Annotated in this window: 105 protein-coding genes (2 of these 105 running past the window's edge); 54 read left to right on the top strand and 51 right to left on the bottom strand. The window is 51.9% G+C overall.

All coding sequences use genetic code 11. The annotated features are described in order from the left end of the window. Together tag and BZK42_RS13205 are read left to right on the top strand one after the other, a co-directional pair. Positions 1–567, top strand: the 3' portion of a protein-coding gene (tag, locus tag BZK42_RS13210) for a DNA-3-methyladenine glycosylase I (protein ID WP_046275777.1). Its footprint begins 3 nt before the window's first position; 567 of the gene's 570 nt are visible here — the last part of the coding sequence; its start codon lies off the left edge, out of view; the stop codon is at positions 565–567. Continuing rightward, on the top strand, positions 557–997 hold the full coding sequence (locus tag BZK42_RS13205; protein WP_016157718.1) for an N-acetyltransferase: 441 nt from the start codon (positions 557–559) through the stop codon (positions 995–997). The genes tag and BZK42_RS13205 overlap by 11 nt, the downstream gene beginning before the upstream one ends. Here the strand turns inward: BZK42_RS13205 and BZK42_RS13200 are convergent. Further along, entirely contained in the window at positions 966–3,299 is a 2,334-nt protein-coding gene (locus tag BZK42_RS13200) for a molybdopterin guanine dinucleotide-containing S/N-oxide reductase (protein WP_080859292.1), read from the bottom strand. The genes BZK42_RS13205 and BZK42_RS13200 overlap by 32 nt on opposite strands. 159 nt (positions 3,300–3,458) lie before the next feature. Between BZK42_RS13200 and BZK42_RS13195 the strand changes: the two genes are divergently transcribed. The 6 genes from BZK42_RS13195 to ghrB all read left to right on the top strand — a co-directional run bounded on the left by BZK42_RS13195 (position 3,459) and on the right by ghrB (position 9,378). Then, positions 3,459–4,121, top strand: coding sequence for an OmpA family lipoprotein (locus tag BZK42_RS13195; RefSeq protein ID WP_016157720.1), 663 nt, complete (start codon positions 3,459–3,461; stop codon positions 4,119–4,121). Positions 4,122–4,222: 101 nt separating this feature from the next. Beyond that, positions 4,223–5,239 (top strand): LacI family DNA-binding transcriptional regulator, encoded by a 1,017-nt coding sequence (locus BZK42_RS13190; RefSeq protein ID WP_005133828.1) that lies wholly within the window; start codon positions 4,223–4,225, stop codon positions 5,237–5,239. 99 nt (positions 5,240–5,338) lie between these two features. After that, positions 5,339–6,088 (top strand): sugar phosphate isomerase/epimerase family protein, encoded by a 750-nt coding sequence (locus tag BZK42_RS13185; protein WP_016154912.1) that lies wholly within the window; start codon positions 5,339–5,341, stop codon positions 6,086–6,088. A gap of 3 nt (positions 6,089–6,091) precedes the next feature. After that, positions 6,092–7,030: a sugar kinase gene (locus tag BZK42_RS13180; protein WP_046275780.1), complete on the top strand. Its 939-nt coding sequence runs from the start codon at positions 6,092–6,094 to the stop codon at positions 7,028–7,030. A gap of 70 nt (positions 7,031–7,100) precedes the next feature. Beyond that, on the top strand, positions 7,101–8,381 hold the full coding sequence (locus BZK42_RS13175; RefSeq protein ID WP_003827389.1) for an MFS transporter: 1,281 nt from the start codon (positions 7,101–7,103) through the stop codon (positions 8,379–8,381). Between the two features lie 22 nt (positions 8,382–8,403). Continuing rightward, complete coding sequence (ghrB, locus tag BZK42_RS13170) at positions 8,404–9,378, top strand: glyoxylate/hydroxypyruvate reductase GhrB (protein WP_016154914.1); 975 nt, start codon at positions 8,404–8,406, stop codon at positions 9,376–9,378. Between the two features lie 58 nt (positions 9,379–9,436). Here the strand turns inward: ghrB and BZK42_RS13165 are convergent, their stop codons facing one another. Continuing rightward, the gene (locus BZK42_RS13165) at positions 9,437–10,147 is read right to left on the bottom strand and encodes a DUF3053 domain-containing protein (protein WP_016154915.1); all 711 of its coding nucleotides are present in this window, start codon (positions 10,145–10,147) and stop codon (positions 9,437–9,439) included. Between the two features lie 380 nt (positions 10,148–10,527). On the opposite strand from BZK42_RS13165, the gene BZK42_RS13160 reads away from it, so the two are divergent. From BZK42_RS13160 to cueP, 3 genes are all read left to right on the top strand, one after another. Further along, entirely contained in the window at positions 10,528–10,818 is a 291-nt protein-coding gene (locus tag BZK42_RS13160) for an HTH-type transcriptional regulator (protein WP_016154916.1), read from the top strand. Between the two features lie 279 nt (positions 10,819–11,097). Further along, a complete protein-coding gene (gene cspE, locus BZK42_RS13155; protein WP_000014594.1) occupies positions 11,098–11,310 on the top strand; it encodes a transcription antiterminator/RNA stability regulator CspE in 213 nt (70 codons plus the stop codon). Positions 11,311–11,497: 187 nt separating this feature from the next. Further along, on the top strand, positions 11,498–12,037 hold the full coding sequence (gene cueP / locus BZK42_RS13150) for a copper-binding periplasmic metallochaperone CueP (RefSeq protein ID WP_046275781.1): 540 nt from the start codon (positions 11,498–11,500) through the stop codon (positions 12,035–12,037). Between the two features lie 64 nt (positions 12,038–12,101). Here the strand turns inward: cueP and glyS are convergent, their stop codons facing one another. The 3 genes from glyS to BZK42_RS13135 form a co-directional block, all read right to left on the bottom strand. Next, positions 12,102–14,171, bottom strand: a complete 2,070-nt coding sequence (glyS, locus tag BZK42_RS13145; protein WP_080859291.1) for a glycine--tRNA ligase subunit beta — start codon at positions 14,169–14,171, stop codon at positions 12,102–12,104. Between the two features lie 9 nt (positions 14,172–14,180). Further along, positions 14,181–15,092: a glycine--tRNA ligase subunit alpha gene (gene glyQ, locus BZK42_RS13140; protein WP_001168551.1), complete on the bottom strand. Its 912-nt coding sequence runs from the start codon at positions 15,090–15,092 to the stop codon at positions 14,181–14,183. A 95-nt stretch (positions 15,093–15,187) separates the two neighbouring features. Then, positions 15,188–15,496 (bottom strand): YsaB family lipoprotein, encoded by a 309-nt coding sequence (locus BZK42_RS13135; protein WP_016154920.1) that lies wholly within the window; start codon positions 15,494–15,496, stop codon positions 15,188–15,190. Positions 15,497–15,669: 173 nt separating this feature from the next. On the opposite strand from BZK42_RS13135, the gene BZK42_RS13130 reads away from it, so the two are divergent. Then, on the top strand, positions 15,670–16,665 hold the full coding sequence (locus BZK42_RS13130) for an acyltransferase (protein ID WP_080859346.1): 996 nt from the start codon (positions 15,670–15,672) through the stop codon (positions 16,663–16,665). 40 nt (positions 16,666–16,705) lie between these two features. Here the strand turns inward: BZK42_RS13130 and yiaA are convergent, their stop codons facing one another. From yiaA to xylA, 4 genes are all read right to left on the bottom strand, one after another. After that, a complete protein-coding gene (gene yiaA / locus BZK42_RS13125) occupies positions 16,706–17,143 on the bottom strand; it encodes an inner membrane protein YiaA (RefSeq protein ID WP_080859290.1) in 438 nt (145 codons plus the stop codon). Continuing rightward, positions 17,144–17,512 (bottom strand): inner membrane protein YiaB, encoded by a 369-nt coding sequence (yiaB, locus tag BZK42_RS13120; RefSeq protein WP_080859289.1) that lies wholly within the window; start codon positions 17,510–17,512, stop codon positions 17,144–17,146. 166 nt (positions 17,513–17,678) lie between these two features. Further along, entirely contained in the window at positions 17,679–19,133 is a 1,455-nt protein-coding gene (xylB, locus tag BZK42_RS13115; protein ID WP_080859288.1) for a xylulokinase, read from the bottom strand. A 71-nt stretch (positions 19,134–19,204) separates the two neighbouring features. After that, the gene (gene xylA / locus BZK42_RS13110; protein ID WP_016154925.1) at positions 19,205–20,527 is read right to left on the bottom strand and encodes a xylose isomerase; all 1,323 of its coding nucleotides are present in this window, start codon (positions 20,525–20,527) and stop codon (positions 19,205–19,207) included. 365 nt (positions 20,528–20,892) lie between these two features. Between xylA and xylF the strand changes: the two genes are divergently transcribed. The 4 genes from xylF to xylR all read left to right on the top strand — a co-directional run bounded on the left by xylF (position 20,893) and on the right by xylR (position 25,954). Next, positions 20,893–21,885: a D-xylose ABC transporter substrate-binding protein gene (gene xylF / locus BZK42_RS13105; protein WP_047359057.1), complete on the top strand. Its 993-nt coding sequence runs from the start codon at positions 20,893–20,895 to the stop codon at positions 21,883–21,885. A 109-nt stretch (positions 21,886–21,994) separates the two neighbouring features. Next, entirely contained in the window at positions 21,995–23,536 is a 1,542-nt protein-coding gene (locus tag BZK42_RS13100) for a xylose ABC transporter ATP-binding protein (protein ID WP_047359056.1), read from the top strand. Further along, entirely contained in the window at positions 23,514–24,695 is a 1,182-nt protein-coding gene (gene xylH, locus BZK42_RS13095) for a xylose ABC transporter permease XylH (protein ID WP_016154928.1), read from the top strand. The genes BZK42_RS13100 and xylH overlap by 23 nt, the downstream gene beginning before the upstream one ends. Before the next feature lie 80 nt (positions 24,696–24,775). Continuing rightward, entirely contained in the window at positions 24,776–25,954 is a 1,179-nt protein-coding gene (gene xylR, locus BZK42_RS13090) for a D-xylose utilization transcriptional activator XylR (RefSeq protein WP_016154929.1), read from the top strand. A 42-nt stretch (positions 25,955–25,996) separates the two neighbouring features. On the opposite strand, the gene BZK42_RS13085 is transcribed toward xylR, so the two are convergent. Beyond that, complete coding sequence (locus BZK42_RS13085) at positions 25,997–26,821, bottom strand: protein bax (RefSeq protein ID WP_016154930.1); 825 nt, start codon at positions 26,819–26,821, stop codon at positions 25,997–25,999. Between the two features lie 316 nt (positions 26,822–27,137). Between BZK42_RS13085 and malS the strand changes: the two genes are divergently transcribed. Both malS and avtA read left to right on the top strand, forming a co-directional pair. Continuing rightward, the gene (malS, locus tag BZK42_RS13075; RefSeq protein WP_080859287.1) at positions 27,138–29,168 is read left to right on the top strand and encodes an alpha-amylase; all 2,031 of its coding nucleotides are present in this window, start codon (positions 27,138–27,140) and stop codon (positions 29,166–29,168) included. A gap of 176 nt (positions 29,169–29,344) precedes the next feature. After that, the gene (avtA, locus tag BZK42_RS13070) at positions 29,345–30,595 is read left to right on the top strand and encodes a valine--pyruvate transaminase (protein ID WP_032931931.1); all 1,251 of its coding nucleotides are present in this window, start codon (positions 29,345–29,347) and stop codon (positions 30,593–30,595) included. A gap of 36 nt (positions 30,596–30,631) precedes the next feature. Here avtA and BZK42_RS13065 read toward each other — a convergent pair whose 3' ends face one another. Both BZK42_RS13065 and BZK42_RS13060 read right to left on the bottom strand, forming a co-directional pair. After that, complete coding sequence (locus tag BZK42_RS13065) at positions 30,632–31,105, bottom strand: 4Fe-4S binding protein (RefSeq protein WP_080859286.1); 474 nt, start codon at positions 31,103–31,105, stop codon at positions 30,632–30,634. Between the two features lie 236 nt (positions 31,106–31,341). Next, the gene (locus tag BZK42_RS13060; protein WP_080859285.1) at positions 31,342–32,082 is read right to left on the bottom strand and encodes a MipA/OmpV family protein; all 741 of its coding nucleotides are present in this window, start codon (positions 32,080–32,082) and stop codon (positions 31,342–31,344) included. Positions 32,083–32,203: 121 nt separating this feature from the next. Between BZK42_RS13060 and BZK42_RS13055 the strand changes: the two genes are divergently transcribed. Further along, positions 32,204–33,157, top strand: a complete 954-nt coding sequence (locus tag BZK42_RS13055; RefSeq protein WP_016157735.1) for a LysR family transcriptional regulator — start codon at positions 32,204–32,206, stop codon at positions 33,155–33,157. A gap of 48 nt (positions 33,158–33,205) precedes the next feature. Here the strand turns inward: BZK42_RS13055 and BZK42_RS13050 are convergent, their stop codons facing one another. From BZK42_RS13050 to BZK42_RS13010, 9 genes are all read right to left on the bottom strand, one after another. Beyond that, the gene (locus BZK42_RS13050) at positions 33,206–34,342 is read right to left on the bottom strand and encodes an HlyD family secretion protein (protein ID WP_016154946.1); all 1,137 of its coding nucleotides are present in this window, start codon (positions 34,340–34,342) and stop codon (positions 33,206–33,208) included. Positions 34,343–34,347: 5 nt separating this feature from the next. Further along, a complete protein-coding gene (locus BZK42_RS13045; protein ID WP_016154947.1) occupies positions 34,348–34,671 on the bottom strand; it encodes a DUF3302 domain-containing protein in 324 nt (107 codons plus the stop codon). A gap of 184 nt (positions 34,672–34,855) precedes the next feature. Continuing rightward, complete coding sequence (gene aldB, locus BZK42_RS13040) at positions 34,856–36,394, bottom strand: aldehyde dehydrogenase AldB (protein ID WP_080859284.1); 1,539 nt, start codon at positions 36,392–36,394, stop codon at positions 34,856–34,858. Positions 36,395–36,486: 92 nt separating this feature from the next. Further along, entirely contained in the window at positions 36,487–37,638 is a 1,152-nt protein-coding gene (gene yiaY / locus BZK42_RS13035) for an L-threonine dehydrogenase (protein WP_049042802.1), read from the bottom strand. 188 nt (positions 37,639–37,826) lie between these two features. Continuing rightward, on the bottom strand, positions 37,827–39,671 hold the full coding sequence (gene selB, locus BZK42_RS13030; protein ID WP_080859283.1) for a selenocysteine-specific translation elongation factor: 1,845 nt from the start codon (positions 39,669–39,671) through the stop codon (positions 37,827–37,829). After that, positions 39,668–41,059, bottom strand: coding sequence for an L-seryl-tRNA(Sec) selenium transferase (gene selA / locus BZK42_RS13025; RefSeq protein WP_047359012.1), 1,392 nt, complete (start codon positions 41,057–41,059; stop codon positions 39,668–39,670). The genes selB and selA overlap by 4 nt, the downstream gene beginning before the upstream one ends. A 98-nt stretch (positions 41,060–41,157) precedes the next feature. Then, complete coding sequence (locus BZK42_RS13020; protein ID WP_046275795.1) at positions 41,158–41,766, bottom strand: glutathione S-transferase; 609 nt, start codon at positions 41,764–41,766, stop codon at positions 41,158–41,160. A 70-nt stretch (positions 41,767–41,836) separates the two neighbouring features. Next, on the bottom strand, positions 41,837–42,973 hold the full coding sequence (locus BZK42_RS13015) for an HlyD family secretion protein (RefSeq protein WP_016157740.1): 1,137 nt from the start codon (positions 42,971–42,973) through the stop codon (positions 41,837–41,839). 2 nt (positions 42,974–42,975) lie between these two features. Next, positions 42,976–43,338, bottom strand: coding sequence for a DUF3302 domain-containing protein (locus BZK42_RS13010; RefSeq protein WP_016154955.1), 363 nt, complete (start codon positions 43,336–43,338; stop codon positions 42,976–42,978). A 533-nt stretch (positions 43,339–43,871) separates the two neighbouring features. Between BZK42_RS13010 and mtlA the strand changes: the two genes are divergently transcribed. The 3 genes from mtlA (at position 43,872) to mtlR (ending at position 47,744) form a co-directional block, all read left to right on the top strand. Continuing rightward, positions 43,872–45,788 (top strand): PTS mannitol transporter subunit IICBA, encoded by a 1,917-nt coding sequence (gene mtlA / locus BZK42_RS13000; RefSeq protein WP_016154956.1) that lies wholly within the window; start codon positions 43,872–43,874, stop codon positions 45,786–45,788. A 220-nt stretch (positions 45,789–46,008) separates the two neighbouring features. Continuing rightward, the gene (gene mtlD, locus BZK42_RS12990) at positions 46,009–47,157 is read left to right on the top strand and encodes a mannitol-1-phosphate 5-dehydrogenase (protein ID WP_065554396.1); all 1,149 of its coding nucleotides are present in this window, start codon (positions 46,009–46,011) and stop codon (positions 47,155–47,157) included. Further along, entirely contained in the window at positions 47,154–47,744 is a 591-nt protein-coding gene (gene mtlR / locus BZK42_RS12985; protein WP_016157742.1) for a mannitol operon repressor MtlR, read from the top strand. Before mtlD ends, mtlR begins: the two co-directional genes overlap by 4 nt. A 12-nt stretch (positions 47,745–47,756) precedes the next feature. On the opposite strand, the gene BZK42_RS12980 is transcribed toward mtlR, so the two are convergent. Beyond that, positions 47,757–47,963, bottom strand: a complete 207-nt coding sequence (locus tag BZK42_RS12980) for a hypothetical protein (RefSeq protein ID WP_016154958.1) — start codon at positions 47,961–47,963, stop codon at positions 47,757–47,759. A 292-nt stretch (positions 47,964–48,255) separates the two neighbouring features. Between BZK42_RS12980 and BZK42_RS12975 the strand changes: the two genes are divergently transcribed. The 8 genes from BZK42_RS12975 (at position 48,256) to trmL (ending at position 59,822) form a co-directional block, all read left to right on the top strand. Continuing rightward, the gene (locus tag BZK42_RS12975) at positions 48,256–48,618 is read left to right on the top strand and encodes a YibL family ribosome-associated protein (RefSeq protein WP_016154959.1); all 363 of its coding nucleotides are present in this window, start codon (positions 48,256–48,258) and stop codon (positions 48,616–48,618) included. A gap of 487 nt (positions 48,619–49,105) precedes the next feature. Next, the gene (locus BZK42_RS12970; RefSeq protein ID WP_065554397.1) at positions 49,106–49,747 is read left to right on the top strand and encodes a SadB/YajI family lipoprotein; all 642 of its coding nucleotides are present in this window, start codon (positions 49,106–49,108) and stop codon (positions 49,745–49,747) included. A gap of 43 nt (positions 49,748–49,790) precedes the next feature. Then, positions 49,791–53,855 (top strand): trimeric autotransporter adhesin SadA, encoded by a 4,065-nt coding sequence (gene sadA, locus BZK42_RS12965; RefSeq protein WP_080859280.1) that lies wholly within the window; start codon positions 49,791–49,793, stop codon positions 53,853–53,855. Between the two features lie 294 nt (positions 53,856–54,149). After that, the gene (gene lldP, locus BZK42_RS12960; protein WP_016154960.1) at positions 54,150–55,805 is read left to right on the top strand and encodes an L-lactate permease; all 1,656 of its coding nucleotides are present in this window, start codon (positions 54,150–54,152) and stop codon (positions 55,803–55,805) included. Next, positions 55,802–56,578, top strand: a complete 777-nt coding sequence (gene lldR, locus BZK42_RS12955) for a transcriptional regulator LldR (protein WP_003024170.1) — start codon at positions 55,802–55,804, stop codon at positions 56,576–56,578. The genes lldP and lldR overlap by 4 nt, the downstream gene beginning before the upstream one ends. Next, positions 56,575–57,765 (top strand): FMN-dependent L-lactate dehydrogenase LldD, encoded by a 1,191-nt coding sequence (gene lldD, locus BZK42_RS12950; protein WP_016154962.1) that lies wholly within the window; start codon positions 56,575–56,577, stop codon positions 57,763–57,765. Before lldR ends, lldD begins: the two co-directional genes overlap by 4 nt. A gap of 196 nt (positions 57,766–57,961) precedes the next feature. Next, on the top strand, positions 57,962–59,302 hold the full coding sequence (locus tag BZK42_RS12945) for an MFS transporter (protein WP_016154963.1): 1,341 nt from the start codon (positions 57,962–57,964) through the stop codon (positions 59,300–59,302). A 46-nt stretch (positions 59,303–59,348) separates the two neighbouring features. After that, positions 59,349–59,822: a tRNA (uridine(34)/cytosine(34)/5-carboxymethylaminomethyluridine(34)-2'-O)-methyltransferase TrmL gene (gene trmL, locus BZK42_RS12940; RefSeq protein ID WP_049042808.1), complete on the top strand. Its 474-nt coding sequence runs from the start codon at positions 59,349–59,351 to the stop codon at positions 59,820–59,822. Positions 59,823–60,003: 181 nt separating this feature from the next. Here trmL and cysE read toward each other — a convergent pair whose 3' ends face one another. The 5 genes from cysE to BZK42_RS12915 all read right to left on the bottom strand — a co-directional run bounded on the left by cysE (position 60,004) and on the right by BZK42_RS12915 (position 63,170). Further along, complete coding sequence (gene cysE / locus BZK42_RS12935) at positions 60,004–60,825, bottom strand: serine O-acetyltransferase (RefSeq protein WP_016154965.1); 822 nt, start codon at positions 60,823–60,825, stop codon at positions 60,004–60,006. Between the two features lie 77 nt (positions 60,826–60,902). Then, the gene (gpsA, locus tag BZK42_RS12930) at positions 60,903–61,922 is read right to left on the bottom strand and encodes an NAD(P)H-dependent glycerol-3-phosphate dehydrogenase (RefSeq protein ID WP_016154966.1); all 1,020 of its coding nucleotides are present in this window, start codon (positions 61,920–61,922) and stop codon (positions 60,903–60,905) included. Next, the gene (gene secB / locus BZK42_RS12925; RefSeq protein WP_003024155.1) at positions 61,922–62,389 is read right to left on the bottom strand and encodes a protein-export chaperone SecB; all 468 of its coding nucleotides are present in this window, start codon (positions 62,387–62,389) and stop codon (positions 61,922–61,924) included. The genes gpsA and secB overlap by 1 nt, the downstream gene beginning before the upstream one ends. Before the next feature lie 46 nt (positions 62,390–62,435). Beyond that, complete coding sequence (gene grxC / locus BZK42_RS12920) at positions 62,436–62,687, bottom strand: glutaredoxin 3 (RefSeq protein ID WP_003024152.1); 252 nt, start codon at positions 62,685–62,687, stop codon at positions 62,436–62,438. Positions 62,688–62,738: 51 nt separating this feature from the next. Continuing rightward, positions 62,739–63,170 carry a rhodanese-like domain-containing protein gene (locus BZK42_RS12915; RefSeq protein ID WP_005120473.1) on the bottom strand — a complete coding sequence of 144 codons (432 nt, stop codon included), beginning with the start codon at positions 63,168–63,170 and terminating at the stop codon, positions 62,739–62,741. Between the two features lie 247 nt (positions 63,171–63,417). Here BZK42_RS12915 and gpmM point away from each other — a divergent pair, with 247 nt between their 5' ends. From gpmM to BZK42_RS12900, 3 genes are read left to right on the top strand one after another with little or no spacing between them, the layout of a single operon-like run. After that, positions 63,418–64,962: a 2,3-bisphosphoglycerate-independent phosphoglycerate mutase gene (gpmM, locus tag BZK42_RS12910; RefSeq protein ID WP_080859279.1), complete on the top strand. Its 1,545-nt coding sequence runs from the start codon at positions 63,418–63,420 to the stop codon at positions 64,960–64,962. A 33-nt stretch (positions 64,963–64,995) separates the two neighbouring features. Beyond that, the gene (gene envC, locus BZK42_RS12905) at positions 64,996–66,255 is read left to right on the top strand and encodes a murein hydrolase activator EnvC (RefSeq protein WP_230330234.1); all 1,260 of its coding nucleotides are present in this window, start codon (positions 64,996–64,998) and stop codon (positions 66,253–66,255) included. A gap of 3 nt (positions 66,256–66,258) precedes the next feature. Further along, the gene (locus BZK42_RS12900) at positions 66,259–67,191 is read left to right on the top strand and encodes a divergent polysaccharide deacetylase family protein (protein ID WP_047358804.1); all 933 of its coding nucleotides are present in this window, start codon (positions 66,259–66,261) and stop codon (positions 67,189–67,191) included. Here BZK42_RS12900 and BZK42_RS12895 read toward each other — a convergent pair whose 3' ends face one another. The 3 genes from BZK42_RS12895 to kbl form a co-directional block, all read right to left on the bottom strand. After that, positions 67,192–68,229 (bottom strand): glycosyltransferase, encoded by a 1,038-nt coding sequence (locus BZK42_RS12895; RefSeq protein WP_080859278.1) that lies wholly within the window; start codon positions 68,227–68,229, stop codon positions 67,192–67,194. It abuts the gene before it with no gap. A 191-nt stretch (positions 68,230–68,420) separates the two neighbouring features. Then, positions 68,421–69,446: an L-threonine 3-dehydrogenase gene (gene tdh / locus BZK42_RS12890; protein ID WP_046275753.1), complete on the bottom strand. Its 1,026-nt coding sequence runs from the start codon at positions 69,444–69,446 to the stop codon at positions 68,421–68,423. 9 nt (positions 69,447–69,455) lie between these two features. After that, positions 69,456–70,652, bottom strand: a complete 1,197-nt coding sequence (gene kbl, locus BZK42_RS12885) for a glycine C-acetyltransferase (protein ID WP_046275754.1) — start codon at positions 70,650–70,652, stop codon at positions 69,456–69,458. A gap of 215 nt (positions 70,653–70,867) precedes the next feature. On the opposite strand from kbl, the gene rfaD reads away from it, so the two are divergent. The 7 genes from rfaD to BZK42_RS12850 are packed head-to-tail and all read left to right on the top strand — an operon-like array spanning position 70,868 to position 78,129. Beyond that, positions 70,868–71,800: an ADP-glyceromanno-heptose 6-epimerase gene (gene rfaD / locus BZK42_RS12880; RefSeq protein ID WP_003827312.1), complete on the top strand. Its 933-nt coding sequence runs from the start codon at positions 70,868–70,870 to the stop codon at positions 71,798–71,800. Between the two features lie 2 nt (positions 71,801–71,802). Then, complete coding sequence (rfaF, locus tag BZK42_RS12875; protein ID WP_080859277.1) at positions 71,803–72,849, top strand: ADP-heptose--LPS heptosyltransferase RfaF; 1,047 nt, start codon at positions 71,803–71,805, stop codon at positions 72,847–72,849. 3 nt (positions 72,850–72,852) lie between these two features. After that, positions 72,853–73,821 carry a lipopolysaccharide heptosyltransferase RfaC gene (gene rfaC, locus BZK42_RS12870; RefSeq protein ID WP_080859276.1) on the top strand — a complete coding sequence of 323 codons (969 nt, stop codon included), beginning with the start codon at positions 72,853–72,855 and terminating at the stop codon, positions 73,819–73,821. A 16-nt stretch (positions 73,822–73,837) separates the two neighbouring features. Continuing rightward, positions 73,838–75,121 (top strand): O-antigen ligase family protein, encoded by a 1,284-nt coding sequence (locus BZK42_RS12865; protein ID WP_172864447.1) that lies wholly within the window; start codon positions 73,838–73,840, stop codon positions 75,119–75,121. Further along, positions 75,114–76,127, top strand: coding sequence for a glycosyltransferase family 2 protein (locus tag BZK42_RS12860; RefSeq protein WP_046275757.1), 1,014 nt, complete (start codon positions 75,114–75,116; stop codon positions 76,125–76,127). Before BZK42_RS12865 ends, BZK42_RS12860 begins: the two co-directional genes overlap by 8 nt. Position 76,128: 1 nt before the next feature. After that, on the top strand, positions 76,129–77,184 hold the full coding sequence (gene rfaQ / locus BZK42_RS12855) for a lipopolysaccharide core heptosyltransferase RfaQ (RefSeq protein ID WP_046275758.1): 1,056 nt from the start codon (positions 76,129–76,131) through the stop codon (positions 77,182–77,184). Then, positions 77,185–78,129, top strand: coding sequence for a glycosyltransferase family 8 protein (locus BZK42_RS12850; protein ID WP_046275759.1), 945 nt, complete (start codon positions 77,185–77,187; stop codon positions 78,127–78,129). A gap of 25 nt (positions 78,130–78,154) precedes the next feature. Here BZK42_RS12850 and BZK42_RS12845 read toward each other — a convergent pair whose 3' ends face one another. From BZK42_RS12845 to BZK42_RS12830, 4 genes are read right to left on the bottom strand one after another with little or no spacing between them, the layout of a single operon-like run. After that, entirely contained in the window at positions 78,155–79,165 is a 1,011-nt protein-coding gene (locus tag BZK42_RS12845) for a glycosyltransferase family 8 protein (protein WP_046275760.1), read from the bottom strand. A 51-nt stretch (positions 79,166–79,216) separates the two neighbouring features. Further along, complete coding sequence (locus BZK42_RS12840) at positions 79,217–80,236, bottom strand: glycosyltransferase family 8 protein (RefSeq protein ID WP_046275761.1); 1,020 nt, start codon at positions 80,234–80,236, stop codon at positions 79,217–79,219. Positions 80,237–80,266: 30 nt separating this feature from the next. Further along, positions 80,267–81,064 carry a lipopolysaccharide core heptose(I) kinase RfaP gene (gene rfaP / locus BZK42_RS12835; protein WP_080859275.1) on the bottom strand — a complete coding sequence of 266 codons (798 nt, stop codon included), beginning with the start codon at positions 81,062–81,064 and terminating at the stop codon, positions 80,267–80,269. After that, positions 81,057–82,181: a glycosyltransferase family 4 protein gene (locus BZK42_RS12830; RefSeq protein WP_080859274.1), complete on the bottom strand. Its 1,125-nt coding sequence runs from the start codon at positions 82,179–82,181 to the stop codon at positions 81,057–81,059. The genes rfaP and BZK42_RS12830 overlap by 8 nt, the downstream gene beginning before the upstream one ends. Before the next feature lie 424 nt (positions 82,182–82,605). Between BZK42_RS12830 and waaA the strand changes: the two genes are divergently transcribed. Both waaA and coaD read left to right on the top strand, forming a co-directional pair. Then, positions 82,606–83,883, top strand: a complete 1,278-nt coding sequence (waaA, locus tag BZK42_RS12825) for a lipid IV(A) 3-deoxy-D-manno-octulosonic acid transferase (protein WP_046275764.1) — start codon at positions 82,606–82,608, stop codon at positions 83,881–83,883. An 8-nt stretch (positions 83,884–83,891) separates the two neighbouring features. Further along, positions 83,892–84,371: a pantetheine-phosphate adenylyltransferase gene (gene coaD / locus BZK42_RS12820; protein WP_016154984.1), complete on the top strand. Its 480-nt coding sequence runs from the start codon at positions 83,892–83,894 to the stop codon at positions 84,369–84,371. 47 nt (positions 84,372–84,418) lie between these two features. Here coaD and mutM read toward each other — a convergent pair whose 3' ends face one another. The 4 genes from mutM to radC all read right to left on the bottom strand — a co-directional run bounded on the left by mutM (position 84,419) and on the right by radC (position 86,693). Continuing rightward, positions 84,419–85,228 carry a bifunctional DNA-formamidopyrimidine glycosylase/DNA-(apurinic or apyrimidinic site) lyase gene (gene mutM, locus BZK42_RS12815; protein ID WP_019078041.1) on the bottom strand — a complete coding sequence of 270 codons (810 nt, stop codon included), beginning with the start codon at positions 85,226–85,228 and terminating at the stop codon, positions 84,419–84,421. 98 nt (positions 85,229–85,326) lie between these two features. Continuing rightward, on the bottom strand, positions 85,327–85,494 hold the full coding sequence (gene rpmG / locus BZK42_RS12810; RefSeq protein ID WP_003024094.1) for a 50S ribosomal protein L33: 168 nt from the start codon (positions 85,492–85,494) through the stop codon (positions 85,327–85,329). 20 nt (positions 85,495–85,514) lie between these two features. Continuing rightward, positions 85,515–85,751, bottom strand: coding sequence for a 50S ribosomal protein L28 (gene rpmB / locus BZK42_RS12805; RefSeq protein ID WP_003024071.1), 237 nt, complete (start codon positions 85,749–85,751; stop codon positions 85,515–85,517). A gap of 276 nt (positions 85,752–86,027) precedes the next feature. Continuing rightward, entirely contained in the window at positions 86,028–86,693 is a 666-nt protein-coding gene (gene radC, locus BZK42_RS12800) for a RadC family protein (protein ID WP_016154986.1), read from the bottom strand. Between the two features lie 172 nt (positions 86,694–86,865). On the opposite strand from radC, the gene coaBC reads away from it, so the two are divergent. From coaBC to slmA, 3 genes are all read left to right on the top strand, one after another. Continuing rightward, on the top strand, positions 86,866–88,086 hold the full coding sequence (gene coaBC / locus BZK42_RS12795) for a bifunctional phosphopantothenoylcysteine decarboxylase/phosphopantothenate--cysteine ligase CoaBC (protein ID WP_088583168.1): 1,221 nt from the start codon (positions 86,866–86,868) through the stop codon (positions 88,084–88,086). Then, a complete protein-coding gene (gene dut / locus BZK42_RS12790) occupies positions 88,064–88,522 on the top strand; it encodes a dUTP diphosphatase (protein WP_016154988.1) in 459 nt (152 codons plus the stop codon). The genes coaBC and dut overlap by 23 nt, the downstream gene beginning before the upstream one ends. A gap of 116 nt (positions 88,523–88,638) precedes the next feature. After that, on the top strand, positions 88,639–89,235 hold the full coding sequence (gene slmA, locus BZK42_RS12785) for a nucleoid occlusion factor SlmA (RefSeq protein ID WP_016154989.1): 597 nt from the start codon (positions 88,639–88,641) through the stop codon (positions 89,233–89,235). Between the two features lie 87 nt (positions 89,236–89,322). On the opposite strand, the gene pyrE is transcribed toward slmA, so the two are convergent. Both pyrE and rph read right to left on the bottom strand, forming a co-directional pair. Then, positions 89,323–89,964, bottom strand: coding sequence for an orotate phosphoribosyltransferase (pyrE, locus tag BZK42_RS12780; RefSeq protein WP_080859273.1), 642 nt, complete (start codon positions 89,962–89,964; stop codon positions 89,323–89,325). Positions 89,965–90,029: 65 nt separating this feature from the next. Then, the gene (gene rph, locus BZK42_RS12775; protein WP_016154991.1) at positions 90,030–90,746 is read right to left on the bottom strand and encodes a ribonuclease PH; all 717 of its coding nucleotides are present in this window, start codon (positions 90,744–90,746) and stop codon (positions 90,030–90,032) included. Positions 90,747–90,871: 125 nt separating this feature from the next. Between rph and BZK42_RS12765 the strand changes: the two genes are divergently transcribed. Together BZK42_RS12765 and BZK42_RS12760 are read left to right on the top strand one after the other, a co-directional pair. Further along, positions 90,872–91,735, top strand: a complete 864-nt coding sequence (locus tag BZK42_RS12765) for a YicC/YloC family endoribonuclease (RefSeq protein WP_080859272.1) — start codon at positions 90,872–90,874, stop codon at positions 91,733–91,735. A gap of 256 nt (positions 91,736–91,991) precedes the next feature. After that, entirely contained in the window at positions 91,992–92,609 is a 618-nt protein-coding gene (locus BZK42_RS12760) for a trimeric intracellular cation channel family protein (RefSeq protein WP_003024049.1), read from the top strand. On the opposite strand, the gene ligB is transcribed toward BZK42_RS12760, so the two are convergent. After that, positions 92,606–94,285, bottom strand: a complete 1,680-nt coding sequence (gene ligB / locus BZK42_RS12755; protein WP_080859271.1) for an NAD-dependent DNA ligase LigB — start codon at positions 94,283–94,285, stop codon at positions 92,606–92,608. The two genes, BZK42_RS12760 and ligB, sit on opposite strands and share 4 nt — an antisense overlap. A 261-nt stretch (positions 94,286–94,546) precedes the next feature. On the opposite strand from ligB, the gene gmk reads away from it, so the two are divergent. From gmk to recG, 5 genes are read left to right on the top strand one after another with little or no spacing between them, the layout of a single operon-like run. Continuing rightward, positions 94,547–95,170 (top strand): guanylate kinase, encoded by a 624-nt coding sequence (gmk, locus tag BZK42_RS12750; RefSeq protein ID WP_019078035.1) that lies wholly within the window; start codon positions 94,547–94,549, stop codon positions 95,168–95,170. 54 nt (positions 95,171–95,224) lie between these two features. Then, positions 95,225–95,500 carry a DNA-directed RNA polymerase subunit omega gene (rpoZ, locus tag BZK42_RS12745; RefSeq protein WP_000135058.1) on the top strand — a complete coding sequence of 92 codons (276 nt, stop codon included), beginning with the start codon at positions 95,225–95,227 and terminating at the stop codon, positions 95,498–95,500. A gap of 18 nt (positions 95,501–95,518) precedes the next feature. Next, positions 95,519–97,633 (top strand): bifunctional GTP diphosphokinase/guanosine-3',5'-bis pyrophosphate 3'-pyrophosphohydrolase, encoded by a 2,115-nt coding sequence (gene spoT, locus BZK42_RS12740; protein WP_003024038.1) that lies wholly within the window; start codon positions 95,519–95,521, stop codon positions 97,631–97,633. A gap of 10 nt (positions 97,634–97,643) precedes the next feature. Continuing rightward, a complete protein-coding gene (gene trmH / locus BZK42_RS12735) occupies positions 97,644–98,333 on the top strand; it encodes a tRNA (guanosine(18)-2'-O)-methyltransferase TrmH (protein WP_047415767.1) in 690 nt (229 codons plus the stop codon). Positions 98,334–98,338: 5 nt separating this feature from the next. Further along, entirely contained in the window at positions 98,339–100,420 is a 2,082-nt protein-coding gene (recG, locus tag BZK42_RS12730; protein ID WP_080859270.1) for an ATP-dependent DNA helicase RecG, read from the top strand. A 42-nt stretch (positions 100,421–100,462) separates the two neighbouring features. Here recG and gltS read toward each other — a convergent pair whose 3' ends face one another. Beyond that, positions 100,463–101,668, bottom strand: a complete 1,206-nt coding sequence (gene gltS / locus BZK42_RS12725; protein ID WP_016155009.1) for a sodium/glutamate symporter — start codon at positions 101,666–101,668, stop codon at positions 100,463–100,465. 225 nt (positions 101,669–101,893) lie between these two features. On the opposite strand from gltS, the gene xanP reads away from it, so the two are divergent. Both xanP and BZK42_RS12715 read left to right on the top strand, forming a co-directional pair. Further along, entirely contained in the window at positions 101,894–103,285 is a 1,392-nt protein-coding gene (xanP, locus tag BZK42_RS12720; RefSeq protein ID WP_003024026.1) for a xanthine/proton symporter XanP, read from the top strand. Positions 103,286–103,406: 121 nt separating this feature from the next. Then, entirely contained in the window at positions 103,407–105,116 is a 1,710-nt protein-coding gene (locus BZK42_RS12715; RefSeq protein WP_016155010.1) for an AsmA family protein, read from the top strand. Positions 105,117–105,157: 41 nt separating this feature from the next. Here BZK42_RS12715 and BZK42_RS12710 read toward each other — a convergent pair whose 3' ends face one another. From BZK42_RS12710 to BZK42_RS12670, 9 genes are all read right to left on the bottom strand, one after another. Further along, the gene (locus BZK42_RS12710) at positions 105,158–105,841 is read right to left on the bottom strand and encodes a D-lyxose/D-mannose family sugar isomerase (RefSeq protein WP_016155011.1); all 684 of its coding nucleotides are present in this window, start codon (positions 105,839–105,841) and stop codon (positions 105,158–105,160) included. 49 nt (positions 105,842–105,890) lie between these two features. Then, complete coding sequence (locus BZK42_RS12705) at positions 105,891–106,751, bottom strand: ketose-bisphosphate aldolase (protein ID WP_016155012.1); 861 nt, start codon at positions 106,749–106,751, stop codon at positions 105,891–105,893. 80 nt (positions 106,752–106,831) lie between these two features. Next, on the bottom strand, positions 106,832–107,683 hold the full coding sequence (locus BZK42_RS12700; protein ID WP_047415757.1) for a class II fructose-bisphosphate aldolase: 852 nt from the start codon (positions 107,681–107,683) through the stop codon (positions 106,832–106,834). An 11-nt stretch (positions 107,684–107,694) separates the two neighbouring features. Continuing rightward, the gene (locus BZK42_RS12695) at positions 107,695–108,786 is read right to left on the bottom strand and encodes a PTS fructose transporter subunit IIC (RefSeq protein ID WP_016157774.1); all 1,092 of its coding nucleotides are present in this window, start codon (positions 108,784–108,786) and stop codon (positions 107,695–107,697) included. A gap of 26 nt (positions 108,787–108,812) precedes the next feature. Continuing rightward, entirely contained in the window at positions 108,813–109,133 is a 321-nt protein-coding gene (locus tag BZK42_RS12690; RefSeq protein WP_080859269.1) for a PTS fructose transporter subunit IIB, read from the bottom strand. Between the two features lie 19 nt (positions 109,134–109,152). After that, a complete protein-coding gene (locus tag BZK42_RS12685) occupies positions 109,153–109,623 on the bottom strand; it encodes a PTS sugar transporter subunit IIA (protein WP_003842172.1) in 471 nt (156 codons plus the stop codon). A gap of 26 nt (positions 109,624–109,649) precedes the next feature. Next, complete coding sequence (locus BZK42_RS12680; RefSeq protein ID WP_080859268.1) at positions 109,650–111,203, bottom strand: BglG family transcription antiterminator; 1,554 nt, start codon at positions 111,201–111,203, stop codon at positions 109,650–109,652. Between the two features lie 446 nt (positions 111,204–111,649). Then, positions 111,650–113,968, bottom strand: coding sequence for an alpha-xylosidase (yicI, locus tag BZK42_RS12675; protein WP_080859267.1), 2,319 nt, complete (start codon positions 113,966–113,968; stop codon positions 111,650–111,652). A 10-nt stretch (positions 113,969–113,978) separates the two neighbouring features. Then, a protein-coding gene (locus tag BZK42_RS12670) for a glycoside-pentoside-hexuronide family transporter (RefSeq protein ID WP_016155017.1) crosses the window boundary here: on the bottom strand, positions 113,979–115,343 show its 3' portion. 18 nt of this gene lie beyond the right edge of the window; only the last 1,365 of its 1,383 coding nucleotides appear in the window; the start codon falls outside the window, past its right edge; its stop codon occupies positions 113,979–113,981.

The following is a 115,343-nucleotide window of genomic DNA, read 5'->3' as shown; positions in this document are numbered from 1 at the left end:
CAGCGTTGCGGATGGGTCAGCCAGGACCCACTTTACATTGCCTACCACGACAAGGAATGGGGCGTCCCCGAAACAGATGGCAACAAGCTGTTCGAAATGATCTGTCTGGAAGGCCAACAGGCCGGTTTATCGTGGATCACCGTGCTAAAGAAACGGGAAAATTATCGCCACGCCTTCCACCATTTTGACCCGGAAAAAGTGGCGGCCATGACCGAAGAGGATGTGGAAAGACTGGTACTGGATGCCGGCATTATTCGCCATCGAGGAAAAATTCAGGCCATTATCGGCAACGCTCGCGCCTTTCTGACCATGGCGCAAAACGGAGAATCGTTTAGCGAGTTCGTCTGGTCATTTGTTGATAACCAACCGCAAGTGACCCGCGCCGCCAACCTGAGCGATATTCCCACCTCTACACCTGCGTCAGATGCACTGTCTAAAGCGTTAAAAAAACGTGGATTTAAGTTTGTCGGCACCACCATTTGTTACTCCTTTATGCAGGCATGCGGCCTGGTCAACGACCATGTCACCACCTGTATCTGTTACCCGGGAGAACAACATGATTCGTGAATCAAAGGCTGACGATCTACCGTCGATTCTGGCGCTGTGGATGGAAAGCACGATCCATGCCCATCCGTTTATCGAAGAACGCTACTGGCGCGAAAGTGAATCCATCGTGCGGGATGTTTACCTGCCAGCCGCACAAACCTGGGTATGGGAAGAAGAAGGGGTGCTCAAAGGCTTTGCCAGCGTCATTGACGACCGCTTTCTCGGCGCGCTGTTCGTCGCGCCTGCCGCCATCAGAAGCGGGATCGGCAAAGCGCTGGTGCAGCATGTACAGCAGCGCTTTTCGTTACTCAGCCTCGAGGTCTACCAGAAGAATCAATCAGCGGTGAACTTCTACCATGCGCTGGGTTTTCGCATTGAAGATGGCGCATGGCAGGAAGAGACTCACCATCCCACGTGGATTATGGGCTGGCAGGCGGATCAAACGCCGTAAGCGTCAACGTTGGTCCGCTGTATTTTTCGAGCCACGCCAGCGCAGTGTTGCCCGCACAGCCATTCCCCAGCTTCGAGCTGGGGAGATCTTTGGTCAGCACGTTGACGGCGCCATTTTTACAAATACCGTTGGCGGCAAGATCCAAATCAGGCCAGGCGCCCTCATGAATACAGATGACACCGGGTTTAATTCCCGTCGTCACGACCGCTCCCGCCAGAACGTGCCCACGCTGGTTCCACACTCTGACCGTGTCGCCATCCGCAATACCGCGCGCTTTGGCATCCTGCGGATGAATCGTGACGGGCTCACGATCCGCTACCGCATACTGTTCGCGCAACGCGCTGTAATTTAGCTGACTGTGCAAACGGTGCGCCGGATGGGCGGAAAGCAGCTGTAACTGGCCCGGCTCGGCGTTACCGAACCACTCATCCGGCTCCAGCCACATCGGATGCCCCGCACAGTCCGCGTAACCGTAACCGGCAATCCTCGCGGAGTAGATTTCAATTTTACCGCTGTCCGTTTTCAGCGGATGCGCCTGTGGGTTGCGGCGAAAATCCGCGAAACGGATAAACTCCGCGCTGGCGGCGTTTTCCGGCATTTCGATCAGCGCATTCCGCTGCCAAAACTCGGTGAATGGCGGCAATGTCACCTGCTGGCTAGCCCCACGCTGCCCGGCAATGTTGTAAAAAGTCTCCAGCCATTCCAGCTCGCTTTTGCCTTCGGTAAATCGCTCATATCCGCCCTTCTCCCAGCGTTCACTCAGCTCGGCAAAGACATCAAAATCATTTCGCGCTTCAGCCTGCGGCGATACAACCTGCTTCATCGGCACCAGATGCTGGTTGCTGTAATCGCCGGTCATGGTCAAATCATTACGCTCAAAAGACGTCGTCGCCGGCAGCACGATATCGGCATGCTTCGCTGCGGCTGTCCAGAAACACTCCGAGATAACCACCAGCTCCGGTTTTTGCCAGGCGCGAATCAGACGGTTGGTGTCCTGATGATGGGTGAAGTTGGCGCCGCCCGCCCACCACAGCATACGGATGTCCGGGAAATGGCGGTCCATACCGTTGTGCTGATAAAAACCACCGGGGTTCTCCAGCGCTTCAACAATTCGCGCCACCGGGATTTTATCTACCGCGTCGGTACCGTTTTTAACGCTGCCCTGCATTGAAGCCAGCACCGCAGCACGGCGCGTTGGGTTGCCGCCGTTGGCAAAATGGTACGACAGCCCAAAGCCGCCGCCAGGCGTCCCGATTTGCCCGAGCATGGCGGCCAGCGTGACAATCATCCAGTGTTTCTGCTCGCCATACTGCTGGCGTTGCATACCCCACCCCGCCATCAGCATGGTGGTGTTTTGGTGAAATATCGCCGCAAGTTCACGTATTTTCGCCGCCGGAACACCACAAATTTCAGCGGCCCATTCTGCCGTTTTTGCAACATCGTCAGATTTGCCCAGCAGATAGTCGGCAAAACGGTCATATCCGGTCGTACACCGGGCGAGAAAGTCCGCGTCGTGCCAGCCGTTTTCCACCAGCGTATGCGCGATACCCAGCATCAGCGCCACGTCGGTCCCCATATGCGGAGCGATCCATTCCATCTTCTCGCCAAAGAAATCGACGCTTTCCGATCGCATCGGATCGATACAGATCAACCGCTTCCCGCTGCCACGCAGTGCCTCAAAGTAAGCGAGGCCCTGCTCGTCGGAGGCGTTCCAGGCAATTTTCAGGGTATTCAGCGGATTGGCGCTCCATAACACCACCACTTCGCTGTTCTCCAGCACCACCGGCCAACTGGTCTGCTGCTGGTAAACTTCGTTACCGCCCACCACGTACGGCATGATGGCCTGCGCAGCGCCTGTCGAGTAATCCCCCAGATGCCCGGTATAACCGCCCGCCAGCGCCATATAACGCTGTAGCAGGGTTGCGGCTTTGTGTAACACGCCGTTGGAACGCCAGCCGTAGGAACCGGCAAAAATCGAGGCCGGCCCGTAGCTGTCACGGATGCGTTTATGCTGCGTATGGATAAGATTCAGCGCGTCGTCCCAACTGACACGAACAAATTCATCCTGCCCGCGCACTCCCTGCGGATTATCCGGCGAGGCGAGAAAGCCTTTACGCACCATGGGAAAACGTACCCGCGTTTTACTGTGTACCTGGTCGCGCACCACGGTTTGCAAAGAGTTGGGATGGGCGGTGGGCAGCGCGCCGCGAGAGGAGAAAACCGTCTCGCCATCGGTTTCGACGAGAATAGGTCCCCAGTGGGCGGCGGTTAACACCGAGTAATGTGCGGGTGAATTAGCCAAGATGGCGCTCCTGAATGCGATGTGACGGCTTATTTATTATGCCGTTCAATGTTACTTACAAATTTCAGAGTCTTCCCTGGAATTTTCTTCATGTTCACACGTCATAATCAACCGCCACGGTCGCTGTGGCAAAGAAGAAAAAGTCATTAAGGAATTAAGATGAAGAAACGTGTTTTTGTTATTGCTGCCATCGTGAGCGGCGCCCTGGCGGTTTCTGGCTGCACAACAAACCCTTACACCGGCGAACGCGAAGCGGGTAAATCCGGCATTGGCGCGGGTATTGGCTCTCTGGTCGGCGCGGGTATTGGCGCACTCTCTTCTTCGAAGAAAGATCGCGGCAAAGGCGCGCTGATTGGTGCGGCGGCTGGCGCGGCCGTTGGCGGCGGTGTCGGCTATTACATGGACGTGCAGGAAGCAAAACTGCGCGACAAAATGCAGGGAACGGGCGTCAGCGTGACGCGCAGTGGCGATAACATCATCCTGAATATGCCAAATAACGTCACCTTCGACAGCAACAGCAGCAACCTGAAACCTGCGGGTGCCAACACCCTGACAGGCGTGGCAATGGTACTGAAAGAGTACAATAAAACCGCCGTCAACGTGCTCGGCTTCACCGACAGCACCGGCAGTCAGGATCTGAATATGCGCCTGTCGCAACAGCGCGCGGACTCCGTGGCCAGCGCCTTAATCACTCAAGGCGTCGCCGCTAACCGTATCCGCACTCAGGGTATGGGCCCGGCAAACCCGATCGCCAGTAACAGCACGGCGGAAGGTAAAGCACAAAACCGCCGCGTAGAGATCACCTTAAGCCCGCTCCAGTAACGTTTTGTGCCGGATAATGGCAGCGTCTTATCCGGCATGAAGCACTTGCCATCGTTGATTTTCGCGTTAAGGTGTTGTCACCAAATTTAGGGAAATCAGCGATGAGCAAATCAACACGGGCAACCATCAGCGATGTGGCGAAAGCCGCAAAAACCGGCAAGACCAGCATTTCACGCTACCTCAACGGTGAAAAGCACCTGCTTTCCGACGCGCTACTGGCCCGCATTGAACAAGCCATTGCCGATCTCGACTACCGTCCCAGCCTGATGGCAAGAGGCCTGAAACACGGTCGTACCCGTCTGATTGGTCTGATCATCGCCGATATTACTAATCCCTACTCCGTCAACGTGTTAAGCGGGATTGAAGCCGCCTGTCGCGATAAGGGCTTTACCCCGCTGGTGTGTAACACCAACAACGAAGTGGATCAGGAGCTGCATTATCTCGACCTGCTGCGCAGCTACCAGGTCGAAGGGATTGTGGTCAACGCCGTTGGAATGCGCGAAGAGGGGCTGAACCGCCTGCAACAGTCTGCGCTACCGATGGTACTGATTGACCGTAAAATCCCCGATTTTGCCTGTGATATGGTCGGGCTGGATAACACCCAGGCGGCAACGGTTGCCACTGAACATCTGGTCGAGCAAGGTTTTGAAGCCATCCTGTTCCTCAGCGAACCGCTGGGCATGGTGAATACCCGCCGCGAACGCCTGAGCGCTTTTCGCGCCACGCTCGCACAGTACCCCGGCGTTATCGCGCAAAATGCCGAAGTCCCGCTAACGGACAATACGCAACTGGATGACACGCTGCGCCAGTTTCACCAGCAGCATCGGGGGATGCGCAAAGCCGTTATCTCTGCCAACGGCGCTCTCACGCTGCAGGTTGCCCGCGCCCTGAAGCGCATTGGCCTTAACTGGGGCAGCGATATCGGCCTGCTCGGTTTTGACGAACTGGAATGGGCGGAGCTGGCGGGCGTCGGTATCACCACGTTGAAACAACCCACATGGCAGATTGGCTACACCGCCGTTGAGCAGGTTGTACGCCGAATTGATGGCGGCTCTGCTGCCATTCAGGAACAGGTATTCTCCGGCGAGCTGATCGTGCGCGGCTCAACCGCCCGTTAAATTTCCTTCGTGATGGTGATCATAAATTCGACATCATGAGCTTTTCTTTGGAACCGGTTCCATCTAGCGTTATAACAAGAATGCTAGTCTGGAGTTTCCATGAAAAGAAAAATTATGGTGGTTACCGCCGCCTACGGCTACGACCAGGTGCGGGCCGCAGGCGGGCAAACGGCAATGTTGCCCATCATTGCCGAAGCCGGTGCTGACGGCGTCGAAATCCGCCGCGAGTTATTAACCGACGCCGAGCTGAAAACGCTGTCCACAATGGCCTCTGCAATCGAACTCTTCGGCCTGCTGGCCTGTTATTCAGCGCCTGAACCGTTATTCCTTGAGGATGGGAACCTGAATCCCCGACTTCCGCAGCTCCTCGAAGAAGCGCAGGCCCTACAGGCGCTGTGGTTAAAAGTCTCTCTCGGTCATTTTTCCCATACCGAACAGTTCGACGATTTACGTGAATGGCTGGACAACAGCGGCATGGAGCTGGTTGTGGAAAACGATCAGACCGCCTGCGGACGCCTGCAGCCGATGCAACGCTTTAATGAAGCCTGTCAGACGCAAAACCTGCCGATATCTCTGACTTTCGATATGGGCAACTGGCTGTGGGTTGGCGACTCCCCGGAACAGGCCGCGCAGAACCTGGCGCCAACCGTCGGATATATCCATGTCAAAGCCGCAGTTACGCATCGCGATAGCTACCGTGCCGTACCGCCTGATGAAGCAGATTCACGCTGGCTGGCGCTGTTAAAAACGCTGCCCAACGATGTTCCGCGCGGTATTGAGTTCCCCCTGGAAGGGCAGGATTTGACGGCGGTTACCCGCCACTACGTCGAGCTGTTACGCGAGGAGTAACACATGAAAAATTCACTGGATGCGGTCACTATTGGTGAAGCGATGGCGATGTTTGTCGCCACGCAAACCGGCGAACTGACGGATGTAGAGCAGTTTATCAAGCGCGTTGCAGGCGCTGAACTCAACGTGGCGACCGGTCTTGCTCGTCTGGGCCTGAAGGTCGGCTGGGTGAGCCGCGTAGGCAACGACAGTTTTGGTCGTTTTATCGTTAAGTCGCTGGAAAAAGAAGGGATAGATGCGCAGGGAGTTACCCAGGACGGGCGTTACGCTACCGGCTTTCAGCTTAAATCTAAGGTCGAAAATGGAACCGATCCCATTGTGGAGTATTTCCGCAAAGGGTCCGCCGCCAGCCACCTCAGCGTTGAGGATTATCACGAGGACTATTTCGCCAGCGCGCGCCACTTGCACCTGAGCGGCGTGGCGGCGGCGCTTTCTGCCAGTTCCTATGAACTACTGGCGCACACCGCCCGCACGCTGAAAGCCCAGGGGAAGACCATCTCGTTCGACCCAAATTTGCGTCCGGTACTGTGGAAAAGCGAAGCCGAAATGGTGGAAAAACTGAACCGGCTGGCATTCCAGGCTGACTGGGTTTTACCTGGATTAAAAGAGGGGATGATTTTAACCGGCCAACAGACGCCTGAAGCCATCGCCGACTTTTATCTGCGCCACGGGGTGAAGGCCGTGATCATCAAAACCGGGGCTGATGGTGCCTGGTACAAAACAGCCAGCGGTGAACAAGGTTGCGTTGCACCGGTAAAAGTCGACAACGTGGTCGATACGGTCGGCGCAGGCGATGGCTTTGCCGTAGGCGTTATCAGCGCCCTGCTGGAAGGCCGTTCGCTGCATCAGGCGGTGACCCGCGGCAATAAAATCGGCGCACTGGCCATTCAGGTTCAGGGCGACAGCGAAGGATTACCCACACGTGAACAATTAGGGGAATAAACTCCCGGCCAACTCTGTCTCTGTACCCTACATACAGAGGCGGCGTATCAGCATAACCAGAGGGCAGTCTATGAATAGCTCAACTAATGCAGCAAAACGCTGGTGGTACATTATGCCAATCGTGTTTATCACGTATAGCCTGGCGTACCTTGACCGTGCGAACTTCAGCTTCGCCTCCGCCGCCGGTATCAACGAGGACCTCGGCATTACCAAAGGGATCTCTTCCCTGCTGGGCGCTCTGTTTTTCCTCGGCTATTTCTTCTTTCAGATCCCAGGCGCGATTTACGCAGAACGGCGCAGCGTACGAAAACTGATTTTTGTCTGTCTGATCCTCTGGGGCGCATGCGCGTCGTTAACCGGTATGGTCAGCAATATTCCAATGCTTGCCGCCATCCGCTTTATTCTTGGCGTCGTTGAAGCCGCGGTGATGCCCGCAATGCTGATTTATATCAGCAACTGGTTTACGAAATCCGAGCGCTCGCGCGCTAACACTTTCCTGATCCTCGGTAACCCGGTTACCGTCCTGTGGATGTCTGTGGTTTCCGGTTATCTGATTCAGGCGCTGGGCTGGCGGGAAATGTTTATCATCGAGGGCTTCCCGGCCATCATCTGGGCGTTCTGCTGGTGGGTATTGGTAAAAGACAAACCGTCTCAGGTCGGCTGGCTGTCAGAATCTGAAAAAGCCGCCCTTCAGGCGCAACTGGAAAAAGAGCAGCAAGGCATCAAAGCCGTGCGTAACTATAGCGAGGCCTTCCGCTCACGTAACGTCATCCTGCTGTGCATGCAGTATTTCGCCTGGAGTATTGGCGTCTATGGTTTTGTCCTGTGGCTACCGTCGATTATCCGCAACGGCGGCGCAAATCTGGGCATGGTAGAGGTTGGCTGGCTGTCATCCGTACCTTATCTGGCGGCGACGGCAGCGATGATCCTCGTCTCCTGGGCCTCCGATAAGCTGCAAAACCGTAAACTGTTTGTCTGGCCGCTGTTATTGATAGCCGCTTTCGCTTTTATCGGCTCCTGGGCCGTGGGTGCAGACCACTTCTGGATTTCTTACACGCTGTTAGTTATTGCGGGTGCGGCAATGTACGCCCCATATGGCCCCTTCTTCGCCATCATCCCGGAAATGCTGCCGCGCAACGTCGCCGGGGGTGCAATGGCGCTGATTAACAGCATGGGCGCGCTAGGCTCATTCTTTGGTTCATGGTTTGTCGGCTACCTCAATGGCGCAACCGGCAGCCCATCCGCCTCGTACATTTTTATGGGGGTAGCGCTTTTTGTCTCAGTATGGCTAACTTTAATTGTTAAGCCTGCTAATAATCAGCAATTACCTATTGGCGCACGCCACGCTTAAATTTTAACTTACGGAGATTCGCATGAAGCCGTCCATTATTCTCTATAAAGCGTTACCTGACGATTTACTGCATCGCCTGGAAGAGCATTTTACTGTGACTCATGTGCCTAACCTGCGCCCGGAAACGGTCGCACAGCACGCCGAGGCTTTTGCCAACGCGGAAGGTCTGCTGGGTTCTAGTGAAGCCGTCAATACCGCCCTACTGGAGAGAATGCCCAGGCTACGTGCGACATCCACGATTTCCGTAGGCTATGACAACTTCGACGTCGATGCCCTCAACGCGCGCAAGGTGCTGTTGATGCACACGCCAACCGTGCTGACGGAAACTGTCGCCGATACGGTAATGGCGCTGGTGTTAAGCACAGCTCGCCGCGTAGTAGAAGTTGCTGAACGGGTGAAAATTGGCGAATGGACCAAAAGTATCGGGCCGGACTGGTTTGGTACGGATGTACACCACAAAACGCTGGGGATTGTCGGCATGGGCCGTATTGGTCTGGCGCTGGCGCAACGCGCGCATTTTGGTTTTAGCATGCCGATTCTTTATAACGCGCGCCGTCATCACCAGGAGGCGGAAGAACGCTTCAACGCGCGTTACTGCGACCTCGATACGCTGTTGCAGGAGTCCGATTTTGTCTGCCTTATCCTGCCGTTAACCGCAGAAACGCATCATCTGTTTAGTACCGAACAGTTTGCCAAAATGAAGTCCTCCGCCATTTTCATTAACGCCGGGCGTGGGCCAGTGGTCGATGAAAAAGCGCTGATTGCCGCCCTGCAAAGCGGGGAAATTCATGCCGCAGGCCTGGATGTGTTTGAGCAGGAGCCATTACCGGCAGACTCACCGTTATTGGCGCTGCCAAACGTGGTAGCCGTACCGCACATAGGTTCAGCGACGCATGAAACGCGCTATAACATGGCGGCCTGTGCGGTGGATAACTTAATCGATGCGCTGCAAGGACGCGTTGAGAAGAATTGCGTGAACCCGCAGGTCGCGCCATAAACAAAAGGCCGGGTAGCGCTTACGCTTACCCGGCCTTTTATGTATTACAGCGCCTTCATTACTGAGCGGCATTCACCGCAGCAGTCCAGGCCTGATTAAATGCCTGATGCTGAGAGGCCAACGGGCCAATCAGCGTGTTGTACTGACTTGCCTGCTGTGAAGTTGGGAACTGGATACCGTTAGCGACAAAGCTCACCTGCGTATCCTGCTGTGCCACAAAATCACCAACCTGTACTAACTGCTGCGTGAAGATTTGCGCGGCAGGGATCAGCGGCTGTAGCGCCTCTGAAGGTACAGTGACGACTTTATTGTAGACCTGGTCAAAGACCGGCTTCAGATCCTCGCCCTGCTTCAGCGCGCCATGCGCAGCATCTGCCTGCAGTTTCGCATTCTGCAACTGTTGCCCTAATACGCCCAACGCACCATTTGCCTGACGCAGCGGTTCACGCTGAGTCACATAATCCTGAGGAACACGAATCGCATTTACGCTATCAACCACCGGGCGCAGACCGGAGTCCATTGCCTGATTAACCTGCTGCGAATAGCCATACAGAATCGCGTAATCGGACACAAACGGGCCAAACTGTTTTTTCTGATCGGCGGTCAGCGTTGGTAAACGCTCTCCGCTACGCATTGCAGTATTCTGCAGAAAATCGATAAACGCTTTGCGTTGATCGCCTTCTTTATCAAAACACCCACTCAGGCCAACTACCATTAAGAGCGCCAAAACAGGCGCAAACCAGCGAGAGCAGGACTTACCTGTCGCCATTTTAATACTCCTTTCACCCAAAAATGCGCACAACGACACCCGCGTGCCTGACGTTGACAAGGATAGTCCAGGTCAGCCCCGCAAGATACCCTTTCCGCGTAATCTTGTGGGGGAAAATAACCGCTCCCGCCACCCATCGTTTTGCTAAACAATGCGCCATTTACCACACGACGTCATATTTTAGTCATCTTTACAATTGGGATCGATCGTTCGCAGATCCCGACCTTTATCAGTTCGTTAGCCTGCAAAAGATTGTCGACCCCGATCCGCTGAAACGAATCCATCACACAAACCTAAAATCCGGCTTCATTTTTTCCGACTACTCTTAATGAGCTTCGATGAAATTCACGATCCCGCTGTGTGATTTGTAGGAGTTCTCAATGGAATACAAAGATCCTATGTTTGAACTGCTGAGCAGTCTGGAGCAGATTGTTTTTAAAGATGTATCGCAGACGGTTACTCTGACGCAAAAAACCAACCCTTTCACCGAATTTGAACAGCTACGACGAGGGACAGGTTTAAAAACAGATGATTTTGCCCGGGTGATGGGCGTGACGGTCGCGACGATTCATGAATGGGAGTCTAAACGCGTAAAGCCTTCCAATACCGAATTGAAGTTAATGCGCCTGATTCAGGCAGACCCAAGATTAAGTAAGCAACTGATGGATTGAACTATTTTTCAATTTTACTTATGAACGGTCCTGTAAAAGGGCCGTTCCCTTAAGGGGGTTATCCACAAAAAAGAAAATAGTAGTTGCATCCACATGCGTAAAATGAGTTAATGCCCTCAACGGTTTGACGTACAGACCATTACAGCAGTTAGTAAGGCAAGTCCCTTCAAGAGTTATCGTTGATACCCTTCGTAGTGAGCATTTCCTTTACTGTTAAAAAATCTGTAAAGCACGCCATATCGCCGAAAGGCACACTTATTTTTTAAAAGGTAATACACTATGTCCGGTAAAATGACTGGTATCGTAAAATGGTTCAACGCTGACAAAGGTTTCGGCTTCATCACTCCTGACGATGGCTCTAAAGACGTGTTCGTACACTTCTCTGCTATCCAGAACGATGGCTACAAATCTCTGGACGAAGGTCAGAAAGTTTCCTTCACCATCGAAAGCGGCGCTAAAGGCCCGGCAGCTGGCAACGTAACCAGCCTGTAAGCTTAAAAAGCTCAAAATTCTGAATCCCTGCCAAACGGCGGGGATTTTTTTTATCTGTACTTCGCAAGACTCCCCGCCCAAACGCTTCTTTGCATTACTTTACCCGTCCTCCCTTTGACCTTTCCCTAAGGGCAAGCTTTATAGTGAGCCAGTCTGTATTCCACAACATTCACAAGGAATTGAAGCTATGTCGAAATCCTCACTGCTGCTGGTTTTAGGTTTGCTCACAACCGGTAGCGCGTTCGCAGCAACTCCGGAAGCTGCTTTTCTGGCGGAACACGGGCTCAGCGGTAAATCCGTCGAGCAAATCGTCGAGACCATTGACCAGTCGCCGCAGAACCGCCCGCTGCCGTACTCAGCATCTATCACCAGTACCGAACTGAAGCTCTCTTCGGGCGATCAGATTTATACCCTACCGCTCGGTGACAAGTTCTATCTGTCATTTGCCCCCTATGAATGGCAAACACATCCTTGCTTCAACCACAGCCTTTCTGGCTGCCAGGGCGAAATGCCGGAGAAGGCATTCAATGTCAAAGTGACGGATAACAAGGGTGAGGTGGTGGTACAAAAAGTGATGAAGAGCGGTCGAAATGGCTTCGTCGGGGTATGGTTACCGCGCAATATGGCAGGCACAATCGCGGTAAGTTACAACGGTAAAACGGCGGAGTATCCCATCAAGACGATGGAAGACAGCCAGACCTGTCTGACAAAATTACAGCTGCGCTAACAACATACAAAAAAGCCGGATGGCACAATGCTTATCCGGCTTTTTCTAAGTCAGCTCAGGAACGTTACTGCAGCAGAGAAATATCCGCTACGCGCAGGAACAGTTCGCGCAGTTTTGCGAGCATAGACAGACGGTTAATACGCAGATCTTTATCTTCCACGTTGACCATCACTTTCTCGAAGAACGCATCAACCGGTTCACGCAGTTCCGCCAACTCAACCAGCGCTTCCTGGTAACGACCAGCTGCAAAGACAGGCTCCAGCTTATCGCGCAGCACCACAACCTGCAGCGCCAGCGCAATTTCTTCCGGCTCTTTCAGCGTTGCCGAATTTACACGGTCATTCAGCGTCTCTTCAGACTTCGCCAGGATGTTCGATACACGCTTGTTCGCTGCAGCCAGCGCGGACGCGGCGTCCAGCGTACGGAAGTGCGAAACCGCCTTCATACGTGCGTCGAAATCAGCCGGACGAGTCGGACGACGCGCCAGTACTGCCTGAATAGTATCGACGGTGTAACCTTCGTCCTGATACCAGGCGCGGAAGCGACCGAGCATAAAGTCGATCACATCATCCACCACGTTGGCGTTAGTCAGCTTGTCGCCATACAGACGAACCGCTTCTTCGGTCAACGTTTGTAGATCCAGATTCAGGTTCTTCTCAACGATGATACGCAGTACGCCCAGCGCGGCACGACGCAGCGCAAACGGGTCTTTGTCGCCTTTCGGATGCTGACCGATACCGAAGATACCCGCCAGTGTGTCCATCTTATCGGCAATCGCCACGGCACAGGCAACCGGGTTAGACGGCAGGTCATCACCGGCAAAACGCGGCTGATACTGCTCGTTCAGCGCCACAGCGACATCTTCCGCTTCACCATCGTGACGCGCGTAGTGCATGCCCATCACGCCCTGGGTATCGGTGAACTCGAAGACCATGTTGGTCATCAGGTCGCACTTGGACAGCAGGCCAGCACGCGTTGCGTGGTTAACGTCAGCGCCAATCTGACCAGCAATCCAGCCCGCCAGCGCCTGGATACGGTCAGTCTTGTCGCGCAGCGTACCCAGTTGCTGTTGGAACAGCACGGTTTGCAGACGCGGCAGATGGTCTTCCAGACGTTTTTTACGGTCTGTATTGAAGAAGAACTCGGCATCCGCCAGACGCGGACGAACCACCTTCTCGTTACCGGAGATGATTTGCTGCGGGTCTTTGGATTCGATGTTGGCAACGAAGATAAAGTTCGGCAGCAATTTGCCGTCGTTCGCGTATACCGGGAAGTACTTCTGGTCACCTTTCATGGTGTGAACCAGCGCTTCGGACGGAACAGCGAGGAATTTCTCTTCGAACTTCGCGGTCAGCACGACCGGCCATTCCACCAGCGAGGTGACTTCTTCCAGCAGGCTTTCACTCAGATCGGCGTTGCCGCCAATTTTACGCGCCGCGTCTTCGGCATCGGTTTTGATTTTGGCTTTACGCTCAGCGTAATCCGCAATCACTTTGCCGCGCTCACGCAGAATTTCTGGGTACTGATCGGCATTATCGATGGTGAACTCCGGCTCGCCCATAAAGCGATGCCCGCGGATCACGCGATCGGACTGAATACCCAGAATAGTTGCCGGAATAACTTTATCGCCCAGCAGCAGCGTCACGGTGTGAACCGGACGCACGAAGTGAACGTCAGACGCGCCCCAGCGCATCAGTTTCGGGATCGGCAGCTTCGCCAGTGAGGTGGCGATCATATTCGGCAGCAACGCTTCAGCGCTTTCGCCTTTCACATGCGCGCGATACAGCAGCCACTCGCCTTTGTCGGTGGTCAGACGCTCAGCCTGATCAACCGTGATGCCACAGCCACGCGCCCAACCTTCGGCCGCTTTGCTCGGTTTACCTTCGGCGTCAAACGCCTGGGCAATGGCCGGGCCGCGTTTTTCTACTTCACGGTCGGGTTGTGCTTCAGCCAGGGCAGCGACTTTCAACGCCAGACGACGCGGCGCGGCGAACCACTCCACGTTGCCGTGCGCGATGCCAGCATTATCCAGCTCCGCGGTAAAGTTCGCAGCAAAGGACTCAGCCAGGCTGCGCAGTGCTTTTGGTGGCAGCTCTTCAGTGCCGATTTCCACCAGAAAAGTTTTCTCAGACATGGCCGCCTCTTATTTGTCTTTGTTGCACATCGGGAAGCCAAGGGCTTCACGGGAAGCGTAGTAAGCTTCTGCCACTGCTTTGGTCAGGGTGCGAATACGCAGGATATAGCGCTGACGCTCGGTGACGGAGATGGCTTTACGCGCATCCAGCAGGTTGAAGCTATGGGCGGCTTTCAGAATACGTTCATACGCAGGCAGCGGCAGCGGATTTTCCAGCGCCAGCAGCTGCTGCGCTTCTTTCTCGTACTGCTCGAAGCAGGTGAACAGGAAGTCCACGTCGGCGTATTCGAAGTTGTAGGTGGATTGCTCCACTTCGTTCTGATGGAACACGTCGCCGTAAGTGGTTTTACCCAGCGGGCCGTCGCTCCAGACCAGGTCGTAAACGCTGTCTACGCCCTGAATGTACATGGCCAGACGTTCCAGACCGTAGGTAATTTCCCCGGTCACTGGTTTACATTCCAGACCACCAACCTGCTGGAAGTAGGTGAACTGCGTGACTTCCATGCCGTTCAGCCACACTTCCCAACCCAGACCCCAGGCACCTAGCGTTGGGTTTTCCCAGTTATCTTCTACGAAACGGATATCGTGAATGGTCGGGTCCATACCCAGCTCTTTCAGAGAACCCAGGTACAGCTCCTGAATGTTGTCCGGAGACGGCTTAATCACTACCTGGAACTGATAGTAGTGCTGTAAGCGGTTCGGGTTTTCGCCATAGCGGCCGTCGGTCGGACGACGAGAAGGCTGCACATAAGCAGTCGCCATCGGTTCCGGCCCCAGCGCCCGCAGGCAGGTCATTGGGTGAGATGTCCCCGCGCCGACTTCCATGTCCAATGGTTGAACGATGGTGCAGCCCTGGCGAGCCCAGTAATCCTGTAAGGTCAGGATCAAGCCCTGGAAGGTCCTGGTATCAAACTTTTGCATATTATTTCGTGCTGGATACGTGTGGATTTAAAGGAAGCGGTCAGTATACCCGCTGGCTGCAAGATATACAGTACGAAACGGGAAAAAGGGGGAACTTAGCGCATGGAAAGGTGTAAAAACTGCCCGTCTGCATCAAAAGAGCAGACAAAACTCTCTTTACGGAAGGTAGAACCACGCATCTCATAGCTGCCCTGAAATTGTTCCAGACCGGAGATATCAATTTTCTGCACTCCAGTGTTGTAGATTTGTGCCGCCTCATTTTTACATAGTGACTCCATATCCAGCGAACGTGTTGCACTGACTTTGATCTTTTGCGCCTTCTGCGCGGGTGCAGGCGGCTGGGTGTCGGCGCACGCAACCAGTAAAAGGGTAACGATCGCGGAAAAGAAATACTTCATCATCATTTTATTACCGCCTGGTTTGCTGGTCAGTCTTATTATTAAGTGTCTGGAAACGGATGCTATTTTGAGAATCTCATCAGACCATCTCAAGCTTTAGCGTAAGAACTCGGATTTTTCCAGTGAGCTACGCTCGCAAATTTTCGGTCAGACTTTTTTTAATGGATACAGAGGAACTGATGCAGCCCAAAATATTCTGGATTGATAACCTGCGCGGGATAGCCTGTCTCATGGTTGTGATGATCCACACCACGACCTGGTACATCACCAATGCGCAAAGCGTCAGCCCATTGAATTGGGATCTGGCCAATGTGCTCAATTCAGCCTCTCGCGTCAGCGTCCCGTTGTTCTTTATGATTTCCGGCTATCTGTTTTTTGGCGAGCGCAGCGCCAAATCGCGCCATTTCATGCGCATTGCGCTCTGCATCCTGTTTTACAGCAGCGTGGCGCTGGCCTACATCCTGCTGTTTACCTCGATCAACGCTGAGCTGTCGCTGAAAAACCTGCTGCAAAAGCCGGTGTTCTATCACCTGTGGTTTTTCTTCGCGATCGCCGTAATCTACCTGGTTTCCCCGCTGATACAGGTAAAAAATATCAGCGGCAAGATGCTGCTGGCACTTATGGTGGTGATTGGGGTGATTGCCAATCCCAATACCGTCTCACAAAAAATTGGCGGTTTTGAGTGGCTTCCCATCAACCTGTACATCAGTGGCGACACGTTCTACTACATCGTGTACGGTATGCTAGGCCGAGCGATTGGTATGATGGATACGCACAAGCGCGCGCTTACCTGGCTCTGTGCGGCGTTGTTTATCACCGCAGTGTTTATTATTTCTCGAGGCACGTTGCATGAACTGCGTTGGCGAGGCAATTTTGCCGATACCTGGTATCTCTATTGCGGCCCGGCGGTGTTTATTTGTGCTACCTCCCTCCTGACGCTGGTCAAAAATACGCTCAGTACGCGCACTCTGCCGGTACTGGGCCTTATTTCCCGCCACTCCCTGGGCATTTATGGCTTTCATGCGCTGATCATTCACGCGCTACGCACCAACGGTGTAGAACTCAAAAACTGGCCGCCGCTGGATATGCTGTGGATTTTTAGCGCCACGCTGGCGGGAAGTTTACTGTTGTCTGTATTGTTACAGCGCATCGATACGCGCAGACTGGTGAGCTAACAATAAAAGCCCTCGATCGGTAACCATCGAGGGCATACGATCACTCCGTAAAATCGTCTGCGACTGCCAGCGTTTCTTTTGGATGCTCAAAGCCACTATCACGGATATTTTTCTGCACCGCAACGGTACCAAACAGGCTCAAAAAGAAGGCCAGGCCGTAAAACCCTTTCTCGTTTAGCAGCAGCGTGGCATTCCACAAACCGATAACCAACAATGCAACCGCAATAATAAACGCGGCAAGACAGGTTATGTAGTAAATCGGCGTAGTCGGGATCCCCTCATATTTATCCCGTACCGTCTTTTGATACGACGCAGCAGAAAACAAACCAAGCACCAAAACAGCAAAGTAATACCCCTTTTCGTTCAACTGCATATCGGCATTCCACAACCCCAGCAGATAAACCACAATGCCGCCGAGAAGCGCGACCCATGACACAATACTAAATGCCGGTGAATAAGTTGATATCCTGTTTTCCATTTAGAGTTCCGGTCCTTTAGATAAATATTCTGCTGAACGCATGAGTAAAACTTGCCCCAGTAAACATACGATGAATGCCAGCGGGAACAGCCCCTTTTCGAGGGGTGATAATGGGACATTCAATACGCCCACCAACAGCACCCCTACCGTGATGAGCGCCACCATCTGACATACAGAGGCGAAGTGTTCATCGTTCTGATTGAGATTTTCTGCACGCTGATAAACGTACGTCACAAACATTCCCGTCATCAGCACAGCGAAAAAAAAACCTTTGCTACTCAATAACGGGCATGCCCGCCATAAGCCAATAACGTAAATCAATGCACCAGAGAAGAATAATATCCATGGCAACAGCCTTGTCGTCTTCATTGGGACCTCCTTATCCATCATGGATACAATATGAATAACCCACTAAAGACAACACAGAAAAGGCCACTACGCCGGACTTTCAGAATAAATTCATGCGCGCTAGTTATTAATTAAATTGAAATATATATTTGATAAATCCCCTCTGTTTACCAGAGGGGATTTAGGGTCAGGACATCAGCGGGTGTAATTGCTGATAGATTCGGCGGAAGGTTTCCCGACGCTGTTGGTAAAGGGCATGGCGCTCGGCATCAGGATAATGCGCCTGCTCCAGCGTAAGCTGAGGTAGAAGGTCTGATAATGGCTGCTGCGGATTAATGGCAATCTGCGCCAGACGCGCCGCACCGAGAGCAGGACCAACATCGCCGCCGGTACGGTAATCCAACTGCAATCCGCTGATGTCAGACAGCATCTGACGCCAGTATTCGCTGCGCGCCCCGCCGCCAATCAGCGTAATGCTGGAGGGCTGCACGCCGCAGGCGTGTACCACGTCCATACCCTCAGCCAATGCAAAACCAACGCCTTCCAACACCGCCTGTGCCAGCTCCGCCGGACCATGCTGATGCGTCAGACCGAAAAATACGCCCTTTGCCTGCGGGTTGTTGTGCGGCGTACGTTCACCGGACAGATAGGGTAAAAACCAGACCGGCTCAGCGTGTTCATCCGCCTGTTGCGCTGCGGCAATCAACGCAGGAACACTCGCCAGTCCGGTTAATTTTGCCGCCCAGTCCAGGCAGGATGCCGCACTTAACATCACGGACATCAGGTGCCATCGTTCAGGCAATGCATGGCAAAAGCTATGGACCGCGCTTTCCGGTTTGCTGAGAAAGCCGTCGCTGACCGCAAAATAGACCCCGGAAGTACCCAGCGATAGCATCGCCTGACCGGCATTCATCATGCCCACGCCAACCGCCCCCGCTGCGTTATCCCCGCCTCCGGCGACCACCGCAACCTCCTGCATTCCCCAGGCCCTGGCGACTGCTGGCAACAATGTTCCGGTAATCTCACTGCCTTCATAGAGCGCAGGCATATGCGCACGAGTCAGCTTACAGGCTTCCAGCATGACATCACTCCAGTCACGCTTCGCAACATCCAGCCACAGGGTACCAGCCGCATCAGACATATCGCTGGCGAAATCGCCGGTCATACGCAGGCGCAGGTAATCTTTCGGCAGCAGGACTTTATCAACCCGGCTAAAAATCTCCGGTTCGTGGCGCTGTACCCACAGCAGCTTTGGCGCGGTAAAGCCAGGCATCATCAGGTTGCCGGTGATGGCACGAGACTGCGGAACCATGCTCTCCAGCATGACGCATTCTTCGGCGCAGCGACCATCGTTCCACAGGATAGCCGGGCGCAATACCTTCTGTTGTTCATCCAGTAGCGTCGCGCCGTGCATCTGTCCGGCAATCCCCAACGCTTTCACCTCGCGAAGTGAATGCTGCCGACCCAGGGCTTTCACAGCGCGATCCGTTGCCAGCCACCACTGCTCTGGGTCTTGTTCTGACCATAACGGGTGCGGGCGCGAGACGGTGAGTTTCTCTGTTTGCGAAGCGACCACATCGCCCTGCTCGTTGAGCAGAATGGCCTTTACGCCTGATGTGCCAAGATCTATCCCGATATACATAGGGCATCGTTCCTTAAAGAAAGGCCCGGTCGCGCGAGCTGACCGGGCTTACGGACATGCTCAGAGACCCGTTATTTGTCGAACAAATAATGGTTCACCAGATTTTCCAGCAATTCCTGATGACCGCTCTGGTGCACTGGCGCCAGGTTGTGTTGTTCAGCGTACTGCGCAATTTCCGTCAGCGTCATCTGCCCTTTCAGAATTTGCTGGCCCAGCTCACCATTCCAACCGGCATAACGTTTAGCCACGCGCTGATCCAGACCACCGTCTTCAATCATACGCGCCGCAATTTTCAGCGATAGCGCCATGGTATCCATCGCACCAATATGACCATAGAACAGATCGTATTTATCGGTACTCTGACGACGAACCTTGGCATCGAAGTTCAGGCCACCGGTGGTGAAGCCGCCGGCTTTCAGGATTTCGTACATCACCAACGCATTCTCTTCTACGCTGTTCGGGAACTGGTCAGTATCCCAGCCCAGTTGCGCGTCCCCACGGTTGGCATCGACAGAGCCAAACAGACCCAGCGCGATAGCGGTGGCGATTTCGTGATGGAACGAGTGACCCGCCAGCGTGGCGTGGTTGGCTTCGATATTCAGTTTGATCTCTTTTTCCAGACCGAACTGCTTGAGGAATCCGTATACGGTCGCCGCATCGTAATCGTACTGGTGCTTGGTCGGTTCCTGCGGCTTCGGCTCGATAAGCAAAGTGCCCTGGAAACCGGTTTTGTGTTTGTGTTCCACGACCAGTTGCATGAAGCGACCAATTTGCTCACGTTCCTGACGCAGATCGGTATTCAGCAGCGTTTCATAGCCTTCACGACCGCCCCACAGAACGTAGTTTTCACCGCCTAATTTATGCGTGGCATCCATAGCCGTAACCACCTGAGTGGCGGCCCAGCTGAACACTTCTGGATCCGGGTTCGTGGCCGCGCCCGCGCCGTAACGTGGGTTGGTGAAGCAGTTTGCCGTTCCCCACAGCAGCTTCACGCCGCTCTGCTCCTGTTTTGCCGCCAGTACATCAACCATCTGCGCAAAATTGTTTTTGTACTCTTTCAGCGACGCACCTTCCGGCGAGACATCCACGTCATGGAAGCAGTAGTAGGGCACGTTCAGTTTGTGGAAAAACTCGAACGCCACGTCCGCCTTGCGCTTCGCTAATTCCAGCGCTTCACCGGGCTGCTGCCACGGGCGATTAAATGCACCAACACCAAACATATCTGCACCATTCCAGCAGAAAGTGTGCCAGTAGCAGGCAGCAAATCGCAGGTGATCTTCCATACGCTTGCCTAACACTAACTCATCAGAGTTGTAGTGGCGAAATGCTAATGGATTAGTTGATTTGGTGCCTTCATAACGAACGCGCTCAAGCTGGTCAAAATAGGCTGGCATAATGAACTCCATAATCAGGTAATGCGGCGGGTGATGGATAATGTCGTAATATTGGGCACTCCCCACCTATTGCTCAATTATGTTATTTCATACTGCCATTGAGATAATTCACAAGTGTGCGCTACTTCTCAAAATAAAATCTGAACAATTTAAAAATTGTTACTTATCAAACTTAAATGCAACCCAGGTAACGAATCATTTAAAATACGATCCCGGTCATAAATCAAGAAATAAACCAAAAAACGTAATTGGAAGATAAAAATCTATAATTGCCTTCCCGCCGTTACCTGTTAAAACTCTGCTACGTCTTATGCTGTGATTGTTACTTTTACTGCTGTTTCTCCCCTACAAAAGGCATCACGATTATGAAGATGAAGAACATTTTACTTGCTGTTTGCACATCCCTTTTACTCACCAGTGTCGCAGGTCATGCCAAAGAAGTAAAAATCGGTATGGCGATTGATGATCTCCGCCTGGAACGCTGGCAGAAAGATCGCGATATTTTCGTCAATAAAGCTGAATCGCTTGGTGCGAAAGTATTTGTACAATCGGCGAATGGTAATGAAGAAACCCAAATGTCGCAGATTGAAAACATGATAAACCGGGGCGTGGATGTCCTTGTGATAATCCCTTACAACGGCCAGGTATTAAGCAATGTTATCAAAGAAGCAAAACAAGAAGGGATCAAGGTGCTGGCTTACGATCGCATGATCAATGATGCTGACATCGATTTTTATATCTCTTTCGATAATGAAAAAGTAGGTGAATTACAGGCTCAATCATTAGTCAATATTGTCCCCGAAGGGAATTATTTCCTGATGAGTGGCTCACCCGTTGATAACAACGCGAAGCTGTTCCGCGCTGGACAAATGAAAGTATTAAAACCGTATATCGACAGCGGAAAAATTAAGGTGGTGGGCGATCAATGGGTTGACGGCTGGTTACCGGAGAATGCGTTGAAGATTATGGAAAATGCGCTAACCGCCAACAATAACAAAATTGACGCAGTAGTTGCCTCAAATGACGCCACAGCTGGCGGTGCGATTCAGGCGCTGAGTGCGCAAGGATTATCAGGAAAAGTCGCTATTTCCGGACAAGATGCAGACCTTGCAGGCATCAAGCGCATTGTCGCCGGGACTCAAACCATGACGGTTTATAAACCTATTACATTGCTCGCAAATACCGCTGCGGAAATCGCCGTCGAACTGGGAAATGATCAACAGCCTAAAGCAGATACTTCGCTGAATAATGGCCTGAAAGATGTCCCTTCCCGACTACTCACACCTATTGATGTTAACAAAGACAATATTAACGAGACCGTCATTAAAGACGGATTCCACAAGAAAAGCGATCTGTAAGCCATGTGCCCTCTGCAAATCAGAGGGCAATAAAACGTGGTGTCAAATTCGCCACGGATATACGTGAATGTCCACGCAGGGTTCTCTTATTGGCTTATGTGGAGCAGTTATGCCATATCTTCTTGAAATGAAAAACATTACCAAGACATTCGGCGTAGTGAAGGCGGTTGATAACGTTAGCCTTAGGATCAATGCTGGCGAAATCATTTCATTATGCGGTGAAAATGGTTCGGGTAAATCGACGCTAATGAAAGTTCTGTGCGGAATTTACCCGCATGGAACCTACGAAGGCGAGATCATTTTTGCTGGCGAAGCCATCCGTGCCAGCCATATTCGTGATACCGAACGTAAGGGTATTGCGATCATCCACCAGGAATTAGCCCTGGTGAAAGAGTTAACAATACTGGAAAATATTTTCCTCGGTAACGAAATGACCCGTAACGGCGTTCTTGATTACGAGATGATGACGTTACGCTGTCAAAAATTACTCGATCAGGTCAGTTTGTCTATTTCGCCAGATACGCGCGTGGGCGATTTAGGATTAGGGCAACAACAGCTGGTAGAAATTGCAAAAGCGCTGAATAAGCAGGTCCGCTTACTTATTCTGGATGAACCAACGGCCTCCCTCACCGAGCAGGAAACTGCAATACTGCTGAATATTATACGTGACCTACAACAGCATGATATCGCCTGCATTTATATTTCACACAAACTGAATGAAGTTAAGGCCATCTCGAATACCATTTGCGTTATTCGCGACGGTAAACACATCGGCACACGCGATGCGACCAACATGACTGAAGACGATATTATCACCATGATGGTTGGTCGTGAGCTCACCGCACTTTACCCCAGCGAGCCTCATACCACGGGAGAAGAGATTTTACGGGTTGAGAATCTGACAGCCTGGCATCCCGTCAATCGCCATATAAAACGCGTCAACGACATTTCTTTCTCACTCAAGCAGGGCGAAATTCTCGGCATTGCCGGACTCGTCGGTGCAGGACGTACCGAAGCCGTACAGTGTCTGTTTGGCGTCTGGTCTGGTCGTTGGGAGGGAAAGATTTTTATTGAAGGCACTCAGGTGCATATCCATAACTGCCAGCAAGCTATTGCTCATGGCATCGCCATGGTGCCTGAAGACAGAAAAAAAGATGGCATTGTTCCGGTGATGGCTGTGGGGAAAAATATCACGCTGGCTGCACTCGATAAATTTACCGGGGGCATGAGCCATCTTGATGATGCCGCTGAACAAAAATGCATTCTGGAATCGCTTCAACAGCTCAAAGTAAAAACATCGTCCCCCGACCTTGCGATCGGGCGTCTGAGCGGAGGGAATCAGCAAAAAGCGATTCTCGCACGTTGCCTCCTGTTAAATCCCCGGATTCTCATTCTTGATGAACCCACCAGGGGTATTGATATCGGCGCCAAATATGAAATCTACAAACTCATCAACCACCTCGTCCAGGAAGGCATTGCCGTGATTGTCATCTCCTCTGAATTACCTGAAGTGCTCGGACTAAGCGATCGCATCCTTGTGATGCATGAAGGAAAACTGAAAGCTAACCTGGTAAATCATAACCTGACTCAGGAGCAGGTGATGGAAGCCGCATTAAGGAGCGAACATCATGTCGAAAAACAATCCGTCTGAAGCGAAACTTTCTCCCTCTATCACAGGTGGTTTCCCAGCAATAAAATCGCTTAACTTGCAAGTCTTCGTCATGATTGCGGCGATTATCGTGATTATGCTGTTTTTCACGTGGACCACTGATGGCGCATACCTGAGCGCACGTAATGTCTCGAACCTGCTTCGACAGACTGCGATTACCGGTATTCTTGCCGTGGGTATGGTGTTTGTGATCATTTCCGCTGAAATCGATCTCTCTGTCGGTTCCATGATGGGATTATTGGGCGGCGTAGCGGCGATCTGTGATGTTTGGCTAGGCTGGCCTTTACCGCTGACGGTGATCGTAACCTTGACTCTGGGATTGCTCCTCGGGGCATGGAATGGATGGTGGGTTGCTTACCGCAAGGTTCCGTCGTTTATCGTCACCCTTGCGGGAATGCTGGCTTTCCGCGGTATTCTGATTGGCATCACCAACGGCACCACCGTATCCCCCACCAGCGCAGCAATGTCTCAGATTGGTCAGAGCTACTTGTCTGATGGCACAGGCTTTGTCATCGGTGCTCTCGGCTTAATGGCGTTTGTTGGCTGGCAATGGCGAGGCCGTATGCGTCGCCAGGCGTTAGGCCTTGCCACTCCCGCATCAACGTCGGCTGTGGGTCGCCAGGCATTCACAGCCATTGTCGTCTTAGGGGCAATCTGGCTATTAAACGATTATCGTGGTGTTCCAACGCCCGTCCTGCTGCTGACGCTGCTGCTGCTCGGCGGGATGTTTATGGCCACGCGCACTGCATTCGGTCGGAGAATTTACGCCATTGGCGGGAACCTGGAAGCCGCCCGCCTTTCAGGTATCAACGTTGAACGCACCAAACTTGCCGTCTTCGCTATTAATGGTTTGATGGTCGCCATTGCCGGGCTCATTCTTAGCTCCCGGCTTGGCGCAGGTTCCCCTTCCGCAGGGAACATTGCAGAACTGGATGCCATTGCCGCATGTGTCATCGGGGGAACCAGCCTGGCGGGAGGGGTCGGGAGTGTTGCCGGCGCCGTCATGGGCGCATTCATTATGGCTTCTCTCGATAATGGAATGAGTATGATGGACGTCCCCACCTTCTGGCAATACATAGTGAAAGGGGCGATATTGTTGTTGGCGGTATGGATGGACTCAGCAACCAAACGTCGTTCCTGAATTTAAGAAGTGGGTGTATCTCAATGCCGGTTAATGCAACCGGCATTGTCTTATCTACATGATTCAGCAGGAAAAGAACCATGTTTTATAAACGTCATCGTATTACGTTGTTATTTAATGCCAATAAAGCCTACGACCGTCAGGTGGTTGAAGGGGTTGGCGAGTATCTGCAAGCGTCGCAATCGGAGTGGGATATCTTCATAGAAGAAGATTTTCGTGCTCGCATTGATAACATTAAAGAGTGGTTAGGCGACGGCGTTATTGCCGATTATGACGATGATGATATTGCGCAATTACTTGTCGATGTGGATGTTCCGATCATTGGCGTTGGGGGTTCCTACCATCTGCAGCAAGATTATCCACCAGTACATTACATTGCCACCGACAACCACGCGCTGGTAGAAAGCGCCTTCCTGCATCTGAAAGAGAAAGGGATTAACCGGTTTGCATTTTATGGTCTTCCGGCTTCAAGCGGTAAACGCTGGGCCGCAGAACGTGAATATGCGTTTTGCCAGTTGGTTGCCAAAGAGAAGTACCGCGGCGTCGTCTATCAGGGGCTGGAAACCGCGCCGGAGAACTGGCAGCACGCGCAAAATAGGCTGGCGGACTGGCTGCAAACTCTGCCGCCGCAAACCGGGATTATCGCCGTCACCGACGCACGTGCGCGGCACGTTCTGCAGGCCTGTGAACATCTGCATATTCCGGTACCGGAAAAACTGTGCGTCATTGGTATCGATAACGAAGAGCTGACCCGTTACCTGTCACGAGTCGCCTTGTCCTCCGTCGCTCAGGGGGCCAGACAAATGGGGTATCAGGCAGCCAAACTACTCCACCGCCTGCTGGCTCACGAAGAGATACCCTTACAGCGCATTCTGGTTCCTCCTGTACGCGTTGTTGCGCGTCAGTCTACAGATTATCGTTCACTTACCGATCCTGCCGTTATTCAGGCGATGCATTACATTCGCAACCATGCCTGCAAAGGTATCAAGGTTGATCAAGTGTTGGACTCAGTAGGGATTTCACGTTCGAATCTGGAGAAGCGCTTTAAAGAAGAGGTCGGAGAGACCATTCACGCCGTGATTCATGCCGAAAAGCTGGAAAAGGCGCGCAGTCTGTTGATTTCTACCACGCTTTCAATCAACGAAATTTCACAGATGTGCGGCTACCCATCTCTGCAGTATTTCTATTCGGTATTCAAGAAAGAGTACGACACGACGCCAAAAGAGTATCGCGATGTGAACAGTGAAGTGTTGCTATAAGGATGATAGCCGGAGGGCGAAGTCGCCATCCGGCACTCGAAATTACATATGCGCGGCGATTAAACGCTGGTTGTCCTGATACATTGCGAACAGATAGTTGTTATAACTCTGTCCCTTAGTGGAATAACCCTTCAGCTTATGGATCATCGCGGTGGCGGTGACTTCCTGATCGGCTTTACGCAACTGCGCACGTGACTTACGGAAGGAAGAGTAGGCCGGATGCGTATTCAAATTAATGACGTAAGCATTCACCGACTCTTTCACTGATTCAAACTGTGAGTAGCCTTTCACCTTACCCGGTGCATTGTTACAACGACCCTTGCCACATTTCATGCCAAACAGGTTGTTGTTGCTCCGCGCCAGCTTCGACGTACCCCAGCCGCTTTCTGCCGCAGCCATGGTTGCCACCATACTGGTCGGGATAATGTCTACACGCTCAAGCAGCGTATTCCACGGAATTTTACGCGTGTTACCAGACCAGTTCACCTTGTAGCGCTTCGCGATGTCTTTCATACGCGTACGCTCAGTCGGTGACCAGCGATTCTGGTACTGTTTTGAAATCAGCCAGTTACGGTCCGCCGTAATGGCAGCATTTTGACTGGTAATATAAGGCATAACTGTCCGGAGAAACGCTTTTTTCCTTGGTGTTCCGGAAGGGTATTTTCGCAAATCAGGAAGTGAACTACTCTTTGCACTATTGCGAGAATACTCTTGTTTACTGCTAACCTGTTTATTACTTGCCTTGGTTATCTGGGGCTTGTGACTCGTTGTCGCCGTGTGTGTCTTTGCCAGCACCTCACCCGAAAATGCAACGGTGAGTAACATAAGAATCATTGCCCCATATCGTCGAATGGGAGTCAATATCATTAGGTCTCCTGGTCGGATTTATACATTCCAACACCTTATATTTTTCACAAAAATGAGAGATGAATCTCAAATCATATCAAAAATAGCCGTCAAGAGCACCCTCAGGAATAGTCCAATTCTGAAACTATGTCACGTATTAACAGTTCTGGGTGCCATTAATTCGAAGAAAATGTGGAGGTTATCGCAAAATAAGTTCATTTTTTGCGCGCGATCGCTCACCCTCACTTCTCCTCCTGGCGGAATCAACTCAAAGGAGGAGTTTCCGGCCTGATTTCACTGGCAAACTGGCGAAAATCGCAGCATCAAGGACAGCACTATGAAACTTGCCGCCGTTGCGCTGGCGCTAATGCCCGGCATTGCCATCGCCTCATCATGGACGTCTCAAGGACTTCCCACCTTCGAAGCGGAAGGTACGGGTAAATTCGTCAGCCATGCAGCGTTGACGAAGGGTACCCGTCCTTTAACCCTGAATTTTGACCAACAGTGCTGGCAGCCTGCTGATGCGATAAAACTCAACCAGATGCTGTCGCTAAAACCTTGTGAAGGCACGCCGCCACAGTGGCGTTTATTCAAAGACGGCGATTACACGCTGGAAATCGATACCCGCTCCGGTACGCCGACGCTGATGCTGTTGGTAAAAAGTGCTAAGGACACCGTCACCACCCAGATTCGCCAATGCCCGAAATGGGACGGTTCACCATTAACGCTGGACGTGAGCCAGACCTTCCCGGAAGGTGCCGTGGTGCGTGATTTCTACAGCCAGCAAACGGCAACGGTAAAAAACGGGTCGATTACCCTACAGCCCGCCGCAACCAGTAACGGGCTGTTGCTACTGGAACGGGCGGAAACCGATGCCCCCGCCGCTTTCGACTGGCATAACGCCACGGTGTATTTCGTCCTGACGGACCGCTTTGTGAATGGCGATCCGAGTAACGACCACAGCTATGGGCGTCGCAACGACGGCATGCAAGAAATTGGCACGTTCCACGGTGGCGATTTGCGCGGGCTAGCCAGCAAACTCGACTACCTGCAACAGTTAGGCGTCAACGCCCTGTGGATCAGCGCGCCGTTTGAGCAAATCCACGGCTGGGTCGGCGGTGGCGCCAAAGGGGACTTCCCCCACTACGCTTACCACGGCTACTACACCCAAGACTGGACCACGCTTGACGCCAATATGGGAAACGAAGCGGACCTGCGTGCGCTGGTTGATGGCGCACACCAGCGCGGCATCCGTGTCTTGTTTGATGTGGTGATGAACCATACCGGCTACGCCACGCTGGCGGATATGCAGGAGTATCAGTTTGGGGCACTGTACCTATCGGGCGATGAGCTGAAAAAAACGCTCGGGGAACGCTGGACGGACTGGCAGCCATCCGCCGGGCAAAGCTGGCACAGTTTCAATGATTACATCAACTTTAGCGATAAAGCTGGCTGGGAAAAATGGTGGGGAAAAAACTGGATCCGCACCGATATTGGCGATTACGACAATCCTGGCTTTGACGACCTGACGATGTCGCTGGCTTTCCTGCCCGATCTGAAAACCGAATCCACCACGCCTTCCGGGCTGCCAAACTTTTATCAGCACAAGCCGGATACGCACGCCAAAGCCATCGCCGGTTACACGCCCCGGGATTATCTGACGCACTGGCTCAGTCAGTGGGTGCGTGATTATGGGATTGACGGCTTTCGGGTCGACACCGCTAAACACGTCGAGCTTCCCGCCTGGCAGCAGCTAAAAACACAAGCCAGCGCGGCGCTGGTCGAATGGAAGAAAGCCAATCCGGAAAAAGCGCTGGATGATAACCCCTTCTGGATGACCGGCGAGGCCTGGGGTCACGGTGTGATGCAAAGCGACTATTACCGTCACGGCTTCGATGCGATGATCAATTTCGACTACCAGGAGCAGGCGGCAAAGGCCGTTGATTGTCTGGCAAATATGGACCCCACCTGGCAGCAGATGGCGGATAAATTGCAGGACTTCAACGTCCTGAGCTATCTCTCCTCGCACGATACACGTCTGTTCCGCGAAGGTGGAGACAACGCCGCCGAGCTATTGCTGCTGGCACCTGGCGCGGTTCAACTCTTTTATGGCGACGAGTCGGCCCGCCCCTTTGGCCCAACCGGCTCAGACCCATTACAGGGTACGCGCTCAGAGATGAACTGGCAGGATGTGACCGGGAAATCTGCCGCCAGCGTCGCACACTGGCAGCGAATCAGTCAGTTCAGGGCCAGACATCCCGCCATTGGTGCCGGTAAACAAATCACGCTTCCGCTGACGCAGGGATACGGATTTATTCGTGAGCATGGCGACGATAAGGTGATGGTGGTGTGGGCCGGTCAGCCCTGATCCCGGCAGGCTTCTCGCTGTGCACGCAGCGGGAAGCCTTACTCAACATTAAAAACCAGCCAAATAAAAATCATTAGCACAAAATCTCAATCCGGCCTGATACCCCTGATTTGCACCCTGCCAAGGGTAGCGCTATGGTTAGCCACTTTATTACTCAGTTCGACAGACCACCTGCTATGACATTCTCACTTTTTGGCGACAAATTTACCCGCCATTCAGGCATCACACGCCTGATGGAGGACCTTAACGACGGTTTACGCACCCCAGGCGCCATCATGCTCGGTGGCGGCAATCCGGCGCAAATTCCAGAGATGCAAAATTACTTTCAATCTCTGCTGGCAGATATGCTGGAAAACGGCAAAGCCACTGATGCGCTTTGCAATTACGATGGTCCACAAGGTAAAACCGAGCTGCTGACTGAGCTGGCGAAACTGCTACGTGAGAAGCAGGGTTGGGATATCGAGCCACAAAATATTGCACTGACAAATGGCAGTCAGAGCGCATTTTTCTACTTATTCAATCTGTTCGCCGGACGCCGCGCCGACGGAACAACGCAAAAAGTGTTGTTCCCGTTAGCTCCGGAATACATTGGCTATGCTGATTCCGGGCTGGAAGAGGATCTTTTTGTCTCCGCGCGTCCAAACATCGAACTGTTACCAGAAGGTCAGTTTAAGTATCACGTTGATTTTGAACACCTGCACATCGGTGAAGAGACGGGCATGATCTGCGTGTCACGTCCGACAAACCCGACAGGCAACGTGATCACCGATGAAGAGCTGATGAAGCTGGACCGGCTGGCCAACCAGCATGGGATCCCGCTGGTGATTGATAACGCCTATGGCGTACCGTTCCCCGGCATCATCTTTAGCGAAGCGCGCCCGCTGTGGAATCCCAACATTGTGCTGTGCATGAGCCTTTCCAAGCTGGGTCTACCAGGCTCCCGCTGCGGCATCATTATCGCGAATGAAAAAATCATCACCGCCATCACCAACATGAACGGCATTATCAGCCTCGCGCCTGGCGGAATGGGTCCTGCAATCATGTGCGAAATGATTAAGCGCAACGACCTTCTGCGTCTGTCCGAGACGGTGATTAAGCCGTTTTATTATCAGCGCGTTCAGGAGACGATTGCGATCATTCGCCGCTATTTATCTGAAGATCGCTGCCTTATTCATAAACCGGAGGGCGCGATTTTCCTGTGGTTATGGTTCAAAGATTTGCCTATCAGTACCGAACTGTTGTATCAGCGTCTGAAAGCGCGTGGCGTACTGATGGTTCCCGGTGACTACTTCTTCCCTGGTCTGGATAAACCCTGGCCGCATACGCATCAGTGCATGCGGATGAACTACGTGCCAGAACCGGAGAAAATCGAAGCTGGAGTGAAGATTCTGGCTGAAGAGATCGAACGCGCCTGGCAGGAAGGCTAACGCAAGTCCCGACCTAACCACAGGTCGGGACTCACATTACTGTGGTAGTGAACACAGACGCTGGCGCTGAATACTGACGGCATCTATACACTGCAACGCGCTGGTCGGGCAGGCTTCGACACACGCGGGTCCCGCATCACGGTGCCAGCATAAATCGCATTTTATCGCCTGCACCCGTGACGAGCGGGCGACGACATTCATTGCCCCAAACGGGCAGGCCAGCATACAACTTTTACAACCTATACAACGCGCCTGTTCAACGAACATATGCCCATGTTCACGACGAATTGCGTGCGTCGGGCAGACATTTGCACAGGGAGCGTCCTCGCATTGATGGCAGGCGACTGCCGTCGTAAAGGCGTCGTCTTTGATCACGCGGATGCGCGGGGTAAACGCAGTGGAAGAGACCGACGCGCAGTCCTGGTTTTGCTGGTGCGCGACGACGCAAGCAACTTCGCAGGTACGACACCCAATACATTTTGCCGCATCCGCCATAATAAACTCGTTCATTGCTCCCTCCGTCTGCGTGAAAACCACAGAGTGCCAGAGAGGTTGCCCCTGACGCCTTGATCGGACAGGGGAAACGGTTAAATATTGTCAGGTGCCTGAACAACTATGGCGATCCGCCTAATCGCGAACGGTAAAGCCCAGCTCATTGGAAATGGCCGGATGACGATGCTTCGGGTCTTATCCGGTCTATCACATTGAAAAGATTGCCCTCCTCCCTGAGGACAAACGGGTGAGAATCAGAAACGCCAGGTCAGACCGGACATAAAGGTAAAGCTGTCATCACGGTCAACCATCGGGCTATTTTTAATATCATCTGGCAGCGCACTATAGTTGGCGCTGGCCAGCAGCGTCAGATTGCTGGTCAATGCGTATTTAGCGGAAAGGCCAACATACGGTGTCCAGCTATCGCCAGGGGAGTAACTTGATAACCCACTACGGCGGGATTCATTGCCAGAGATGCCGTAGTAATATTCGTTGAAGTTTTCGTCATAGTAGAGCACGCCAATCGCCGGCGTCAGCGTCAGCTTGCCCATCGGCATTTGGCGAAACAGAGACATTTCCCCAACCCAACCGTTGCTGTTGTCCAGCACATCCGCTGCTGCGGAGACTTTCACGCTGCCCCATTTCTCATGGTGATACCATGCAGCACCCGCCATCGCGGTTGCGTCACGCTTGTTCAGTTGCTTCATCGCTTGATCGTCGTTATCACCCGGATCAAACTCAAGCGGCATATACGAGGCAGTAATGCTAAATTCATTACTTTCATTTTTTGAAAGAATATAACCTAACGTTGTTTGCCTAAAATAAAATGATTCACTTTCATAACTGACAAGCGGTACTGCGTGAACGTTATCATTATATCCACGATAAGGAGATTCGTTATATACAGCACCGCCGCCAATAGAAAATTCTGCGGCAGTTGCGCTCGCCATAAATGAAAAGGTGAATAGCGCCACAATATTGCGTTTAATTAACATGCCCACATTCCATTTTAAAATAAGATACAAAACGCGTGCATAATAATGCTTACAATTTCATCGGTGCAAGATTCATATTTATATAGTAATATATACAAACATATATATATTGGGTTTGGCGATGAACAAATTACAACTCAAACACCGGGAACTGAAGATTATTTCGGTAATTGCTGCCAGTGAAAACATCAGTCATGCCGCTACGGTTCTCGGCATCGCACAAGCCAACGTTAGTAAGTATCTTGCTGATTTTGAATCCAAAGTTGGACTAAAGGTATTTGATCGCACCACTCGACAGCTCACCCTCACACCGTTTGGTACAGCGCTGCTTCCTTACATCAATGACATGTTGGACAGAAACGATCAGCTCAATAATTTCATTGCTGATTATAAGCACGAAAAACGTGGCCGGGTAACCGTATATGCTCCGACGGGCATAATTGCTTATTTATCGCAACATGTGATCGCAAAAATTCAGGATATCGGTGGAATTAGCCTCTCACTTAAAACATGTAACCTGGAACGAAAGGCATTTTTTGAAGGTGTCGACTTCCCTGAAGATTGTGATATTTTAATCACCTATGCCCATCCTAAAGATGAATCTCTGGTTGCCAGTTTCATTACCAAATATGCGGTGACGGCTTTTGCCAGCCCTGAGTATATCAAAGCACATCCTATTAGTAGCCCTGATGAACTGGAAGAACATTCCTGTATCCTGATTGATTCCATGATGATAGATGAGGCTAATATCTGGCGTTTCACTTCTGCCGGAGGCAAGGAGATGCACGATTATCGGGTAACCGGAAATTATGTCTGCGACAATACACAGTCTGCACTGGCGCTGGCACGTAACCATCTGGGCATTGTTTTTGCGCCAAATGCGAGTGTGCAAAAAGATGTTGAATCCGGGTCGCTGGTTCCATGTTTCTCAGAACAACATGAATGGTGGCTGGATTTGGTGGTGATTTTCCGCAAACGTGAATATCAGCCATGGCGGGTACAGTTTATTCTTGATGAGATGTTGGCAGAGATCCGCCAGCAACTTACTCAGGCGCTGGAACAGCAGCCTGAGTAAGCGAAATTAGGGTACCAGGTTCAAAATGGTAAGCAAAATAGCCTGCGCCTAGTGATCGAGATACAGATAATGCACCCAACTGGTCATACGCAGCAGAACCTTACGCATCACTGACACATGGGTGAAGTGATCAGAATAAACCGCGACCTGCGCATAAATCCCATCAGGCAGAGCGTTCACATCCACATTATCATTCAGCTCAATCGTGGCGATCACCCCTTCCGATCCGGGCGTAGAATTTAAGGATTGCAGCGCCCCATTCGACTGGTATGTTCCCCCCGGTACGGCCGGACTGATGGCAGCCAGTTTGCCGCTGAAAACCTTACCCGGCAGGGCGTTAAACACCACTTCAGCTTCATCGCCTGGCTCCAATCGCAGCAACGAGTTTTGCCGGAACTGAGCGATAATTTGCCGTTTTTGATCCGGGATAAACACCATCACCGGACGCATAGGCAGCGCGGCGGCATAGGTTCCCGGTCGCATCAGCACCTGCGTAACGTAACCATCGCTGGGCGCGCGAACCACTGTCTGGTCCAGGTTGAACTCCGCTTCGGCTAACTGCGCTTTCAGGCTGGCAATTTGCGAATTCTCACCCTGCACCAGGCTGTCTAACTGACTCTGGATTTGCTGTTGTTCCGCAACGGAGGATTTCACCGCTGCTTCCTGCGCCAGATAGTTTTGCCGCGCCGCATCGATATCGCGTTCAGAAAAAGGATTGACCTTTGCCTGACTCCCCTGCGCATAGCGCTGGTAATCTTTAGCTAGCTTGTCACGCGTAGCCTTTGCCCGCTGCGTGTTGGCTTGCATTTCGTCTAACTGCGCCACCAGCACCTGCTCTTTATGTTGTGCGGTGACAATATCAGCTTTCAGGCGATCAACTCGTGCCTGATAACGTCCCGGATTAAGTTTAAACAGTACCTCACCTTTTTTGATCAGCGTATTCTTCTTATCCGTCACTTCCGTCACGACCCCCGTGACCTGCGGTACTACGGGAATAGAAATTACTGCCTTTTGCGCCTTAAATGTATACGGATGGTTATAATTCATCAGTAATATAAGCCCGCAAACAATGAATATACCGCCCAATGCTGCAGTGGGTACTGTCCATTTATTGGCAGGAATTTTAAAAATCTTAAATATTGACCATGCGCACGCCACATAGGTCAGAACGATCAATAAATCCATCGATATTACTCCGCCGGAGAGGTCTTCGCCTCACCCAGTTTCTTTTCCAGATCGGCAACCCTGGCCTGCAACTGGATCAGGGAAGAATCCGCGCTTTGCATACCCCACCCGCGTTCCGGGCGATAAAGCGTTGCCCAGATCCATAAAAAGGGCCACATGACATGTAAGGTAAACAAACTCACCCAGCCCGCGACATGTATTGCGTCAGCATGAGGATGGTTACGTTTCTTTGCAATGAGATAGGGAATATCATGCAGAATAATAATCCCGTAAAAAATGACCAGGAATACAAAAATAAGCACTCCTAATGCAAAATAATTAAGGAACATATTTGCCTCAGGGATTTAAATTGAAAATTCGGCTGCAATTTGATTTACACAATAGAGTTGATAATAGTAGTGGAATGACCAGATTGGATGCAATCGTCTTATTTATATAACGATATATGGGTTTATATATAACTACAGAATAAAGATATGCCCGGCGCAAAACCGGGCAATAAGTGATGAGAAATTAAAATAGTCCCAGCGGTTTATCTGAGTAGCTCACCAGCAGACATTTGGTTTGCTGATAATGCTCGAGCATCATCTTATGCGTCTCGCGCCCGATGCCTGACTGCTTATAGCCACCGAATGCCGCATGGGCCGGGTAAGCATGGTAACAGTTGGTCCAAACACGCCCCGCCTGAATCCCACGGCCCATCTTGTACGCCAGATTTCCGTTACGGCTCCAGACACCAGCGCCAAGCCCATATTGGGTGTCATTGGCGATTTCCAGCGCCTCTTCCATGGTTTTAAAGGTCGTGACGGCCAGCACGGGCCCGAAGATCTCTTCCTGGAAAACCCGCATGTTGTTCTTGCCAAACAGAATGGTTGGTTCGAGGTAATAACCTTCTTTTAAGTCGCCATCCAGTTGCTTGCGCCGCCCGCCGGTGAGAACATCAGCCCCTTCTTTCTTACCAATATCGATGTAATTCAAAATGGTTTCCAGTTGACCATGCGAGACCTGCGCACCCATTTGCGTCACGCTGTCTAACGGGTTGCCGCTGCGAATACTCTCCACCCGGCGAATAGCTCTTTCCATAAAACGTTCGTAAATAGATTCCTGTACTAACGCACGGCTCGGACAGGTACACACTTCACCCTGATTGAAGGCAAACAGCGCGAAACCTTCCAGCGCTTTGTCAAAAAACGCATCTTCTTCATCCATCACATCAGCGAAGAAGATATTGGGCGATTTCCCACCCAGCTCCAGCGTGACGGGAATAATGTTCTGCGTGGCGTATTGCATGATCTGCTGCCCAACTTCCGTTGAGCCGGTAAACGCCACTTTCGCAATGCGCTTAGACGTCGCCAGATACTCACCGATTTCCCCACCCGCACCGTTTACCACGTTCACCACGCCTGGTGGGAGCAGATCGCCGATGACTTCCATCAGCAACAGCACGGACAGCGGCGTGAGGCGCGCGGGTTTAAGCACGACGCAGTTACCCGCCGCCAGCGCGGGCGCCATCTTCCAGCTGGCCATCAGCAGCGGGAAGTTCCACGGGATAATTTGCCCTACCACGCCAAGAGGTTCATGGAAGTGATAAGCCACGGTCTCGCTATCAACCTCGCTTATTCCCCCTTCCTGCGCACGAATACAGGAAGCGAAATAGCGGAAATGGTCAATCGCCAGCGGAACATCTGCCGCGCTGGTTTCGCGGATGGGCTTACCGTTATCCCAGGTTTCTGCCGTCGCCAGCAGTTCCAGGTTTTGCTCCATACGATCGGCGATTTTGAACAGTATCGCCGCCCTGTCCTGCACGGATGTCTGCGCCCACTTGTCTTTTACTTTGTGCGCGGCATCCAGTGCCAGATCGATATCCTTTTTGCCGGAAGAGGCCACTTCGCACAGTAATTGCCCGGTTACCGGCGTCAGGTTTTGGTAATACTCGCCGCCCACCGGGGCAACCCAGTCACCGCCGATAAAGTTATCGTATCGGGCTTTTAACTTCAGAGGGTAACCATACTCGCCGGGATAAATACGCGTTGAAGGGGGGTTATTGGTCATGACCGTCTCCTTGCTGTAGGGGTACTACAAGGGTAGACGGGGCTGGCGAATTATTCGCCAGCCATTTACTGCTTTACGACAGGTATCACGAATTACATAGCAGCGCGATAAATCGCCATGATTTCTTCATGAGTCGCCTGAATCGGGTTAGTGAAACCGCAGGCATCTTTCAGAGCATTGGTCGCCAGTACGGCAATATCCTCTTCCTTCACGTTCAACTCACGCAGACCGGCCGGGATATTCACTTTCTGCGCCAGTTCGCGGATCGCCGCGATGCAGGCTTCCGCCCCTTGCTCTGTGCTCAAGCCAGCAACGTCCACGCCCATTGCCGCAGCGCAATCACGCAGGCGAGCGGCAGCCACTTTGCTATTGAAGACCTGCACATGCGGCAGCAGCACTGCGTTACATACACCGTGCGGCAGATCGTAGAAGCCACCCAACTGGTGCGCCATTGCGTGCACATAACCAAGAGAAGCGTTGTTAAAAGCCATGCCCGCGAGGAACTGCGCGTAAGCCATGGCTTCGCGCGCCTGAGCATTGCTGCCATCTGCAACGGCGACCGGCAGGTTTTCCGCAATCATGGTGACCGCTTTCAACGCGCACGCATCGGTAATCGGCGTTGCAGCAATAGACACGTAGGCTTCAATGGCGTGGGTCAGCGCATCCATACCGGTTGCCGCTGTCAGGGACTTCGGCATGCCGACCATCAGCGAGGAGTCATTAACGGACAGCAGCGGCGTAACATGCTTATCCACAATCGCCATTTTAATGTGGCGTACTTCATCGGTAATGATGCAGAAACGGGTCATTTCAGATGCCGTGCCCGCGGTGGTGTTAATGGCGATCATCGGCAGCTGTGGTTTTGCAGAACGGTCCACACCTTCGTAATCGCGAATATCGCCGCCGTTAGCCGCCACCAGCGCAATGCCCTTCGCACAATCGTGCGGAGAACCGCCGCCGAGGGAAATAACGCTATCACATTCGTTTTCTTTCAGTATATGCAGGCCAGCAGCGACGTTACTGGTCGTGGGATTAGGATGCGTACCGTCGAAAATTACGCTGAAAATATCACGTTCCTGTAATGCTTTTTGAATCTCGCCAGCCATACCTAATTTTGTCAGCATGGCATCCGTGACAATCAGCGTACGACGAAAACCATATTCCGCCATTGTATTCATTGCGTCTTTTAATGAATCAGCGCCGATTACATTCACGGAAGGAATAAAAAATGTTGAAGCAGCCATTGTACGATCCTTAATTACTCTAAAGAGTCAGGAAGCATACGAGTGAAATATCCAACAAAATATGATCGTGGTTGTTATTTTAATAACACCCACAATTAAAAAGCACATTAGGTTCATAATCTAATGTGCTTATTTCAATCAATATCTATTTTGTATTAATTCATTTAATTCCTGAATTAATTGTTTCATTACTTTTCGGGAAACAGCAAAGCATCGCGTAATAAATGATCATTTCCCCGGCGACGCGTAAAACCAATGCGGTCAAAATATTCCAGAATCTGGATAGCCAATTTGCGTCCAACGTTAAGCCTGTCGCGGAAATCGGCAGCACAGGTCGATCCTTTCTCCTGATCCAGTTCGCGGATCATATTGGCAAAGGCCACAATCCGATCATTACGGTAATAGCGATCTTTGACGATCGCGGTGATGATGCCTTGCTGCGCTGCTTGTCGTAACGCCACACGCATCATCTGCTCATCTGTGCCCGTCTGTTTTGCCAAATCACGCACCCACCACGGCTCATCGCCAAAAAGCGGTTCTGCTTTTTGCCAGATAACCTGCTGCTCTTCGCTGAAACCGGCCTTATGATCCGGCAAATGCAGCCAGCCATGATGGCTATGGATGGCGCCGCTCTCACGCATCTTTTCAATCAGCAGCAGGACCAACGCTTCGTCTTCCATCGGCAAAGCCATACGGCGCAGGCGTTCTCGCCCAGGTCCTGGTTCATCACGGTGCTGCTCGTGGTACGTCGCCAGCGTATCAAGGACTTTCCGCTGCCAGCGCGCTGCAACGGCAGCATTCAACAGACTGTATCCCGCCTGAATAAAGCCATGCAGCTCAATCAACGGACGCATACCGTTGCCGTTGAGCTGACGCGCCCAGGCGAAGTCAGGAATATTCACCGCCCCGCGCGTCAGATGTAGCGCCAGAGCTTCGCCGTCACTCTGTACCTTCTCCAGCGCTGCTAGCCACTGCAAATATTCCGGCTTACGCTTCCCGCGACGCGGCGGATTGAGCGTTACCACGCGCGCGCCAGCCAGCGTCGTGCGGGCCGAAATATCGCGTAGCACCAGACGGTCGTTATCGGCGAGCCAGAGCGGTGTATCAAACACCAGTTCCGCCAGCGTCCCTTCAAGCAGCGAGATTCTCCCGGTGACGTGGCTGGCCGCGTGGTGAATATGCAGCGGTTGCCACTGCATCAGCGGCGCGGCATGCTCTAAAGAGACAATCACGCGGGTAAACGCCTCTGGCGGTGCATCGGACAGCAGCCAGTCGCCGCGGTTAAGCTCTTCTTTTTGTGCATCACCGGCAATATTCAGCGCAATACGTTGCCCCGCCTGCGCGCGATCGGTGGCCTGATTTTGCGCATGCAAGCTACGTACGCGCATCGGTTTGTTGACGCCCGTGAGCCACAGCGTGTCACCAACAGTCACCTCACCGCTAAGCGCCGTCCCGGTCACCACCAGACCCGCGCCTTTGACCGTAAAGGCACGGTCAATCGCCAGGCGAAAGCTACAATCGCGGGCATGCTCGCGCGACGTTAATTGCTGTAAATGATCGCGCAGTTCTTCGATTCCACGACCTTCACTGGCAGCCGTCACGAACAGAACCGCATCGGCGAATCCATAGTTCTCAAGCGCAGTATGCACCTCAGTACGTACCGCGTTGATGCGATCGTCATCCACGCGATCGGCTTTCGTGAGCGCCACGGTGATCTGCGGATTGCCCGTCAGTTGCAGAATTTGCAAATGCTCACGTGTTTGCGCCATCACGCCGTCATCACACGCCACCACCAGCAGCGCATGGTCGATCCCGCCGACACCCGCCAGCATGTTGGACAAAAACTTTTCGTGTCCGGGAACATCGATAAATCCCAGAATCCTTCCGTCCGGCTGCGGCCAGTAGGCATAACCGAGATCGATGGTCATGCCGCGCTTTTTTTCTTCCGGCAAACGGTCGGCATTCACGCCGGTAATCGCCTGTAATAACGTTGTTTTTCCGTGGTCAACGTGTCCGGCGGTTGCAATAATCATTTCAGCATCATCTCCATAAACCGGGTCTCGTCCTCAAGGCAGCGCAGATCCAGCCATAAGCGACCATCATAAATTCGCCCAATGATCGGCACGGGCAGCGCACGCCAACGGGCGGCCAGTGCTTCGAGGCGGCTACCGCGCCCGTCATGTGGCGTAAAGGTTAATGCCGCGCTGGGCAGCCTATCAACAGGCAGCGAACCGCTGCCTATCTGCGATAAACAAGGCATAACGTTCAGGGCGAATTCGTCGCCGTAATGATCAGCAAGCCGTGCCTGTAATTGTTGTGCCTGCGCGTGGACAGCCTCCTGCGAGCGGGTGAGCTGGCGTAACGTCGGCAACTTCGCTGCCAGCGCTTCCGGGTGCAGGTAGAGCCGCAGCGTCGCTTCCAGCGCAGCCAGCGTCATTTTATCAGCCCGTAATGCACGTTTCAGCGGATGGCTCTGTAAGCGCGCGATCATCTCTTTTTTACCGACAATAATCCCTGCCTGCGGCCCTCCCAGTAATTTATCGCCAGAGAAGCTCACCAGGCTGACGCCAGCGGCAATCAGCTGTTGCGGCATCGGCTCCTGCGGTAATCCATACTGGCTGAGATCGACCAGCGAGCCGCTGCCGAGATCCGCCACTACCGGAATATCCAGCTCCTTGCCAATAGTGGCCAGCTCTGCCTCATCCACCGACTTCGTAAAGCCTTCGATGCTGTAATTACTGGTATGTACTTTCATCAGCAGACCGGTATTTTCATTTACCGCCTGACGATAATCTTTCGTGTGGGTCCGGTTGGTGGTACCCACTTCGCGCAGAATACATCCGGCCTGACACATCACGTCCGGAATACGAAACGCGCCGCCAATTTCTACCAGTTCTCCGCGTGAAACGACCACCTCTTTGCCGTTAGCTGTGGCCGCCAGCATCAGCAAAACCGCGGCCGCGTTGTTATTGACGATACAGGCGTCTTCCGCCCCCGTCAGACGGCAGAGTAAATCCGCCAGGGCCCGATCCCGATGTCCACGCCCGGCATCATCCAGGCTGTATTCCAGCGTCACTGGCGTGCGCATCGCCTGCACCACAGCCTCGATCGCTTCTTCGGCCTGCGATGCGCGACCAAGATTGGTATGCAGCACCGTTCCGGTAAGGTTAATTACCGGACGCAGCGCACTTTGCGATTCTCGTTCCAGCCGGGCGCAGGCCTCTTGCGCCCAGTCCTCACACCATGCCGGGAGCGCGTGCGTGTCGCGAATAGCTTCTCTGGCTTCGTCGAGCATGTGACGCAGCAGGTCAACCACCCGGGTATGACCGTGAGACTCACGTAAAGCTGGGAAGGCGCTATCGCGCAATAAACGATCGATCGCAGGAAGCTGGCTGTAGAGTGAACGCATGTCGGTTGTCATGAAAGGGCCTGGCTGTTGGTGGCCCTCTCCACCGTGGAGAGGGATATCGATATAGCAAGGATTGTACCGTGACTTTGCTCAGGCGAGTATAATGTGTATCAAGCCTTTGGCGGTTCCGTACGGGCAAAACTTTCGCGTTGAAAGAGCGTTTCCACCAGTTTGACCAGACGCGGGCGATCAACACACCAGCCGGGCGCAACCCGACGGAAATTGAGATAACCGACGGCACAGGCAATCGCAATGGTTGCCAGGTTAACCGTATCCGTTTTCAGCGTACCCTCCGCCAGATAACCTTCCAGCATATCCAGACTACGGGTAATCTTCTCTCGCTGGCGTAACAGTTCGGTTTCTGACTGCTGTGCGACGGGGCGAGCTTGTTCGCGTACCGAGACTAAACCGGCATCCATAATGCCATCGGCCAGCGCTTCCAACTGGCGTACCTTCAGCGCCGCCAGTGGTTCACGCGGCAGCATCGCTGGCGCAATATCCAGCAGTTCTATGTATTCCGCGATGATCGGAGAGTCAAACCAGTACTCGCCCTCATCGGTAACCAACGCGGGCACTTTTCCTAACGGGTTATAGCGTGCCACGCCGTTATCTGCGTTATAGGGGAGTTCATTCACAAATTCGAAGGTGATGCCCTTTTCCAGTAACAGAATAGAAATTTTACGCACAAAAGGGCTGGTATAGCTGCCAATGAGTTTCATGCCGGGTCCTTTTTGCCAACAAAAATATCAGTATGGCTCAGGTCAGTGCAAATGGCAGGTGATGACGGTCTCAATGATCCAAATAAAGGTAATGCATCCAACTGGTCATGCGCAGCAGCACTTTTCGCATCACTGAAACGTGAGCGAAATGGTCGGAATAGACCGCCACCTGGGCATAGATACCGTCCGGCAGCGCATCCACATCGGCATTGGGAGCCAGCTCAATCGTGGCCAGCACGCCATCGGTACCCGGCACCACCGTTAAGGACTGTAATGCTCCCTGCGCCTGATAAGAACCGCCCGGAACAACCGGCAGAATGCTGGTAAGCTTGCCGGAGAATACCTGGCCTGGCAGCGCGTTGAAGACCACTTCCGCTTCATCACCCGGTTTAAGGCGCAGCAACGAATTCTGGCGGAATTGCGCCACGATTTGCCGTTTTTGTTCCGGAATAAATACCATCACCGGGCGCAGAGGCAGCGCGGCGGCATAGGTCCCGGGCCGGATAAGCACCTGTGTTACATAACCGTTGCTGGGCGCACGTACGATAGTCTGCTCAAGATTGTATTTGGCTTCAGCGAGCTGGGCGCGCAGAGACGCAACCTGAGATTGCTCTCCATTGACCATACTGTCTAACTGGCTCTGAATCTGCGTCTGTTCAGCAACGGAGCCTTTGACCAGCGCATCCTGCGCCAGGTAGTTTTGCCGGGCATTGTCGATGTCGCTTTCAGAGAATGGATTAACCTTCGCCTGACTACCCTTCAAATAGCGTTGATAATCTTTATACAGGCGATCTCGTTCAGCGGAAACGCGGGTGGTATTGGCTACGGCTTCAGACAGCTGCGCTTTCATATTGTCGATGTTGTGCGTAGCGGTCACCAGGTCGGCCTGCAGCCTGTCAACCCGCGCCTGATAACGAACGGGATCGAGTTTAAATAACACCTCGCCTTTTTTAATCAGCTGATTATTTTTATCTGTCACTTCACTAACAATTCCGGTGACCTGTGGGGTAACAGGAATTGAAATAACCGCCTTTTGCGCCGTAAAGGTATACGGGTGGTTATAGTTCATTAATAAAATCAGTCCCGCCACAATAAACACCCCACCTAATGCGGCGGTAGCAAGCGTCCATTGATTTACCGGAATACGGAATATTTTAAAAATGGCCCAGGCGAATGCCACATAGGTCAGGACAATCAACAAGTCCATGATCAAATCTCCGGAAAGGTGGAGTTATCGTTTTTTTTCTCCCCATCCAGTCTATTTTCCAACTGGGTGATGCGCGCGGCCAGCGCGGCAATTTCAGGGTCAGGTTCCTTCCCGGACGGCGTGATGTGTGACTGCATTCCCCAGCCTCGTTCTGGCTGATAGAGCGTGGCCCAGATCCACAGGAAGGGCCAAATAACATGCAGCGTAAATAAACTCACCCAACCCGCCGTATGGATGGCATCGGCATGGGGATGGTTGCGCTTCTTAGCCATGTTATAGGGAATATCATGGATGGCGATGATTCCGTAAAACAGAACCAGAAAAACGAAGATCAGCACACCTAACGCGAAATAGTTTAGAAACATACCCGCCTCGTATTCACGCTAATCAGAGCTTTCGATTGCAGGCAGCCGAAAGGAGTCATGGCTGGTAATTTGAACATAATTGCAGTTAGCCATTTCCGCCATACCACCAGGGTATAAATTTTCAGGTTGATGGCTTGCGGGGTAGTTGCAAGAAATAGGTGATGAAACAGAATCCGCTCCAGATCACACCAGGAGAAATCCAGACAAATATTTATTGCGAAGTAGATCACAAATACCCAACAAACAGCCAAAACAAAAACGTGAACAACTTCACACTTAACGCCCATTTTTAGCCAATTCTTGACCTGTGATGTTTTTTTGTACCGATATTTTGTGATGAAAATCACATTAACTAACGCCATACACCCTATATTTACGTGACAAACGTCACATAAAAAGTCGTCGACTGGACAGTTGAACGATTCAGTGCCAGATTTCGCAGTATCTACAGGGTCCGGCTACCTCCTGCCGCTACATTAACAAACCTCGGGCTTTTAGCCTGCGCGACAGCAAACATAAGAAGGGGTGTTTTTATGTCATCCGATATTAAGATCAAAGTGCAAAGCTTTGGTCGATTCCTCAGTAACATGGTGATGCCAAATATCGGCGCGTTTATCGCGTGGGGTATTATCACCGCATTATTCATTCCGACAGGGTGGTTGCCGAACGAAACGCTGGCGAAGCTTGTCGGCCCAATGATCACCTATCTGCTGCCGCTGCTGATCGGTTATACCGGTGGTAAGCTGGTTGGCGGCGAGCGTGGCGGCGTGGTGGGTGCTATCACCACCATGGGCGTTATCGTCGGTGCCGATATGCCAATGTTCCTCGGCGCGATGATCGCAGGTCCGCTGGGCGGCTGGGCTATCAAACATTTCGACAACTGGGTAGACGGTAAGATCAAGTCCGGTTTTGAGATGCTGGTGAATAACTTCTCCGCAGGCATCATCGGGATGATCCTCGCCATTCTGGCATTCCTTGGCATTGGCCCATTGGTTGAAGCACTGTCCAAAATCCTGGCGGCAGGCGTTAACTTCATGGTTGTCCATGACATGCTGCCGCTGGCGTCTATCTTCGTTGAACCGGCGAAAATCCTGTTCCTCAACAACGCCATCAACCACGGTATTTTCTCACCGCTGGGTATTCAGCAGTCCCACGAGATGGGCAAATCCATCTTCTTCCTGATTGAAGCTAACCCGGGTCCGGGTATGGGCGTTCTGCTGGCATACATGTTCTTCGGTCGCGGCAGCGCTAAGCAGTCTGCAGGCGGCGCGGCTATCATCCACTTCCTGGGTGGTATCCACGAAATTTACTTCCCGTACGTGCTGATGAACCCGCGTCTGATCCTGGCCGTTATCCTCGGCGGTATGACTGGCGTATTTACCCTGACTATCCTGAACGGCGGCCTGGTTTCTCCGGCTTCTCCGGGTTCTATCCTGGCCGTACTGGCAATGACGCCGAAGGGTGCTTACTTCGCGAACATCGCTGCTATCTGTGCCGCAATGGCTGTCTCCTTTGTCGTCTCAGCCATTCTGCTGAAAACCAGCAAAGTGAAAGAAGATGATGACATTGATGCCGCTACTCGTCGTATGCACGACATGAAAGCGGAATCCAAAGGTGCATCTCCGCTGGCGGCTGGCGACGTGACTAACGACCTGAGCCATGTGCGTAAAATCATCGTTGCCTGCGATGCGGGTATGGGCTCCAGCGCCATGGGGGCGGGCGTACTGCGCAAGAAAGTGCAGGATGCCGGTCTGTCTCAGATTTCCGTCACCAACAGCGCGATTAACAATCTGCCGCCGGATGTCGATCTGGTCATTACTCACCGTGACCTGACCGAACGTGCGATGCGCCAGGTGCCTCAGGCGCAGCACATTTCGCTGACCAACTTCCTCGACAGCGGCCTGTACGCCAGCCTGACCGAACGTCTGGTTGCAGCACAGCGCCACAACGTGAACGAAGAGAAAGTCCGCGATCACTTGAAAGACAGCTTTGAAGAGGGTGATACCCACCTGTTCAAACTGGGTGCGGAGAATATCTTCCTCGGCCGTAAAGCCACTAACAAAGAAGAAGCGATTCGCTTTGCCGGTGAGCAACTGGTGAAAGGCGGCTACGTTGAGCCAGAATACGTCGAGGCGATGCTGGACCGCGAAAAACTAACCCCGACTTACCTCGGTGAGTCCATCGCAGTGCCGCACGGTACGGTTGAAGCCAAAGACCGCGTACTGAAAACCGGCGTGGTGTTCTGCCAGTACCCGGAAGGCGTGCGCTTCGGTGAAGAAGAAGACGATATTGCCCGCCTGGTCATTGGTATCGCCGCACGTAACAATGAACATATCCAGGTGATCACCAGCCTGACCAACGCTCTGGATGACGAATCCGTGATCGAACGTCTGGCCCATACCACCAGCGTGGATGAAGTTCTGGAACTGCTGGCTGGTAAAAAAGCTTAACCATTAAGTATCTCCAAAATAGTTCGAGCTGCAGAAAGGCGGCAACGCAGCGAATCCCCAGGAGCGTACATAAGTACGTGACTGGGGTGAGCGAGGAGAGCCAACGCATCTGCAGTTCGAAATATGAAGGCGATATCCTCTCCCTTGTGGAGAGGGTTAGGTTGAGGGAAACGCCTCACCCCAGCCCTCTTGGGTAAAAACATTAATGAAGGTTAATACTATGAAAGCATTACATTTTGGCGCAGGTAATATCGGTCGTGGCTTTATCGGCAAACTGCTGGCGGACGCGGGGATACAACTGACGTTCGCGGATGTAAACCAGGTCGTGCTCGATGCCCTGAATGCCCGTCATAGCTATCAGGTTCATGTGGTGGGTGAAAACGAGCAGGTTGATACCGTTTCCGGCGTCAACGCCGTGAGCAGCATCGGCGATGATGTTGTCGACCTGATTGCCCAGGTAGATTTAGTCACTACCGCCGTCGGCCCGGTCGTGCTTGAGCGTATCGCTCCGGCCATCGCCAAAGGGCTGGTTAAACGCAAGGCGCAGGGCATCGCCACTCCGCTGAATATTATCGCCTGTGAAAACATGGTGCGCGGAACCACCCAGTTGAAAGGCCACGTTATGAACGCGCTGGCAGATGAAGACAAATCCTGGGTTGAAGAACATGTTGGCTTCGTCGATTCCGCCGTGGACCGCATTGTTCCCCCTTCGGCTTCTGCGACCAACGATCCGCTGGAAGTCACCGTCGAAACCTTCAGTGAGTGGATTGTCGACAAAACACAGTTCAAAGGCGAACTGCCTGACATCCCGGGAATGGAATTAACTGATAACCTGATGGCATTTGTCGAACGTAAACTCTTCACGCTGAACACCGGGCATGCTATAACCGCGTACCTCGGAAAATTGACCGGTCATCAGACCATCCGTGACGCGATTCTCGACGAGAAAATCCGTGCAGTGGTAAAAGGTGCGATGGAAGAGAGCGGCGCGGTACTGATCAAACGCTATGGCTTTGATGCAGCAAAACATGCGGCATACATTCAGAAAATCCTCGGTCGCTTTGAAAACCCGTATCTGAAAGATGACGTTGAGCGCGTGGGTCGTCAGCCGCTGCGTAAACTGAGCGCGGGCGATCGTCTGATTAAACCGCTGCTGGGCACGCTGGAGTATGGCCTGCCGCACGCGAATCTGGTCACCGGTATTGCTGCAGCGATGCACTATCGCAGTGAAGAAGATCCGCAGGCCCAGGAACTGGCCGCGCTGATTGACGAAAAAGGTCCACAGGCCGCGCTGGCACAGGTTTCCGGTCTGGATGCCAACAGTGATGTGGTGGCGGAGGCGGTTAACGCATATAACGCAACCAAATGATAGAGAATGTGGCGCAGGTCAGCCTGCGCCCAAATGACAGATTGTCAGATATGCAGGCAATAATGGAACAAACGCAGGCCTTTGAAAATCGTGTGCTTGAGCGTCTGAATGCTGGCAAAACCGTACGCAGCTTCCTCATCACCGCCGTAGAACTGCTCACCGAAGCGGTGGATATCCTTGTGCTTCAGGTATTTCGCAAAGACGACTATGCGGTAAAATATGCCGTAGAACCCCTACTCGACGGCGACGGTCCGCTGGGCGATCTTTCCGTTCGTCTGAAGCTAATTTACGGTCTGGGCGTACTCAGCCGGCCGGAGTATGAAGATGCGGAGCTTCTGATGGCGCTGCGGGAAGAGTTAAACCATGACGGTAATGAATACGCGTTCACCGACGACGAAATTCTTGGCCCGTTTGGCGAACTCCACTGCGTGACGGCACTCCCGCCGCCACCGCAGTTTGATACCTCAGACTCAGGTTTGCACGCAATGCAGATTCAGCGCTACCAGCAGATGGTACGCTCCACGATGGTACTTTCCCTGACCGAGCTGATTTCTAAAATCAGCTTAAAAAAAGCCTTTCAAAAATAAGACCCTGCAGGCTTACTTCTCTTCCTGCTGCGGTCGATACAGCTGCCGATAATACGCCAGACGTTGCAGATACAGCTGCGCATTCTCCTGCGGTATTTCAGTAGGGACAACGTTGCGCGGTGGTGTTTTATTCAGATATTCGCGAAAAGCCTGGCTTGAAGCCATAAAATCGACCGTCTTATCAATAAGGGCCGAAACGTTCTCACCTATTTTCGCCATAATCTTCCCTCCTCCATGTATTAACCGCGCTCAGCCTGCGCGGTTGCTCATTTAAGTTTAGGATCGGTTGGGCGATTATATTGAGGAAAACGTGCTTCACTATGAACCCGTCAATAAAAAGCACCACGGCCGACCTTATCACTTAAAATTCCATATTAATCAAAATATTAGTATTTTCATTAGCTGAATAATACTTGCAACATTTGATTATTTATCTTCGATTAGTTGTGAATAATCCCGCTCTGCGCGCATACTATAGGATATTCATCCTATTTTTATCAGAAGCTATCCTATGAAAGAAGTCGAAAAAAACGAAATTAAACGCCTGAGCGATCGTCTGGACGCTATCCGCCACCAGCAGGCAGACCTGTCCCTGGTTGAAGCCGCCGACAAATATGCCGAGCTGGAGCAAGAGAAAGAAACGCTGGAAACCGAGATTGCGCGTCTGCGTGACGTCCACGGCCAGAAGCTGAGCAAAGAAGCGCAAAAGCTGGCGAAACTTCCTTTCCGTCGTGCTATCACCAAAAAAGAACAGGCCGACATGGGCAAGCTGAAGAAGAGCGTGCGCGGCCTGATCGTCGTTCACCCGATGACCGAGCTTGGCCGTGAAATGGGCCTGAAAGAGATGACGGGCTTCGCGAAGAGCGAGTTCTAAGCACTCCCGCATCACAGGCTCTCAAGACACCCGTCGAACGGCGGGTGGCTTGAGAGCATCGGGCTATATTCCGAATTTTTTCTTGTAAATATTTACACCGCTTATATACAAGTTCATTTTTAACGGCAATCTCTGCTTTTCAGAAAAAAAATCCCACCATCATGTCTGTTTGTATTTATACAATGAATTTTTCCATCCTCTTTTTTCATGACCCGCAGAATATAATTGACCCACAAAATTAAATAACATTATCATCTATAAAACAATGCCCCTATATATAAATATTATGATTATATTTTTATAAGGCATTGCTATGGGTAATTAATAAATAATATTGGGTATTTTCAAAATTTCATATAAGCAATGAATATTTTCATTATAACCATACGTTAATGGGTTATTGGCAATGCCCGCAGAATGGTGAGTTAGCTGTATAAATAACAGACAACTATTTACACCATATAAATTATAAATAAGGATATTTTATATGAACAATAATGGAAAATTTGTTCCGCTGCTTGTTTTGGGATTCACATTCTTGTTATCGGGTTGTGATTACTTTGCAGATAAACACCTTGTCGAAGAACTAAAAAAACAACAAAAAGAACAAGAAGAAAAGATAAATTTATTAGAAAAACAACAAACTACGATTATTAACGCGACACAAAAGGTCGCCGAAGTCGTTGGACGCATTGAACGCAAACAACGGCTATTCGACTACACAGAACTGGACCCATCACAAACGCACTATTTTATTATTAACAACGGCAGTATCGGCTTAGCCGGGCGTATTATATCTATTGAGCCAATAGATGATGGGAGTGTTATTCATCTTGATTTGGTTAACTTACTCAGCATTCCCGTATCAAACCTGGCGTTTAATATGACATGGGGTACGAAAAAACCTTCCGAGGCAAAAGATCTGCCTCGCTGGAAACAACTCCTGCTCAACACGCAAATGGATTCGACAATAGAACTCTTACCGGGAGCATGGACAAACGTCACGCTGACATTAAAAGGCGTATCGCCCAATAATCTTAAGTATCTAAAAATAGGCATTAACATGAAAAATGTTATTTTTGACAGCATACAACCTATTAAAGATACAAAAAAGAAATCAAAAAAATAATAGCCATTGATACAACTATTTTATAAAAGGAAAGCACTTATCCATGAACAAAATATTTAAAGTCATCTGGAATGCCGCTACGGGAACATTTATTGTCACCAGCGAAACCGCAAAAAGCCACGGCAAAAAAAGCGGTCGCAAAAAGCTGGCTGTTTCCGCACTCATCGGTCTTGGCAGTATTATGGTCTCAGCGGATGCGCTGGCCAACGCGGGGAACGATACCGGAAGCGGTGTTACCGTATCAGGTACAACGGGAACAGGGTGGGTTGCAATTGGTACCAATGCCACAGCCAATACTTACACCAGCGAAGATGGCGCAAGCGCCGCGATGGGTTATAAGGCCGATGCGATGGGGAAATGGAGTACCGCCATTGGTTCATACAGCCAATCCTCCGGCGACTCTTCGCTAGCGCTTGGCGTAAAATCGGTTTCTGCCGGTGACCGGGCCATTGCAATGGGAGCCTCTTCCTCAGCCGGTGGAGATTATTCGATGGCAATGGGTGTTTATGCCAATTCGAGCGGTGCAAAATCGGTTGCATTAGGTAATCAATCCACTGCGAGCGGAGCAACATCCGTTGCATTAGGTAATCAATCCACTGCGAGCGGTGACGACAGCACTGCATTTGGTAATGGCGCAAAAGCGATAGGCACCAGCTCAGTTGCCCTTGGCACAGGCTCTACCGCCCTGGAAGACAATTCCGTCGCCGTGGGTAACAGCACCACTCAACGGCAGATCACCTATGTTGCTAAAGGCGACATCAATTCCAGCAGTACTGATGCCGTCACAGGTGCGCAAATTCATTCTTTAAGTCAATCCGTCGCCAACCGACTCGGCGGAGGGGCTTCCGTTAATTCTGATGGTACAGTGAATGCTCCCCTCTACGAGGTAGGCACAGGCATCTACAATAACGTAGGCAGTGCATTAAGTGCACTTAACACTTCTATCATTAACACAGGTGCCTCTGTCGCAGGATTAACCGAAGACGCGCTGTTGTGGAATGACAGCACCAGTGCCTTTAGCGCTAACCACGCGGGAAGCACCAGCAAGATCACCAATCTGGCGGCAGGCACCCTGGCCGCAGACAGCACCGATGCCGTTAACGGCTCCCAGTTGTTTGATACAAATGAGAAAGTGGATCAGAACACTACTGATATCGCCACCAATACCGACAGCATCAACCAGAACACTGCCGATATTACCGCCAATACCGACAGCATTAACCAGAACACAACCGATATCGCCGCTAATACGACCAGCATCAATCAGAACACCACTGATATCGCCACCAACACCACCAATATCAATAACCTGAGCGACTCTGTTACCACGCTCACCAATGATGCCTTGCTGTGGGATGCTAACTCTGGTGCATTCAGCGCTAACCACGCGGGAAGCGCCAGCAAGATCACCAATCTGGCGGCAGGCACTCTGGCCGCAGACAGCACCGATGCAGTTAACGGCTCCCAGTTGTTTGCCACCAACGAAAATGTGTCTCAGAACACCACTGATATCGCCACCAACACCACCAATATCAATAACCTGAGCAACTCAGTTACCACGCTAACCGATGATGCCCTGCTGTGGGATGCTGACTCTGGAGCATTCAGCGCTAACCACGCGGGAAGCGCCAGCAAAATCATTAATGTCGCCGCCGGGGAACTTTCTGAGGACAGTACAGACGCGGTGAACGGCTCACAGTTGTATGAAACCAACCAGAAGGTAGATCAAAACACATCAGATATTGCAGATATTAATACGACGATCACCAATCTTGGTACCGATGCACTGAGCTGGGATGAGGCAACCAATTCGTTCTCCGCCAGCCACGGAAGTAGTACGGCAAACAAAATCACCAATGTCGCCGCCGGGGAGCTTTCTGAGAGCAGCACCGACGCGGTTAACGGTTCGCAGCTGTTCGAAACCAATGAAAAAGTGGATCAGAACACGACCGATATCGCCGCCAATACCACCAACATATCTCAGAACAGCACCGCAATTGAGAACCTGAATACTTCTGTCACCGACATTAATACGTCCATTACCGGCCTCACTGATAATGCTCTGTTATGGGACGAAGACATCGGGGCTTTTAGCGCAAACCACGGTGGAAGTACCAGTAAAATAACCAATGTCGCCACCGGGGAGCTTTCTGAGGACAGTACAGACGCGGTAAACGGCTCACAGTTGTATGAAACCAACCAGAAAGTAGATCAAAACACCTCTGCTATTGCGGATATCAATACGTCCATCACCAACCTTGGTACCGATGCACTGAGCTGGGATGACGAAGAGGGTGCGTTCAGCGCCAGCCACGGTACCAGCGGTACCAATAAGATAACCAATGTAGCAGCAGGTGAAATCGCCAGTGACAGTACTGACGCCGTTAATGGCTCTCAGCTCCATGAAACTAACATGCTGATTTCTCAGTATAATGAATCTATTAACCAAATAACCGGTGATACCAGCGAAACCTATATCACGGAAAATGGTACCGGCGTGAAATACATCCGCACGAACGATAACGGGCTTGAAGGCCAGGATGCATACGCAACGGGTGAGGGCGCAACAGCAGTGGGTTACAACGCCGTCGCATCCGGTGCTTCGAGTCTGGCGCTTGGAGAAAACAGCAGCAGCAGCATTGAGGGCAGCATCGCCTTGGGCAGTGGCTCCAGCTCTAACCGCGCTATTACAACCGGCATACAAGCAACGAGCGTAACAAGCGATGGCGTCGTCATTGGTTACGATACAACAGACAGAGAGTTGCTGGGCGCGTTGTCATTGGGGACGGATGGAGAAAGCTATCGTCAAATTACCAACGTTGCGGACGGCTCTGAAGCGCAAGATGCGGTAACAGTTCGTCAGTTACAAAATGCTATCGCCGCCGTTTCCACGACGTCGACACAATATTTCCACGCTAACTCGGATGAGGAAGATTCCCTGGCGGTGGGTGAAAACGCGATAGCCGTCGGCGCGAAAACCATCGTCAATGGCGATTCGGGAGTCGGTATTGGCTATGGCGCAGTCGTGGATCAATCTGCCTTCAACGGCATTGCCATTGGTTCAAACGCACAGGTAAATCACGCCAACAGCATCGCGCTCGGCAGCAATTCACAAACCACCGTCGGCGCACAAAGCAGCTATACCGCTTACAACATGGATACGCCACAAACGTCAGTGGGCGAAGTTTCTGTAGGCAGTGGCGATGGCCAGCGGCAGATCACCAATGTTGCAGCAGGAAGCGCAGACACCGATGCCGTAAACGTTGGTCAATTGAAAGTCACTGACAGCCGTGTTGCCGCAAATACCGAAAGCATCAATAACCTGAATACCCAGGTTAGCAACCTTGATACTCGCGTCACCAATATCGAAAACTCTGTCGGCGATATTGTCACTACGGGGAGCACCAAGTACTTCAAGACCAGTTCAACAGGTGCCGATGCAAATGCCCAGGGTGCAGACAGCGTCGCGATGGGTTCCGGATCTATTGCGGCTGCTGAAAACAGCGTGGCGCTAGGCACAAATTCCGTCGCAGATGAAGCTAATACGGTGTCTGTCGGCTCTTCTACTCAACAACGTCGTATTACCAATGTTGCCGCAGGGGTGAACAACACTGACGCGGTTAATGTGGCGCAACTGAAAGCCTCAGAAGCAGGTTCCGTTCGTTATGAAACCAATACCGATGGCTCGGTTAACTACAGTGTGCTCAACCTGGGAGACGGGAGTGGCGGTACCACTCGGATCGGCAATGTTTCAGCGGCGGTGAACGATACGGATGCGGTGAACTATGCGCAATTGAAACGCAGCGTAGAAGAAGCAAACACCTATACCGATCAAAAAATGGGTGAAATGAACAGTAAAATCAAAGGAGTAGAAAACAAGATGAGCGGCGGTATTGCCTCAGCAATGGCCATGGCCGGTCTTCCACAAGCTTACGCACCGGGAGCCAACATGACCTCGATTGCTGGGGGTACGTTTAATGGTGAAAGTGCCGTCGCACTCGGCGTGTCTATGGTGAGTGAAAGCGGGGGCTGGGTTTATAAATTGCAAGGAACCAGTAACAGCCAGGGCGATTACTCTGCAGCCATTGGTGCTGGCTTCCAGTGGTAATGAAGTAACAATACCCCCGACATCAAAGGCAATGGCATCATGCCATTGCCTTTTCACTTCTCTTTGTTGTCCTCACCCGCAATTGGCCCTACCAATTTTAGCCAGATCCTACCAGCACCTCACATTTCATTAAAATGTGAGTACAATACCGTTGCCAATAAATAACATTTGATTAACCATTCATTGTCATTACCCCTACACAACAATATTGGCAGGGCCACTTTTACACATAATGTGACCAGGAGATGAGCACAGACTCATTCCATTATGTCGGCGGCCCCCAGGAGACCTGCAATGAATCTCTGGCAACAGAACTACGACCCGGCCGGTAACATCTGGCTTTCCAGTCTGATCGCATCGCTCCCTATCCTGTTCTTTTTCTTCGCCCTGATTAAGCTCAAGCTGAAAGGCTATGTTGCGGCGTCATGGACGGTGGTGATCGCTCTGACGGTCGCCCTGCTGTTTTACAAAATGCCAGTCGATCACGCTCTAGCTTCCGTGGTGTACGGCTTCTTCTATGGTTTGTGGCCAATTGCCTGGATCATTATCGCCGCGGTATTCGTCTATAAAATCTCGGTGAAAACCGGGCAGTTCGACATCATCCGCTCCTCAATACTCTCGATTACCCCGGACCAACGTCTGCAAATGCTGATTGTCGGTTTCTCCTTTGGCGCATTCCTCGAAGGGGCGGCAGGATTTGGCGCTCCGGTAGCGATTACCGCCGCACTGCTGGTTGGTCTGGGTTTTAACCCTCTGTACGCGGCAGGTTTGTGCCTGATCGTAAACACCGCTCCGGTCGCTTTTGGCGCAATGGGCATTCCGATTCTGGTTGCCGGTCAGGTTACCGGGCTGGATAGCTTCGAGATTGGTCAGATGGTGGGCCGTCAGTTACCGTTCCTGACCATTATCGTGTTGTTCTGGATTATGGCGATTATGGATGGCTGGCGCGGCGTAAAAGAGACCTGGCCTGCGGTGATGGTCGCTGGCGGCTCGTTTGCTATCGCGCAGTACCTCAGCTCTAACTTTATCGGGCCGGAACTACCGGACATTATCTCGTCTCTGGTTTCGCTGGTCTGCCTGACGCTGTTCCTGAAACGCTGGCAGCCGGTACGCATCTTCCGCTTTGGCGATATGGGCGCTTCACAGGTCGATCAGACGCTGGCTCGCACCCACTATACCGCTGGACAGGTGGTCCGCGCCTGGTCTCCGTTCCTGTTCCTGACGGCCACCGTCACGCTGTGGAGCGTACCGCCGTTTAAAGCGCTGTTTGCGCCAGGCGGCGCGATGTACCACTGGGTGGTCAATATTCCGGTTCCGTACCTCGATAAGCTGGTTGCCCGTATGCCGCCGGTTGTACACGAAGCCACAGCCTACGCGGCGGTGTATAAATTTGACTGGTTCTCCGCAACCGGTACCGCGATTTTGTTTGCCGCCCTGCTGTCTATCGTCTGGTTGAAGATGAAGCCGTCCGCAGCGCTGCAGACTTTTGGCAGCACGCTGAAAGATCTGGCATTACCTATTTACTCCATCGGAATGGTGCTGGCATTCGCGTTTATCTCAAACTACTCCGGGCTTTCATCAACCCTGGCGTTGGCCCTGGCACACACCGGCAGCGCGTTTACCTTCTTCTCACCGTTCCTCGGCTGGCTGGGGGTATTTCTGACCGGGTCCGACACCTCATCAAACGCACTGTTTGCCGCCCTGCAGGCTACGGCTGCTCAGCAAATCGGCGTTTCGGATGTGCTGATGGTGGCGGCAAATACCACCGGCGGCGTGACCGGCAAGATGATCTCGCCGCAATCTATCGCTATCGCCTGTGCGGCAGTGGGATTAGTGGGGAAAGAGTCTGACCTGTTCCGCTTTACCGTGAAACACAGCCTGATTTTCACCTGCATGGTGGGTGTGATTACCACGCTGCAGGCCTATGTCTTAACCTGGATGATTCCATGATAGTGATGCCCAGACGCCTGTCAGACGAAGTCGCATCTCGTGTGCGGGCGCTGATTGAAGAACAACAGCTGGAGGCGGGCATGAAGTTGCCCGCTGAGCGTCAACTGGCCGTACAGCTCGGCGTATCGCGTAACTCGCTGCGCGAGGCGTTAGCAAAACTGGTCAGTGAAGGCGTACTGATTAGCCGTCGTGGCGGCGGGACGTTTATCCGCTGGCAGCATGAGGCCTGGTCTGAACAAAACATCGTTCAGCCGCTGAAAACCCTACTGGCGGACGATCCTGATTACAGTTTCGATATTCTGGAGGCCCGCCACGCCATCGAAGCCAGTACCGCCTGGCACGCAGCCATGCGGGCCACCGCCGCGGATAAAGAGAAAATCAGGCTCTGTTTCGAGGCCACGCAAAGCGAAGATCCGGATCTCGCCTCGCAGGCTGACGTTCGCTTTCATCTCGCCATTGCGGAAGCCTCGCACAACGTGGTGCTGTTGCAGACCATGCGCGGTTTCTTCGACGTCCTGCAGTCTTCGGTAAAACAGAGCCGCCAACGTATGTACCTGGTACCGCCCGTATTTTCTCAACTGACGGCGCAGCATCAGGCCGTGCTGGACGCCATTGTTGCCGGGGATGCCGACGGGGCGCGTAAGGCCATGATGGCGCACCTCAGTTTTGTCCACACCACAATTAAACGATTTGACGAAGATCAGGCCCGGCAGGCGCGTATTACTCGCCTGCCCGGTGATCCTGGTGAGAATAGCAGGGAGAACAACACATGATTATTTCAGCAGCCAGCGACTATCGCGCCGCAGCCCAGCGCATCCTGCCCCCCTTCTTGTTCCACTATATTGACGGCGGGGCGTATGCCGAGCACACCTTGCGCCGTAACGTGGCAGACCTGTCAGAGGTGGCGCTGCGCCAGCGCGTACTGAAGAATATGTCCGACCTGAGCCTGGAAACCAAGCTGTTCAACGAAACACTCTCCATGCCGGTAGCCCTCGCGCCTGTCGGCTTGTGCGGCATGTACGCACGCCGGGGCGAGGTTCAGGCCGCCGCCGCCGCTGATGCCAAAGGCATTCCGTTTACGCTTTCCACAGTGTCCGTATGTCCGATTGAAGAAGTCGCCCCGACCATCAAGCGTCCGATGTGGTTCCAGCTGTATGTGCTGCGCGATCGCGGTTTTATGCGTAACGCACTGGAGCGCGCCAAAGCGGCGGGTTGCTCCACGCTGGTCTTTACCGTCGATATGCCAACGCCTGGCGCACGCTACCGTGATGCCCATTCCGGTATGAGCGGTCCAAATGCGGCACTGCGCCGCTACTGGCAAGCAGTCACTCATCCACAGTGGGCATGGGACGTTGGTCTGAACGGTCGCCCGCATGATTTAGGCAATATTTCGACTTATCTTGGCAAACCCACCGGCCTTGAAGATTACATCGGCTGGCTGGCGAATAACTTCGATCCGTCGATTTCCTGGAAAGACCTCGAGTGGATCCGCGAATTCTGGGATGGTCCGATGGTGATCAAAGGGATCCTCGACCCTGAAGATGCCCGCGACGCCGTACGCTTTGGCGCGGATGGTATCGTTGTCTCTAACCACGGTGGCCGTCAGTTAGATGGCGTGCTGTCTTCAGCTCGTGCGCTGCCCGCCATTGCCGATGCGGTGAAAGGCGATATTACCATTCTGGCTGATAGCGGGATCCGCAATGGTCTGGACGTTGTACGCATGATAGCGCTGGGCGCGGATAGCGTGCTGCTGGGGCGTGCTTATCTGTACGCGCTAGCGACCCACGGCCAGGCCGGTGTGGCGAATCTGCTGAACCTGATCGAGAAAGAGATGAAGGTGGCGATGACCCTGACCGGTGCGAAGTCGATTAGCGAAATCAGCCGTGATTCGCTGGTACAGGAACTGGGTAAGAGCCTGCCTGCCGCGCTGGCACCTCTGGTCCAGGGTAGCGCAGCGTAACAACATCCCCGTAAAACCCCATTTTCTGAATGGTCGGTCTGTTTTCAGCCCGACCATTTTTTATCCAAAAATAACGACTAGTTAACATTTACAACCAATATATTTGACAACTTTTTATCCACCTGCCAAATGTATAGACAAGCTAATACAACAGCATTTTATACATATAACAACCATCATAACGGGCGAGGGTGACATGGCTTATTCCGGAAAAGTGAATATCCAGCAGGCGATAGATGACAGTGCTTTTTCGCGCTTCCACTGGGTCATTATTGTCCTGGGTTTTCTGGTTTTAGCCATTGACGGCTTCGATACGGCGGCGATGGGCTATATTGCCCCCACGCTCTCAGCCGACTGGGGTATCAAGAAACAAGATCTCGGACCGGTGTTAAGCGCCGCGCTATTGGGCCTCTCATTTGGTGCCCTGCTGGCCGGACCGATTTCCGATCGTATGGGTCGTAAGCGCGTCCTGGTCTTTTCCTGTCTGTTCTTTGGCCTCGCCAGTCTGGGAACCGCCTATGCCCAGACGCTGAATATGCTCACGTTTTGGCGCTTTCTCACCGGGCTTGGGCTTGGCGCGGCAATGCCCAATGCCATCACCCTGGTGTCAGAATTCGCCCCGAAACGCTGTCGTTCAATGGCGATTAACACCATGTACTGTGGCTTTCCGTTAGGGGCTGCGGGCGGCGGCGTGATCTCCTCCTGGCTGATCCCCAACTACGGCTGGCACAGTGTTCTGCTTGCTGGTGCAATCGCCCCACTGGTCCTCACCGTACTGTTGGTGCTGTTCCTGCCGGAGTCGGTTAAGTATCTGGTTCACCGCGGTAAAGGGGTTGCACAGATTAAACGCATTGCTCAACGCTTTATGTCGGGAAGTCTGGAACAGGTTACCCAGTTTTATCTGGATGAAGACCGTATCACGGTCAAAAAAAGCAGCGTGGCACAGTTATTTAGTATGCCCTGGCTGCCGGGTACGCTGATGCTCTGGATGACCTACTTTATGGGGCTGGTTATCTATTACGTGCTGCTGAGCTGGATGCCAACGCTGATGCTGGGAATGGGCTATCCGCTGGCCGAATCCGCCTGGCTGACATCTCTGTTTACCTTTGGCGGTACGGCGGGGATCCTGCTGGCCGGTTGGTTAATGGACCGCTGGGAAGCCCATAAAGTGGTCTCACTCGGCTTCATTCTGACGATGCTGTTTGCCCTCGCTCTCGGGTTTGAACATAACCACATCATCTTGTTCGGCGCACTGATCTTCCTGATGGGGATTACCATGAACGGCGCGCAGTCCGGGCTGCAGACGCTGGCCGCCACGTTTTATCCAACCCACTGCCGTGCGACGGGCATTGCCTGGATGCAGGGCGTGGGCCGCTTCGGCGGCGTAGCCGGAACGATGATGAGCGCCCAGTTGCTTTCCCTGCAATGGCAGGCAGACAGTATCTTAATGTTCCTCAGCCTTCCGGCCCTGGTCGCTGCTGCCGCGACAATTTACAAGCTGCAACGCTATAAACCGCAGACGCTGACCGTCGCATAGTACCCGCTCTTTCTGCTATTCTGCCCCCCGTTATCAAGGGGGCAGTATGCTTAACATCGTTTTATTCGAACCAGAAATCCCGCCAAATACCGGCAATATTATCCGTCTTTGCGCCAACACCGGCTTTCGTCTGCATATTATAGAGCCAATGGGCTTTACCTGGGACGACAAGCGCCTGCGTCGCGCGGGGCTGGATTACCATGAATTTACCGCCGTTCTGCGCCACTCTGATTACGCCGCCTTCGTCGCCGCAGAACATCCGCAGCGCCTGTTTGCTCTGACCACCAAAGGTACGCCAGCGCATAGCGCGGTATGCTATCAGGACGGGGATTATCTGATGTTTGGTCCGGAAACACGCGGTCTGCCAGCCAGCATCCTTGACGCGTTGCCGGCCGAACAAAAAATTCGTATTCCAATGATGCCAGACAGTCGCAGCATGAACCTGTCAAATGCGGTGTCGGTGGTGGTGTATGAGGCCTGGCGCCAGCTAGGGTATCCGGGCGCGGTACTGCGTAGCTGATGATTGTTGGATGGCGTCTAGGGCCTGATCCGACCTACATTAATTTGATGAAATTCATTTCGAGCGTTATCGGCGCAGACAGATTGAACACGGACTGCGCACAGTCACCGGAGCGTACACGCAATACGTGAGGATGACGAGCACAGCTCAGGTTCAATCTGCCAGGTAAGATAGCTCGAAATCAGATACCATCTCCATACTCAAAAGTATGATGTATCCCGTTGAAATGCTGATCCATATCCATGGACGGCTTATCGCTGTCAGGCTTGCCGACGATGCGTGCCGGAACGCCTGCTGCAGTGGTATGCGGGGGTACCGGCTGTAAAACGACGGAACCTGCGCCAATCTTCGCGCCGCGCCCGACTTCAATGTTGCCGAGAATTTTTGCTCCCGCGCCAATCATCACGCCTTCACGAATTTTCGGATGACGGTCACCGCCGGCTTTACCGGTCCCGCCCAGCGTGACGGATTGCAAAATAGAGACGTCGTTTTCAATCACGGCAGTTTCACCGACCACAATACCAGTGGCGTGATCGAGCATAATCCCACGGCCAATTTTTGCCGCCGGGTGAATGTCTACCTGGAAGCTAACGGACACCTGATTTTGCAGGAAGATTGCCAGCGCCTGACGCCCCTGATGCCACAGCCAGTGACCGATACGGTAGGCCTGAAGCGCATGAAAGCCCTTCAGATACAGAAGTGGGGTGGAATATTTATCGACAGCCGGATCACGCGTGCGTACCGCCTGAATATCACAGGCCGCTGAGGCAATCATTTCAGGATCGGCCGCGTAGGCCTCTTCCACGACTTCGCGAATGGCAATGGCGGGCATGATCGGAGAAGCGAGTTTATTCGCCAGCATATAGCTCAGCGCACTACCGAGGTTTTCATGCTTGAGCAGCGTTGCGTGATAAAAACTGGCCAGCATTGGCTCACATTCCGCCAGTGCCCGGGCTTCCGCTTTAATGTTTTTCCAGACGATATCCAGTTCTTCACACGGCATTGCGTACTCCAGAAGATAGCAAAACGACCGACCCGTTCTTCGCGGGTCGGGTCGTTATATTCAACAGTTCCTTACAGCTAGTGGCGACTCAGCTCGTCCCTGCGTGCACGGCCTAATAACGTCAATGCTGCCTCGCGCGCGTTTTTTCCGCAATACAATACTTGATAAATTTCCTCGGTTATTGGCATCTCAACACCAAAACGGTGCGCCAATTCACGAACTTCTTTCGTATTGCGGTAGCCTTCAACCACCTGACCAATCTTGTCCTGCGCCCCCTGCACGTCCATCCCCTGGCCGAGCATCATGCCAAAACGACGGTTACGCGACTGGTTGTCGGTACAGGTCAGCACCAGATCGCCTAAACCCGCCATACCCATAAAGGTGGCAGGATCGGCACCCAGCGCCGCGCCAAGACGAGACATTTCGGTCAGTCCACGGGTGATCAATGCGGTTCGCGCATTCGCGCCGAAACCGATGCCGTCAGACATCCCCGCGCCAATCGCAATGACGTTTTTCACCGCGCCGCCAAGCTGCACGCCAATGAAATCCGGATTGCTGTAAACGCGGAAGCTCTTGCCGCAGTGCAGCAACTGCTGGAGATCGTCAGCAAAGGTGTCGTCCGTCGAGGCCAGAGAAATCGCCGTCGGCATGCCCGCCGCTAGCTCTTTGGCGAACGTCGGACCGGAGATAACTGCCAGTGGAATAGAATTCCCCAGCGCTTCACGCGCGACGTCCTGCAGCAGGCGTCCCGTTTCCGCTTCCAGACCCTTTGTCGCCCAGACCAGACGCGCGTCAGGACGCATCAGCGGTTTGATGTTGCGCAGCACTTCGCCAAAGACGTGGCTCGGCACCACCACCAGAATATTACGACTGGCGGCCAGCGCAGTGGCTAAATCACTTTCCAGGCGCAGCGTTTCGGGAAAAGGCACATCAGGGAGGAACGCGACGTTGCAGCGATCGTGCTCGAGGGTCGCGATATGTTTCGGATCATGGCCCCACAGGACAACCTGATGGCCATTTCTTGCCAGGGTGATGGCAAGAGCGGTGCCGTACGAGCCGGCACCAATCACAGTCATTGAAGCATTACTTTGGTTCATCAGGCATCCTGATGTTCTTCAGTACCTTCGCCAGCCTGCTGCTGTAAATAGTTCATGAACAGCGCATCAAAGTTGACCGGCGCAAGGTTCAGTTGCGGGAATGTACCGCGGGAAACCAGGCTGGTGATGCATTCGCGGGCATACGGGAACAGAATGTTCGGGCAGTATGCACCAAGGCAATGCGCCATCTGAGTCCCTTCAATACCACTGATGGAGAAAATACCGCCCTGCTGAACTTCACACAGGAACGCAGTTTCTTCACCCAGAGAAGCCGTTACGGTGACACGCAGCACTACTTCATACACATCATCTGCCAGTTGGGTAGATGCGGTATCAAGATCCAGTTTAACCTCTGGCTGCCAATCTTTCTGGAAAACATGTGGTGCATTTGGCGCTTCGAAAGACACATCCTTGGTATAAATACGTTGGATCTGGAAAGCCATTTCAGTGTTATTTTGTTCTGACATGTTGAGAAAACCCTTTAGTGTTGTCCTTTAAATACTTCGGTACGCCTTAACGCAGCAGTGGATCCAGTCCACCACGTGCATCCAACGCATACAAGTCGTCACAACCACCAATGTGCTGTGCATCAATAAAAATCTGCGGAACCGTTGTACGGCCACTGCGCTTGATCATCTCTTCACGCTTCACGGCATCGCCGTCAATCGGAAGTTCCTGGAAACTCACACCCTTGCTGTTCAACAGCGCCTTTGCGCGATGGCAAAACGGGCAGGTCGCTTTGGTATAGATCTCAATATTGGCCATGACTTATCTCCAGTGTTCTTTTACCCTGCGGCATGAAAGAAGACGGGTAAATTACTTGCCGCGAACCAGTGGCAGATTCTCGCCACTCCAGCCCGCTACGCCGTCTTTCAGTACAGATACCTGCTCAAAACCGGCTTTAATCAGCGCAGTTGCTGAATCCTGGCACTGCATACCAGAGCCATCAACCACAATAACAGGTTTGTTTTTGTGTTTTTCCAGCTCGCCAAAATTGTTGGCTTTGATTTCGCTCGGCAGCAGGTTAGTGGAGCCCGCGATATGACCTTTGCGGAAGTCGTCGCGCTGACGTAAATCCACAATCACCGCATCTTCTTTGTTGATAAGACGAGTGGCTTCTCCGCGCGTAATTACCTTCACTTTCGAAGTCAGGCTCTTAAACGTGGTAAATAATACAGCCGCCAGTAACGCAATCCAGGCGATACTCAATACAGGGTGGCGACTAACAAATTGCATAATTTCTTGCATGGGGGGTAACAACTCCCGACTTAGTGATTAAAAAACCAGGAAAGGAGTATACCTGCGCGTTGGCGCAAATACAGCCAGAGCGTGCATTGGATTGCATTTTTGCGGGGCGCTACGGAAAAAAAAACGTAAATCCGCGCCCTCTGCGACACGCTCTGGTCGATTATTTGATCTTCTGGGGCTATTTTATCGATTCAGCTGTAGTAAAATTACGCAATTATTTTTGTCTATTGAGTGTGAGGTTGTCGCAATGTCGGTTTCTAAAAAACCTATGGTACTGGTGATTCTGGATGGCTATGGCTATCGTGAAGACAGCCAGGATAACGCCATCTTTAATGCCAAAACCCCGGTAATGGATGCTCTGTGGGCAAAACGTCCGCATACCCTGATTGATGCCTCTGGCCTGGAAGTCGGCCTGCCCGATCGCCAGATGGGCAACTCCGAAGTGGGTCACGTCAACCTGGGCGCGGGCCGCATCGTGTATCAGGACCTGACCCGTCTGGATGTTGAAATTAAAGAACGGACTTTCTTCGCTAACCCAGTGCTGACCGATGCGGTCGACCAGGCAAAAAATAGCGGCAAAGCGGTTCACATCATGGGCCTGCTCTCTGCTGGCGGCGTTCACAGTCACGAAGATCACATCATGGCGATGGTCGAAATGGCAGCTGAACGCGGTGCTGAGAAAATCTATCTGCACGCTTTCCTTGATGGCCGTGATACCCCGCCGCGCAGCGCTGAACATTCGCTGCAGAAATTCGAAGAGAAATTTGCCGCGCTGGGCAAAGGCCGTGTAGCGTCCATCATCGGTCGTTACTACGCCATGGACCGCGACAACCGTTGGGATCGCGTTGAACAGGCTTATGACCTGATGACGCTGGCAAAAGGCGAGTTCCAGTTCGCTACGGCTGTTGAAGGCCTGCAGGCTGCTTATGCCCGCGACGAAAACGACGAATTCGTGAAAGCGACCGTGATCCGTGCTGAAGGCCAGGCTGAAGCCGCCATGGAAGACGGCGATACGCTGATTTTCATGAACTTCCGTGCTGACCGTGCGCGTGAAATCACCCGTGCGTTTGTTAACACTGACTTCGACGGCTTCGCCCGTAAGAAAGTCGTTAACCTCAACTTTGTGATGCTGACCGAATACGCAGCCGACATCAAAACGGCTGTTGCTTACCCACCAGCGTCTCTGGCCAACACCCTTGGCGAGTGGATGGCGAAGAATGACAAAACGCAGCTGCGTATTTCCGAAACTGAAAAATATGCCCACGTGACCTTCTTCTTTAACGGTGGCGTAGAAGAGCCGTTCAAAGGCGAAGATCGCATCCTGATCAATTCGCCGAAAGTCGCGACCTACGATCTGCAGCCGGAAATGAGCTCTGCTGAGCTGACCGAGAAGCTGGTTGCTGCGATTCAGAGCGGAAAATACGACACCATCATTTGTAACTACCCGAACGGCGACATGGTTGGTCACACCGGGGTGATGGAAGCTGCGGTTAAAGCGGTTGAAGCGCTGGATCACTGCGTTGAGCAGGTGACTAAAGCGGTTGAATCCGTTGGCGGCCAACTGCTGATCACCGCGGACCACGGTAACGCAGAGCAAATGCGCGATCCGTCCACCGGTCAGGCACATACAGCACACACCAACCTGCCCGTTCCGCTGATTTATGTCGGTGGTAAAAACGTCAAAGCAGTTGAAGGCGGCAAACTTTCTGATATCGCCCCGACGATGCTGACGCTGATGGGTATGGAAATCCCGCAAGAGATGACTGGTAAGCCGCTGTTCATCGTGGAATAATCCCTCCCCATGAGGGGAAAGGCGATTAATACCATCACTTGGGCCGTGAAACTGCAAAAGCTTTCAGTCAGGCCCTTGTTCTACGCCAGCGCGCTTAGCGCTGGCGTATTGCTGTGCGCCTTTTCCGCCCACGCGGACGAGCGCGATCAGCTCAAATCTATTCAGGCTGATATCGCGGCAAAAGAACGCGCGGTACGCCAACAACAACAACAACGCTCCACTCTCCTCGCTCAACTTAAAGCTCAGGAACAGGCCATCGCCGTTGCCGCCAGGCAACTACGCGAAACGCAAAACTCGCTGGCGCAGCTGAATGCGCAAATCACTGAAATGAATGCCGCCCTCGCGAAGCTGGAAAAACAGCGGGCTGCGCAAGAGCGTAGCCTGGCAGCCCAACTTGACGCAGCGTTTCGCCAGGGCGAACACACCGGTATTCAGCTCATTCTGAGCGGGGAAGAGAGCCAGCGCGGGCAACGCCTGCAGGCCTATTTCGGCTATCTGAACCAGGCGCGGCAGGAAACCATCGCGCAGTTGAAACAAACCCGCGAAGAAGTCGACTCGCAAAAAGCCGAGCTGGAAGATAAGCAGAGCGAACAGCAGACGTTGCTGTACGAACAGCGCGCTCAGCAGGCTAAGCTGGAGCAGGCGCGTAATGAACGCAAGAAGACGCTCTCGGGTCTGGAGTCATCGATTCAGCAGGGCCAGCAGCAACTGGGCGAAATGCGCGCCAACGAATCACGCCTGCGCAACAGCATTGCTCGCGCCGAAGCCGCAGCCAAAGCACGTGCGGAACGTGAAGCACGCGAGGCGCAGGCCGTACGCGACAAACAAAAGGATGCGTCACGGAAAGGCTCAACCTACAAGCCAACCGAAAGCGAAAAATCACTGATGTCCCGTACCGGCGGTTTAGGTTCCCCACGCGGCCAGGCATTCTGGCCCGTTCGTGGCCCAACGCTACATCGTTATGGCGAACAGTTGCAAGGTGAGCTACGTTGGAAGGGGATGGTTATTGGCGCATCCGAAGGCACCGAAGTTAAAGCCATTGCCGATGGCCGCGTCATTCTGGCGGACTGGTTGCAGGGCTACGGTCTGGTGGTCGTCGTTGAGCACGGTAAAGGCGATATGAGCCTTTACGGTTATAACCAGAGCGCGCTGGTCAGCGTCGGTACGCAGGTTCGCGCCGGGCAGCCTATTGCACTTGTGGGTAGCAGCGGCGGACAGGGCAGGCCGGCACTCTATTTCGAAATTCGTCGCCAGGGTCAGGCGGTCAATCCACAGCCGTGGTTGGGAAGATAAGTTTTGCCTCAATTTCGTCGTCTATTATTCTCTCTCGCCAGCGTGCTGGCCTTCGCAACACCTGTTTTTGCTGGCAAACTTGCCATCGTTATTGATGATTTCGGCTATCGTCCACACACCGAAAATCAGGTTCTGGCGATGCCTTCCACCCTCTCCGTTGCCGTTCTGCCTAATGCCCCACACGCGCGTGAAATGGCGATTAAAGCGCATAACAGCGGGCATGAAGTTTTAATCCATCTGCCGATGGCGCCGCTGAGCAAACAGCCGTTAGAGAAAGATACTTTGCGCCCGGAAATGAGCAGCGAAGAGATTGAGCGGATTATTCGCGACGCGGTAAGCAAAGTACCGAATGCGGTCGGGCTGAACAACCATATGGGCAGCGCGATGACCTCCAGCCTGTTCGGCATGCAGAAGGTGATGCAGGCGCTGGAACGCTACGATCTCTACTTCCTGGACAGTATGACCATCGGCAACAGTCAGGCAATGCGCGCAGCATCAGGAACCGGCGTGAAGGTTATCAAACGCAAAGTCTTCCTGGATGACACGCAAAACGAAGCCGATATTCGCCGTCAGTTTAATCGTGCCGTTGAGCTTGCGCGCCGCAACGGTTCAGCAATTGCCATTGGGCATCCTCACCCTTCGACGGTTCGCGTCCTGCAGCAGATGCTTTATAACCTGCCTGCGGACATTACGCTGGTTCGCCCAAGCAGCCTGCTCAATGAACCACAGGTAGACACCTCCAGACCAAACCTTACACCGCCGAAGAATGGTAAACCTGATGCGCCACGTAATCCTTTCCGCGGGGTGAGATTATGCAAACCGAAGCAGCCGTTAGAGCCAGTTTACGCCAGCCGCTTCTTCAGCGTGCTCGGTGAAAGCATCACCCAAAGCACGCTGGTGCAGTACATGCGCCTGCAATGGCAGGGCTGGCAATAATTACTCTTTAATATCCAGCGTTAAATGGGCCAGGCGGCGCGGCGTCAGTGATTTATCGCGCCACTGACTAAAGCGTATGGCCCACAATAGCACCTGATAACCCAGCTTAACGCTGCAGATATTGCTCACCATGCGCTTAAACATACCCGATACGAATACTTCAGCAATCATCCGTTGGCGGATTTTCTCGTCCGGCTCTTTACGTATGCAATGACAAACGCGTAGCGCTTCGTAAATCACCTGCTGTTTGAACTCCGGATAAATTGGAATGCGTCCAGCATAGTCGTGATTCATCTTATCCAGCAGACGGGTAATTTTAATGTAGTGGCGTTGATAGGCGAGATTTTTCAGCCCGGTGCGTGGCAGGCGGCTGACGGACGCGCCGTGCAGGAAGTATTTATACAACGGCACTTCCGTATAACGCGCGCGTTTCGCATTAAACATAAACTCTGTCGTCCAGATAATATCCTGGTGGTGCAGACCGGACAGGAAGGTCAGTCCTGCGTCGCGGATGGTCTGATGGCGGTAAACGCCCATCCAGACAACGTGCCGCCAACGGCGACTGGCTAACGCTTTGCGTAACCAGTCTGGCCCGGTCATCACGCCGGTAGAACTAATTCGATTGGTAGGAATGGATGCCCAGGTGTGGCCTGTCTCCGCAATACACCAATCAGCGTTGCACTGCGCAACATCCAGATTATCCTTCAGCGCCATAGTCATCAGCGTCTCATACATTTTCGGATAGGCAATATCATCGCCGTCTACGTACGCGATGTACTCCCCCCTGGCAACTTCCATACCGGTATTGCGCGCCGCGGATACCCCTCCATTGGGCTGGTGCAACAGGTGAACGTGCGGGTAACGATCCGCATAAGACTGAGCAAGGTCCGCTGAGTTATCCGTAGAACCATCATTAACAATGATGATCTCCAGGTTCTTCCAGGTTTGCGCAATCAGCGCATCCATACACGCAATGAACGGTTCACCCGTGTTGTAAAGTGGCATAATGACGCTCAGGAGACCAGGGATATAGGTCATATCAAATCCAGCCAAACAATAGAGTTATCGGCACTTTTTAGCATATTAAGCGGTAGATTTTCAGAAAAAATTATTAATTCTTTAGCAGAAAATGCGCCAGGCAGGAGCGAGCGTGCAAGCATAAAAAAGCCCCGGATGGTAATGATAATCAACACCCAGGGACATACGCAGAATCTACTGATTGGATAGGGTTAATCCCAGCTCAGGATCACTTTCCCTGACTGGCCCGAGCGCATCGCGTCAAAGCCCTGCTGGAATTCATCTATGGAGAATCGATGGGTGATGATCGGTGACAAATCCAGACCAGACTGAATCAATGCGGCCATCTTGTACCAAGTCTCAAACATCTCACGACCGTAGATACCTTTAATAAACAATCCTTTAAAGATAACTTTAGTCCAGTCGATGGACATGTCTGATGGTGGAATACCCAGCATAGCAATACGGCCACCGTGGTTCATGGTGTCCAGCATGGTGCGAAACGCTGGCGGCGCGCCGGACATCTCCAGACCGACATCAAACCCTTCGGTCATGCCCAGTTCAGCCATCACGTCGGTCAGACTCTCTTTCGACACGTTGACCGCGCGAGTGATGCCCATTTTACGCGCCAGTTCAAGGCGATACTCATTAACATCGGTAATCACCACGTGGCGTGCGCCAACGTGCCTGGCAACCGCTGCCGCCATAATACCGATTGGACCCGCGCCGGAAACCAGCACATCTTCCCCAACCAGATCGAACGACAGCGCCGTATGCACCGCATTACCGAACGGATCGAAGATAGACGCCAGGTCGTCAGAGATGTTGTCCGGAATTTTAAACGCGTTAAATGCCGGGATCACCAGGTACTCTGCAAAGCAGCCAGGACGGTTTACGCCAACACCGGTCGTATTGCGGCACAGGTGAGTACGTCCACCGCGGCAGTTACGGCAATGCCCGCAGGTGATATGACCTTCGCCTGAAACGCGATCGCCGATTTTAAAGCCTTTAACTTCCTGGCCGATGCCAACAACTTCGCCGACATATTCATGTCCAACGACCATCGGTACCGGGATGGTTTTTTGCGACCATTCATCCCAGTTATAAATGTGAACGTCAGTCCCGCAGATGGCTGTTTTACGGATTTTAATCAGCAAATCGTTATGGCCGACTTCCGGTTCAGGAACGTCGGTCATCCAAATGCCCTCTTCCGCTTTCAGTTTGGATAACGCTTTCATTTCACATCCTCAGGCAATAACGCCCAGTTGTTTACCAATGCGTGTGAACGCCTCAACAGCACGCGTAATCTGCTCAGGGGTATGCGCCGCAGACATCTGGGTACGAATACGCGCCTGACCTTTTGGAACCACCGGATAGAAGAATCCAGTAACGTAAATCCCCTCTTTTTGCAGCTCGCGGGCGAACTCTTGCGCCACTACCGCATCCCCCAACATGACCGGGATAATTGCGTGATCCGCTCCCGCTAACGTAAAGCCTGCGGCAGACATTTGCTCGCGGAACTGACGTGCGTTCGCCCACAGGCGATCGCGCAGCTCGCTGCCTGCTTCGACCATCTCCAGCACTTTAATGGAGGCAGAAACAATTGCAGGAGCCAATGAGTTGGAGAACAGATACGGACGGGAACGCTGACGCAGCCACTCAACAACCTCTTTGCGCGCTGCGGTATAACCGCCAGATGCGCCGCCGAGCGCTTTACCCAGCGTACCAGTGATGATGTCCACACGCCCCATCACGTCACAGTATTCATGTGAGCCACGACCATTTTCGCCGACAAAGCCGACAGCATGGGAATCATCAACCATGACCAGCGCGTCGTATTTATCCGCCAGGTCACAAACGCCTTTCAGGTTAGCAATCACACCATCCATAGAGAACACGCCATCGGTGGCGATCAGGATATGACGGGCTCCCGCTTCACGCGCTTCTTTCAAACGCGCTTCCAGTTCGACCATGTCGTTGTTGGCGTAACGGAAACGCTTTGCTTTACACAAGCGAACACCGTCAATGATAGAAGCGTGGTTGAGCGCATCTGAGATAATCGCATCTTCTGCGCCCAGTAGCGTTTCAAACAGGCCGCCGTTGGCGTCAAAGCAGGAAGAGTAAAGGATGGCATCTTCCATACCGAGGAATGCCGCCAGTTTTTGCTCCAGTTGCTTATGGCTGTCCTGGGTACCGCAAATAAAGCGGACCGAAGCCATACCAAATCCGTGAGAATCCATACCTGCTTTTGCAGCTGCAATCAGTTCCGGGTGGTTAGCCAGCCCCAGATAGTTGTTCGCACAAAAGTTAATAACGTGGCTTCCGTCCGCCACGGTGATATCCGCCTGCTGGGCAGACGTAATAATGCGCTCTTCTTTAAACAATCCTTCCGCACGTGCGGTTTCGAGATCGTTCGTTAACTGTTTGTAAAAATCCCCACGCATTTCAATTCTCCAGACTGGGCAAATTTCAGCACATATTACCCAAAGCTATACGCTGATACGAGATGACGCATCATCACTTCTTCAAAATGAAGCATAAATCACGTGTACCCGTACGGCTTATCGGTGAATGGCTGAAGCCAGAGCCATGTAGTGATATGATAGAAAGTATTCGTGTCTGAGATTGTCTCTGACTCCAAAATTCGAAGGTTACATTTATGATCATCGTTACCGGCGGCGCGGGCTTTATCGGCAGCAACATCGTCAAGTCATTGAATGATAAAGGCATCACCGACATCCTGGTGGTGGACAACCTTAAAGATGGCACCAAGTTTGTTAACCTGGTGGATCTGAATATTGCTGACTACATGGACAAGGAAGACTTCCTGATCCAGATTATGGCCGGAGAAGATTTCGGCGATATCGAAGCGATTTTCCACGAAGGCGCATGCTCCTCCACTACCGAGTGGGACGGCAAGTATATGATGGATAACAACTATCAATACTCCAAAGAGCTGTTGCACTACTGCCTGGAGCGTGAAATTCCGTTCCTGTATGCGTCCTCTGCCGCCACCTACGGCGGCCGCACTTCTGATTTCATCGAATCCCGTGAATATGAGAAACCGCTGAACGTTTACGGCTACTCAAAATTCCTGTTCGACGAGTACGTTCGTCAGATCCTGCCAGAAGCCAATTCTCAGATTGTTGGCTTCCGCTATTTCAACGTCTACGGACCGCGTGAAGGCCATAAAGGCAGTATGGCGAGCGTCGCTTTCCACCTCAACACCCAGCTCAACAATGGCGAAACACCAAAACTGTTCGAAGGCAGTGAAAACTTCAAGCGTGATTTCGTTTACGTAGGCGATGTGGCTGCGGTGAACCTGTGGTTCCTGGAAAACGGGGTTTCCGGCATCTTTAACCTTGGTACCGGTCGTGCGGAATCTTTCCAGGCCGTTGCCGATGCAACGCTTGCGTACCACAAAAAAGGCAGCATTGAGTACATCCCATTCCCGGAAAAACTGAAAGGTCGCTATCAGGCGTTTACCCAGGCCGATCTGACTAATCTGCGTGCTGCGGGCTATGACAAGCCGTTTAAAACCGTTGCTGAAGGTGTAACGGAATATATGGCCTGGCTGAACCGCGACGCGTAAGTATGAAAATTTTGGTGGTAGGCCCGTCCTGGGTGGGCGACATGATGATGTCGCAAAGTCTCTATCGCACGCTTAAGGCGCGCTATCCCCAGGCGATAATCGACGTGATGGCACCTGCATGGTGCCGTCCGTTATTGTCGCGCATGCCTGAAGTTAACGAAGCTATCGCCATGCCGCTGGGACACGGCGCGCTGGAGATCGGCGAGCGGCGTAAACTCGGTCATAGCCTGCGTGAAAAACGCTATGACCGCGCCTATGTGCTGCCTAACTCGTTTAAATCCGCGCTGGTACCGTTTTTTGCTGGCATTCCCCATCGTACCGGATGGCGTGGTGAAATGCGCTACGGCCTGCTAAACGATGCGCGCGTGCTGGATAAAGATGCCTGGCCGCTGATGGTCGAACGCTATGTAGCCCTGGCCTATGATAAAGGCGTAATGCTGTCAGCTAAAGATTTACCGCAGCCTCTGCTATGGCCGCAGTTGCAGGTAAGCGAAGGTGAAAAGTCCCTGACCTGTCGCCAGTTTTCCCTTTCTGCCGAACGCCCCATCATCGGCTTTTGCCCTGGTGCGGAATTTGGTCCAGCGAAACGCTGGCCACATTACCACTACGCAGACCTGGCGAAGCAACTGATCGATGAAGGCCATCAGATTGTGCTTTTTGGCTCTGCAAAAGACCATGACGCCGGAAATGAGATCCTGGCGACGCTGAGCGTTGATCAGCAGGCCTGGTGCCGTAATCTGGCGGGCGAAACACAGCTGGAGCAGGCCGTCATTCTGCTCGCCGCCTGCAAAGCGGTGGTCACCAACGACTCTGGATTAATGCACGTTGCCGCAGCGTTGAATCGACCTCTGGTAGCGTTATATGGCCCCAGCAGCCCGGATTTTACTCCGCCGCTTTCACACAAGGCGCGCGTGATTCGCTTTATTACGGGTTATCACAAAGTACGCAAGGGCGATGCAGCAGAAGGCTATCATCAGAGCCTGATTGACATCACACCCCAGCGCGTGCTGGAAGAACTTAACGACCTGTTGTTACAAGAGGAAGCCTGACGGATGCGGGTACTGATCGTTAAAACATCGTCTATGGGCGATGTACTGCATACGTTACCGGCATTAACCGATGCGCAGCAGGTCATGCCGGATATTCAATTTGATTGGGTAGTGGAAGAAGGCTTCGCGCAGATCCCATCCTGGCATGCAGCCGTTGACCGGGTTATTCCAGTGGCGATCCGCCGCTGGCGTAAAGCCTGGTTTTCAGCGCCGATTAAAGCCGAGCGTAAAGCCTTTCGCGATGCGGTGCGTTTACATCAGTATGACGCGATAATTGATGCGCAGGGTCTGGTTAAAAGCGCGGCGTTGGTTACGCGTCTGGCACGTGGCATCAAGCATGGTATGGACTGGAGCACGGCGCGCGAACCATTGGCGAGCCTGTTTTATAATCACAAACATCACATTGCCAAACAGCAGCACGCGGTAGAACGTACGCGTGAATTGTTCGCCAAAAGTCTGGGATATTCCAGGCCCCAGTCGCAGGGTGATTACGCTATCGCTCAGCATTTTCTGAAAGAACGTAATGCTGATGCGGGCCAGTATGCCGTATTTCTGCATGCCACAACGCGTGATGATAAGCACTGGCCAGAAGCCAACTGGCGGGAGCTAATTGGCTTGTTAAATAACGCTGGCATACGTATTAAACTGCCATGGGGTGCTCCTCATGAAGAAGCACGAGCCCGTAGGCTGGCAAATGGTTTTTCTTATGTTGATGTTCTTCCACGGATGACTTTGGGAGAGGTCGCTCGCGTACTGGCGGGGGCAAAATTTGTGGTGTCGGTTGATACAGGCCTGAGTCATTTAACCGCTGCGCTGGATCGCCCTAATATTACGTTGTACGGTCCAACGGACCCAGGATTGATTGGTGGGTATGGGAAGAATCAATACACACAGCTGAGCCATTCAGGAAAATTGCAGGATCTGGACGCTAGCTTAGTCAACGTATCGCTGGTTGATAATAATTTGCTTTAACTTTAAGAGATGAACCATGCTTCGCCAACACATGTTTTCTCGCTTTATTTGTAGTATAAAAAACAATCCATTCGATTTTATATACTTCTTATTTTATGCCGGGATCCTGGCAACCCTTGCGATGGTGCTGGTCAATCCAGATGAAGCGCTGAAGGTATTTATTTTCTCCACAGCTCTGTCTCTGCCGCTTATAGGAAAAAACATAAAGCATGTGTGCAGTAACAAACAAAACCTGGTTTTGCCTTTTATGTTGCTGCTCTTCGGGTTACTCCAGATTATATGGGTAGAAATATTTAAACAACCGGGTTCAGCTTTTACCGGCGCCTACCGTTCATACCAGAACGGTGGCAAAGTGATGATTTTTGCCGCGCTGGTGATGACCATACTAACATCACAAGCACCAAGTACTAATAAAATCCGCTTGACCAGTATCTGGGTGATTCTTACGGCAATCGGTTTGTATCTTTTCGCGGGTTATCAACTTAGTGGAGCACAAAACCCTTTAAGGTACCGCGTTGCTCTTGGTTTTGAACATCAAACCGGCACGGCTTACTCTCTGACACTAATTGCATTATTAGCCTCGCAAGCGATCATTAATCTGCGCCTGAGACATACGGTTTCACTGTACTTGTTACATTTTTTGATCTCACTGGCGGTCATCATCACCACACAAACTCGGGCTGCGATTTTGGTATATCCGCTCCTGAGTATCGGACTATTTTTCATCCACTACCGCCACAACCACAACATACTGTTAAGGGCGCTACTGGGTTTTGTAATACTGGTCGGGATTGCTGCGATCCCCTTAAAACCAGTCATTGAAAGTCGCTACCAGAACTTCCTGATCGATCTGCACTCTTATAATCAAAACAACAGCAATACCTCTATTGGTGCGCGACTTGCGATGCAACGGGCAGGAATTGAAGCAGGGAAAGGTCATCACTGGGGGCAGTCACTTGAACAACGAGGGGCGGAAATTCAGCGACTTGCCGTCCAGGATACTTCCCTACAAGGGACGCTTAAGTTCATTAACGTACATTTGCATAACGAAATTATTGATACCTTTTCGCTAAAGGGCATCTCCGGGGTTATTGTGCTACTCTTGCTCTATACCGCTATGTTTTTAAGAGCTTACTGGCAACGTAGTCCTCTATTGTTCGTCATCTCAGGCGCTATCGCTATCTATGGCTTGAGTGATTTATTATTGTATGCCAAGGGTGAAGCCTTGAGCAGCATGCTGGCGTTATGTATTGCAGCAGTGCTGAGCTCGAATCCAACGAGAGAATCATGCTATGAATAGCGCTTCAGGTTATTTACTGAGCATTATTATACCTACATACAATAATGCTGAACTCATCACGGCGACGTTGGCGTCGATCCATCAGAGCATCACTGATGATGTGGAGATAATAATTGTTAATGATGGCTCAACAGATTTAACTGAAGAACGTATCAAGGCATTTTATCGTGAGCAGAAATGCCACAACGTTAAGTATATTAGCCAAAAAAATCAAGGCGTTGCAATCACTCGTAACGTTGGCCTTACCCATGCGACAGGGAAATATATTGGGTTTATTGACAGTGACGATATTGTCTGCACAGATTATTTCACTATCCTTCTTCCTAAATTGAGAGACGAAAAATATGATATTCTCGAATTTAATCTAACCAGAGATATGAACAATCTGTATCAGAATTCATCTGGTATAAAAAATGATATTAATCAGCACGAAATTATATTATCGGATGATGATTATACCCCTCTACTTCCAATATTCCGGGCAGGACAATGGCATCTCATGACAAAAATCTTCCATCGTAACGTGATTGGTAACGATCGATTCGAAGAACATCGTCGGTATGAAGACATGATTTTCTGCCCTTTCCAATACTTTAAATGCCATAAAATATTAAAGATTGAGAATAAACTATATTTTTACCGGTTAAATGATAAGAGCATTACCGAGAATATTATTGATAGCGATGCGGATAGTATCTTTTTTGCTATGCGGAAAATGTATAATTATATAAATAAAAATAACGCAAAACGTACTGTTGCCACACTAATGATCATCAACTGTTTTCTGGAAGGACGCAAACTATTACGCAAGAAAAAAGGTTATTATCGTTATAGTGAAAGTATGCTGAATGATATTCATAATGCGCTTGCATCCTGTGACACAAAAATTGTTAATAAAAAAATAATTCTTAAGATGAAATATCCCCATATTGACCGCTCCATTTCAGAAATGAGATATAAGGTATTATCTGCTTGCAAGAGCTTATTTTTTCGAAAAGGAATTTAACATGTTTGAAAAAATTGACCATGTGCTTATTTGCAAGCTCAAGTTTTATGGGGATGTTCTGTTAATCACGCCCGTCATTGCCAGCATTCGGGCTCGTTATCCACAGGCTAAGATCGATCTGCTCCTCTATAAAGATACCAAAGCAATTCTGGCCGCCCATAAAGATATCAATAATTTTTATCTCATTGAGAAAAAACAAGGCCTGTTGGCAACAGTAAAAAATTATCTTTCAGTGCGTCAACAACTGAAGAAAAATCACTATGACTTGATTATTAACCTCACAGAACAATGGCCAATTGGAGCACTTATCGCCTCTTTACGCCTTCCTTCAATTGCCTTTAAGCGCGATAAAGAGCAGTGGAACCGACTTTTTACGCGAGTAACGCCATCCGTTGGGACGCATATTGTTGAACAAAACCTATCTATTCTAAAAGGCATTGGGTTTAGCGAAGCAGAACTCAAGAAAGAGATGTCACTGAGTTATCTTCAGGAGGATTATCAACATCTGGTATCTCTGTTGCCTACACTGCCTGCGCAAAAATATGTCGTTATTCAACCCACTGCCAGACAAGAGTTTAAATGCTGGGATGATGAGAAATTCGCTCATGTTATAGACCATCTGCATCAGCGTGGTTTACATGTTTATCTTACCTGTGGGCCTGCATTGAGTGAGCAGCAACAGGTCCAGCGTATTGCTGCACTGTGTCAATCGTCTCCTGACCTGACGCTGGCAGGTAAAACGACCTTTCTGCAACTAGCCGCGTTGATTGACCATGCTGTTTTGTACATTGGTGTCGATTCTGCACCTATGCATATGGCCGCAGCGCTAAGGACACCGCAGGTATGCCTGTTTGGCGCCACCAATTACCGACAATGGAAGCCGTGGTCTGATAAAGCCGTATTGATTTGGGCTGGCGAGTACCATCCGATGCCTTCGCGAGATGAACTCGATCGGTCAAAAAAATATCTAACTTGGATTCCGGAACAGGTCGTGATTGACGCTATCGATACGGTACTTCATGATAGTGACAATGTTAAAGGTAATGAGAAAGCATAAATGGACAGCAAAAATAACGTTATTAATATTGCTTACTGTACAGATGCCAATTATCTGGAATATGTAGCAGTGTCCATTATGTCGGTCATAATGAACAACCCAGAGCAAGACCTGTCATTTTTCGTCTTTGTCTATGATGTTACTGACGAAGAAATCAATAAACTACGTTCAACCAGTGATAAAATTCAGGTTATCAATATCGATAAAGAAGAGATTGAAAAGTATAATAATGACTTTGCAATCAAACACCTGAACCGCTCTACCTATATGCGTCTGGCCGTACCGCGCTTACTAAAAGATAAAATAGAGCATTTTATCTATTTAGATGCTGATACACTATGTTTTGATAAGCTCAATGATATTAACAGCATTGATATCAGCAACGTCATTTGCGCAGTCAGCCACGACTCCCTCGATATTCATGATACAAAAAATGCTAAACGCTTGGGCCTTAGTACTGATCATTATTTTAATGCTGGCTTTTTATATATTAACATTGAAAATTGGATCAAGTTTGATATTGAAAATAAAGCAAATACAGTGTTATTTGAACAAGGTAAATCCTTGCCTTATTTTGACCAAGATGCTCTGAATATCGCAATTGACGGCAACGTTAAGTTTATTGATAAACGATGGAATTTCTTATTTAACTGGTTCACAGATCAGCAAAAAGACACCTTTTTTTATCAAAAAGATATCTTGCCTCGCATCATTCATTTCACTGGTGGAAGAAAACCTTGGTATAAAGAACATACTGGGCTTTCACAGCAACTTTTTCTTTTCTACCATCACTTCACACCATGGCGAGACGCTGAAATGCGCTCTTATGCTCCGCGTATGAGGCCTACTGATTACCGGGTTTACTCGCGCCAGGAAGCCAAAAAGGGAAATTACTACGCTTCTCTCAAATGGTATATGAAATACCTTAAGGCTAAATTACGTTAAAAAAAACTCCCTTACGGGAGTTTTTTTACTTACTCTTTAACTTTTCCCGCAAATAACCAATATAGCTAATTATCGAGTTGAAATACTTCCCTTGTAATCTTTCATGACGTGATTTCTTTTTATACTGTTTTGGCGTTCTAGCTGGCAGCAATGGAACATCCGTCCAAGGTGAAGCTTTCCAGGCATCAACAAAAAACTGTGCTGAAGGGTAATTTGCCCATGAATTCCAGGGTTTAGTTACGCCAATATAATGGATAAGGATCGTATCATCAGTTATATATTCTTTATAACTTGATGTGTCCTTACTTTTAAGTTCTTGTTTAATTCCGTAAATTGCATCATAAATTCTTGGTAAAAAAATTGTCTTACCAAAAAACATTATATTTAAGACATCCTGATCCAGAAAAGCGAATTTCCTGGTCTTATCCAAGAGGATCGAAAATGCTTTAGTAAAGAACTTTTGTTTTTTCCATTCCTTTAAATTTGCATATATAACACCAGCATTGAAGTATTGTTCGTTAAATTCCGGAGTATTAAGCCTCTGCGCGGCATACACCCGACTATATTCAACATCCTGAATAACCGCTGCAACATGATGTTCCAGGGTGATTTGTGTTAACTCAACAAGTGACCCTTTACATACAACATCAGCGTCAATATAGAGAAGATTATCAATATTTTCGCTAAGATACTCAAACGCGATAAATCTGAAGTAGGTCGCATGTGACCATGCATTCCCACACGGAAGGATCTTTAATCCTTCTGCATCCATCACATATACAGTTATATTGGTCGAAAACTGCTTTGCTAGTTTTTCTAATCTTTTGCGGTAATCTGAATCAAGATAATCAGTAAAAAGATGAAAATGTATGCTGATATCTTTGTTATGTAGTAAAACGGACGACATCGAAACTGCCGCTCCAAACATAAAGTTTTGATCAACCCCCCATGCAATATTGAGTTGTGGGGTTTGAGTCTCTGGAGCCCCAAAAACCTCAATGATGTCTTTAATAGACTGATTACAATCAAAATTCATGTACTACACCTTTTTAATATGCTATCTGGAAATTATTTGCACTTCTATTAACTAATGAGACCGTGCATTATGTAGTTTGTTCTTTATATACATAACATGACTAAGCACCGAGCGGATATATTTACGCTGCACTCTCTCATGCCGGGATTTACGCTTATACAATTTTGCAGTGTTTGCATTTAATAAAGACTTTCCTGCCCATGCAGATTTTTTATATGCGTCGATGAAGAATTTAGCCACCGGATATTTTGCCCAAGTATGCCATGGCTTAGTGACACCGACATAATGTATTAAAACAGTATCATCTGTAATATAATCCTGGTAAATTTTATCGTTTTTATTTTTTAGTTCCTGATCCACGCCATAAATGCAGTTAAAATCCCGTCTCAGGAAAATCACATTACCGACAAATAATATATTTAGAACATCCTGATCAAAATACAGAAGTTCCTTTTGGCGTTTATCTAAGATAGAAAATGCCTTCGTCAACAACTGCTGTTCACGCCAAACTCCAAGATTCGCAAATACCACACCAGAATTAAAATAACCGTTACTCAGCTCAGGAATACCAAGCCTGTTACCGGACTTAATACGCACTTCATCAATATCATTGATAACAGCAGCATATTCCCCACAGAAATTAACCTCGGTAAGTTCGCGTAGAGAACCTTTGCAAATGACATCAGCATCAAGATACAGTACAGAACTTAACTCGGTACTTAAATATTCAAATGCGAAATAACGATAATACATTGCATAAGTCCATGCTTTCGTACTCGGCAACTCACGAAATGCCGCATTATCGAACACAAGAACAGTCACCGTCGTACTGTACATTTGTGTCAGGCGTTTTACGCTCTCCAGATAATCATCATCTATATAGTCTGTTGCTATATAAAAGTGAATATCAATATCAGGATTATTCACTAATACTGAGGTCATAGAAATGCCGGATCCAAATAAAAAATTACGATCGACACCATACGCAACACTTAGTTTTTTAGTCTTCTCATGCGCAGAGCTGTCGATAACGTGTTTTTGAATGATTAGCTTCTGGAAATCAATGTTCATAATAAAATAGCCTCAAACTTCATATGGTATTTATAGCGCTTTTCTTATTGTTCTTTGTCTTATTTTTTGCGCTTTTGTGACAGCCTGTTCAAACAACCGGACTTCCTGACGAAAGATTTCGCGCAGTGGCATCGAAAAATAGACACGTAAAAAACGGTAGATATCTCTGGACGTCAAACCGATCTCCAGTGAAGAGAAATAGAGTCCGATCAAATCCTTATCCCGCCAGCGTCGCGGTACATGCTGACGTATTTGTGCACGATGCAAATCAATCACAGAGAGTTTGATATCCGCAACATCTGCCGGCATTGGCTGTTGGAGTAGGAAATGGCAAATATAGCAATCCCGATGATTTACTCCGCCCCGATGCATTTTACCCACCATTTCAGCCACGCGGGTAATAATGGTCCGTTTTAATACAAAATCAGGACGCTCAACTCCCCACCTTGCACAAAAATCTTCAAGACTGATGGCAGGAGAGAGATCTTCAGTGATGATAAATGAGGTTCGCGCTAACGGATTCAGTCCTTTCTGCCCAAATGCAACACCAGTCATTGTGTCAACATTGAGTTCTTGTAAGCGATGAATTGCCAGCCACTCCCGATCTGCACCCAGTACTGGCATACGTAAAGAAATAAGGTTTTTCACCACTTCTTTAAGTGTGGTTCCATGATGATATTTAAGAAAATAACCCTTACCCATCATCTCAAAACGCAGGGTACGCCGTGTTTCCAGCGCGCGAAAAACTTCCCCATCCAGCTTTGTAACTTCCGTAAACGGGTCTTTTCCTTGCCATTGCGTGGCAAATGGTTCTTTTAACTCAATCATTATCAAGGCCTAAAATGATATCAGCAGCCTTATCCGCCAGGCTGTAGAGATCTTCTGTATCAGCAAAATGCCGAGCATTCTCGGCCCAACGACTTCTCTGCTCATTATTTTGCAGCGCATCGAAAAGTGCTGTATTCAGATTTACCTGCTCAAAAGGTTCAGGAATCACGATTCCGCATCGGGCGGCATTAATATAACCCGCATAGCCGCATACTTCTGTAGTTAATACTGGCAGCCCGGCGACTACAGCCTCCAACAAGACAATACCAGCAGCTTCCTGAACAGCAGGGTGAAGCAATAAATCAGCAGCAGACATCAATTCAGCGACATCATCTCGCCCCGAGAAGAACTGTACTTGTTCTTCGATACCCAATTGACAAGCCAGAGAACGGTAACGATCGGCCTTATCCTGACCAACAACCATCAATCGCGTACGGTGACGTATAACCTCAGGTAGCGAAGCCAATGCCTGTAATGTTCTTGGCACGCCTTTACGTTTGAAATCAGAACCCACCTGCAGGAGCAGGAACTGATCGAAACCAATACCGTTTTTTTCTCTGACAATCTGCCTGCTGTTTTCAGGTTGCTGACTATACTTTCTGTCAGGGTAGATGCCTGGTGGCAGAATACGAAAACGCTGGCTCTCAGTTTGGTAATGATGTTTGAAGTCACCAATTTGTTTATCGGTTAACATCAACAGCATGGTGCCAGCACCTTGCTGAAATGCGGCTTTTTCAAATGCAGCGTAATGCCGGTACCGACGCGTCAACTTGTAGAAAAAACCTTTCTCACGGGCAACTTTCTCCGCGTAGCAAACGTCGGCTGCGTAATACACATCCAACCCAGGCATTTTGTTAAACCCGACGACACGATCGACGGGATGCTGACTTAAATAAGCCTGAACCCACTGATAATATTGCTCATTTTTCCCATGATTCGTTCTGGATGTGACGGGGACGAGTATAATTTCCAGTCCTTCCGGACGCTCGCCCTGCCATGACTGGGTAAACACCTGGACATGATGACCACGAGCAGCAACCGTAAGCGCTACCCGCAAGAAATCACGCTGTAACCCGCCATAGGGAAAATATTTGTACAAACAAAAAGCAATATTCATGCATTAATATCCGCATCGCGTCGCCAGACATACCCGATCTGCGACATCAGAGTCATGTAATCCTTGCATGAACCGACCAAAGATTACTTCCCATGTTTTCGAAAGGTTTCTGCCTGCTAGCTACCTGAAATTGCGCAGTAGTATATCATTTATTATCACGCATTCCGAAATGAATATTTTTTGAACAAAATTTAAAATAACCTATTAAAAACATTAAGATATAAAATGAAGCAATTCACGAGAAAACTCACGCCGCACAAGACGTTAAGTCATGTAAATGTACCAATAGACATTTTTGAAATAGCTACCGGTTAAAACAATGCCTCACGAATTCCATCGTTTTGAGACAACCTGGATAAAAATGATGGTAAAGCCACAGCTAAATACATAGAATCCCCAGCACATTCATAAGTCAGCTACCATTATGCTCGAATTGCTTTACACCGCCCTTTTCTACCTTATTCAGCCTTTGATCTGGGTACGGCTTTGGGTGCGCGGACGTAAGGCTCCGGCCTACCGTAAACGCTGGGGTGAACGCTACGGCTTTTACCGCCGTCCGCTAAAACCAGGCGGCATCATGCTTCATTCGGTTTCCGTGGGCGAAACGCTGGCAGCTATCCCATTAGTCCGCGCTCTGCGGCATCGTTACCCCGACTTGCCGATCACGGTCACCACCATGACGCCAACCGGTTCCGAGCGCGTACAATCCGCTTTTGGCCCTGACGTTCAGCATATTTATCTGCCATACGATTTACCGGATGCCCTAAATCGTTTCCTGAATAAAGTTGACCCCAAGCTGGTGTTAATTATGGAAACCGAGCTGTGGCCGAATCTGATCGCGGCACTGCATAAGCGCCATATTCCGCTGGTCATTGCCAATGCACGTCTTTCCGCTCGCTCAGCTGCTGGCTACGCTAAATTAGGTAAATTTGTTGGCAGGCTACTGCGCCGAATTACGTTGATTGCCGCCCAGAACGAAGAAGATGGCGCTCGTTTTATCACGCTTGGTGCCAGAAACAATCAGGTCACCGTTACCGGTAGCCTGAAGTTTGATATTTCCGTCACGCCGCAGCTGGCCGCAAAAGCGATTACATTGCGCCGTCAATGGGCACCTCACCGCCCGGTATGGATTGCAACCAGCACGCACGACGGCGAAGAAAGCATTATCATTGCCGCCCATCAGGCGTTATTAAACCAGTTCCCTAATCTTTTACTGATTCTGGTACCCAGACATCCTGAACGGTTCCCGGATGCCATTAACCTCGTACGCCAGGCTGGGCTAAGCTATACGACACGTTCTTCGGGCGAAGTTCCGTCATCAGGAACCCAGGTCGTAATCGGCGACACAATGGGCGAGTTGATGTTGCTGTATGGCATTGCTGACCTTGCGTTTGTTGGCGGTTCGCTGGTTGAACGCGGTGGACACAACCCACTGGAAGCCGCGGCTCACGCCATTCCAGTACTGATGGGGCCACATACTTTTAATTTTAAAGATATTTGCGCCCGCCTCGAACAGGCAAGCGGATTGATCACCGTCACCGACGCAACTACGCTGGTGAAAGAGGTCTCTTCTTTACTGACCGATGCAGATTATCGTAATTTTTATGGCCGTCACGCAGTTGAAGTTCTGTATCAAAATCAGGGCGCGCTTCAGCGTCTGCTGCAGCTGCTGGAACCTTATCTGCCACCCAAAACGCATTGAGGCAAGTCATGCAAAAACGGGCGATTTATCCAGGAACCTTTGATCCCATTACTAACGGCCACCTCGATATCGTGACACGAGCGACAAGCATGTTCGATCACGTAATCCTGGCGATTGCCGCAAGTCCCAGTAAAAAACCGATGTTTACTCTGGAAGAGCGCGTTGAGCTGGCACAACAGGCAACGGCGCATCTCGGTAATGTGGAGGTTCTGGGATTCAGCGATCTGATGGCAAACTTTGCCCGCGATAATCAGGCTAACATTCTGATCCGTGGCCTGCGTGCGGTAGCCGATTTTGAGTATGAAATGCAGCTGGCCCATATGAACCGTCATCTGATGCCACAACTGGAAAGCGTCTTTCTGATGCCGTCTAAAGAGTGGTCATTTATCTCATCGTCACTGGTAAAAGAAGTTGCCCGCCACCAGGGTGACGTAGCGCACTTTCTGCCGGAAAACGTTCATCAGGCATTATTGAGTAAACTGAAGTAATCCGTCTGGCCGGATGAGGCATACTCTACGTCCGGCCAATAATGGTGTTATTTCTGACAGCGACGGCAATAAAACGTTGTGCGCTGAGCGTGTTTTGTCGCAATGATTGGCGCGCCGCATACGCGACAGGGTTCACCTTCTCTCCCATAGACCTGCAGCTCCTGGGCAAAATAGCCCGGCTTACCGTCACTTTGCAGAAAGTCCTTCAGCGTGGTCCCGCCCTGCTCGATAGAACGCAGCAAAACCGCCTTGATAACGCGCACCAGCAGTTCGCACTCATCCTGCGACAAAGATGACGCCAGACGGTCAGGATGGATACCAGCCGCAAACAGCGACTCGCTGGCATAGATGTTTCCCACCCCCACGACCAGCTTGTTATCCATCAGCCAGGGTTTAATCGCAGTTTTCTTCTTCGCACATTTCTGCTGCAGATAACCAGCATTGAAATCGTCGCTCAGCGGCTCAGGGCCAAGATGGGCGAGGACATTATGCCCATCCAGCTCTTTAGTCCACAGCCAGGCGCCAAAACGACGCGGATCGGTATAGCGCAGGACTTTGCCGTTACTCATCACTAAGTCGACGTGGTCATGTTTTTCTGCCGGAAGCTCTTCAGAAAGGATACGCAAACTACCCGACATCCCCAGGTGAATGATTACCCAGCCATCTGATAGCTCCAGCAGCAGGTATTTCGCGCGCCGCTGTACGCTCAGGACAGGTTTATCACTCAGACGATAGATTTCCTCTGATACTGGCCAACGCAAACGACCGTTACGCACAGTCGCGTGCATAATCGTTGCCCCCACCAGATGCGGCTCAATACCGCGGCGGCTGGTTTCGACTTCAGGTAATTCAGGCATAGTATCTCCGGCTGTGTATCAGGTCTCATTAATATGGGGACGGCCAGAAAACAAAAAACCCCGCCGAGGCAGGGTTTTTCTTTACATCAAAGCGGAAATTATTTGATTTTCGCTTCTTTGTATAAAACGTGCTGACGAACAACTGGATCGAACTTTTTCAGCTCCAGTTTTTCCGGCTTAGTACGTTTGTTCTTCGTGGTGGTATAGAAGTGACCAGTACCAGCAGAAGAAACCAGCTTGATTTTCTCACGAATACCTTTAGCCATGATTTATTTCCTCTTAGTACTTAGTACTTTTCGCCACGGGCACGCAGTTCAGACAGAACTGTTTCGATGCCTTTCTTATCAATAACACGCATACCTTTAGCAGATACACGCAGGGTGACAAAACGCTTCTCGCTCTCAACCCAAAAACGGTGAGAGTGCAGGTTAGGCAGGAAACGGCGTTTAGTCGCGTTCAGTGCGTGGGAACGGTTGTTACCGGTCACCGGACGCTTGCCAGTAACTTGGCAGACTCGGGACATGTCTATTCTCCAAAAATCAAATTAGCTCGAGCTTCGTATGGGGTATTGGCGCCTCGTCAGGCTTCTCAGCCCGGTTATCGCAGTTCAATACACTAAATCTTTCATCGTTGCCTCGTCATTGGACGCAACAAGAATGATTTTGCGTATTTGCGAACTCTCGATTGCCAGGCCCAAATGCCAAACCCGAGATTCTCAAAGGTGGCGTAGTATACGCTGAGTCAGCGATGTGCTCAAGTCCCGAACAGACAAAGATCCCGATGGATCGCGTAAAGTGCGTTAAATCCAACCGCGTTCCGCAAAAGAAACGTACTCTCCGCGCCCAATGACCAGATGATCAAGCACCCGGATATCCATGAACTGACAGCATTTCACAACACGCTCGGTGATGAGTTTATCTGCTTTGCTCGGCTCTGCACACCCCGAAGGGTGATTATGTGCAAGGATCACCGCAGAAGCATTCATTTTTATCGCTTCGCGGACAATTTCTCGCGGATGCACTTCAACGTGGCTTAGCGTTCCGGAAAAAAGTTTACGGTGTTTAATCACGCGATGTTGAGAATCCATAAAGATCACATAGAAGATCTCGCGTTCCTCTTGCGAAAGCTGGCTTTGCAGAAATTCACGCGCCATTTCCGGGCTAAGTATCGCACGCTCCTCTATCACCTGTACGTTGTAGTAGCGCCTTGCCAGCTCCACTATTCCCTTCAACTGTGCGTACTTCGCGATACCGATGCCCTGAACATAGCTGAAATCCATGTAATCAGCAGACAACAGGCCATACAACGAATCAAAATGCTGAAGCATCTCTTTCGCCAGCGTAAGCACATCTTTACCCAGTATCCCGGTGCGTAGAAAAAGAGCCAGTAGCTCTACGTCGGTCAGCGAACTGGCCCCCTGCGCCAACAGCTTTTCCCGAGGCATTATACGTCCTGTATTTTCCATGCTTTTCCCCTCCTTTCGCGTCCGCATAGTGGCATAACGCCAGCGGCGAATCGACGCTCTGTTTTCACTTCTTCGTAGAGCCTCGCAAACTGGAGCGCGGGCAAAAGCACGACACATTGCGGATTGTGATAAAATATCCGCCTTCTGGTGAAACCCAACAGGAAAGATCATGATGAGCCTGGCCGGTAAAAAAATCGTACTTGGCGTCAGTGGCGGGATTGCTGCGTACAAAACCCCTGAGCTGGTGCGTCGTTTACGGGAACGCGGCGCAGACGTCCGCGTGGCGATGACCGAAGCAGCAAAAGCGTTTATTACTCCTCTGAGCTTACAGGCGGTTTCGGGCTATCCCGTATCCGACAGCCTGCTTGACCCCGCAGCCGAAGCCGCGATGGGCCACATTGAGCTGGGGAAATGGGCCGATTTGGTTATACTGGCCCCTGCGACGGCAGACCTGATTGCCCGCGTTGCCGCAGGTATGGCCAACGATCTGGTGTCTACGATCTGTCTGGCAACGCCAGCGCCTGTTGCCGTGCTGCCGGCGATGAACCAGCAGATGTACCGCGCTGCCGCAACCCAACACAATCTGGGCATTCTTGCCTCGCGCGGTTTGCTCATTTGGGGCCCTGACAGCGGTAGTCAGGCATGTGGTGATGTCGGTCCTGGACGTATGCTGGATCCGTTAACAATTGTGGATATGGCGGCAGAACATTTTTCACCTGTCAAAGATCTGCAACATCTCAACATCATGATTACAGCAGGCCCGACGCGTGAACCGCTTGATCCCGTGCGTTATATTTCCAACCACAGCTCCGGGAAAATGGGATTTGCTATCGCGGCCGCTGCCGCAAAACGCGGGGCAAACGTCACGCTGGTATCAGGTCCGGTTTCGTTACCTACACCGCCTTTTGTCCAGCGCATTGATGTGATGACCGCACTGGAAATGGAAGCCGCCGTGCAATCTGCGGTGCAACAACAGCATATTTTTATCGGCTGCGCCGCAGTCGCTGATTATCGCGCTGAAACTGTCGCCAGTGAAAAAATCAAAAAACAGGCAACGCAGGGTGATGAATTAACAGTAAAAATGGTCAAAAACCCAGACATCATCGCTGGTGTTGCCGCACTGGATGCTAATCGTCCTTTTGTCGTTGGGTTTGCCGCCGAAACAAATAATGTGGAAGAATATGCCCGGCAAAAACGCATCCGCAAAAACCTTGATGTGATCTGTGCGAACGACGTTTCGCTGTCCACTCAAGGATTTAACAGCGACAGCAACGCATTACACCTTTTTTGGCAGGATGGAGATAAAGTCTTACCGCTTGAGCGCAAAGAACTCCTGGGCCAATTATTACTCGACGAGATCGTGACCCGTTATGATGAAAAAAATCGACGTTAAGATTCTGGACCCGCGCGTAGGGCAACAATTTCCGCTCCCGACGTACGCCACTTCTGGTTCTGCCGGACTTGACCTGCGTGCCTGTCTTGATGACGCCGTAGAACTGGCGCCTGGCGCAACAACGCTGGTGCCAACCGGGTTAGCTATCCACATTGCCGATCCTTCTCTTGCGGCGGTGATGCTCCCGCGCTCCGGGCTGGGCCATAAGCACGGGATCGTACTGGGCAATCTGGTCGGTTTGATTGATTCCGACTACCAGGGCCAGCTGATGGTTTCAATCTGGAACCGTGGTCAGGACAACTTTACTATTGAACCGGGCGAACGTATCGCGCAGATGGTATTTGTACCGGTCGTCCAGGCTGAATTTAATTTGGTGGAAGAGTTTGAAGCCACCGATCGTGGCGAAGGTGGCTTCGGCCATTCCGGGCGCAAGTAACCCGCAGAAAAGTATCTCACAGCGTAATAACGCAATAACACACCGCAAACACCCGTTTGCGGTCGCTGTGTGGATGCCTGCCTGGCAAGAGCTTATTTTCAGGGGTATTTTGTAACATGGTAGAAAAGCAAACTGCGAAAAGGAATCGTCGCGAAGAAATACTTCAGTCTCTGGCACTGATGCTTGAGTCCAGCGATGGTAGCCAACGCATCACGACAGCTAAACTGGCGGCCTCTGTGGGCGTTTCCGAAGCGGCCTTGTATCGCCATTTTCCCAGCAAGACCCGCATGTTCGATAGCCTGATTGAGTTTATCGAAGATAGTCTGATTACCCGTATCAATCTGATTTTGAAAGATGAAAAGGACACTAACGCGCGATTGCGTCTGATCGTACTGCTGATTTTAGGGTTCGGTGAACGTAATCCTGGCCTGACGCGAATTCTGACCGGACACGCGTTGATGTTCGAGCAAGACCGTCTGCAAGGCCGTATTAACCAGCTTTTTGAGCGAATTGAGGCGCAGTTACGCCAGGTTCTGCGAGAAAAAAGAATGCGTGAAGGTGAAGGCTACACCGTGGATGAAACGCTGCTGGCCAGCCAGCTACTGGCTTTCTGCGAAGGTATGCTGTCCCGGTTTGTACGTAGCGAATTTAAATACCGCCCAACGGATGATTTCGACATCCGCTGGCCGTTGGTTGCCGCTCAATTGCAGTAACACCGTTGTTGGATGGCGACCTCGCCTATTTTGCCTACGAACCCTGCGGTGCGTAGGCTGGATAAGCGCAGCGCCATCCGGCAGTTCTTATACGCCGTACGCTTCGCGATACGCCCGTACTGCGGCCAGGTGTTCTGCCATTTCTGGTTTTTCTTCCAGATACGCAATCAGATCTTTCAGGGTAATGATAGAAATCACCTTGCAGCCATAATCGCGTTCCACTTCCTGAATCGCTGAAATCTCGCCGCGACCGCGTTCCTGACGATCGAGAGAAATCAGTACCCCCGCCAGCGTAGCGCCGTTAGCCTGAATAATTTCCATCGACTCACGAATAGCCGTACCTGCAGTGATAACATCATCCACCAGCATTACACGCCCCTCAAGTGCGCTACCTACCAGATTACCGCCTTCACCGTGGGTCTTCGCCTCTTTACGGTTAAAGCAGTACGGCAAATCTTTATCGTGGTGTTCCGCCAGTGCAACAGCCGTGGTGGTCGCAATCGGGATACCTTTGTAGGCCGGACCAAACAGCAAATCGTACTCAATACCGGAATCCATCAGCGCTTCGGCATAAAAACGGCCTAACAGTGCCAGGCAGCGCCCGGTATTAAACAGCCCGGCATTGAAGAAATAGGGGCTTTTACGCCCGGATTTCAGCGTAAACTCGCCAAACTTTAGTACCTGCTTGCTAAGCGCAAACTCAATAAACTGGCGCTGATACGGTTTCATGGATTCGCTCCTCATCTCACTTTATTACAGACAAAAAAAAGGCGACTCATCAGTCGCCTTTAAAATCAATTTTCTAACGCCGCCTTCTGCGTCGTTACAATGGATTCGATTCCCCCTCGGGCTAACGCCAGTAGGGTGAGAAGTTCTTCATGGCTGAACGGCTCGCCTTCTGCCGTACCCTGCACCTCTATAATGCGTCCGTCTTCAGTCATCACCACGTTCATGTCGGTTTCTGCGGCAGAGTCCTCAACGTATTCGAGGTCACAGAGCGCTTCACCGTTCACAATGCCCACGGAAACCGCGGCGACCATCCCTTTCATCGGGTTAGTTTTCAGTTTACCGCTCGCAACCAGCTTGTTCAGCGCATCAGCCAACGCCACACATGCGCCGGTAATTGATGCAGTGCGCGTACCGCCATCTGCCTGAATAACATCGCAGTCCAGCGTAATAGTGAATTCACCGAGCGTCTTCAGATCAACGGCGGCGCGCAGCGCACGAGCGATCAGACGCTGGATTTCCATGGTACGACCGCCCTGCTTACCTTTCGCCGCTTCACGGGCGTTACGGGTGTGCGTGGCGCGTGGCAGCATGCCATATTCTGCGGTGATCCAGCCCTGGCCCTGACCTTTCAGAAAACGCGGTACGCCTTCATCAATAGAGGCAGTACACAGCACTTTGGTATCACCAAATTCGACCAGCACGGAGCCTTCAGCGTGTTTTGTATAATTACGGGTCAGGGTGACGGGACGCACCTGGTTGGCACTACGACCTGCTGGACGCATGATAAAATCTCCGGCTTGAAACGAATGTGGCTGCGCATTATACGGACTTCCGACTGTTATTCCTATCCTGACAAGACGTGGATGGCTATAATCCTCCCATCTCATCTTTAAAAACAGGAACGTCTATGATCCGCAGCATGACCGCCTACGCCCGGCGTGAAATCAAGGGTGAATGGGGTAGCGCTACCTGGGAAATGCGCTCGGTAAACCAGCGTTATCTGGAAACTTATTTTCGCCTGCCGGAACAGTTCCGTAGTCTTGAACCCGTTGTTCGCGAACGTATTCGCACGCGTCTGACGCGCGGTAAAGTCGAGTGTACGCTGCGTTTTGAGCCTGATGCCAGCGCCCAGGGCGAGCTGATTCTAAATGAAAAGCTCGCTAAACAGCTCGTTAGCGCTGCTAACTGGGTCAAAATGCAGAGTGATGAAGGTGAAATTAACCCAGTTGATATCCTGCGCTGGCCAGGCGTAATGGCTGCCCAGGAGCAAGATCTGGACGCCATTGCCGCCGAAATCCTCGCCGCGCTTGACGGTACGCTGGATGACTTCATCATCGCGCGAGAAACCGAAGGTCAGGCGCTGAAAGCGCTGATCGAGCAGCGTCTGGAAGGCGTCAGCACTGAAGTCGCTAAAGTGCGTGCACATATGCCGGAAATTCTGCAATGGCAGCGTGAGCGTCTGGTAGCCAAACTGGAAGACGCCCAGGTGCAACTGGAGAATAACCGCCTTGAGCAAGAACTGGTGCTGATGGCGCAGCGCATCGATGTAGCAGAAGAGTTAGATCGTCTGGAAGCCCACGTCAAAGAAACCTACAACATTCTGAAGAAAAAAGAGGCTGTTGGCCGCCGTCTGGACTTCATGATGCAGGAATTCAACCGTGAGTCGAACACTCTTGCATCCAAGTCTATCAATGCCGAGGTGACTAATTCCGCAATTGAACTGAAGGTATTGATCGAGCAAATGCGCGAGCAAATTCAGAATATCGAGTAAACTCCATTCCACGTAGCCCCCCCATAAACGGCGGGGCTACGTGTTTTTCCCAACACTTCGGTTGTGACCCATCCAGTTCGAATTATATTTTCTCATCATTTATTGTCACCATTCATAAAGTAAAGCGCATGCCATAACGCATTTACAGCAAAATCACATTAGCTGTAGTTATTAAAATCGCTTCACCTTAGAAAATCTCAATCGTGACAATGCGCACAAATCGTTAACCTTAGCCCCAGCAAATCAGGGGGAATACATGCTGTTACACGTTTTATATTTAATTGGTATTACTGCCGAAGCCATGACCGGTGCGCTTGCGGCTGGGCGTCGTCGTATGGATACATTTGGCGTCATTATCATTGCCACCGCGACGGCCATTGGCGGAGGCTCGGTACGCGACATTCTTCTCGGCCATTATCCGCTCGGCTGGGTAAAGCACCCTGAATACGTAATTATCGTGGCGACCGCTGCGGTACTCACCACCATTATTGCCCCCGTCATGCCCTATCTGCGTAAAATATTCCTCGTCCTGGATGCGCTGGGCCTGGTGGTCTTTTCTATTATTGGTGCCCAGGTGGCACTGGATATGGGTCATGGACCGATTATTGCCGTGGTCGCTGCGGTCACTACCGGGGTCTTTGGTGGTGTATTACGTGACATGTTCTGCAAACGCATCCCGTTAGTATTCCAGAAAGAACTGTATGCCGGCGTTTCATTTGCCGCTGCTGTGCTGTATATCGTGCTACAACATTATGTCTCCAGCCACGATGTGGTGGTGATCTCTACCCTGCTCTTTGGCTTTACCGCCCGACTGCTGGCGCTGCGCCTGAAGTTGGGGCTGCCGGTATTTTACTATCGCCATGAAGGCCATTAAGGCATAAAGCCCGTGATCCGCTGAGCAGCTAACCAGTTGCTCAGCGCTGTGATCTCTTTATCCTCCAGCCACTGAATAACCTGTCGTGCCCGTCGCTCCCCCATGAAAGGAAGTTGCCGCCAGCTTTGTTCACTGCGTTCCCGTAACTGCTGCCACGATCCATCCCGACTGGCATTCAACGTTGCCTGTGTTAACGGTATTCCCGTGGCAATCACCCAGCGCGTAAATGGAAGATGGCGTGACAGATTGAACTGATGCCACAGCTTCCCCCCTTTGTTCACGCCAAATGTGGACTGTAGCTGCTCCTGCGTTAATCCAAGCCAGGAAAAGATATGTTCAAAGCGATACGTCTGATGTAGCTCCCGCCATCCCGCCTCGCCCATACCCTCCAGCCCTAACACATCTTTGGCCCCCAGCCAGACGAGCCTGGCAACAAACTGTTCCTGACACTCCGCTGTGGCATAAAAACAAGTTAGTGAATTGAAGCGCCCCTCAGGTGGTGCTGGCTTGTTACGCTGGGTGCTGCGCCAGACCACCTCATCTATACGGGGAATCCCCTGTCCGGCCAGACTTATCAGAATCTGATCGCCAGGCGCAATATCCCATTCATTCCAGCGCCGTACTGAGCCAATATTGACGCGCTGCACCCGCTTATCATCCAGCATGACGGGGACCAGCAATGCAACCACCGCAATTTTTCCGCTTTTGCCAACGGAAAACTGAATACCTGTCACCTCAGATACCCTGGCCACGGGAGGATATTTCCACGCTGCCAGCCAGTCTCCCTGTCCGGGTAGCCAGTATTGCGCCCGCGGTTCTTTTCCCGTTCGCACCACCACACCATCCGTCACAAAAGGTAACGCTGAAGTCCACCACCTGGCGCGCGCCTGCTCGACGTCATCCACACTCTTCACGGCCTGAGTATATCGTTGCGTGAAACTGAACCCGGCAGCAGTGAGTTGCTCAAGTCTTTCCGACATGGCAACTGGACCATCAGGCCAGGCCCAGATAAAAATAGCCAGCGAGCGTAACATTTCCGGGTTGCTCTGGCGCATCATCATTCCAGCAACCTTTGAGCGGGCGTTCATTCCCCCTCTCTGCTGCTGAATATGCCCTTGTTGCTGCAAAAATATCTCCCCCTGCAACGTACTGTTAGAAAGCAGCCCGCTGGTAGTACGTGGAACGGAAGGGATCTGAAGAACCTTTTGCGTCCAGTCTTCGCCTTTCAGACCGTTACCACGGCTAATCGCCCGTATCAGATTGCCATTGCGATAAACCAGCGTGACCGCCACGCCATCCACCTTCGGCTGCACCCAGAGATCGCTACGAGCATGCATCCATTGTTGTAGCGCTTGCTTATCGGCAAGTTTTCGAACTCCCGTGTGGGGAACTGTGTGCGAGACGGTTCCACTTATTGGGGGCGCAGATAGATCTGATGGGGCTTCATCGCCAAAACAGCGCTGCCACTGGATGAGCTGCGCATTGAGCTGGTCATAAACGGCGTCGTCTACGACACTTTCCCCTTGTTTCCAGTAACTGTCATTCCACTGTGTTATCTGCTGCTGTAGTCGTGAAATTTCCTCTTGTGCCCTGGCAGGCGACCAGACGGGGCATACCGCCCATGAGGGTAGATACCACATTAGCAAAACCAGCCCTATGCATTTCCATAATCCCATGCTATCTCCGCTGAACAGTACGTTTCCCGGCAGATATAACGCGAATTGAAATGGAAACAGAGCGGCAAAAACTCATCCTGCGCGCAACGTTCCTGACATTTGCACGAATTGCTGCAAATCGCGGATAAAACAGGAAACTGGTACGCAAAACGCAATAAACATGCGCAAAAAGTGTGACAAGGGCTACGTCACATAGCGGCTACGTGTATAATAAGCCCGTATGTAGGCTCTCTTTCGACAATCACATACATTAAGATACTCATGGCTCAAGGCACGCTTTATATTGTTTCTGCCCCCAGTGGCGCGGGTAAATCCAGCCTGATTCAGGCTTTATTAAAGACCCAACCGTTGTATGACACCCAGGTTTCTGTTTCGCACACCACGCGCGCACCGCGCCCGGGGGAAGTGCACGGTGAACACTATTTTTTTGTGAACCATGACGAATTCAGAACCATGATTGGCAGAGACGCGTTCCTGGAACACGCTGAGGTTTTCGGTAATTACTACGGCACCTCGCGTGAGACCATTGAGCAAGTATTAGCATCCGGCGTAGACGTCTTTTTAGATATCGACTGGCAAGGTGCGCAGCAGATTCGTCAAAAAATGCCGCATGCGCGCAGTATTTTTATTTTGCCGCCATCTAAGATTGAGCTGGATCGCCGTCTTCGTGGCCGCGGTCAGGATAGCGAAGACGTGATCGCAAAACGTATGGCGCAAGCTGTTGCAGAAATGAGCCATTACGCCGAATATGATTATCTTATTGTGAATGATGATTTCGATACCGCCCTGGGCGATTTGAAAACTATCATTCGCGCCGAACGTCTGCGCATGAGCCGCCAAAAGCAGCGTCATGACGCTTTAATCAGCAAACTGTTGGCAGACTGAACCCACATTCAGTATCATGCCCAGTCATTTCTTCACCTGTGGAGCATTTTAAGTATGGCACGCGTAACTGTTCAGGACGCTGTAGAGAAAATTGGTAACCGTTTTGACCTGGTACTGGTCGCCGCGCGTCGCGCTCGTCAGATGCAGGTAGGCGGAAAGGATCCGCTCGTACCGGAAGAAAACGATAAAACTACCGTTATCGCGCTGCGCGAAATCGAAGAAGGTCTGATCAACAACCAGATCCTCGACGTGCGTGAACGCCAGGAACAGCAAGAGCAGGAAGCCGCTGAATTACAAGCCGTTACCGCTATTGCTGAAGGTCGTCGTTAATCACAAAGCGGGTCGCCCTTGTATCTGTTTGAAAGCCTGAATCAACTGATTCAAAACTACCTGCCGGAAGACCAGATTAAGCGTCTTCGGCAGGCGTATCTCGTTGCACGTGACGCTCACGAGGGCCAGACACGTTCAAGCGGTGAACCCTATATCACGCACCCGGTAGCGGTAGCCTGCATTCTGGCCGAGATGAAACTCGACTATGAAACGCTGATGGCTGCGCTGCTGCATGACGTGATTGAAGATACCCCTGCCACCTACCAGGACATGGAACAGCTTTTTGGTAAAAGCGTTGCTGAACTGGTAGAAGGGGTGTCGAAACTTGATAAGCTTAAGTTTCGCGACAAGAAAGAGGCGCAAGCTGAAAACTTTCGCAAGATGATTATGGCGATGGTGCAGGATATCCGCGTCATTCTCATCAAACTCGCTGACCGTACCCACAACATGCGCACGCTGGGCTCATTACGCCCGGACAAGCGTCGCCGCATCGCCCGTGAAACCCTCGAAATCTATAGTCCGCTGGCACACCGTTTAGGTATTCATCACATTAAAACCGAGCTGGAAGAGCTGGGTTTTGAAGCGCTGTACCCGAACCGCTATCGCGTGATTAAAGAAGTGGTTAAAGCCGCTCGTGGCAACCGCAAAGAGATGATCCAAAAAATCCTCTCGGAAATCGAAGGGCGTTTGCAAGAGGCAGGTATTCCGTGTCGCGTAAGTGGCCGCGAGAAGCACCTGTACTCTATTTACTGCAAAATGGTGCTCAAAGAGCAGCGTTTTCACTCCATCATGGATATCTACGCTTTTCGCGTTATCGTTCATGATTCCGATACCTGTTATCGCGTACTCGGCCAGATGCACAGCCTGTACAAACCTCGTCCTGGTCGCGTGAAAGACTATATCGCCATTCCGAAAGCGAACGGATATCAGTCTTTGCACACCTCAATGATCGGCCCTCACGGCGTCCCGGTTGAAGTACAGATTCGTACCGAAGACATGGACCAGATGGCAGAAATGGGTGTAGCAGCGCACTGGGCTTACAAAGAGCACGGCGGCGAAAGCAGCACCACCGCACAAATCCGCGCTCAACGCTGGATGCAAAGCCTGCTGGAACTGCAGCAGAGCGCCGGTAGCTCGTTTGAATTTATTGAAAGCGTCAAATCTGATCTCTTCCCGGATGAGATTTATGTTTTCACACCGGAAGGGCGCATTGTCGAACTGCCTGCCGGTGCAACGCCTGTCGACTTCGCCTACGCCGTGCATACCGATATCGGTCACGCCTGCGTCGGCGCACGCGTCGACAGACAACCTTACCCGCTTTCGCAGCCGCTCTTTAGCGGCCAGACCGTTGAGATTATTACCGCTCCGGGCGCCCGTCCGAATGCAGCGTGGCTCAACTTCGTAGTCAGTTCGAAAGCGCGCGCCAAAATTCGCCAACTGCTGAAAAACCTCAAGCGCGATGATTCCGTCAGTCTGGGTCGTCGACTGCTCAACCATGCCTTAGGCGGTAGCCGTAAACTGGCTGAGATCCCGCCAGAGAGCATCCAGCGTGAGCTTGAGCGCATGAAGCTCGCCACGCTTGACGATCTGCTCGCGGAAATCGGTCTGGGTAACGCCATGAGCGTGGTGGTAGCGAAAAACCTCCAGCAGGGCGAAGCAACGGCAAACGTGCCAGCGCAATCTGGTCACGGTCATCTGCCGATCAAAGGCGCAGATGGCGTGCTGATCACCTTCGCGAAATGCTGTCGTCCGATTCCTGGCGATCCAATCATTGCCCACGTCAGCCCGGGTAAAGGTCTGGTGATTCACCATGAATCCTGCCGTAACATTCGTGGCTATCAAAAAGAGCCAGAGAAGTTTATGGCGGTGGAATGGGATAAAGAGACAGAGCAGGAGTTCATCACCGAGATTAAGGTGGATATGTTTAACCACCAGGGTGCTCTGGCAAACCTGACGGCGGCAATCAACACGACCACCTCCAACATTCAAAGTCTGAATACGGAAGAGAAAGATGGCCGCGTCTATAGCGCCTTTATTCGCCTGACCGCTCGCGATCGCGTGCACCTGGCGAATATCATGCGCAAAATCCGCGTCATGCCGGACGTGATAAAAGTCACCCGTAACCGTAACTAGAACACGTTTTATGAATACTCAACGTTATGCACGTATTTGCGAGATGCTCGCACGTCGTCAGCCCGATCTGACCGTCTGCATGGAGCAGGTCCACAAACCTCATAACGTTTCTGCAATCATTCGTACTGCAGACGCGGTCGGCGTGCATGAAGTCCACGCCGTCTGGCCTGGTAGCCGTATGCGCACCATGGCCTCTTCTGCCGCAGGCAGCAACAGTTGGGTACAGGTGAAGACTCACCGCACTATTGGCGATGCGGTCACACATTTAAAAAGCCAGGGTATGCAGGTTCTGGCAACACATCTGTCAGATAAAGCCGTGGATTTTCGCGAGATTGATTACACGCGCCCCACCTGCATCCTGATGGGCCAGGAGAAAACCGGCATCACTCAGGAAGCGTTGGATCTGGCGGATCAGGACATCATCATTCCCATGACTGGCATGGTGCAGTCGCTGAACGTTTCGGTCGCCTCCGCGCTGATTCTGTACGAAGCACAGCGCCAGCGGCAAAACGCCGGCATGTACCAACGAGAAAACAGCATGCTTGCGCAAGATGAGCAGCAGCGTTTGCTGTTTGAAGGCGGTTATCCGGTGCTGGCGAATGTCGCTAAGCGCAAAGGTCTTCCCTACCCCCACGTAAACACGCAGGGCGAAATTGAAGCCGATGCAACGTGGTGGGCCACTATGCAATCTGCGAGATAAACGCGATGAAAGGCCGTTTACTGGATGCCATCCCACTCAATTCTCTGACCGGCGTTGGCGCAGCGCAAAGCAGTAAACTGGCGAAAATTGGCCTGCACACCGTGCAGGACCTTCTGCTCCACCTCCCTCTGCGTTACGAAGACCGCACGCACCTGTACCCGATTGGCGAACTGCTGCCGGGCGTTTACGCCACCGTAGAAGGCGAAGTGCTGAACTGCAATATCACCTTCGGCGGACGCCGGATGATGACCTGTCAGATCAGTGATGGCTCCGGCATTCTCACCATGCGCTTTTTCAACTTTAGCGCCGCAATGAAAAACAGTCTCGCCACCGGTCGCCGGGTGCTGGCCTATGGCGAAGCCAAACGCGGAAAATACGGCGCAGAAATGATCCACCCGGAGTATCGCGTGCAGGGCGATCTCAGCACGCCGGAATTGCAGGAAACGCTCACGCCGGTGTATCCAACCACCGAAGGCGTGAAGCAGGCCACGCTGCGCAAACTGACCGATCAAGCTCTGGACCTGCTCGATACCTGCGCCATTGCCGAACTGCTGCCGCCAGAGTTGTTGCAAGGTATGATGAGCCTGCCGGAAGCTCTGCGCACATTGCACCGTCCACCGCCGTCACTGCAGTTGAGCGATCTGGAAACCGGTCAGCATCCAGCACAGCGACGTCTGATTCTGGAAGAATTGCTGGCGCATAACCTCAGCATGCTGGCACTACGCGCCGGGGCGCAACGTTTCCACGCCCAGCCGCTGATCGCAAACAACGCGCTGAAAGATAAGCTGCTGGCGGCTTTGCCGTTTAAACCCACCGGCGCCCAGGCCCGCGTTACCGCTGAGATCGAACGCGATATGGCACTGGATGTCCCCATGATGCGTCTGGTACAGGGCGATGTCGGCTCAGGTAAAACGCTGGTTGCGGCGCTGGCCGCCCTACGTGCCATCGCACATGGTAAGCAAGTTGCGCTGATGGCCCCCACCGAACTATTGGCTGAACAGCACGCCAATAACTTCCGCAACTGGTTCGCGCCACTGGGTATTGAAGTTGGCTGGCTGGCAGGTAAACAGAAAGGCAAAGCGCGCCTGGCACAGCAGGAAGCTATCGCCAGCGGTGAGGTGCAGATGATTGTCGGCACGCACGCAATTTTCCAGGAACAGGTGCAGTTCAACGGACTGGCGCTGGTTATCATCGACGAACAGCACCGTTTTGGCGTACATCAGCGCCTGGCGCTGTGGGAGAAAGGCCAGCAGCAGGGTTTCCATCCACACCAGCTAATCATGACCGCCACCCCAATCCCGCGCACGCTGGCGATGACCGCCTATGCCGATCTCGACACGTCGGTCATTGACGAACTCCCTCCGGGGCGTACGCCGGTCACCACGGTGGCGATTCCGGATACCCGCCGCAGCGATATTATTGACCGCGTGCGCAACGCTTGTACCCATGAAGGGCGCCAGGCGTACTGGGTCTGTACTCTGATTGAGGAGTCTGATTTGTTAGAAGCTCAGGCCGCTGAAGCCACGTGGGAAGAGCTTAAACTGGTGCTACCAGAGCTGAATATTGGCCTGGTACACGGCCGTATGAAACCCGCAGAGAAGCAGTCGGTAATGGCGGCCTTTAAGCAGGGCAAACTGCAGCTGCTGGTTGCCACCACGGTGATTGAAGTGGGCGTAGACGTACCTAACGCCAGCCTGATGATTATTGAAAACCCGGAGCGCTTGGGCCTGGCGCAGTTGCACCAGCTACGTGGTCGCGTAGGTCGTGGCGCGGTGGCCTCCCACTGCGTCCTGCTCTACAAATCGCCGCTGTCAAAAACCGCGCAAAAACGCCTACAGGTTCTGCGCGACAGCAACGACGGATTCGTGATCGCGCAAAAAGATTTAGAGATCCGCGGTCCCGGCGAGCTGTTGGGTACGCGCCAGACCGGAACGGCAGAATTCAAAGTCGCAGATTTGCTGCGCGATCAGGCGATTATCCCGGAAGTTCAGCGCATTGCCCGTCATATTCACGAACGTTACCCGCAACAGGCTGTGGCGCTGATTGAACGCTGGATGCCGGAAACCGAGCGCTACTCCAACGCATAGTAGATTCATAGCGGCGGCGGATGTGACTCCGCCGCACAGACATTATTGCGCAAAAATCGGCAGCAGCAGATACAGCTTAATCACCAGCGCATTGACGATATCGATAAAGAACGCCCCCACCATCGGCACCACCAGAAACGCCATATGGGATGGTCCAAAACGTTCTGTAATTGCCTGCATGTTGGCAATCGCCGTGGGTGTCGCACCGAGGCCAAAACCGCAGTGTCCGGCTGCCAGCACGGCGGCATCGTAGTTCTTACCCATCATGCGCCAGGTGACGAATATCGCGTACAGCGCCATGAAAATGGTCTGCACAACCAGGATTGCCAGCATCGGCAGGGCCAGAGAAGCCAACTCCCACAGCTTCAGACTCATTAGCGCCATCGCCAGGAACAGCGACAGGCTAACGTTACCCAACACCGAAACCGCGCGCTCGAACACCCGATAAAAACCCATTAACGCCAGGCCGTTACTGAGGATCACCCCAACAAACAGCACGCAGACGAAAGTCGGCAGTTCCAGCACCGTTCCGACCAACATTTGTGCAACGATTTTACCCACCGTCAGACAGATGGCGATCAGCGCAATGGTTTCAATCAGCACCAGCGAAGTGATTATGCGTCCGACATCCGGCTTTTCAAATGCGGTAGGCACAGCCTGATCGTCCGGCATGCCGTCTGGCGTGGTAGAGTGTTTGACCAGATAGCGGGCCACCGGGCCGCCAATCAATCCGCCCAGCACCAGGCCAAACGTTGCGCAAGCCATCGCCACTTCCGTCGCATTAGCGAAACCATAGCGCTCAATAAACAGTTTGCTCCATGCTGCCCCGGTTCCATGCCCACCAGAGAGGGTTATCGAACCGGCGATCAGACCCATCAGCGGATCCAGACCCAGCAGAGTCGCCATACCAATACCGATGGCGTTTTGCATCAGCAGCAGGCCAACAACCACAATCAGAAAGATACCCACCACGCGGCCACCCGCGCGCAGGCTGGCGATATTGGCGTTCAGGCCGATAGTGGCGAAGAATGCCAGCATCAGCGGATCGCGCAGGGTCATATCGAAGTTCACTTCCCAACCCATGCTTTTTTTCAGTACCAGCAGCGCAATCGCTACCAGCAATCCGCCAGCTACAGGTTCGGGAATGGTGTATTTTTTCAGGAAGGAAACAGACTGGACGAGCTTACGTCCCAGCAGCAACACAAGGGTTGCCGCAACCAGCGTTGATAACGTATCGAGATAAAACATTTACAACTCCATTAGTGCGTTTAGCACAATCACGCACGATGCATTCCAGACCGATTTTTAGCTCTTATTGAGTTTTCGGTGTGGATTTTAAGCAGAAAATCATGAAAAGTTATATAAAAATGTTTGTTTATCCGTTTTAAATATTAAGAACACCTGGTAGCAAACGTTTGCATTTCCGCCATGGTCAGATAAAATCACCGCTTTTCCACCATGGGATTGCCTCTGATGTCCGTTAACGCCGTAGAGTCAACAAATGCGCAACCGGTTGCGCAGACTCACAACAGTGAACTGATTTACCGTCTTGAAGACCGCCCCCCACTAGCCCAGACCCTGTTTGCCGCCTGTCAGCACCTGCTGGCCATGTTCGTCGCGGTAATCACCCCAGCGCTGTTAATTTGCCAGGCGCTCGGTTTACCGGCTCAGGATACTCAACACATTATCAGTATGTCGCTGTTCGCTTCCGGCGTGGCTTCTATCATTCAGATCAAAGCCTGGGGGCCGGTCGGCTCAGGGCTATTATCCATTCAGGGCACCAGCTTTAACTTTGTTGCGCCACTGATTATGGGCGGTACAGCGCTAAAAACCGGTGGTGCAGATGTCCCAACCATGATGGCGGCGCTGTTCGGTACACTGATGCTGGCAAGCTGCACTGAGATGGTTATCTCACGCGTACTGCATCTGGCGCGTCGTATCATTACCCCGCTGGTCTCAGGCGTGGTGGTGATGATTATCGGCCTGTCACTGATTCAGGTAGGTCTGACGTCGATTGGCGGCGGCTATGCGGCAATGAGCGACAACACCTTTGGCGCACCAAAGAATTTACTGCTGGCTGGCGTCGTGCTGGCGCTGATTATCCTGCTTAACCGCCAGCGCAACCCGTACCTGCGCGTTGCGTCACTGGTGATTGCGATGGCGGCAGGTTACCTGTTGGCGTGGTTTATGGATATGCTGCCGCAAAATACCGCGCCGGTAAGTCAGGACCTGCTGATGGTGCCAACGCCGTTGTATTATGGCCTGGGTATCGACTGGAGCTTACTGCTGCCGCTGATGCTAGTGTTTATGATTACCTCGCTGGAAACCATCGGTGATATTACGGCCACCTCCGATGTCTCCGAGCAGCCCGTTTCTGGTCCGCTGTACATGAAACGCCTGAAAGGCGGCGTACTGGCGAACGGTCTGAACTCGTTTGTTTCAGCCGTATTCAACACCTTCCCGAACTCCTGCTTTGGACAAAACAACGGGGTTATTCAGTTAACAGGTGTTGCCAGCCGCTACGTTGGTTTTGTGGTTGCGCTGATGCTGATCGCGTTGGGCCTGTTCCCGGCGGTCAGCGGTTTTGTACAGCATATTCCTGAGCCGGTACTCGGCGGCGCAACGCTGGTGATGTTCGGTACTATCGCGGCATCCGGCGTGCGTATCGTATCCCGCGAACCGCTGAACCGCCGCGCAATTCTGATTATCGCGCTGTCGCTGGCCGTCGGCCTCGGCGTTTCCCAGCAGCCGCTGATCCTGCAGTTCGCTCCGGACTGGGTGAAAAACCTGCTCTCTTCCGGCATTGCCGCAGGCGGTATTACTGCTATCGTTCTGAATCTGGTGTTCCCACCAGAGAAGCAATAAGCAAAATGCGGCGTTGATTCTGAATCAACGCCGCTGTAACGCTCTTTCACCATTCCCGCCTTGAGCATTGCGCCTAAATCGTGCATAACTTGACTATGTGCACTTCGCGGGATGGAAGACCATGAAATTTATTGGAAAGCTGCTTCTTTACGTGCTGATCGCCCTTGCAGTGGCGATCCTCGGCTTATATTTTCTACTGCAAACCCGCTGGGGCGCAGAGCACGTCAGCGCCTGGGTTTCGCAGAACAGCAGCTACCATCTGGCATTTGATGCCATCGATCACCGGTTTTCTTCTCCTTCCCATATTCTGCTGGAAAACGTCACCTTTGGCCGGGATGGTCAGCCCGCAACGCTGGTCGCCAAAACGGTCGATATTGGACTGAGCAGCCGCCAAATCACCGACCCGCTGCACGTAGACACCATTCTTTTGCAAAACGGCACGCTGAATCTTTCCCAGCAAACTGCGCCGCTGCCGTTCCAGGCCGATCGCCTGCAATTGCAAGATATGGCGCTTAACAGTCCCGGTAGCGAGTGGACCCTGAGCGCGCAGCGCGTTAACGGCGGAGTCATTCCCTGGAGTCCTGAGGCGGGTAAAATTCTCGGGAGTAAAGCGCAAATTCAGCTCAGCGCCAGTTCGTTGACGCTGAACGACGTCCCGACGACCAACGTATTGATTGAAGGCAGTATTGACCACGACCGTGTGACGCTGAGCAATATTGGCGCAGACGTGGCGCGTGGCGCATTAACCGGCGTGGCGCAACGCAATGCCGACGGTAGTTGGGTAGTAGAGAATCTGCGCCTGAACGATATTCGGCTGCAAAGCGACAAATCTCTGGCCGAGTTTTTTGCTCCGTTAAGCACTATTCCTTCCCTGCAAATTGGTCGTCTGGAAGTAACAGATGCCCGTCTGCAAGGCCCTGACTGGGCGGTGACGGATCTCGATCTGAGCTTGCGCAACATGACCTTCAGCAAGGACGACTGGCAAACTCAGGAAGGAAAACTGTCGATGAACGCCAGCGAGTTTATCTACGGCTCTCTGCACTTTTTCGATCCGATTATGAACGCCGAGTTCTCGCCGCAGGGCATAGCGCTGCGTCAGTTCACCACCCGCTGGGAAGGGGGAATGGTCAGAACATCCGGAAACTGGCAGCGCAACAACAAAGCGCTGGTCCTCGATGATGCCGCCATTGCCGGTCTGGAGTACACGCTGCCGGAAAACTGGAAACAGCTGTGGATGAAACCTCTACCAGCCTGGCTAGCCAGCCTGACGCTGAAGAAATTCAGCGCCAGCCGTAATCTGGTGATTGATATCGACCCGAGCTTCCCATGGCAGCTCACCGCGCTGGACGGCTACGGTGCTAACCTCGGGCTGGTGCAGAACAATCAGTGGGGGATCTGGAGCGGGAGCGCTAACCTCAACGCCGCTGCCGGCACCTTTAACCGCACCGACGTGCGTCGTCCTTCGCTGGCGCTGACGGCGAACAGCAGCACCATCAATATCAGCGAACTAAGCGCCTATACGGAAAAAGGGTTGCTGGAGGCCACTGCCAGTATTTCACAGTTGCCTCAGCGTCAAACTCAGGTCAGCCTGAACGGGCGCGGCGTGCCAATGACGATTCTGCAGCAGTGGGGATGGCCCGCACTGCCGCTTTCCGGTGACGGTAACATCCAGCTTACCGCCAGCGGCAATATTCAAGCCGATGCGCCACTCAAGCCAACGGTCAGCGGCCAGTTGCATGCGGTGAACGTGGAGAAACAGCAGGTAACGCAAACCATGCAGGCGGGCGTGGTATCCGGTAGTGAAGTTACCGCCCCACCCGCTGCGCAGTAAAATCTGACGGCCCGGCGGCGATTTGCCGACCGGGTCGCCGTTTATCGCTGTAAGCGCGCATATTCACTGCACAACAGCCACTTCACCGGCTCGTCCTCTTCTATCGCCGGGAAGCGACCGCCTGGCTCAAGGAAGTGATTGTCATGCAGGTCGTCATTGACCATCGAGATCTCCCAGCCCAGCACGAACGCTTTCTCCGCCCAAAAGCGATGATACAACCGCGGCGGCAGGCATACCCCCTGCCCCGGTTTCAATACCAGCGTCTCGCCAGCGTCAACGGAACGCCGCTGACCATCGACGCTAACCTCAACAATGCGCCGGGCATCATACCCGTCATCAGGCGTAGCCCACGCCAACTGCATACATAAATCACCGCCGCCGCGGTTAACGATATCTTCCATTTTATGGCGATGAAAATGCCATGGCGTCTGCTGATCCTGCTGAATCTGCAGCATCTTTTCGGCGTACGGTTTGGGGTAGCTGGCTGACCCTAACTGACCATTGCGCAACGTCAGTAACGTCAGCCCCGTTTGCGCAAAATCTCCGCGCCCAAAGTCGGTTATATCCCAGCCCAGTTGGAGATCGAGCACTTCACGCCACAGAGTGTGATCCTGTTGCCGCCAGGCATCAGCCGTAAAATACGCAAAGTCAGGCAGGCAAACCCGAAAAGTCTCGGCGATGGCATGCGCTTTATCGACGGCATAATTAATGTGTGAACGCTTCATTCCACTTTTCCTTGTTGCGAAAAAGGCGGGTCACCCCGCCTGTATGCGGTTAGTAAAGTGACGCTTTGCCGGTTGAGCCGAACAGTTTCATTTTGTGACGGATCACATCTCGCGCGGCGCTAATGGCTTCCGGGTAAATAACGTTCGGGTCCCACCAGGTTTCTTTCGCCAGGATTTCGCGGACTTTCTGGAAGTAAGCGTATTTCATATCGCTGGAAATGTTGATTTTGCCAACGCCCAGCGTAACGGATTCGGCAATTTCCGCATCCGGGTTCGCGGAACCTCCGTGCAGCACCAGCGGAATGTCCACTCGCCCGGCAATCTCGCGCAGGATGTGCATTTGCAGCTCTGGCTGCATCCCTTTCGGGTAGATGCCGTGTGCAGTTCCAATCGCCACCGCCAGCGTGTCCGCGCCGGTACGGGCGATAAAATCCTGTGCCTGATCAGGATCGGTATAAGTGACCTTCGATACGCCACCTTCCACTGACGTCCCGGTTTGACCAATCGTACCCAGTTCCCCTTCCACCGAAACGCCTACCGCATGCGCCAGCTTGACCACTTCGCGGGTCAGCGCCACGTTCTCTTCATACGGCAACAACGAGCCATCAATCATCACCGAGGTAAACCCACACTGAATCGCCCGCAGGACATGCTCGACCGAAGCGCCGTGGTCCAGATGCAGAGTAAAGGGAACCGGGCTGCGCAGAGTGATATCACGGACGTAGCTAAAAAACGCATCGCCTACAAAATCATGTTCGCTGGGGTGAATGGAGATAATCGCCGGGGTATTGGTTGCTTCCGCTTCTTCCACTACTGCACGTACAAAGCAGCTGTCCGCCACGTTGAATGCGCCGATGGCAAAACCGTGCTGACGGGTAGGTTGCAGTAATTCTTTCATCGAAACTAACATGTTAATTCTCCAGTTTCAGGGTGTAGAAAGCCCTGCCAGTGCGTCGTCGCAGAGGCATAGAAGGCGTTACAGAAAATGAATCAGGCTTTGTCGATAGCGCCGCTGGCCTGCAGGTACGGAATAATGGCTTCCTCGCAGGCCTGCTCCATCAGGGCCAGGGCATCAACGAGTTCACCGGATGTGTCGCGACACAGGGTATGCAGCAGAGCAGCCTTTCCGGCTTCGAAAACCGCCGCACCAACGTTTATCTTGGCGACGCCAAACGTCGGGCAGCGCTGTAGCTGGTCAAACGGCGTCCCGCTGCCGCCATGCAGCGCCAGCGGCACCGTTGATAAACGGGCAATTTCCTCCAGTCGCTGGAAATCAATGGCGGGTATGACACCGGGCGCGTACATGCCATGTGCCGTGCCGACCGAGACCGCCAGTAAATCGATACCGGTCTGTTGGATAAAGGGCTCCACATCGGCGGCCTGGGTCATCAAATCAGCGTTAGCTGCGTGATCATAGCGCGGGGCGTCGGCCAGATGCCCCAGCTCACCTTCCACGCACAGAGAAACGCTGGTCGCGAGCTCAACCACCGCCCGGGTCTGGCGAATGTTCTCCTCCAGCGCAAAAGCGGAGGCGTCGATCATTAACCCGCTGAATCCGGCGCGAAAAGCCTGGCGAATGCGCACTGGGTCCTTTCCATGATCCAGCGCCAGCGCGACCGGTACCGACGCTTCCTCTGCCAGCGTTTTGACGACCGCCACCGCTATCGGTGCAGGAAAATGGCCCAGATGCCCCTGATACAGATTCAGAATGATGGGCGCACGGTGTTTCTCAGCCACCCGCACCGCCGCACGGGCGCTTTCCAGGTTCATACAGTTGATGGCCAGCAGCGCGTACTGCTCGCGCCAGGCTTTCGTCACCATGCTTTTCATATCGGCAAACATACGGCCTCCGGTTATTCCAGGGTGAAGGTGATCTCTTCGTCTTTCAGCTTTTGATCGCTAAGTTCATCAAACTCTTCGTCACGTTCGGTCACCGGTTTCTTCCACAACGACAGCATGACGCCGCAAATCACCGTGCCGATCCCCAGCGCCAGGCAAAACAGTAGCGGATGCGTAAAGAGCGGGACCACGAACATACCGCCGTGCGGTACCGGGCTTTCGACGCCCCACACCATAATCAGACCGCCCGCTATCGCCGAGGCCACCACGCAGGACCCCACCACGCGCAGCAGGTCGCGCGCCGCAATGGGAATGACCCCTTCGGTAATCATGCAGATCCCCATCGGGAATGCCGCTTTCAGCGCCTCGCGCTCCGCACGGGTGTACTTGTGACGCGTCAGCAAAAAGGAGAGCGTAATGCCGAACGGAGGGATTATCGAACCGACAAACTTCACCGCTTCCGGACCGTACACGCCGCTGACCAACATGCCGTCAGCAAATAGCGACATGGTTTTATTCACCGGTCCGCCAAAGTCGAATGTCGCCATTGCGCCAAGGATGGCCCCCATTAAAAAGCGTGACCCGCCCTGCATGGACTCCAGCAGATGAATCAACGCGTCCTGCAGCCAGGCTATCGGTTTGCCAATGAGCGTCATCATCAACAGGCCGCCAATGACGGTACTCAGTACCGGCAGCACCATGATGGGCATCAACCCCTGCATCGACTGCGGCAAACGGATATAGCGCTTGAGCAGCAGGACGGTATAACCGACCAGAAAACCGCCCAGCATCCCGCCGATAAAACCGGTATGAATTTCACCGCAGACAAAGCCGACAATCAGACCCGGTGCGAATCCGGGGCGGTCAGCAATGGAGTACGCAATCGCCGCACTAATCAGCGGTACGATTAACCCCATCCCCCAACCGCCAATCTGGTTGAGCATCCAGGGTATGGTTCCTGTTTTTTCACCCACGTTAGTGCCGCCAAGTATTTGCCCGAGAGCAATACAGATCCCGGCGGCAACAATTAACGGGATCATCCACGAAATCCCCGTTAATAAATGTCTTTTTATTTCCTGAGATAGCGGAATTTTATTTTCACTCATGTGAAATCCCTCCAGAATGGGGATCGCTACTGGTTAGTATTAACTAATGATTTTTCGACCTTTTCAAGAAACTGAATGGGCGATTTTATGACGATTTCAGTTTTTACTCGCACAATACGTTTATTTAAAAATCGTTCCTCCCCTTTTATTTTTACATCCACAGCGAGAATCACGACATCAGCAGCAGAAATGTCCTCTGTCAGCAGTTCGTTTTCCGTGCCGATAGTCCCCTGGGTTTCTACTCTTATATTATGACCAAGCGCTTTAGCACCTTTAATTAACTTCTCACGGGCAATATAGGTGTGCGCAATACCCGCCGTACAGGCGGCAACACAAACAATATTCATAATATGCTCCACGTTTTATTTAGCAGACATTGGATTCAGCATATTGGCTAAAAAGCTCAATAATTTTCTGTGGACTGCTTTCGACTAACAGTTGTTCAATAATGTCGTCATCCGCCAACGCGCCAGCAACCTGCGAAAGCAGACGAATATGGGTAGTGTTTTGATCTTCAAGGCGTACGGCAAACAGAATGATGCAGCGCACGTTGCTGCCGTCCAGGGTTTCCCAGGGAATATCCTGGCGGGTACGCCCAATCGCCAGCGTGGTATTGACCACCGCCGAGGATTTCCCGTGCGGAATCGCAATATGATTTTCGAATCCGGTCGAGCCTTCTGATTCACGCTGCCAGACATCCTGAATAAACGTTTCCCGGCAGCTAATTGCCCCATCTTTTTGCAGAATATCCGTCAGTTCCTCAATAACCTCCGTTTTGTTTGTGGCCTTCATATCCAAAATAACGCGATTTGTATTGAGTATTTTCGTGATGTCCATAAATCATACCTCATGGAGTTCAGACATTAATTTTCAACGACCAGCGACGTCGCCCGATGTAATTTTTCCGTAATAACCGTTTCTGTTACCCGCTTAATATCCGCATCATTGAAGAAGGCGGTGACATACACGACCGGCATGGCAACGGCAGGTAAATTGATCGTCGATACCACCAGTTCAATATCGTCCGTCAGGACGGAGGGCAAGCTGCCTGCCGACACCACTCCGACGATGGTCCAGTCCGGAAAGGCGCGCAGAATGCGGCTTTTGAGTAAGTGAGAGGTGCCGATACCGGTTGAGCAGACCAGCAGCACACGTTTACGCGCTATCTGACGCTCCATCGCGGCCTGAAAATGCACGGTTAAATATCCCACCTCATCATCCGACACGGCCCGTTCGCCCCAGCCGCTAAACACCCGATTCACCGCGCACTGTGTCAAACGCCAGACGTCCTGCAACTCGCCTTTAATGTCCTCCAGCAGCGGATTACGAATGCGGATCTGGTAGTTCAGGCGGTTAATCAGCGGCTTAATATGAATCAGCAATCCGTCATACAGCGCAGTGTCCTGGCTAAGATCGCAGTCAACCATTTCGGCGAAGGTGGCAATCAGCCGATGGGTAATCAAGCGTGCTTCGTCGCTGGAGTGCATATGGCCAATTACGCTCACATCGTTATGCTCTTCAATCACCATACCGGAGGAGATAATATATTGATAAATAAACCAGACTTCGTCTTCCGGCAGCGGGTGGGCAATGCGTTTTTCGATATGCTGAATCATGCGACTGGCAATGGAAAAAATGTTCTCATCACATGACGTGATGCTTTCTTCTTTTCTCGGCAGCGCATTGCCCCGCGTAATGCGGTACATCATGATCAGAATATGAGTAAAGATATTGACGTAATAAGGCTCGCCCAGCGACCAGCACAGATCGTTCTCCATTTCCTGCAACAGCGTCTGGACAAATAAAACGTCTTCTTCGCCAAAGTAATGCACTAACGCTCTATAACTGCCCGGATCAAGTCGTGAATAAATCACGCTTCCAGGCTCATTATGGTTAATCACACCGTTAATCAGCGACGCCATCGCCTGGCGCACCCCGCTCTCGCTGCCTTCAATGTGTGTGCCGCTCTGGCTGCGAATCAGCGACAGACCCAGCGGGGTAATCCACGATTCAATCACTTTCAGATCGTTAACAATCGATGCACTACTAATAAAATAACGTTCGGATAATTTATTGATCGATGTTTCATGCGGCGTTTCACTTAATAATTGCGAGGCTATCTTAACCCGCCGTGAATTATTCATCATGCCGTCAGCATCATCACCCTCCGACCCTAATAACTGATCCAGATATAAAAGGTCAGTAATGTTATCGGCACTTAATATCACGCCCGCACCGGCACGTTTATCGATGGATATTTTCCATTCCGATAACCATTGTTCCAGTAACCGCAGATCGCGCTGGACGGTTTTCTCTGAAACAGATAAATACTCGGCAATTTTTAGCAGCGTAACATATTCCTTCCGGGACAGAAGAAACCTTAATAATCTGTTTTGTCGCGAGGTAATCATTTGCATTATTTACCCTTATTACATACCAGATTAAATATCTATACCCGTCATACTTCAAGCTGCATGTGCGTTGGCTTTCCTCGCTCACCCCTGTCACGTACTTATGTACGCTCAGGGGATTCGCTGCGTCGCCGCCTTCCTGCAACTCGAATTATTTAGGTTATAAAGAAGCGTTTATGCTCCACGTGTAATCCGTGATGATAAATATAAGAGGACTACGATGCGCCAACAATACTAAATCGTGTCCTGTATTCCGGACAGAAATAAGACAAAAAGAGGAAATAGTGAGATATTTACGGCGCAGATCACATTTTTCGCGGGAATTAGAGTGATAGCGCTCGCAAATATGGTGAGGTAAAAATTTAAGTCGGGATGTTTTTGATTTTCAGTTCTGGAACGCTGCTCGCGGCGTGGGCCGGATAAGACGCATCCGGCACCACGTTCAGATTCGCTTACAGGGCTATCGTCAGCACATCTTCATCCGGCGTGACAACCGTTCCCCACTCGCTGCCCGCAGATGAACCGCCCTTCACACCGCTAACCTGTGGAATATTACGCAGACACAACGTCCAGTTACGTGCCTCACCATTCCCTTTCACAGTGATGGTATTACCTACACGCGTCGCCTTCAGCGTGAAGATAACCGAGCCGTCAGCAGCCGGAACTTCACAGAGTGCTTCCCGGCCCTCCTGCAGATGGAACAGTTGGAACGCTGTCCCTTCGTGCCAGGCGTAGTCCGGCTTCTGGTTATTGCTACCCAACGCCAGCAGGGTATTGTCACGCACATAAACCGGCAGACTCAGGAAGTCATGCTGCTGCTTATGCCAGCGGCTACCAGACACCTCATCATTACGCCACAGATGCGTCCAGCGTCCTTCCGGCAGATAGAACTGCACATCGCCCGCCTCGCTAAACACCGGCGCGACCATCACGCTATCGCCCAGCATGTACTGGCGGTCGAGATAATCACACGCCGGATCGTCCGGGAACTCCAGCATCATCGCGCGCATCATCGGGGTGCCTTGCGCATTAGCACGCGCTGCTTCGCGATACAGGTACGGCATCATGCGGCATTTCTGTTCGGTGAAGTAGCGCACCACATCGCAGGATTCGTCATCGTACGCCCATGGCACACGGTAGGATTTACTGCCATGCAGGCGGCTGTGGCTGGAGAGCAGCCCAAACGCACACCAGCGCTTGTAGACGTGCGCCGGAGCGGTATTCTCAAAGCCGCCGATATCGTGGCTCCAAAAGCCAAAGCCGGACAGGCCAATAGACAAGCCACCGCGCAGGCTTTCCGCCATCGATTCATAGTTGGCGTAGCAGTCACCGCCCCAGTGCACCGGAAACTTCTGCGCGCCCACCGAAGCTGAACGAGCAAACAGGACAGCCTCTTCTTCACCGACGGTTTCTTTCAGCACGTTCCACACCAGTTCGTTGTAGATGTACGCATAATGGTTGTGCATCTTCTGCGGATAGGCACCGTCAAACCACTGAACGTCAGTAGGAATGCGTTCACCAAAGTCGGTTTTGAAGCAGTCTACGCCGATATCCACCAGACCTTTCAGCTTGTTGGCATACCACTCGCAGGCTTGTGGATTAGTGAAGTCATAAATCGCCAGGCCCGGCTGCCATTTATCCCATTGCCACAGGGAACCGTCCGGCCGCTTGAGCAGATACCCTTTCGCTTTCAGTTCATTGAACAGCGGGGATTTCTGACCGATGTAGGGGTTTATCCATACGCACACCTTCAGCCCTTTCTCTTTCAGGCGGCGGATCATACCTTCCGGATCCGGGAAGGTCACCGGGTCCCACTCAAAGTCGCACCACTGGAAGGCCTTCATCCAGAAACAGTCGAAGTGAAAGACGTGCAGCGGCAGATTGCGCTCGGCCATGCCGTCGATAAAGCTGTTCACCGTCGCTTCGTCGTAATTGGTGGTGAATGACGTGGTCAGCCACAGACCGAACGACCAGGCTGGCGGCAACGCCGGACGGCCGGTAAAGCGGGTATAGCGATCCAGCACCGCCTTCGGCGTTGGGCCGTCGATGACGAAATATTCCAGATACTCGCTTTCAACGCTGAACTGCACTTTCGACACTTTCTCAGAGCCGATTTCAAACGACACGCACTGCGGATGGTTCACCAGCACGCCGTAGCCGCGGTTGGTGAGATAAAACGGGATGTTCTTGTAAGACTGCTCGGTACTGGTGCCCCCATCGCGGTTCCAGGTTTCCACCGTCTGGCCGTTACGTACCAACGCGGTAAAACGCTCGCCCAGCCCGTACACCGTTTCCCCCACGCCCAAATCCAGACGCTCAAACATATAATTACGCCCGCTGTGGGTATCCTGCACGTAACCGCTATTCTTTAGCTGACTGCCGGTAATACGTTCACCATTACGCAGGAACTCCAGCGACCAGAACTCGCCTTTGGTCACCCGAACGCTCAGATTGCCGCTCTTCAGTTCGGCAAATTCAGCGGTGTTTCGCATCTCAACATTGACGTCCTGCAACACATTCAACGGGTAATGTGGGCCGGTATCCAGCGCGCCCTGGAAGTGCTCCATACGTACCCCCACCACCCCTTCCTGCGGCGAGAAAAAGCGTAACGTGAAGAGTGGGGTATCCAGTTGCCAGGTACGTTCACGCACGTCGCGCGGCGCAACGTAGACAATCATCTCATTACCCTGCTGTTCAACGTCGAACACCTGAATTGGGTGTATTAAATTCAGGCCAGGTTGGGTCAGCCAGTTACCATCGCTAATTTTCATCGTCAGTTCCTTAGTTCTGTAATTCTTTCGTCGTGAAATCCTGCTGGTTGCGGCGCGCGCCCTGAGCCAACTGACTCATAATTTCCGTCAGATACGGCGTTTTCAGGGTATAGAAGCGTTTGGCAATCACGGCACTCAGCAGGTAACAAATCGCCGGGACAATGGTGAACAGGGCGATGATGATGCTAATGGTGGCGCTGTTCTGGGTTTTCGCGGCGGCGTCGTAGCCACCGCCCGCCAGCATCCAGCCGATCAGCGCCCCGCCGAGCGCCAGACCCAGCTTGAGCACGAACAACGTGCCCGCAAAGCTGATCCCCGTCAGGCGTTTACCGTTGCACCATTCGCCGTAATCAACGGTGTCGGACATCATTACCCACTGGATTGGCGTAACGAGCTGGTGCAGTACACCAATGACAAAAATAAAGATAAACATGGTGATGCTGGCGTGCATCGGCACAAAGAACATCGCCAGGCTCGCCACCGCCAGCGCAGCGTTGGTCCACCAGAAGACGCTGACTTTGCATTTCCAGTCGGTCAGCGGTTTTGCCAGCGCAGAGCCGATCAGGTTGCCGACGCAATAGGCGGTGAGAAAGGCGACAAACACCTCCGGCTTACCCAAAATCCAGGTGACGTAATACATCATCGCGCCGCCACGAACGCAGACGGCCAGAATATTGAGGATGGTCAGCAGGCCGACGATGCGCCATTGGTCGTTTTGCCAGATGTCGCGCAGGTCTTCACGCATAGAGGTGGTGCTCGGCGGCGCTTCCACGCGTTCTTTGGTAGTGAAGAAGCAGAACGCCAGCATCAGGAACGCCACCACGGAGAGCACCGCAATCCCACCTTGAAAGCCGAACGCTTTATCCTCGCCACCAATCAGATTCACCAGCGGCATCATCAGCACGGTGGAGAGCATGCCGCCCGCCGTCGCCAGCACAAAGCGCCATGATTGCAGGGAGATACGCTGCGTTGGGTCATTAGTGATCACGCCGCCCAGCGCGCAGTAGGGAATATTGACCACGGTATAAAGCAGGGTCAGCAGCGTGTAGGTGATTGCGGCATAAATCATTTTGCCGTTCAGGCTGAGATCCGGCGTGCTATAGGCCAGCACGCAAACCAGACCAAACGGAAGTGCGCCAAACAGCACCCATGGTCGGAATTTCCCCCAGCGCGAACGGGTACGGTCAGCCAGCAACCCCATACAAGGGTCTGAGATGGCATCCAGCGCGCGGGCCAGTAAGAACATGGTGCCGACAAATCCGGCTGGGATACCAAAAATATCGGTATAGAAGAACATCATATATAACATGACGTTATCGAAGATAATGTGGCTAGCCGCATCGCCCATTCCGTAGCCAATCTTCTCTTTAACAGA

The organism is Citrobacter braakii, from assembly GCF_002075345.1.
GTDB lineage: Bacteria > Pseudomonadota > Gammaproteobacteria > Enterobacterales > Enterobacteriaceae > Citrobacter > Citrobacter braakii.
The sequence above is the reverse complement of the archived record's forward strand: the minus strand, read 5'-3'. Positions and strand labels throughout refer to the sequence as shown.

Bases quoted from the DNA above. Each gene is read 5' to 3' on its own strand.
- BZK42_RS13205 (WP_016157718.1), top strand. From the start codon at position 557: ATGATTCGTGAATCAAAGGCTGACGATCTACCGTCGATTCTGGCGCTG.
- BZK42_RS13195 (WP_016157720.1), top strand. From the start codon at position 3,459: ATGAAGAAACGTGTTTTTGTTATTGCTGCCATCGTGAGCGGCGCCCTG.
- BZK42_RS13190 (WP_005133828.1), top strand. From the start codon at position 4,223: ATGAGCAAATCAACACGGGCAACCATCAGCGATGTGGCGAAAGCCGCA.
- BZK42_RS13185 (WP_016154912.1), top strand. From the start codon at position 5,339: ATGAAAAGAAAAATTATGGTGGTTACCGCCGCCTACGGCTACGACCAG.
- BZK42_RS13180 (WP_046275780.1), top strand. From the start codon at position 6,092: ATGAAAAATTCACTGGATGCGGTCACTATTGGTGAAGCGATGGCGATG.
- BZK42_RS13175 (WP_003827389.1), top strand. From the start codon at position 7,101: ATGAATAGCTCAACTAATGCAGCAAAACGCTGGTGGTACATTATGCCA.
- ghrB (WP_016154914.1), top strand. From the start codon at position 8,404: ATGAAGCCGTCCATTATTCTCTATAAAGCGTTACCTGACGATTTACTG.
- BZK42_RS13165 (WP_016154915.1), bottom strand. From the start codon at position 10,147: ATGGCGACAGGTAAGTCCTGCTCTCGCTGGTTTGCGCCTGTTTTGGCG.
- BZK42_RS13160 (WP_016154916.1), top strand. From the start codon at position 10,528: ATGGAATACAAAGATCCTATGTTTGAACTGCTGAGCAGTCTGGAGCAG.
- cspE (WP_000014594.1), top strand. From the start codon at position 11,098: ATGTCCGGTAAAATGACTGGTATCGTAAAATGGTTCAACGCTGACAAA.
- cueP (WP_046275781.1), top strand. From the start codon at position 11,498: ATGTCGAAATCCTCACTGCTGCTGGTTTTAGGTTTGCTCACAACCGGT.
- glyS (WP_080859291.1), bottom strand. From the start codon at position 14,171: ATGTCTGAGAAAACTTTTCTGGTGGAAATCGGCACTGAAGAGCTGCCA.
- glyQ (WP_001168551.1), bottom strand. From the start codon at position 15,092: ATGCAAAAGTTTGATACCAGGACCTTCCAGGGCTTGATCCTGACCTTA.
- BZK42_RS13135 (WP_016154920.1), bottom strand. From the start codon at position 15,496: ATGATGATGAAGTATTTCTTTTCCGCGATCGTTACCCTTTTACTGGTT.
- BZK42_RS13130 (WP_080859346.1), top strand. From the start codon at position 15,670: ATGCAGCCCAAAATATTCTGGATTGATAACCTGCGCGGGATAGCCTGT.
- yiaA (WP_080859290.1), bottom strand. From the start codon at position 17,143: ATGGAAAACAGGATATCAACTTATTCACCGGCATTTAGTATTGTGTCA.
- yiaB (WP_080859289.1), bottom strand. From the start codon at position 17,512: ATGAAGACGACAAGGCTGTTGCCATGGATATTATTCTTCTCTGGTGCA.
- xylB (WP_080859288.1), bottom strand. From the start codon at position 19,133: ATGTATATCGGGATAGATCTTGGCACATCAGGCGTAAAGGCCATTCTG.
- xylA (WP_016154925.1), bottom strand. From the start codon at position 20,527: ATGCCAGCCTATTTTGACCAGCTTGAGCGCGTTCGTTATGAAGGCACC.
- xylF (WP_047359057.1), top strand. From the start codon at position 20,893: ATGAAGATGAAGAACATTTTACTTGCTGTTTGCACATCCCTTTTACTC.
- BZK42_RS13100 (WP_047359056.1), top strand. From the start codon at position 21,995: ATGCCATATCTTCTTGAAATGAAAAACATTACCAAGACATTCGGCGTA.
- xylH (WP_016154928.1), top strand. From the start codon at position 23,514: ATGTCGAAAAACAATCCGTCTGAAGCGAAACTTTCTCCCTCTATCACA.
- xylR (WP_016154929.1), top strand. From the start codon at position 24,776: ATGTTTTATAAACGTCATCGTATTACGTTGTTATTTAATGCCAATAAA.
- BZK42_RS13085 (WP_016154930.1), bottom strand. From the start codon at position 26,821: ATGATATTGACTCCCATTCGACGATATGGGGCAATGATTCTTATGTTA.
- malS (WP_080859287.1), top strand. From the start codon at position 27,138: ATGAAACTTGCCGCCGTTGCGCTGGCGCTAATGCCCGGCATTGCCATC.
- avtA (WP_032931931.1), top strand. From the start codon at position 29,345: ATGACATTCTCACTTTTTGGCGACAAATTTACCCGCCATTCAGGCATC.
- BZK42_RS13065 (WP_080859286.1), bottom strand. From the start codon at position 31,105: ATGAACGAGTTTATTATGGCGGATGCGGCAAAATGTATTGGGTGTCGT.
- BZK42_RS13060 (WP_080859285.1), bottom strand. From the start codon at position 32,082: ATGTTAATTAAACGCAATATTGTGGCGCTATTCACCTTTTCATTTATG.
- BZK42_RS13055 (WP_016157735.1), top strand. From the start codon at position 32,204: ATGAACAAATTACAACTCAAACACCGGGAACTGAAGATTATTTCGGTA.
- BZK42_RS13050 (WP_016154946.1), bottom strand. From the start codon at position 34,342: ATGGATTTATTGATCGTTCTGACCTATGTGGCGTGCGCATGGTCAATA.
- BZK42_RS13045 (WP_016154947.1), bottom strand. From the start codon at position 34,671: ATGTTCCTTAATTATTTTGCATTAGGAGTGCTTATTTTTGTATTCCTG.
- aldB (WP_080859284.1), bottom strand. From the start codon at position 36,394: ATGACCAATAACCCCCCTTCAACGCGTATTTATCCCGGCGAGTATGGT.
- yiaY (WP_049042802.1), bottom strand. From the start codon at position 37,638: ATGGCTGCTTCAACATTTTTTATTCCTTCCGTGAATGTAATCGGCGCT.
- selB (WP_080859283.1), bottom strand. From the start codon at position 39,671: ATGATTATTGCAACCGCCGGACACGTTGACCACGGAAAAACAACGTTA.
- selA (WP_047359012.1), bottom strand. From the start codon at position 41,059: ATGACAACCGACATGCGTTCACTCTACAGCCAGCTTCCTGCGATCGAT.
- BZK42_RS13020 (WP_046275795.1), bottom strand. From the start codon at position 41,766: ATGAAACTCATTGGCAGCTATACCAGCCCTTTTGTGCGTAAAATTTCT.
- BZK42_RS13015 (WP_016157740.1), bottom strand. From the start codon at position 42,973: ATGGACTTGTTGATTGTCCTGACCTATGTGGCATTCGCCTGGGCCATT.
- BZK42_RS13010 (WP_016154955.1), bottom strand. From the start codon at position 43,338: ATGTTTCTAAACTATTTCGCGTTAGGTGTGCTGATCTTCGTTTTTCTG.
- mtlA (WP_016154956.1), top strand. From the start codon at position 43,872: ATGTCATCCGATATTAAGATCAAAGTGCAAAGCTTTGGTCGATTCCTC.
- mtlD (WP_065554396.1), top strand. From the start codon at position 46,009: ATGAAAGCATTACATTTTGGCGCAGGTAATATCGGTCGTGGCTTTATC.
- mtlR (WP_016157742.1), top strand. From the start codon at position 47,154: ATGATAGAGAATGTGGCGCAGGTCAGCCTGCGCCCAAATGACAGATTG.
- BZK42_RS12980 (WP_016154958.1), bottom strand. From the start codon at position 47,963: ATGGCGAAAATAGGTGAGAACGTTTCGGCCCTTATTGATAAGACGGTC.
- BZK42_RS12975 (WP_016154959.1), top strand. From the start codon at position 48,256: ATGAAAGAAGTCGAAAAAAACGAAATTAAACGCCTGAGCGATCGTCTG.
- BZK42_RS12970 (WP_065554397.1), top strand. From the start codon at position 49,106: ATGAACAATAATGGAAAATTTGTTCCGCTGCTTGTTTTGGGATTCACA.
- sadA (WP_080859280.1), top strand. From the start codon at position 49,791: ATGAACAAAATATTTAAAGTCATCTGGAATGCCGCTACGGGAACATTT.
- lldP (WP_016154960.1), top strand. From the start codon at position 54,150: ATGAATCTCTGGCAACAGAACTACGACCCGGCCGGTAACATCTGGCTT.
- lldR (WP_003024170.1), top strand. From the start codon at position 55,802: ATGATAGTGATGCCCAGACGCCTGTCAGACGAAGTCGCATCTCGTGTG.
- lldD (WP_016154962.1), top strand. From the start codon at position 56,575: ATGATTATTTCAGCAGCCAGCGACTATCGCGCCGCAGCCCAGCGCATC.
- BZK42_RS12945 (WP_016154963.1), top strand. From the start codon at position 57,962: ATGGCTTATTCCGGAAAAGTGAATATCCAGCAGGCGATAGATGACAGT.
- trmL (WP_049042808.1), top strand. From the start codon at position 59,349: ATGCTTAACATCGTTTTATTCGAACCAGAAATCCCGCCAAATACCGGC.
- cysE (WP_016154965.1), bottom strand. From the start codon at position 60,825: ATGCCGTGTGAAGAACTGGATATCGTCTGGAAAAACATTAAAGCGGAA.
- gpsA (WP_016154966.1), bottom strand. From the start codon at position 61,922: ATGAACCAAAGTAATGCTTCAATGACTGTGATTGGTGCCGGCTCGTAC.
- secB (WP_003024155.1), bottom strand. From the start codon at position 62,389: ATGTCAGAACAAAATAACACTGAAATGGCTTTCCAGATCCAACGTATT.
- grxC (WP_003024152.1), bottom strand. From the start codon at position 62,687: ATGGCCAATATTGAGATCTATACCAAAGCGACCTGCCCGTTTTGCCAT.
- BZK42_RS12915 (WP_005120473.1), bottom strand. From the start codon at position 63,170: ATGCAAGAAATTATGCAATTTGTTAGTCGCCACCCTGTATTGAGTATC.
- gpmM (WP_080859279.1), top strand. From the start codon at position 63,418: ATGTCGGTTTCTAAAAAACCTATGGTACTGGTGATTCTGGATGGCTAT.
- BZK42_RS12895 (WP_080859278.1), bottom strand. From the start codon at position 68,229: ATGACCTATATCCCTGGTCTCCTGAGCGTCATTATGCCACTTTACAAC.
- tdh (WP_046275753.1), bottom strand. From the start codon at position 69,446: ATGAAAGCGTTATCCAAACTGAAAGCGGAAGAGGGCATTTGGATGACC.
- kbl (WP_046275754.1), bottom strand. From the start codon at position 70,652: ATGCGTGGGGATTTTTACAAACAGTTAACGAACGATCTCGAAACCGCA.
- rfaD (WP_003827312.1), top strand. From the start codon at position 70,868: ATGATCATCGTTACCGGCGGCGCGGGCTTTATCGGCAGCAACATCGTC.
- rfaF (WP_080859277.1), top strand. From the start codon at position 71,803: ATGAAAATTTTGGTGGTAGGCCCGTCCTGGGTGGGCGACATGATGATG.
- rfaC (WP_080859276.1), top strand. From the start codon at position 72,853: ATGCGGGTACTGATCGTTAAAACATCGTCTATGGGCGATGTACTGCAT.
- BZK42_RS12865 (WP_172864447.1), top strand. From the start codon at position 73,838: ATGCTTCGCCAACACATGTTTTCTCGCTTTATTTGTAGTATAAAAAAC.
- BZK42_RS12860 (WP_046275757.1), top strand. From the start codon at position 75,114: ATGAATAGCGCTTCAGGTTATTTACTGAGCATTATTATACCTACATAC.
- rfaQ (WP_046275758.1), top strand. From the start codon at position 76,129: ATGTTTGAAAAAATTGACCATGTGCTTATTTGCAAGCTCAAGTTTTAT.
- BZK42_RS12850 (WP_046275759.1), top strand. From the start codon at position 77,185: ATGGACAGCAAAAATAACGTTATTAATATTGCTTACTGTACAGATGCC.
- BZK42_RS12845 (WP_046275760.1), bottom strand. From the start codon at position 79,165: ATGAATTTTGATTGTAATCAGTCTATTAAAGACATCATTGAGGTTTTT.
- BZK42_RS12840 (WP_046275761.1), bottom strand. From the start codon at position 80,236: ATGAACATTGATTTCCAGAAGCTAATCATTCAAAAACACGTTATCGAC.
- rfaP (WP_080859275.1), bottom strand. From the start codon at position 81,064: ATGATTGAGTTAAAAGAACCATTTGCCACGCAATGGCAAGGAAAAGAC.
- BZK42_RS12830 (WP_080859274.1), bottom strand. From the start codon at position 82,181: ATGAATATTGCTTTTTGTTTGTACAAATATTTTCCCTATGGCGGGTTA.
- waaA (WP_046275764.1), top strand. From the start codon at position 82,606: ATGCTCGAATTGCTTTACACCGCCCTTTTCTACCTTATTCAGCCTTTG.
- coaD (WP_016154984.1), top strand. From the start codon at position 83,892: ATGCAAAAACGGGCGATTTATCCAGGAACCTTTGATCCCATTACTAAC.
- mutM (WP_019078041.1), bottom strand. From the start codon at position 85,228: ATGCCTGAATTACCTGAAGTCGAAACCAGCCGCCGCGGTATTGAGCCG.
- rpmG (WP_003024094.1), bottom strand. From the start codon at position 85,494: ATGGCTAAAGGTATTCGTGAGAAAATCAAGCTGGTTTCTTCTGCTGGT.
- rpmB (WP_003024071.1), bottom strand. From the start codon at position 85,751: ATGTCCCGAGTCTGCCAAGTTACTGGCAAGCGTCCGGTGACCGGTAAC.
- radC (WP_016154986.1), bottom strand. From the start codon at position 86,693: ATGGAAAATACAGGACGTATAATGCCTCGGGAAAAGCTGTTGGCGCAG.
- coaBC (WP_088583168.1), top strand. From the start codon at position 86,866: ATGAGCCTGGCCGGTAAAAAAATCGTACTTGGCGTCAGTGGCGGGATT.
- dut (WP_016154988.1), top strand. From the start codon at position 88,064: ATGATGAAAAAAATCGACGTTAAGATTCTGGACCCGCGCGTAGGGCAA.
- slmA (WP_016154989.1), top strand. From the start codon at position 88,639: ATGGTAGAAAAGCAAACTGCGAAAAGGAATCGTCGCGAAGAAATACTT.
- pyrE (WP_080859273.1), bottom strand. From the start codon at position 89,964: ATGAAACCGTATCAGCGCCAGTTTATTGAGTTTGCGCTTAGCAAGCAG.
- rph (WP_016154991.1), bottom strand. From the start codon at position 90,746: ATGCGTCCAGCAGGTCGTAGTGCCAACCAGGTGCGTCCCGTCACCCTG.
- BZK42_RS12765 (WP_080859272.1), top strand. From the start codon at position 90,872: ATGATCCGCAGCATGACCGCCTACGCCCGGCGTGAAATCAAGGGTGAA.
- BZK42_RS12760 (WP_003024049.1), top strand. From the start codon at position 91,992: ATGCTGTTACACGTTTTATATTTAATTGGTATTACTGCCGAAGCCATG.
- ligB (WP_080859271.1), bottom strand. From the start codon at position 94,285: ATGGGATTATGGAAATGCATAGGGCTGGTTTTGCTAATGTGGTATCTA.
- gmk (WP_019078035.1), top strand. From the start codon at position 94,547: ATGGCTCAAGGCACGCTTTATATTGTTTCTGCCCCCAGTGGCGCGGGT.
- rpoZ (WP_000135058.1), top strand. From the start codon at position 95,225: ATGGCACGCGTAACTGTTCAGGACGCTGTAGAGAAAATTGGTAACCGT.
- trmH (WP_047415767.1), top strand. From the start codon at position 97,644: ATGAATACTCAACGTTATGCACGTATTTGCGAGATGCTCGCACGTCGT.
- recG (WP_080859270.1), top strand. From the start codon at position 98,339: ATGAAAGGCCGTTTACTGGATGCCATCCCACTCAATTCTCTGACCGGC.
- gltS (WP_016155009.1), bottom strand. From the start codon at position 101,668: ATGTTTTATCTCGATACGTTATCAACGCTGGTTGCGGCAACCCTTGTG.
- xanP (WP_003024026.1), top strand. From the start codon at position 101,894: ATGTCCGTTAACGCCGTAGAGTCAACAAATGCGCAACCGGTTGCGCAG.
- BZK42_RS12715 (WP_016155010.1), top strand. From the start codon at position 103,407: ATGAAATTTATTGGAAAGCTGCTTCTTTACGTGCTGATCGCCCTTGCA.
- BZK42_RS12710 (WP_016155011.1), bottom strand. From the start codon at position 105,841: ATGAAGCGTTCACACATTAATTATGCCGTCGATAAAGCGCATGCCATC.
- BZK42_RS12705 (WP_016155012.1), bottom strand. From the start codon at position 106,751: ATGTTAGTTTCGATGAAAGAATTACTGCAACCTACCCGTCAGCACGGT.
- BZK42_RS12700 (WP_047415757.1), bottom strand. From the start codon at position 107,683: ATGTTTGCCGATATGAAAAGCATGGTGACGAAAGCCTGGCGCGAGCAG.
- BZK42_RS12695 (WP_016157774.1), bottom strand. From the start codon at position 108,786: ATGAGTGAAAATAAAATTCCGCTATCTCAGGAAATAAAAAGACATTTA.
- BZK42_RS12690 (WP_080859269.1), bottom strand. From the start codon at position 109,133: ATGAATATTGTTTGTGTTGCCGCCTGTACGGCGGGTATTGCGCACACC.
- BZK42_RS12685 (WP_003842172.1), bottom strand. From the start codon at position 109,623: ATGGACATCACGAAAATACTCAATACAAATCGCGTTATTTTGGATATG.
- BZK42_RS12680 (WP_080859268.1), bottom strand. From the start codon at position 111,203: ATGCAAATGATTACCTCGCGACAAAACAGATTATTAAGGTTTCTTCTG.
- yicI (WP_080859267.1), bottom strand. From the start codon at position 113,968: ATGAAAATTAGCGATGGTAACTGGCTGACCCAACCTGGCCTGAATTTA.